The sequence below is a fragment of the Limisphaera sp. 4302-co genome, from assembly GCF_049537155.1.
Classification (GTDB): domain Bacteria; phylum Verrucomicrobiota; class Verrucomicrobiia; order Limisphaerales; family Limisphaeraceae; genus Limisphaera.
In genome coordinates this window covers 346,029-429,309 of the sequence record NZ_JBMVQZ010000002.1, presented here as the reverse complement: position 1 = coordinate 429,309, position 83,281 = coordinate 346,029, and the positions used below count along the sequence as shown (strand labels likewise).

Annotated in this window: 67 protein-coding genes, 1 pseudogene and 1 riboswitch (1 of these 69 running past the window's edge); of the genes and pseudogenes, 21 read left to right on the top strand and 47 right to left on the bottom strand. The window is 65.9% G+C overall.

Annotated features, from left to right (window positions below; all coding sequences use genetic code 11):
• Positions 1–406: 406 nt before the first annotated feature.
• The 4 genes from ACPDIX_RS03870 to ACPDIX_RS03855 form a co-directional block, all read right to left on the bottom strand.
• The gene (locus tag ACPDIX_RS03870) at positions 407–1,588 is read right to left on the bottom strand and encodes a hypothetical protein (protein WP_423430459.1); all 1,182 of its coding nucleotides are present in this window, start codon (positions 1,586–1,588) and stop codon (positions 407–409) included.
• Positions 1,589–1,712: 124 nt separating this feature from the next.
• Positions 1,713–2,843, bottom strand: a complete 1,131-nt coding sequence (wecB, locus tag ACPDIX_RS03865) for a non-hydrolyzing UDP-N-acetylglucosamine 2-epimerase (protein ID WP_423430458.1) — start codon at positions 2,841–2,843, stop codon at positions 1,713–1,715.
• Between the two features lies 1 nt (position 2,844).
• Positions 2,845–4,017 carry an NAD-dependent epimerase/dehydratase family protein gene (locus tag ACPDIX_RS03860; RefSeq protein ID WP_423430457.1) on the bottom strand — a complete coding sequence of 391 codons (1,173 nt, stop codon included), beginning with the start codon at positions 4,015–4,017 and terminating at the stop codon, positions 2,845–2,847.
• A 26-nt stretch (positions 4,018–4,043) separates the two neighbouring features.
• On the bottom strand, positions 4,044–5,072 hold the full coding sequence (locus ACPDIX_RS03855) for a polysaccharide biosynthesis protein (RefSeq protein ID WP_423430456.1): 1,029 nt from the start codon (positions 5,070–5,072) through the stop codon (positions 4,044–4,046).
• Between the two features lie 346 nt (positions 5,073–5,418).
• On the opposite strand from ACPDIX_RS03855, the gene ACPDIX_RS03850 reads away from it, so the two are divergent.
• Positions 5,419–7,542 (top strand): tetratricopeptide repeat protein, encoded by a 2,124-nt coding sequence (locus ACPDIX_RS03850; RefSeq protein ID WP_423430455.1) that lies wholly within the window; start codon positions 5,419–5,421, stop codon positions 7,540–7,542.
• A gap of 96 nt (positions 7,543–7,638) precedes the next feature.
• Here ACPDIX_RS03850 and rplQ read toward each other — a convergent pair whose 3' ends face one another.
• From rplQ to rplB, 25 genes are all read right to left on the bottom strand, one after another.
• Positions 7,639–8,058 (bottom strand): 50S ribosomal protein L17, encoded by a 420-nt coding sequence (rplQ, locus tag ACPDIX_RS03845; protein WP_423430454.1) that lies wholly within the window; start codon positions 8,056–8,058, stop codon positions 7,639–7,641.
• Positions 8,059–8,089: 31 nt separating this feature from the next.
• Positions 8,090–9,112 (bottom strand): DNA-directed RNA polymerase subunit alpha, encoded by a 1,023-nt coding sequence (locus ACPDIX_RS03840; RefSeq protein WP_423430453.1) that lies wholly within the window; start codon positions 9,110–9,112, stop codon positions 8,090–8,092.
• A gap of 106 nt (positions 9,113–9,218) precedes the next feature.
• Positions 9,219–9,830, bottom strand: coding sequence for a 30S ribosomal protein S4 (gene rpsD, locus ACPDIX_RS03835; protein WP_423430452.1), 612 nt, complete (start codon positions 9,828–9,830; stop codon positions 9,219–9,221).
• Positions 9,831–9,857: 27 nt separating this feature from the next.
• Positions 9,858–10,499, bottom strand: a complete 642-nt coding sequence (gene rpsK, locus ACPDIX_RS03830; RefSeq protein ID WP_423430451.1) for a 30S ribosomal protein S11 — start codon at positions 10,497–10,499, stop codon at positions 9,858–9,860.
• Positions 10,500–10,524: 25 nt separating this feature from the next.
• Complete coding sequence (rpsM, locus tag ACPDIX_RS03825; RefSeq protein WP_423430450.1) at positions 10,525–10,920, bottom strand: 30S ribosomal protein S13; 396 nt, start codon at positions 10,918–10,920, stop codon at positions 10,525–10,527.
• 48 nt (positions 10,921–10,968) lie between these two features.
• Complete coding sequence (rpmJ, locus tag ACPDIX_RS03820; protein WP_165108391.1) at positions 10,969–11,082, bottom strand: 50S ribosomal protein L36; 114 nt, start codon at positions 11,080–11,082, stop codon at positions 10,969–10,971.
• Positions 11,079–11,312 (bottom strand): translation initiation factor IF-1, encoded by a 234-nt coding sequence (locus tag ACPDIX_RS03815; protein WP_423430449.1) that lies wholly within the window; start codon positions 11,310–11,312, stop codon positions 11,079–11,081. Before ACPDIX_RS03815 ends, rpmJ begins: the two co-directional genes overlap by 4 nt.
• Positions 11,273–12,049, bottom strand: a complete 777-nt coding sequence (map, locus tag ACPDIX_RS03810) for a type I methionyl aminopeptidase (RefSeq protein ID WP_423430448.1) — start codon at positions 12,047–12,049, stop codon at positions 11,273–11,275. Before map ends, ACPDIX_RS03815 begins: the two co-directional genes overlap by 40 nt.
• A 60-nt stretch (positions 12,050–12,109) precedes the next feature.
• A complete protein-coding gene (gene secY, locus ACPDIX_RS03805) occupies positions 12,110–13,504 on the bottom strand; it encodes a preprotein translocase subunit SecY (RefSeq protein ID WP_423430447.1) in 1,395 nt (464 codons plus the stop codon).
• Between the two features lie 14 nt (positions 13,505–13,518).
• Complete coding sequence (gene rplO, locus ACPDIX_RS03800; RefSeq protein WP_423430446.1) at positions 13,519–13,998, bottom strand: 50S ribosomal protein L15; 480 nt, start codon at positions 13,996–13,998, stop codon at positions 13,519–13,521.
• A 4-nt stretch (positions 13,999–14,002) separates the two neighbouring features.
• On the bottom strand, positions 14,003–14,659 hold the full coding sequence (gene rpsE, locus ACPDIX_RS03795) for a 30S ribosomal protein S5 (RefSeq protein ID WP_423430445.1): 657 nt from the start codon (positions 14,657–14,659) through the stop codon (positions 14,003–14,005).
• Positions 14,660–14,676: 17 nt separating this feature from the next.
• Positions 14,677–15,075 (bottom strand): 50S ribosomal protein L18, encoded by a 399-nt coding sequence (rplR, locus tag ACPDIX_RS03790; RefSeq protein WP_423430444.1) that lies wholly within the window; start codon positions 15,073–15,075, stop codon positions 14,677–14,679.
• Positions 15,076–15,114: 39 nt separating this feature from the next.
• Positions 15,115–15,651: a 50S ribosomal protein L6 gene (gene rplF / locus ACPDIX_RS03785; RefSeq protein ID WP_423430443.1), complete on the bottom strand. Its 537-nt coding sequence runs from the start codon at positions 15,649–15,651 to the stop codon at positions 15,115–15,117.
• Positions 15,652–15,658: 7 nt separating this feature from the next.
• Positions 15,659–16,042, bottom strand: a complete 384-nt coding sequence (gene rpsH, locus ACPDIX_RS03780; protein WP_423430442.1) for a 30S ribosomal protein S8 — start codon at positions 16,040–16,042, stop codon at positions 15,659–15,661.
• A 6-nt stretch (positions 16,043–16,048) separates the two neighbouring features.
• Positions 16,049–16,318, bottom strand: a complete 270-nt coding sequence (gene rpsN, locus ACPDIX_RS03775; RefSeq protein WP_423430441.1) for a 30S ribosomal protein S14 — start codon at positions 16,316–16,318, stop codon at positions 16,049–16,051.
• A gap of 42 nt (positions 16,319–16,360) precedes the next feature.
• Complete coding sequence (gene rplE / locus ACPDIX_RS03770) at positions 16,361–16,906, bottom strand: 50S ribosomal protein L5 (protein WP_423430440.1); 546 nt, start codon at positions 16,904–16,906, stop codon at positions 16,361–16,363.
• A gap of 39 nt (positions 16,907–16,945) precedes the next feature.
• Positions 16,946–17,218, bottom strand: a complete 273-nt coding sequence (rplX, locus tag ACPDIX_RS03765; protein WP_423430439.1) for a 50S ribosomal protein L24 — start codon at positions 17,216–17,218, stop codon at positions 16,946–16,948.
• Positions 17,219–17,224: 6 nt separating this feature from the next.
• The gene (gene rplN, locus ACPDIX_RS03760; RefSeq protein ID WP_423430438.1) at positions 17,225–17,590 is read right to left on the bottom strand and encodes a 50S ribosomal protein L14; all 366 of its coding nucleotides are present in this window, start codon (positions 17,588–17,590) and stop codon (positions 17,225–17,227) included.
• A gap of 12 nt (positions 17,591–17,602) precedes the next feature.
• Positions 17,603–17,887, bottom strand: a complete 285-nt coding sequence (gene rpsQ, locus ACPDIX_RS03755; protein ID WP_423430437.1) for a 30S ribosomal protein S17 — start codon at positions 17,885–17,887, stop codon at positions 17,603–17,605.
• A gap of 17 nt (positions 17,888–17,904) precedes the next feature.
• On the bottom strand, positions 17,905–18,123 hold the full coding sequence (gene rpmC / locus ACPDIX_RS03750; protein WP_423430436.1) for a 50S ribosomal protein L29: 219 nt from the start codon (positions 18,121–18,123) through the stop codon (positions 17,905–17,907).
• 31 nt (positions 18,124–18,154) lie between these two features.
• A complete protein-coding gene (rplP, locus tag ACPDIX_RS03745; protein ID WP_423430435.1) occupies positions 18,155–18,574 on the bottom strand; it encodes a 50S ribosomal protein L16 in 420 nt (139 codons plus the stop codon).
• 15 nt (positions 18,575–18,589) lie between these two features.
• Positions 18,590–19,294, bottom strand: a complete 705-nt coding sequence (gene rpsC / locus ACPDIX_RS03740; protein ID WP_423430434.1) for a 30S ribosomal protein S3 — start codon at positions 19,292–19,294, stop codon at positions 18,590–18,592.
• Between the two features lie 16 nt (positions 19,295–19,310).
• Positions 19,311–19,664 carry a large ribosomal subunit protein uL22 gene (locus ACPDIX_RS03735; protein ID WP_423430433.1) on the bottom strand — a complete coding sequence of 118 codons (354 nt, stop codon included), beginning with the start codon at positions 19,662–19,664 and terminating at the stop codon, positions 19,311–19,313.
• A gap of 1 nt (position 19,665) precedes the next feature.
• Positions 19,666–19,944, bottom strand: coding sequence for a 30S ribosomal protein S19 (gene rpsS, locus ACPDIX_RS03730; protein WP_423430432.1), 279 nt, complete (start codon positions 19,942–19,944; stop codon positions 19,666–19,668).
• A gap of 6 nt (positions 19,945–19,950) precedes the next feature.
• A complete protein-coding gene (gene rplB, locus ACPDIX_RS03725; protein WP_423430431.1) occupies positions 19,951–20,805 on the bottom strand; it encodes a 50S ribosomal protein L2 in 855 nt (284 codons plus the stop codon).
• A 773-nt stretch (positions 20,806–21,578) separates the two neighbouring features.
• Between rplB and ACPDIX_RS03720 the strand changes: the two genes are divergently transcribed.
• From ACPDIX_RS03720 to ACPDIX_RS03690, 7 genes are all read left to right on the top strand, one after another.
• Positions 21,579–22,214, top strand: a complete 636-nt coding sequence (locus tag ACPDIX_RS03720; protein ID WP_423430430.1) for a 3-keto-disaccharide hydrolase — start codon at positions 21,579–21,581, stop codon at positions 22,212–22,214.
• Positions 22,215–22,381: 167 nt separating this feature from the next.
• Positions 22,382–23,146: an MBL fold metallo-hydrolase gene (locus ACPDIX_RS03715; protein WP_423430429.1), complete on the top strand. Its 765-nt coding sequence runs from the start codon at positions 22,382–22,384 to the stop codon at positions 23,144–23,146.
• 143 nt (positions 23,147–23,289) lie between these two features.
• Positions 23,290–24,870 (top strand): murein biosynthesis integral membrane protein MurJ, encoded by a 1,581-nt coding sequence (gene murJ, locus ACPDIX_RS03710; RefSeq protein ID WP_423430428.1) that lies wholly within the window; start codon positions 23,290–23,292, stop codon positions 24,868–24,870.
• A gap of 216 nt (positions 24,871–25,086) precedes the next feature.
• Entirely contained in the window at positions 25,087–28,158 is a 3,072-nt protein-coding gene (locus tag ACPDIX_RS03705; RefSeq protein ID WP_423430427.1) for an alpha-L-fucosidase, read from the top strand.
• Positions 28,159–28,568: 410 nt separating this feature from the next.
• On the top strand, positions 28,569–28,991 hold the full coding sequence (locus ACPDIX_RS03700; RefSeq protein ID WP_423430426.1) for an Hsp20/alpha crystallin family protein: 423 nt from the start codon (positions 28,569–28,571) through the stop codon (positions 28,989–28,991).
• Positions 28,984–31,443 (top strand): endopeptidase La, encoded by a 2,460-nt coding sequence (lon, locus tag ACPDIX_RS03695; RefSeq protein WP_423430425.1) that lies wholly within the window; start codon positions 28,984–28,986, stop codon positions 31,441–31,443. The genes ACPDIX_RS03700 and lon overlap by 8 nt, the downstream gene beginning before the upstream one ends.
• Positions 31,440–32,207: an outer membrane lipoprotein-sorting protein gene (locus ACPDIX_RS03690; RefSeq protein ID WP_423430424.1), complete on the top strand. Its 768-nt coding sequence runs from the start codon at positions 31,440–31,442 to the stop codon at positions 32,205–32,207. The genes lon and ACPDIX_RS03690 overlap by 4 nt, the downstream gene beginning before the upstream one ends.
• A gap of 56 nt (positions 32,208–32,263) precedes the next feature.
• Here the strand turns inward: ACPDIX_RS03690 and metE are convergent, their stop codons facing one another.
• The 3 genes from metE to ACPDIX_RS03675 are packed head-to-tail and all read right to left on the bottom strand — an operon-like array spanning position 32,264 to position 38,522.
• Positions 32,264–34,573: a 5-methyltetrahydropteroyltriglutamate--homocysteine S-methyltransferase gene (gene metE, locus ACPDIX_RS03685; RefSeq protein WP_423430423.1), complete on the bottom strand. Its 2,310-nt coding sequence runs from the start codon at positions 34,571–34,573 to the stop codon at positions 32,264–32,266.
• 42 nt (positions 34,574–34,615) lie between these two features.
• Entirely contained in the window at positions 34,616–35,659 is a 1,044-nt protein-coding gene (locus ACPDIX_RS03680; RefSeq protein WP_423430422.1) for a ribonucleotide-diphosphate reductase subunit beta, read from the bottom strand.
• Positions 35,660–35,708: 49 nt separating this feature from the next.
• Positions 35,709–38,522, bottom strand: a complete 2,814-nt coding sequence (locus ACPDIX_RS03675; RefSeq protein ID WP_423430421.1) for a ribonucleoside-diphosphate reductase subunit alpha — start codon at positions 38,520–38,522, stop codon at positions 35,709–35,711.
• Positions 38,523–38,772: 250 nt separating this feature from the next.
• Positions 38,773–38,956, bottom strand: a riboswitch (cobalamin riboswitch).
• Between the two features lie 250 nt (positions 38,957–39,206).
• Here ACPDIX_RS03675 and pyrH point away from each other — a divergent pair.
• On the top strand, positions 39,207–39,932 hold the full coding sequence (gene pyrH / locus ACPDIX_RS03670; protein ID WP_423430420.1) for a UMP kinase: 726 nt from the start codon (positions 39,207–39,209) through the stop codon (positions 39,930–39,932).
• A gap of 296 nt (positions 39,933–40,228) precedes the next feature.
• Here the strand turns inward: pyrH and ACPDIX_RS03665 are convergent, their stop codons facing one another.
• Entirely contained in the window at positions 40,229–40,681 is a 453-nt protein-coding gene (locus ACPDIX_RS03665) for a thioredoxin family protein (RefSeq protein ID WP_423430419.1), read from the bottom strand.
• Positions 40,682–40,885: 204 nt separating this feature from the next.
• Here ACPDIX_RS03665 and ACPDIX_RS03660 point away from each other — a divergent pair, with 204 nt between their 5' ends.
• The 3 genes from ACPDIX_RS03660 to mutM all read left to right on the top strand — a co-directional run bounded on the left by ACPDIX_RS03660 (position 40,886) and on the right by mutM (position 43,168).
• Positions 40,886–41,578 (top strand): nitroreductase family protein, encoded by a 693-nt coding sequence (locus ACPDIX_RS03660; protein ID WP_423430418.1) that lies wholly within the window; start codon positions 40,886–40,888, stop codon positions 41,576–41,578.
• A 99-nt stretch (positions 41,579–41,677) separates the two neighbouring features.
• Entirely contained in the window at positions 41,678–42,313 is a 636-nt protein-coding gene (locus ACPDIX_RS03655; RefSeq protein WP_423430417.1) for a phosphoribosyltransferase, read from the top strand.
• 9 nt (positions 42,314–42,322) lie between these two features.
• Positions 42,323–43,168, top strand: coding sequence for a bifunctional DNA-formamidopyrimidine glycosylase/DNA-(apurinic or apyrimidinic site) lyase (gene mutM, locus ACPDIX_RS03650; protein WP_423430416.1), 846 nt, complete (start codon positions 42,323–42,325; stop codon positions 43,166–43,168).
• On the opposite strand, the gene ACPDIX_RS03645 is transcribed toward mutM, so the two are convergent.
• From ACPDIX_RS03645 to ACPDIX_RS03605, 9 genes are all read right to left on the bottom strand, one after another.
• Positions 43,141–44,190 (bottom strand): XdhC family protein, encoded by a 1,050-nt coding sequence (locus tag ACPDIX_RS03645; RefSeq protein WP_423430415.1) that lies wholly within the window; start codon positions 44,188–44,190, stop codon positions 43,141–43,143. The genes mutM and ACPDIX_RS03645 overlap by 28 nt on opposite strands.
• Before the next feature lie 32 nt (positions 44,191–44,222).
• Positions 44,223–45,194 (bottom strand): MlaD family protein, encoded by a 972-nt coding sequence (locus ACPDIX_RS03640; protein WP_423430414.1) that lies wholly within the window; start codon positions 45,192–45,194, stop codon positions 44,223–44,225.
• On the bottom strand, positions 45,191–45,967 hold the full coding sequence (locus tag ACPDIX_RS03635; protein ID WP_423430413.1) for an ABC transporter ATP-binding protein: 777 nt from the start codon (positions 45,965–45,967) through the stop codon (positions 45,191–45,193). The genes ACPDIX_RS03640 and ACPDIX_RS03635 overlap by 4 nt, the downstream gene beginning before the upstream one ends.
• On the bottom strand, positions 45,964–46,701 hold the full coding sequence (locus ACPDIX_RS03630) for an MlaE family ABC transporter permease (RefSeq protein ID WP_423430412.1): 738 nt from the start codon (positions 46,699–46,701) through the stop codon (positions 45,964–45,966). The genes ACPDIX_RS03635 and ACPDIX_RS03630 overlap by 4 nt, the downstream gene beginning before the upstream one ends.
• Positions 46,702–46,710: 9 nt before the next feature.
• The gene (locus ACPDIX_RS03625) at positions 46,711–48,225 is read right to left on the bottom strand and encodes a hypothetical protein (RefSeq protein ID WP_423430411.1); all 1,515 of its coding nucleotides are present in this window, start codon (positions 48,223–48,225) and stop codon (positions 46,711–46,713) included.
• A 13-nt stretch (positions 48,226–48,238) separates the two neighbouring features.
• The gene (locus tag ACPDIX_RS03620) at positions 48,239–50,824 is read right to left on the bottom strand and encodes a DUF3656 domain-containing U32 family peptidase (protein ID WP_423430465.1); all 2,586 of its coding nucleotides are present in this window, start codon (positions 50,822–50,824) and stop codon (positions 48,239–48,241) included.
• Positions 50,825–50,945: 121 nt separating this feature from the next.
• Complete coding sequence (locus ACPDIX_RS03615) at positions 50,946–52,040, bottom strand: glycosyltransferase family 2 protein (RefSeq protein WP_423430410.1); 1,095 nt, start codon at positions 52,038–52,040, stop codon at positions 50,946–50,948.
• 199 nt (positions 52,041–52,239) lie between these two features.
• Positions 52,240–53,442 carry an aminotransferase class I/II-fold pyridoxal phosphate-dependent enzyme gene (locus tag ACPDIX_RS03610; protein WP_423430409.1) on the bottom strand — a complete coding sequence of 401 codons (1,203 nt, stop codon included), beginning with the start codon at positions 53,440–53,442 and terminating at the stop codon, positions 52,240–52,242.
• Entirely contained in the window at positions 53,417–53,896 is a 480-nt protein-coding gene (locus tag ACPDIX_RS03605) for an Lrp/AsnC family transcriptional regulator (protein ID WP_423430408.1), read from the bottom strand. Before ACPDIX_RS03605 ends, ACPDIX_RS03610 begins: the two co-directional genes overlap by 26 nt.
• Before the next feature lie 924 nt (positions 53,897–54,820).
• Between ACPDIX_RS03605 and ACPDIX_RS03600 the strand changes: the two genes are divergently transcribed.
• From ACPDIX_RS03600 to ACPDIX_RS03560, 9 genes and pseudogenes are all read left to right on the top strand, one after another.
• Positions 54,821–55,042 carry a hypothetical protein gene (locus ACPDIX_RS03600; protein ID WP_423430407.1) on the top strand — a complete coding sequence of 74 codons (222 nt, stop codon included), beginning with the start codon at positions 54,821–54,823 and terminating at the stop codon, positions 55,040–55,042.
• Between the two features lie 119 nt (positions 55,043–55,161).
• The gene (locus tag ACPDIX_RS03595; RefSeq protein ID WP_423430406.1) at positions 55,162–55,347 is read left to right on the top strand and encodes a hypothetical protein; all 186 of its coding nucleotides are present in this window, start codon (positions 55,162–55,164) and stop codon (positions 55,345–55,347) included.
• A 226-nt stretch (positions 55,348–55,573) separates the two neighbouring features.
• Positions 55,574–55,948 carry a hypothetical protein gene (locus ACPDIX_RS03590; RefSeq protein WP_423430405.1) on the top strand — a complete coding sequence of 125 codons (375 nt, stop codon included), beginning with the start codon at positions 55,574–55,576 and terminating at the stop codon, positions 55,946–55,948.
• A gap of 131 nt (positions 55,949–56,079) precedes the next feature.
• Positions 56,080–56,409, top strand: a complete 330-nt coding sequence (locus tag ACPDIX_RS03585; protein WP_423430404.1) for a hypothetical protein — start codon at positions 56,080–56,082, stop codon at positions 56,407–56,409.
• A 1,041-nt stretch (positions 56,410–57,450) separates the two neighbouring features.
• Positions 57,451–57,990: pseudogene (locus ACPDIX_RS03580) on the top strand (glycosyltransferase family 39 protein); the annotation flags it as partial.
• Positions 57,991–58,030: 40 nt separating this feature from the next.
• Positions 58,031–58,288 carry a hypothetical protein gene (locus ACPDIX_RS03575; RefSeq protein WP_423430466.1) on the top strand — a complete coding sequence of 86 codons (258 nt, stop codon included), beginning with the start codon at positions 58,031–58,033 and terminating at the stop codon, positions 58,286–58,288.
• Positions 58,289–58,399: 111 nt separating this feature from the next.
• Positions 58,400–58,603, top strand: coding sequence for a hypothetical protein (locus tag ACPDIX_RS03570; RefSeq protein WP_423430403.1), 204 nt, complete (start codon positions 58,400–58,402; stop codon positions 58,601–58,603).
• A 54-nt stretch (positions 58,604–58,657) separates the two neighbouring features.
• Positions 58,658–59,362 (top strand): hypothetical protein, encoded by a 705-nt coding sequence (locus tag ACPDIX_RS03565; RefSeq protein WP_423430402.1) that lies wholly within the window; start codon positions 58,658–58,660, stop codon positions 59,360–59,362.
• A gap of 287 nt (positions 59,363–59,649) precedes the next feature.
• On the top strand, positions 59,650–61,005 hold the full coding sequence (locus ACPDIX_RS03560) for a sigma-54-dependent transcriptional regulator (RefSeq protein ID WP_423430401.1): 1,356 nt from the start codon (positions 59,650–59,652) through the stop codon (positions 61,003–61,005).
• Positions 61,006–61,545: 540 nt separating this feature from the next.
• On the opposite strand, the gene ACPDIX_RS03555 is transcribed toward ACPDIX_RS03560, so the two are convergent.
• From ACPDIX_RS03555 to ACPDIX_RS03535, 5 genes are all read right to left on the bottom strand, one after another.
• Positions 61,546–64,338, bottom strand: a complete 2,793-nt coding sequence (locus ACPDIX_RS03555; RefSeq protein ID WP_423430400.1) for a family 78 glycoside hydrolase catalytic domain — start codon at positions 64,336–64,338, stop codon at positions 61,546–61,548.
• 143 nt (positions 64,339–64,481) lie between these two features.
• The gene (locus ACPDIX_RS03550) at positions 64,482–66,449 is read right to left on the bottom strand and encodes a DUF5060 domain-containing protein (protein ID WP_423430399.1); all 1,968 of its coding nucleotides are present in this window, start codon (positions 66,447–66,449) and stop codon (positions 64,482–64,484) included.
• 76 nt (positions 66,450–66,525) lie between these two features.
• Positions 66,526–67,590: a ribosome small subunit-dependent GTPase A gene (gene rsgA, locus ACPDIX_RS03545; protein WP_423430398.1), complete on the bottom strand. Its 1,065-nt coding sequence runs from the start codon at positions 67,588–67,590 to the stop codon at positions 66,526–66,528.
• Positions 67,591–68,176: 586 nt separating this feature from the next.
• A complete protein-coding gene (locus ACPDIX_RS03540; protein ID WP_423430397.1) occupies positions 68,177–72,328 on the bottom strand; it encodes a GEVED domain-containing protein in 4,152 nt (1,383 codons plus the stop codon).
• Positions 72,329–72,336: 8 nt separating this feature from the next.
• A protein-coding gene (locus ACPDIX_RS03535; protein ID WP_423430464.1) for a Calx-beta domain-containing protein crosses the window boundary here: on the bottom strand, positions 72,337–83,281 show its 3' portion. 7,034 nt of this gene lie beyond the right edge of the window; only the last 10,945 of its 17,979 coding nucleotides appear in the window; the start codon falls outside the window, past its right edge — the gene reads right to left on this strand; the stop codon is at positions 72,337–72,339.

Sequence of the window (83,281 nt, the reverse complement as noted above, 5' to 3'; positions counted from 1 at the left end):
GTCACGCGCGAATGGAACGGGCAAAAGATGGTGCTCACCTACAAGGGCAAACTCGAGGGAGACACCATCAAAGGCACCGTGGAGCGTGATCGGGACGGGGAGAAAACCACCCGGGACTGGGAAGCCAAGCGGGTGAAAGAATAAATCGCGCGTTGCCCGGTTCGGTTTCCGGTCCAGGGGGCCCCAGGCCCGCAGGGCCCGAGGAGGATCGGAAACAGACCGGCTCGCTTCATCCGGGCTTCCCCGCATGCACGGCGGCCGCAGGATTTCTGCGGCCGCTTTTCATTTGGAAAAGCCCGGAAAAGCCCGGTTCCACAGGCCCTCCGTGTCCCCAGCAGAAACGGCAGCCGCCGCGCCGTTCGATCCGGCCCACATTCGGAAAAGGGCCGCCACCGATGTCCACCGTTCACCCGGATGGCGGCTCCTCGGGAGCGGCCTGCACGTGCCGGAGGTAGATCGGCAGTTGCACGTCGGAAGACCAGAACCGTGTGTCCCCGGCGGGGGCACGGAGCGAACCGGCACGATAATCGGCCCACAACCGCTCCAGCGCCGCCAGCGTGCCGGGAACGTCGAACGGATCGCAGCAGTTGCGGTCATGGCCCGCCCGCTGCAGAACACCGTGCATCTCGCTGCCGGGCGGAACCAACGCCAGGACCGGCCGCCGCGCACCCAGGTAGTCCACAATCTTGCTGGGCATGTACAGGTCGTGCAGGGGCGAAACCACCAGGAGCAGGACGGGACTGCGCCGGACCTCTTCAAGGTAACGATCATGATCCCACACCGGCCCGCGAACCACCACATCGGCGAGTCCCAGGGCTCGAACCTGCTCCTCGCACGGGGAAGGCCACTGACCGTGGAATCGAAACCTGGAAACCGACCGCGCCTCGGGATGACGCCGCAGAAACTCTGCGAAGGCGCGCAGGAACGTCCCTGGGCTGCGCGCACCGCGCCAGTCGAAGGTCCCAAAATAGACGATCTCAAAACCCCCATGCGGCGGTGGCGCAGGTTGATCGAAGAACGTTGCATCGTAGAAGTAGGGCACGTGCGCCGTCCGGGGTGCCGGGACCAATCCCAGCTCCACGTACGCCCGCCGATTGGATTCGGCCGTGAACAGCACGCGTCCCGCGCGGTGGAGTGTGCCGCGTTCCAGCCGGGCCAGACGGCCGCGCCAGAGCCGTTGCAAGGGCGACCGCCGCCGCATGCGCATCTGCTGAGGGGAAACCGGCTCCTGATAATCGAACACCCAGGTCCGGTCCGCGCCACCGCCGGCTCCACCCGTCAGCAGCAGAGACGCCGGCAACACGAAGGCCAGCGTCCGATCCGCCGGCGCCGCCTCGGCCAGCGCACGCAGGACCTTCCGCACCCAGCCGGCACAGGCGTCGGGGAACATGAGACCGGAGGTCAGATACACCCAGCCACGCAACAGCCGGGGATGCGATTGCAGCCGCTCCTGCCAGCGAATGACCGGATCGGCCAGCCGATGGATGCGGAGCCGGGGATGGACCAGGCATTCCGTTGCCGGGCCGGGCACTCCCCGGGGACTGGTCCAAACCTCCACCTCCCAACCCTCCGCCAATGCCGCACGCACCACGTAGAACGGGCGCTTGGCATTCGCATGTGTGCTTGGCGGAAAGGTGTGCGTCAGGACCCGCAACCGGAGCGGCCCGCGCCCATTGTCGGACGCCCCGGGCCCGCTCCGCAGAGGCTCCGCTTCAGTGTTTCGCCCAGACACGCCGGTTCACGTAATCCGTGTAACTCAGAATCACCTTGGCCACCTTCCACGAGACATTGTCCGCCTGATAATCCGCAGGCAACCGGCAGGGGCCGAATCGCTCGAACAGGCGGACGGTCACACCCACGCTCTCGACGATGTGACGCGGGTCCAGCCCGGTCATGATCACCGCCCCCTCGTCCATTCCCTCCGGACGTTCGTGCGCCTCGCGCACCGTGACCGCGGGAAAGCCCAGAATGGAGGATTCCTCGGTGATGGTCCCGCTGTCGGACAGGGTGCAAAAGGCGGACTTTTGCAACGCCACGTAATCGAAAAAGCCCAGGGGCGGCATCAACCGGACGCGCCGGTCCAGTTTGCAACGGCCTTTCTGCAGGCGCTGCCGGGTTCGCGGATGGCAGGAAAAGATCAGCGGATACCCGTACCGGCGGGCCAGGGCGTTGAGGGCCTGCACCAGCTGCCGGAGATGGCCCGGGTCATCCACGTTTTCCTCACGATGGAGGCTGACGACGAAATACCGGCGCGGCGCCAGTTCGAGCCGTGCCAGCACATCGCTGGCCTCGATCCCCGCGCGGTGATGATCGAGCACCTCCTTCATGGGCGATCCGGTCTTGATGACGCGGTCCGGCGGCAGCCCCTCGGCCAGCAGATAACGGCGCGCATGCTCGGTGTAGCAGAGGTTGATGTCGCTGACGTGGTCCACGATCCGCCGGTTGATCTCCTCGGGCACGCGCATGTCGAAACAGCGGTTGCCGGCCTCCATGTGGAAGATGGGGATCTTGCGCCGTTTGGCCGGTATGACGGCCAGGCAACTGTTCGTGTCGCCCAGCACCAGAACCGCATCCGGCTGTTCCCGCGCCAGCACCGCGTCGGCCCGCGCGATGGTGTTGCCGATGGTCTCGGCCGGCGTGGCCCCCGCAGCCTCCAGGTAGTGTTTCGGCCGCGGCAGGCCCAGCTCGCGGAAGAAGATCTCGTTCAGTTCGTAATCGTAGTTCTGCCCCGTGTGCACCAGCACGTGCCGGGTGACCTCCTCCAGCACGGCGATCACCCGCGAAAGCCGGATCAGTTCCGGTCGCGTGCCCACGATGGTCATGACCTTGAGGGAACTGCGCATGTCAGGCGGGACCAGGGGGTCGGGCGTTCGCATCGGCAACCGGACCGGGCGGCGGCACCTCCACGGGCGCAGGGTGGGTGTCCGGCCGGGCCGGATCGAAAATCTCACTGGCCCAAAACAGCGTGATCATGTCCACCGTGCCGGTGTTCTCGATCGAGTGGGTGTAACCCGGGGGAATGTCCACCACACGGATCTCCCCGTCATCCACGTCGTACTCGAGGATCTCCGATCCGTGCAAGGGACGGAGCCGGATCCGGCCCCGTCCCTGGACCACGCAGAATTTTTCAACCTTGGTGTCGTGATAATGGTTGCCCCGGGTGACGCCCGGCCGGGTGAGCGAGACGAAGATCTGACCGGCCTGCGGCGACTTGATCAGCTCGAACAACCAGCCGCGCGGGTCACGCTTCATGACCACGGGCCGGGCCAGTGTGGTCGGATCGCAAAAGGAAAGGTACGTGGCGTAAAGCGCGCGATTGAACGGATCGGAAAAATCGGGCACGCGACCCTGCGCGGCCATCTGACGGAATCCGACCAACCGGTCGTGCAGCTCCCCCAGCGTGATGCTGAACTCGGGCAACACCTCCGGCCGGTAACAGCCCGGTGGATGATCCGGACGCGTGATCACCCCTTCGAAACTCCGCACGACATCGTCCACGTAAACCAGCCGCAGCAGTCGGGATCGGTCGCTGATCTCCACCGGCAGGCCGCGACTGATCTGGTGGCAGAAGGTGGCGACCACCGTGTTGTAGTGGGGCCGGCTCCATTTCCCGAACACGTTGGGCAGCCGGTAAATGTACACCGCCGCGCGTGTGGCGCGCTGGTATTCGGCCACCACCTCCTCCGCGCCGCGTTTGCTGCGACCGTACGGATTGTCCAGGGCAGCCTGGATCGAGGAGCTGAGGAGGAACACCGCCCGGCGGCCGGACCGCTCCAGGGCCCGGCAAAGCCGCCGGGTCAACTCCACGTTGCCGGTGACGAATTCCTTCTCATCCTTCGGCCGGTTCACGCCCGCCAGATGCACCACCACGTCGGCCTCCGCGGCAAGCGCCTCCATGCGCTCGGGAGGATCCGGCAGGTCGAACTCGAGCACGGTCAGATCGCTTCGCCGCCGCAGGGCGGTGACCAGATTGCGTCCGATGAACCCTGCCGACCCCGTGACCAGTACCGTCTTCATGGTCGGTTCCCCCGGCCGGCGACCCTTCACACACCCGCCGGCACTTCCCCGCGGAGGGCCGCCTGGATGTAGGGCAATCGCAACAGCATTTCCCGGAGTTCATCGTCCGTCAGCCGCCGGGTGTTGGCCGAGGTGTAATCCTGCATTTCGTCCACCTTCCGTTCGCCCTGTTCAAAGTACAGCGCGTAATTGAGGTCGCGCGTGTCCGATCGGATCCGGTAATACCGGCCCAGGTCCTCCGCCCGCACCATCTCCTCCCGGTTGAGCAACGTCTCGTGCTTTTTCTCGCCGTGACGCGTGCCAATCACGCGAATCTCGTTGCGGGCGTCGAAAATCTCCAACAACACCCGGGCCAGTTGACCGATGGTGGCGGCGGGCGACTTCTGGACGAACGTGTCCCCGGGCTGGCCGTTCTGAAAGGCGAACAGGACCAGATCCACGGCTTCGTCGAGCGACATCATGAAGCGTGTCATCTCCGGATCGGTGATGGTGAGGGGCTTGCCGCTCCGGATCTGGTTCACAAACAACGGGATCACTGACCCGCGGGAAGCCATCACGTTGCCGTAACGCGTCACGCAGATGGTCGGTTTCCGATCGCCCAGAAGCCGCGCCTTGGCCACCGCCACCTTCTCCATCAGGGCCTTCGACATGCCCATGGCGTTGATGGGGTAGACGGCCTTGTCGGTGCTCAGCACGATGACGTTCTTGACCCCCTCCGCAATGGCGGCGTTCAGCGTGTTTTCCGTCCCGATGATGTTCGTGTAGACCGCCTCCATCGGGTAGAACTCGCACGAGGGCACCTGTTTGAGGGCCGCCGCGTTGAACACCAGGTCCACCCCGCGCATCGCGTCGCGGATGCTCTCGTAGTTGCGCACGTCCCCGATGTAGAACTTCACCTTGGGACTGCGCAGCTCATGGCGCATGTCGTCCTGTTTCTTTTCGTCGCGGCTGAAAATCCGGATCTCGCCGACATCGGTGTTGAGAAACCGCCGGACCACCGCGTTGCCGAAGGAGCCGGTGCCACCCGTGATCAGTACCGTCTGACCCTTGAACATGGACTTCAAGCCAACCAAGCCCGAATCGGGCTGACTATAAAGCTTCCCTGCACGCCTTGCGCCGGCCGAACCCACCCGGAACCTGTCCGGCCCGATCGGTCTGCGGCGGTTCCGGATCCGGGCGCGCGGAACGCCGGAGCACCGTTGCATGGTCGGGAGGCCCCCCTGCGCCTGACAAGCGGAAAAACCGACGGCGCCCCAACATGGCACCCCACGGCAGCCCCGTCTCCGACAAGGCAAGCCCGTTGCCTCCGGCAGGACCGCCCGTTGACCCGGCAGTTCCCGCCCGGGCCCGGATCCGCTAGAAATGATCCGGCAGCACCTCCGGCGTTCGGGCCCCCGAACCATGAAACCGCGACCAACAGTCGCCCCGCGCCGTCCGGATCGGTCCGCCACCCCCGCGGGTGCGGCCGCCTGCATCGGGCTGCTCACCGTTTTCGTCTTCATGCGGGCGGTCACCTGCGGGTTCGTGGATTATGACGACGGCGATTACGTCACTGCCAATCCCCACGTGCAGGCCGGCTGGAGCATCGAAGGCTTGCGCCGGGCATTCACCAGCGGTCACGCAGCCAACTGGCACCCGCTCACGTGGCTCTCCCACATGACGGACGTCGCGTGGTTCGGCCTGCGTCCGGCGGGGCATCACCTGACCAGCGTCCTGCTGCACGCGATCAATGCCGCGCTCCTGTTTCTGCTTCTGTTGCGTGTGACCGGCCGGCTGTGGCCGGCCGTTTTCGGCGCCCTGGCCTTTGCCTGGCATCCGCTCCGGGTGGAATCGGTCGTCTGGATCTCCGAACGCAAGGACGTGCTGAGCCTCATGTTCGGTTTGATCACGCTGCTGGCCTGGGCACGTGCCGTGCAACCGCCCGGGGGATCCGGGCAACGCCGATTCCACCTGGCGGCCGTTCTGTCCTATGCCGCCGCGCTCATGAGCAAACCCACGCTGGTAACCCTTCCCTTCGTGTTGCTGTTGCTCGACTTCTGGCCGTTCCGCCGAACACCCGCCCCGGCCGGCAGTGCGTCACCGGCCCGCTCGGGAATCCCCGTGCAAGACCCGATCCGGCACCTTGCGGCGTGGTGGCCGTTGATCCGCGAAAAGGCACCCTTCTTCGTGCTGGCCCTGGCCTCGAGCGTCGTGACGTATCTGGTCCAAAAGTCCGGCGGCGCGGTGGCACCGGAGACCGCCCTTTCCTGGCCGGCGCGTCTGGCCAACGTCCCGGTCTCCTACGCCCGTTATCTGGCCAAGACCCTTCTGCCCCAGGACCTGGCGGTGCTCTACCCGCACCCCCTGCATTGGCCGGCCGGGACGGTGATCGGCTGCACAGTCCTCTGCGTGGGATTGACCACGTGGGCTTGGGCGGTTCGACATCGGCGTCCACACCTGTGGGTGGGGTGGGCCTGGTTCTGCGGTGCCCTGGTACCCATGATGGGAATCGTACAGGTGGGCATCCAATCCATGGCCGACCGCTACACCTACTGGCCCTCCGTGGGGCTGAGCCTCGCCCTGGCAGCCGGTTGGGCCCGCGCGGACAAACAGCCGCGATCCACCCGGACCATGGCGAGCACGATCGCCTGTGCCCTGCTCCTCGCCTGGGCCGGGTTGACGTGGCGCCAAATCGGATTTTGGAAAAACAGCGAGACCCTGTTCCGCCGCGCCCTGGCCGTGACTCGAAACAATGAGCTGGCCCACAACAACCTGGGTTACGCCTACGCCCGGCAGGGACGCTGGCAGGAGGCCATCGCGGAGTATCGGGCGGCCCTGGCCATCCGACCTCAATACCCGGACGCACTGAACAATCTCGGACACGCACTGACCGAACTCGGTCGGCCGGCCGAGGCACTGCCCCATCTCGAAAACGCAGTCCGGCTGCGCCCGCGCGATCCGGCAATCCTCAACAACCTCGGCAACGCACTGGCGGACCTGGGCCGGTTGGACGAGGCGGAACGCGCGTACCGGCGGGCCCTGAAAATCGCGCCCGATCACGCCGACGCGCACAACAATCTCGGGGTCACACTGGCCATGCAGCGTCGGTTCGAGGAGGCGATCCGGCATCTGCGGGATGCGGTGCGGCTCCGACCCGGTCACGCCCCGACCCACAGCAACCTGGGCAATGCACTGGCGGCCCTCGGCCGCTTTGCCGAGGCCGAACAGGCCTATCGCCGGGCCCTGACCCTCGACCCGGAAGACGCCCGCACCTACAACAACCTGGGCAACGTGCTCATCGAACTGGGCCGCTGGACGGAGGCCGAGGCCGCCTACATGCGTGCCCTGGAGCTGAAACCGGACAACGCGGAGACCCACTTCAACCTCGCCCAGCTCCGGCTGCGCCAGGGCAGGCGGGAAGAGGCCCGGCGTCACCTGAAGGAGGTTCTGCGCCTGCGCCCGGACCACGCAGAGGCACGGGCACAGTGGCAAAGGCTGGAGTCCCCGGATTCGGACGGGGCGGGCTCCGCCCCGCCGCCACGCTGACCGGACAAAAGACGGTGCCGCCCGTCCGGATGCCTTCTCCCGGACGGGCGGTGCCAAAAGCAAGACGAAACCGTCAGTCCCGTGGGGTCCCCACCGTCAGGCCTTGGCCTCAGCGGCGGCGCCCGCCCCGGCAGGCTGGGCCTCCGCGGACCCGGTGGGCAGCTCCACCCACTCCAGAATGGCCATCTGGGCGGCATCACCGCGGCGCTGGCCCAGCCGGATGATGCGGGTGTAACCACCCGGACGGGACTTGAAATGAGGTGCGATCTCCTTGAAGAGGATGCGGCAGGCGTCCTCGTCCTGGTAGAGACGGGCGCTGGCCAACCGCCGGGCGTGCAGCGTGCCCTTCTTGCAGAGGGTCACCAGCTTCTCGGCCAGGGATCGCGCGGCCTTGGCCTTTGCCAGGGTCGTGGTGATGCGGTTGTGACGGATCAAACTGCAGACCAAGCTGGCCAGCATTCGGTTCCGATGTTCGGATGTCCGCCCCAGTTTGGCCGTGTGTTTGCGATGTCGCATAAGCCGGGATCAAATCGGGATCTCTGGCCGGTCAGGTGGCCAGGGATTTTTTGGATTCTTCCTTGGGTGGCTCCAGCAGGCTGGGATCGAAGGTCATGCCGAGCGACAGCCCCAGCTGCGCCAGTTTTTCCTTGATCTCGTTGAGCGACTTCTTGCCGAAGTTGCGGTACTTGAGCATCTCCTGCTCGGTCTTCATGGCCAACTGACCCACCGTGGTGATGTTGGCGTTGTTGAGGCAGTTGGCGGCACGGACGCTCAACTCGATCTCGTTGACACTCATGTTCAGCAGCTTCTTGAGCCGCTGCCGTTCCTCGTCCTGTTTCTGGGTGGTCTCCTCGAACTGGACGGCATTCTTGTCGTAGCCGACGAACACGTCGAGGTGACGCTGGAGAATGGCCGAGGCCTGTACCAGCGCGTCGTCGGGCGAGATCCGGCCGTCGGTCCAGATCTCGAGAATGAGCCGGTCGTAGTCGGTCTTCTGTCCCACGCGGGCCGCTTCCACGGTGTAGCGAACGCGCGTGACGGGCGAAAAGATGGAGTCGATGGCGATCACGCCGATCGGTTGCCCCGGCTTCTTGTTGTCCTCACCCGAGCAGAAGCCGCGGCCCACCTTCACCTCCAGCTCCATCTCGAATTTCTTCTTCTTGGCCAGCGTGCAGATGTGCTGGTCGGGATTGACCAGTTCCACGTTCTGGTTGAGCTGGATGTCGCCCGCGGTGACCGGCCCCTCCTTGTGCACCGACAACAGGAGGGTCTGCGGCTCCCGGGTGTGGGCCTTGAACTTGATCTTTTTGAGGTTGAGGACGATGTCGGTGACGTCCTCGATCACGCCGTCGATGGTGGAAAACTCGTGCAGGGCACCGTCAATCTTGACGGATGTGATGGCCGCGCCCTCGAGCGAGGAAAGCAGCACACGCCGGAGAGAGTTGCCCAGGGTGTGGCCGTACCCGGTCTCGAACGGCTCGGCCGTGAACTTGGCGTAGGTGTCCGTTGCGGTGGCCTCGTCTTTGACCAACCGCTTCGGCATTTCAAATGGTCCCAGTCGGACAGGCATGGATTCGATTCCTTTCGTGCAATTTTAACCTGACCCGACCCTGCTCCCGCGCAGGACCGGGCCCATATAATTGCATGGCTCCGCACCCGCGAAGCCGGGTTCAGGTTCAGCGGGAGTAAAATTCCACCACGGCCTGCTCGTTGGCAATGGGCTGGATCTCGTCGCGCGTGGGCACCCGCATCACCACGCCGCGCAGGGCGTCGCGGTTGACCGACACCCAGTCCGGCACGGGCCGGCTGGTCGAGCTCTCCAACCCGCGGTTGACCAGCTGGCGGGATACGTCCGAGTCCTTCGGCTCGATGACGTCACCCACCTTGACCGCATAGGACGGGATCGTCACCTTCCGGCCGTTCACACGGATGTGCCCGTGCGTGACCATCTGCCGCGCGGCAGGTCGCGTGGGGGCAAAACCGAGCCGGTAAACCACGTTGTCCAGACGCATCTCCAGGATCCGGAGCATGGTCTCGCCGGTCACGCCGCGGCGACGCAACGCCTGCTCGTACACGCGCCGGAACTGCCGTTCCTGGAGGCCGTAGTAATAACGGAGCTTCTGCTTCTCCATCAACCCCAGCGCGTAGTCGGTCAGTTTCCGACGCGCCGCCTTGGGGCCGTGGACACCGGGCGGGTAGTTGCGCCGTTCCAGATACTTCGAATCGCCGAAGATCGGTATGCCAAATCGGCGACTGATACGAACACGCGGGCCGGTATAACGAGCCATAAGCGAAAACCTGACGGATGAAAGTCTTCAGACTCTGCGTTTCTTGCGCGGCCGGCACCCGTTGTGGGGGACCGGCGTGACGTCCTTGATCACCGTAATCTCCAGGCCGATGGCCTGCAGCGCCCGGATGGCCGCCTCCCGACCGGAACCCGGCCCCTTCACGCGGACCTCCACCTCGCGCATGCCGTGGGCCATGGCACGGCGCGCGGCGTCCTGGGCCACCAATTGGGCGGCGTAGGCCGTGCTCTTGCGCGAACCTTTGAAGCCCACCCGGCCGGCGCTGGACCAGCCGATCACGTTGCCCTGCATGTCGGTGATGCTGACGATGGTGTTGTTGAACGTGGCCAGAATGTGGGCCACGCCGCTGGTGATGTTCTTGGAACCCTTGGCCTTGATGATCTTCTTGCCGGCCATCTCGTCGGCCAACAGTTCCTCGGCCGTGGGTGCCGTGGCCGCCGTGGCCCCGGCCGATTCACCGCCCTCAGCCTTGCTCTCCTTGGCCGGCTTGGCGGCCTTGGCCGTCTTGGTCTTGGCAGCCCTGGCAGGTTTCTCAGCCTTTTCTGCCTTCCCGGCCTTCTCGGCCGGCTGCGCCTTTTCCGGCTTGGCCTCGGCGGCCGCGGCCGGTTGGGGCTGCGGTTCGGGTGCGGGAGTGGGATTCGCTTCAGCCATAGGGACGTCTTCCAATCAGAACCGGTTAATGGATGCCCTTCTTCGCATGCGGGTTGCGCTGCACGCCCACGGTCTTGCGGGGACCCTTGCGCGTGCGGGCGTTGGTCTGGGTGCGTTGGCCGCGGACGGGCAGGCCACGGATGTGGCGCAAGCCGCGGTAACATTTGATGGCCTGCAGCCGTTTCAGATTCAGACCGATCTCACGCCGCAGATCACCCTCGATCACGTACCCCCCTTCCTGAATGGCATGGACGATCTGGGAAATCTGCTGTTCGGTCAGGTCCTTGGCCCGGATGTGCGGATCGATCTGGGCCCGTTCGCAGATCTCCTTGGCCAACGTGGGCCCGATCCCGTAGATGTATCGCAGGGCAATCTCGATCGGTTTGTTGCCCGGGATTTCGACTCCGATGATACGTGGCATGGCGACAGTTCCTTCGGCTCGTGGGTTCGGTCAACCCGGCGCGACACTTCAGCCCTGGCGCTGTTTGTGGCGCGGGTTCTTGCAAATGATACGGATCACGCCCTTGCGGCGCACCACCTTGCAGTGCTCGCAAAGCCGTCGGACAGATGCTCTCACCTTCATAACGTTCGTTCCTTCGCTTCTTCCCACTCGATACAGCCGGACGACAAATCGTACGCCGTGACCGTCACCCGGATGCGGTCACCGGGCTTCCACACGGGCGCCCGCAGCCGGGCCCGGCCCCGTACGAAAGCCACCAGCTCGTGCCCGTTGGGCAGCCGCGCGCGATACACGCCCGGCGCCAGCGCCTCTTTCACCTCGGCGTCCACCGTCCATTGTCCTCGTCCGTGCATGTCAGGACCTCGGGCTCGCCCTCGGTGATCAGCACGGTGTGCTCGAAGTGAGCGGACAGTGAACCATCTTTGGTCACCGCTGTCCAGCCATCATTGAGCACCTGGATCTCCGGTCCACCGGCGTTGACCATGGGCTCGATTGCCAGCGTCATCCCCGGCCGGAGCTTGGGAGACGGTTTCCCGTCCACGAAGTTGGGCACCTCGGGCTGTTCGTGCACACTGCGGCCCACCCCGTGGCCGACGAACTCGCGGACGACACTGAATCCGTGACGCTCCACGTATTCCTGGATGGCACGCGAGATGTCCACCACCCGGTTGCCGGGAACCGCCCGGGCGATGCCCTCCCACAGGGCCTGCCGGGTCACGTCCAGCAGCCGCTGCGCCTCGGCGCTGCAGCCGCCCACCGGCACGGTCACCGCCGTGTCCCCGACAAAACCGCGGTAATAGACGCCCACGTCCAGGCTGACGATGTCACCAAATTCCAGCCGGCGCGGTCCGGCCAATCCGTGCACCACCTCGTTGTTCACCGAAATGCAGATGTGACACGGATACTTCCGGTAGCCCAGGAACGCGCTGCGCGCCCCGTAATGCTTCATCCGTTCGGCGGCAAATTCCTCCACCTCCCGGGTCGTGATGCCCGGCCGGATGAAGGCGGCCGTTTCGCGCAACACCAGCCCCGCGACCCGGCAGGCGGGTCGCATGGCTTCCAAATCGCGCTCGGTCTTGAGAATGATCATGGCTGCATCGCCCCGGCCGCTCCGGGCCCTTCCGGGCCGGGGCCGGCCGTTCCGCCATCCTCAGAAGCGGCCCCGGATGCGGCCCTTCTTCAAAAATCCATCATAATGCCGCATCAGCAAGTGGGTTTCCACCTGCCGCATGGTGTCCAGCATGACCCCGACGGTGATCAGCAGACTGGTCCCGCCGAAAAAGGTCGCCACCGCGTAGGGGACCTCCATCCGGCTGTAAAGCAGCTCGGGAATCACGGCGATGATGACCAGGAAAACCGCGCCGGCCAGCGTGATCCGGTGCATGGCGTTGTGCAGGTACTCGCTGGTGGCCGTTCCGGGACGCACCCCGGGGATGTAGCCGCCGTGTTTCTTCAGGTCATCGGCGATCTGCAGTTCATTGAACTGGGTGGCAACCCAGAAGTAGGAGAAGAACAGGATCATCAGCGAGTAGAGTACCAGGTAGAGCCCCCCGCCATGCCCCAGGCTGGCAGCCAGGTCCCGAAACAATTTCACGTCATAGAGCTGACCCAACCGGCTGAAGATCTGCTCGGGGAACATCAGAACGGCCTGGGCAAAAATGATGGGCATCACACCGGAGTAGTTGACCCGCAACGGCAGGAAGGAGGTGCCGCCGGCGTAGACTTTCCGGCCCACGGCGCGCTGGGCGTACTGGACCGGGATCTTGCGTTGCGCCTGGGTGACGGCGATGATGCCCGCAATCACCGCCACAAGCAGCACCAACAGCACCACGGCATCCCCGATGTTCGCCCTGGGCTCGAGCCCCTCCCCCGGGAAAAACATGTCCTTCAGCGAAATGAACGCCGCCGGCAGGCGGGCCAGGATGCCGATGGTGATGACCAGCGAGACACCGTTGCCGATGCCGCGGTCGGTGATCTGCTCGCCCAACCACATCAGAAGCATCGTGCCGGTGGTCAGAATCAACGTGGTTTGGATCCGGTACCACCAGATCTGCAGAGGAGTGTCCTCGTACAGGACCAGCCGGCCGATCCCTTCGCCGAAGATCTTCTCGGGATGTTCCCAACCGAGTGCCATGACGAATCCCTGTCCCAGGCACAGCACGACGGTCAGGTAGCGGCCGTACTGGATGAGCTTGGTCCGGCCGCCCTCTTCTCTGGCCAGCTTGCTGAGCCGGGGGATCACCGCCGTCATCAACTGGATGATGATGGTCGCGCTGATGTAGGGCATGATCCCCAGGGCGCCGATGGCGCAGTTCTCCAGCGCCCCACCGGTGAAAAGGCTGTACAATCCCAGGACACCCCCGCCCGCATTCCGCTCGGCGGCCTGACGGAAAAACTCCGCCAGGGTGTTGCCGTCCAACCCGGGACAGTGGATGTAGGCGGTCAACCGGCAGATCGCCAAAAGCCCCAGGGTGAAGAGGATCCGGGACTTGAGTTCCGGGATGCGGAAGCAGTTGCTGAAGGTCTGGGCGATGCTGGCGAGCATGGCGGGCAAAACGGTCAGGCAGCCGGAGCCGCATCCGCGGCGCCGCCCGGCGGCACCACCTCACAGCGGCCTCCCTTGGCCTCGATTTGGGCCCGGGCCGAAGCACTAAAGGCGTGGGCCCGGACGATCAATCGCCGGGTCAGCTCGCCTCTGCCCAGGATCTTGATGCCGTCGGCAGGGCCGTTGGCCAGGCCGGTCCGGCGCAGCAGCGCCTCGTCCACCACGGTGTCGTCCTCGAACCGGTTGAGGGCCTCCACGTTGACCGGAATGTAACGGGTGGCAAACCGCCGGTTGTTGAATCCCCGCTTGGGGATCCGGCGGATCAGCGGCATCTGACCGCCTTCGAATCCCGGACGGATGGACGAGCCGGACCGGGCCGTCTGCCCTTTGCCCCCGCGGCCGCTGGTCTTGCCGTGGCCGCTGGATTCGCCGATTCCGAGTCGTTTCCGACGGTGCTTGGCCCCCGGTCGGGGTTTCAAATCGTGCAGTCGCATAAGCTCAAGTGGCCGTGCTCACAGATTCGCTGGTGCCGCCAGCCGCCCCGGCCGATTTGCGGCGGCGGTCCAGACCGCGTTCCTGGAAAATCTCGTCCGGCAACCGGAGTTGTTGCAGGGCCTTCAAGGTGGCCTGGGCCACGTTGATCGGGTTGCGCGATCCCATCGATTTGCTGAGGACGTCGCGCACGCCGGCCGCTTCCAACACGGCGCGGACGGTGCGCCCGGCGATGACGCCGGTGCCCTGGGAGGCCGGTTTCAGCAGGACCTCCGCACCGTCGAACCGGCAGACCACCTCGTGGGGGATGGTCGGCCCCAACAGAGCCACCGGCACCATGTTGGCCTTGGCGATATCGCCCCCGCGCCGGATGGCATCGGCCACCTCGCCGGCCTTGCCCAGGCCGAGCCCCACCCGTCCCTTCCGATCGCCGGCCACCACCAGGGCGCTGAACGAGAAACGCCGGCCGCCCTTGACCACCTTGGCCGACCGGTTGATGAAGATGACCTTCTCCATCAACTCGGGTTCCTCGGTGGTGCTGAAAGTCAGGGCGGGCGCTTCTGCGATGGCCCGGCGGCCGCCGCGGGACGGCCGTTCCTCCTCGCGCGCCTCTTCGGCACCGTTGGTCACTTCCTCCTGCAGTTGCGGTTCGATGTCAGCCACGGCAATCCTCCGTTGGTTCAGAACTCCAGACCCGCTTCCCGGGCGGCCATGGCCAGCGCGGCCACCTTTCCGTAGACGGGCTGGCCGTCCTCGCCCATGGACCAGTGGTAGCGGGCGGATCCCCGGTCAAAGACCACTTTGCGGATCCCCTTGGCCAGCGCAGCCTCGGCCGCCAAACGCCCGATGATCCGCGCGCTCCGGACGTTGGCGCCCAGCTTCTCCTGGTCGGGCACCGATCGGCTCAATGTGGAGACCGATGCCAGGGTGACCCCCTTGGTGTCGTCAATGAACTGGACGTAAATGTGCTTGTTGGTGAAACAAACGCTCATGCGGGGGCGTTCCGATGTGCCGAACACCTTCTTCCGCACCCGCCAGTGCCGTTTCCGGGCCCGTTCGTGTTTGACTTCGACTCTCATGGTTGCGTCACGGTATGGCCGTGAACCCGAGGGTGACCGCTATTGAACGGCCTTGCCCTCCTTGCGGATGATCTGTTCGCCCTCGTAACGGATGCCCTTGCCCTTGTAGGGTTCGGGCGGGTAAAAGCTGCGGATCTGGGCGGCCACCTGTCCGACCTTCTGCTTGTCGGGGCCCTCCACCACGATCCTGGTGTTCTCCTCCACGGTGATCTTGACCCCTTCGGGTGCCTGGTAGACCACCGGATGCGAATACCCCAGGTTCAGGGTCAGGGTGTTCCCTTGGACGGATGCGCGGAAGCCGACGCCGTGGATTTCCAGCCGCTTGCGATACCCTTCGGCCACGCCCTGGACCAGGTTGTACACCAGCGACCGCCCCAACCCGTGCATCGCCCTGGCCTGCTTGGTCTCGGCCTGACGTTCCACCAGGATCCGGTTCCCGTCCACACGCGCCGATGTCAGCGGCGGCAGTTCCAGGGTCAGTTTGCCCTTGGGACCTTCCGCCGTCAGGGTCCGCCCGTCCAGTTGAACCTTGACCTTGGGCGGGATCGGGACCGGCAGTTTACCTAGACGCGACATAAGCCACCTACCAGACGTAGCAGAGCAGTTCTCCACCGAGGTTCTTGCGTCGGGCCTCGTAACCGGTCATCACGCCCTCCGAGGTGGAGAGGATGGCCACCCCAAGCCCGCCGCGGACGCGCGGGATCTCCCGGGCCCCGACGTAACGGCGCAGCCCGGGTTTGCTTACTCGCTGCAATCCCTCGATGACACAGCGTTTCCCCCGGTACTTCAAATGGAGCCGGAGGGTCTTGACCTTGTCGCCGACCACGGACCAGTCGGCCAGAAAACCTTCCTTCTTCATGACCGCGGCGATGCTTTCCTTCAGCCGCGAATGAGGGACTTCGACCACCGGATGCAGCGCGCGTGCGCCGTTCCGAATGCGGGTCAGCATGTCAGCAATGGGATCCATAGGGCATTACCAGCTGGCCTTGATCACTCCCGGAATCAACCCGTTCAGGGCCGCCTCCCGGAAGGTGAGCCGGGAAAGGCCGAACTTCCGGATGTACCCGCGGCGGCGCCCGGTGACGGAACAGCGGTTGACCACCCGCACCGGGCTGGCGTCCCGGGGCAGCCTGGCCAGCCCCGCGTAGTCGTGCTTGGCCTTCAGCTCGGCACGCAGGGCGGCGTATTTCTGCACCGTCGCCATCTTCCGCTTGTTTCGTTCAATCCACGATTTCTTGGCCATAACAAAGCACTCTTGCTGTCGAATTCACCGTGCACGGGCCGGTCAGCGGCCGGCCGCAAAGGGCATCCCCAGCAGCCGCAACAGATCGTAAGCCTCAGCGTCCGTCCGGGCCGAGGTCACAAACGTGATGTCCATGCCCTGGTGGCGCTTGATCTTGTCGAGATCAATCTCGGGAAAGATCGTCTGGTCGGCGATCCCGAACGTGTAATTGCCGCGGCCGTCGAAGCTGCGGGGCGACAACCCGCGGAAATCACGGATGCGCGGCAGGGCGGCCGAGACCAGGCGATCAAGGAACTCGTACATGACCTCGCGGCGGAGGGTGACCCGGCAACCGATGGGCTGCCCCTTGCGCAGCTTGAAGTTGGCCACGCTGTGGCGGGCGCGGTTGATGGCCGGCTTGCGGCCGGTGATCAATGCCAGGTCACGCGCCGCGTCGTCCACGGCCGTCTTTTCCAGCTCCGCACTGACGCCCATGTTGACCACGATCTTCACCAGCCGCGGGATCTGGTGCGGATTGGTGTAGCCGTACTTCTCCCGCAGCGCGGGGACGACCTCTTCGATGTATTTCTGGTAAAGTCTCGGTTTCATGACCCGGATTCAGCCGGTGAAAGCTTTCCGTTGGCGGGCTCAGGAGGCCGCGGGCGCGCCCTTGCGGGCCCGGCGGGCCTCATACACATCCACGCGCATGACGTTGGAAACGTGGATGGGCCCCTCCCGCTCGATGATGCCCCCCTGCGGATGGCGCTGGCTCTTGCGCATGTGCCGCTTGATCATGTTGACGCCTTCGACCAGCACACGCTGGCGTTTCGGATCCACGTGGATGATCCGGCCGCGTTTGCCCTTGTGGGCACCGGCGATCACCACCACTTCGTCACCCCGTTTGACGTGCAATCCGCCCATGGCTGCTCAGATCACCTCCGGGGCCAGCGAAATGATCTTCATGAACTTTTTCTCGCGAAGTTCACGAGCCACCGGCCCGAATATGCGCGTACCGCGCGGGTTGTTGTCCTTGTCGATCAATACCACCGCGTTGCTGTCGAAACGCAGGTAGGAACCGTCGCTGCGCCGGATGGGATGCCGGGTTCGCACCACCACGGCGTTGCAGACGTCGCCCTTCTTGACCTGGCCATCCGGCGCCGCCGCCTTGATGTGCACCTTGATGACGTCGCCCACACGGGCATATCGCTGGTTGCGCCCCAGCACGCCGATGGCCCAGGCGATCTTGGCCCCCGTGTTGTCCGCCACTTCCAAATGCGATCGTACCTGCAGCATAGGTCCCTCCCATCAGGCAGCCGCACGCTCCAGAATCTCCACCAGGCGCCAGCGCTTCGTCTTGGACAGCGGACGCGTCTCCACGATCCGCACCCGGTCGCCCACCCGCGCCTCACCCTTCTCGTCGTGCACGTAGTATTTCTTGTACGCCTTGACGATCTTGCGGTAGCGCGGATGCGCAAAGCGCCGTTCCACCCGCACGGTGATGGTCTTCATCATCCGCGCGGCGATCACCTCGCCGATCCGCTCCTTGCGATGACCGCGCGATTTCGCCGGCGTTGGTTGCGTCTCTGCCATAGTGAAACCCACCTCTCTCAGCTGGCTTGCATGGACGCCTGCCTGCGCAGTTGCGTCACGCGCGTCTCCAGACGCGCGATGTCACGCCGCAACAGCCGCAGCCTCGACGGCTTCTCCAACTGGGCCGTCGCCTTCTGCAGGCGCAGGTTGAAAAGTTCCTGGCGCAGCTCCCGCAGCCGGGCCTGCAGTTCCGGCAGGGTCATCTCCTGCACCTTGCGCCACTCGTCCTTCTTCATACCTCGTCTTCCCTGGTTGCGCCCTCCGGTCTCAACCGTGGGCATGCCGCGTCACGAACCGGGTCGCAATCGGCAGTTTGCTGGCCGCCAGGCGCATGGCCTCCCGCGCCACCGACTCGGGCACACCATCCACTTCAAAAAGGATCTGCGCCGGCCGAACCACCGCCACCCACGATTCCACCGGACCCTTGCCCTTGCCCATGCGGGTTTCCAACGGCTTCTTCGTGTACGACTTTTGCGGGAAGACCCGGATCCAGAGCTTGCCGTGGCGTTTCATGTGGCGGGTGATGGCCACGCGGGCGGCCTCGATCTGCCTGGTGTCCAGCCAGCACCGCTCCAACGCCTGCAACCCGTACTCACCGAAAGCCACCGTGTTGCCGCGGCTGGCGATGCCCGCCCGGCTGCCCCGGTGCATCTTCCGGTACTTGACCCTTTCCGGCATCAATGGCATGGCTCAAATCCTCCTTCAGGCCTGCGTCCTGGCCCCGTTGACCGTGGCAGTGGCACCCGGCACCGTCCGACCCCGGTTGCCCGTGGTGGGGCTCTCGCCAAAACAGACCCAGCATTTCACACCGATCCGACCGTAAACGGTGTTGGCTTCGGCAAATCCGTAGTCAATGTGCGCCCGCAGGGTGTGCAGCGGGACCCGGCCCCAGTGATACTGTTCCACCCGGGCCAGCTCGGCCCCTCCCAGACGGCCCGCGCATCGAATCTTGATGCCCTCGATCTTGACGTCGCGGCAGTCCCGGGCCGATTGAATCGCCTTCTTCATCGCCCGCCGGAACGACACCCGCCGTTCCAGCTGGAGCGCCACGTTCTCCGCGATCAACTGCGCCTCGACCTCGGGCTTGAAGTTGTCGTCAATGTGGATGTAGATCTCCTTGCCCGTCATCCGGGCCAGTTCCTCCTTGATCCGGTCAATCTCGGCGCCCTTGCGCCCGATGACCACGCCGGGCCGCGCGGTCCGGATGGTGACACGACACCGGTTGGCCGCACGCTCGATCAGGATCCGGGAGACCGAGGCCGATTCGAGCTTCTTCTTGAGGTACTGCCGGATGGCAAAGTCCTCGGCCACCAGCTTCGGAAAGTCCCGCTTGTTGGCGAACCACTGGGAACGCCAGTCCTTGTTGACCGTGACCCGCAGGCCGATGGGATTGGTCTTTTGACCCATACGCGCAAAAGGTTGTTCAGTCTTCGGTGCTCAAAACGATCCGCACGTGACAGTGGCGCTTCCGAATCGGGCCGGCCGATCCCCGGGCCTTGGGGATCCACCGCTTGTAGGTGACCCCCGTCTCGGCCACCGCCAGCCGCACCCGCCACCGTTCCGGCGGCACACGGTCGAACTTGCCCTGCCGGGCCAGTTCCTCGGCATTGGCCAGCGCCGAACGCAACGTCAGTTCCGCGTACCGGGCCCCCTTGCGCGGGATGAAGCTCAGCAGTTGCCTGGCCTGCACGGCCGGCAGACCCTGGATCTGCCGCACCACCTCGCGCATCTTTTGCGCCGACATCGGCACGTTCCGTGTGACGGCGTACACTTCCATATCACTTCTCCGCCTTGGCCGTGTGCGCCCCGTGTTTCCGGAAGGTCCGCGTGGGCGCAAACTCGCCCAACCGGTGTCCCACCATGTTCTCGGTCACGAACACCGGCTGGAAGATCTTCCCGTTGTGCACGTTGAACGTCAGCCCCACAAACTCCGGGGTGATCACCGACCGGCGGGACCAGGTCCGAATCGGAGCCCGCGACCCGCTGGCCCGGGCCTTCTGGATCTTCTCCATCAGGCTCGGATCGACAAATGGACCTTTTTTGAGCGAACGACCCATGGCTCGTTATTTCCGTTTCATCGGCAACCCGTTCCGGCGCACCAAGATGAACCGATTGGACGGCTTGTGCCGGTCCCGCGTGCGGCCACCCTTGGCCAGCAAACCCCAAGGCGAGGTGAGCTGGTGCCAGCCGCCACCCGATTTGGCCTTGCCGGCGCCCCCACCGTTGGGGTGATCCACCGGGTTGCGCGCCACACCTCGGGTGATCGGCCGGATCCCCAGATGACGGCTCCGACCCGCCTTGCCCAACACGATGTTGTTGTGGTCCAGGTTGCCCACCTGACCGATCGTGGCGTAGCAGTTCTCGTGGATCAGCCGGATCTCGCCGGAGGGAAGGCGGATCTGGGCATAACCGCCGTCGCGCGACATCAACGTGGCAGCCGACCCCGCGCTGCGGACCAGCTGCGCGCCCCGTCCCGGCACCAGTTCAATGTTGTGAATCTGCATGCCGATGGGAATGGCCTTCAGCGGCAGGCTGTTGCCCGGTTCGGGCGGAGCATCGGGACCGCTCATCACCTTGGCCCCCACCTTCAGCCCGTTGGGCGCGATGATGTAACGCTTCTCCCCGTCGGCATACTGCAACAGGGCCAGCCGCGCGGAACGATTCGGATCGTACTCGATCGCCACCACGGTGGCTTCCACCCCGTGCTTGTCCCGCTTGAAATCCACCAGGCGGATCTTCTGTTTGTGACCGCCACCAATGCCGCGCGCGGTGATCCGGCCGTACATGTTGCGGCCGCCGGTCTTCTTGCGCGTGACGACCAGCTTCTTCTCCGGCCGCGTCTTCGTGATCTCACTGAAGTCCGCGACCGTCTTGAACCGCAACGACGGCGTCAGCGGTCGAAAAGTCTTTACAGGCATAATACGTGCACTCGTTTGTCAGCCACGTTTCAGGAGTAGCGGACCATCACTCCCGACCCAAACAGGTTCGGTTCTCGGCCCGCACACGCAGTGCTGTCCGTGCTTCGCACCCACTTTCCGGGGCGAAACGGAGCAGGAAGTATAGCAGCCGTTCCCAACCGCGCAAGGGGTTTCTTTTCCAAAAAAACGACCTCTTCAGGACGCCCTCCGGCCCCCGCAAACGCCGCACCGGACCTGTCGCCGGCTTTCCCCCGCCGGGTGGAGGCCGCATGCGAGACGGCGTTTTGCCCCCCGCCGGACCCGACCCGTCCGGCACCCCCCTTTCCATCGATCCCAATTGCCCTTTCATCTCCAACCGGAGCACGTCACCGGGCCACACACACCTGGGGACGTCCCGCGAGATCGGCACCGCTTCCTCACCGCCCGGACTGAAAGCGACGGAGGCGCGCGCGGCATCGAAGCGAACCGACCCGGTCCACATTCTGCGCCGCGGCCAGCCCGCACCACACCGGCAACCACCCATCCCGAAGCAGCCGCGCACACGCGGCTGGAGAGCAGACATTCTCCATCAGCCCGACCGTCTTGCCGGACCGCACCGCGGTGGCGACGTGCCACCGGGAGGAAGACCCGCCAACGTGCCCGGACGCGGGCCGCGAAAACCGGAGGCCCACCGGACCGGGTCGGCTGGCTCGAACCACCGGCCATTGAAATGACGGTCCCCGGGCGGGCGCCTTTCCACTTGTCACCACACCACCGGCCGGTACCTTGCCCTCATGAAACGAACCTTGCTCAGCGTTGCAGTCCTCACCAGTGTTCTAATGATCGCAAACGCCGGGGCCGCGGAGGTGGAGGAAGGCTTCGTCCCCCTGATGGACGGCAAGACCTTCACGGGCTGGCGGAAATCCGCGGAGAATCCCGACAGTTGGCGCATCGAAGACGGCGCGTTCGTGGCGCACGGTCCCCGTTCCCACCTCTTCTACGAGGGCGACGGTCGGCCCTTCAGAAACTTTCATCTCAAGGTGGAAGTGATGACGGAACCCGGTTCCAACGGGGGGATTTACTTCCACACCCGCTATCAGGAGCGCGACTGGCCACGGGCGGGTTTCGAATCCCAGGTCAACTGCACGCACTCCGACTGGATCAAGACCGGCAGCTTGTACGGGATTGTCAACGTGGGCCACGCCTTCTCGCAGGATCGCAAGTGGTGGACCCAGGAAATCATCGTGGAAGGCCGCACCATCACGGTCAAGGTGGACGGCACCATCGTCCTGCAATATGTCGAGCCCGAGGGCGCCCAGCCCGGCCGGCCCTTCGAACGTAAACTCGGCGAGGGAACCTTCGCCCTCCAGGCGCATGACCCCAACAGCATCGTGCGCTACCGCAACATCCGCGTGAAACGGCTCGACTGAGGCACCCCGTCCGGAAAGGCCTCGTACTCAGTCGAAAGGGCGGTCCTGCCGGGGCCGCCCTTTTGCTTGACCCGTGACCCACCCTCCCGCCGGGCCCGATCCGTTCCAGGCGCCCCGCCCTGAAAGAGACTCTTGTCACCGGATCCCGACCGCGTCACGCTGAGGCCATGAACACCCGGTTTTCAGCTTGTCCCTCCCTGACAGGCGTCCTCCTGCTTGCCCTCCGCCTCACCGCGGCCGAGTCCCCTCCGGCAATGAGCGGGGACCGGATTCCCGCGGGCGGGGGCACATGGATCGTGCACCCCGTTCAACACGCCACGTTCGCACTCGGGTGGAACGACAAGGTCCTCTACGTGGATCCCGTGGGGCCCACGGAGCGTTTCGTCAAGTTGCCGCGGCCGGACCTGGTGTTGATCACCGACATTCACGGCGACCATTTCAACCTGGACACCCTGCATGCGGTATGCAGGGAAACCACGCGTCTGGTGGCCCCACAGGCGGTGGCCGAGCGCCTCACGGAAGAGATGCGAAGCCGGACGACGGTGCTGACCAACGGGCAGGTGACCAAGGTGCTCGACTTCACCATCGAGGCGGTGCCCATGTACAACCTCACGCCGGACCGTCTCCGCTACCACCCGCGCGGTCGCGGCAACGGCTACGTTGTCGCCGCCGGTTCCAGCCGCGTGTACATCAGCGGGGACACGGAAGACATTCCGGAGATGCGCCGGTTGCGGGACATTCACATTGCCTTCGTCTGCATGAACCTGCCGTACACGATGACCGTGGAACAGGCGGCCGATGCCGTGCGCGCCTTCCGCCCGCGAATCGTGTATCCCTACCACTACCGGGGCTCGGACGTCGAACGGTTCGGCCGGCTGGTGGAGCAGCAGGGCGGCATCGAAGTGCGCATCCGGGACTGGTACCGGCCGTGACCATCCGCTCGCACGGGCAGGCAACAGCCCGCCCCGGGTGATCCCGTCACAGCGGCTGCACGCGGCTCGAACGCAAACCAAGGGGACGACTCCAGTTTGCACCTTGGTGCCCGCAGCCGCGGTCCTTACACTGCGGCGCCACGATGTCGCAGCTGCTCAAGTCGTCCGGTGCCATGGCCCTGGCCACACTGACCAGCCGGATCCTCGGCATGGTGCGGGAGATGGTCTACGCGCGCTTCATGGGGGACGGCTGGGTGGCCGGCGCCTTTCAGGTGGCGTTCACCATGCCCAACCTGTTCCGGCGCCTGCTGGGCGAAGGAGCCCTGACGGCGGCGTTCATCCCGATCTTCAAACAGAAGGAACGCAGCGGCGACCCGGCCGCGATGTGGGGGGCGGCCAACGCGGTGATCTCTGGTCTGGTGGTGGCGGCTGCGGGCGTGATCCTGCTGGTACTGCTGGGCGTGTCGGCCGCGCTGGAGTTCGGCACCTGGGAAGGCCGCGTGCACCTCATGCTTTCGCTGTTGCGGATCATGTTTCCCTACATGCTGCCGGTGTGTCTGACGGCCGTGCTGATGGGGATGCTGAATGCCCGGGGTTACTTTTTTCTCCCGGCCATGGGCGCGGCGATGCTGAACGTGGTGATGATCGCCTTCGTACTGGTGGTGGCACCGCGGTGGGGCCGGGAACTGCACGAGCAGATCTACGCACTGGCATGGGGAGTGTTGATCGCCGGCCTGGCCCAGGCGGCCTTTCAATGGCCCGCGCTGCATCGGGAGGGGTTCCGCTACCACTGGGTGTCGCCGTGGCGCGACCCGACGGTGCGGGAGGTCGTCCGCCGCATGATTCCGGGGACCATCGGCGTGGCCGCCTTCCACATCAACGTGATGATGGTGCAGATGCTCGGGCTCTGGGTGGACCGCCCGCACGCGCCGGTGATCGCGCCCTACAACTATGCGGTGCGCCTGATGGAACTGCCCCAGGGCGTGTTCGGCATCTCGGTGGCCACCTACCTGCTGCCCGCGCTCTCCGGATTGGCGGCCTCGAAGGATTGGCCGGAGTTTCGCCGGTCGCTGCGGCACGGCATGGGGCACCTCCTGGTGGTCAACGTTTGGGCGGCGGTGATGTTGGTGGTCCTGGCCGAGCCCATCGTTCGCCTGTTGTTCGAGGGGCGGCGGTTCGGACCGGATGCCACCCTGCGAACCGCCTGGGCGCTCCAGTGTCTGGCACCCAGCCTGGTCGCCTATTCGCTGGTCAATGTTCTGGCCCGCGCATTCTACGCCCTGGACGACACCTTCACCCCCATGCGCATCAGCATCGTCTGTCTGACGCTCAACCTGGTCCTGTCCGCCGTGCTGGTGTTTCCGCTCCGCCAGGGGGGCTTCGGCCTGGCCAACACGCTGACCTCCGCCCTCAACGCGGTCCTGCTGGCTTACGCTCTGCGACGCAAACTCCGGCACCTGGAGTGGGGCGACCTGCGGGGCCTGACCCTCCGCGTGGCCGGCATGGCGGTGCTCACCGCCGGAGTCACTTGGTGGGTCCGGCACGGAAGCGCGGTCCAATGGCCCCCGGACACGCTGACCGGGCGACTTGCCCACGTCTTCGTTCCGGGCGCCGCCGGCACCCTCGTATACGCCCTGCTCGCCCGCGCGACACGGGTGCCGTTGGCCGAGGAACTGAGTCAACTCCTGCGTTCCTGGGTGACCCGCCGCAGAGGCTCCCGCTGAACGGCCGCCGAAGCCCGGTCGGCCCCGGCTTCAGGAGCCGTCGGACAACCGCGACCTGGCCGACAACCGCCGCCCGGTGGAAAAGCTGTTGATTCAGGAGACCCCTGCAGCATACACGTGGGGCGGGAATCGAACGGAGGAGGCGCAGCGCGACTGCGTCCCGTCCGGGCGATGCCCGGCTGAGAACCGCCCATGAACACCATCGCGAGACCAACCATGAAAGCCTCTCACCTTCCTCTGGCAGCCGTGTTCGGGATCAGCTTCGCCCTCGTGACGCCCTCCGGATTCGGCACCGAGGGCAGGGACTACACCCGGGAATCGCCCGAGGCGAAGGCGCGTCGCATGGCCTGGTTCGAAGAAGCGCGCTTCGGCTTGTTCCTCCACTGGGGCGTGTACGCCGTCCCCGCGGGCGAATGGGAGGGCAAGACACACTACGGGGAATGGTTCCTGGAAGAGACCCGGATGCCGGTTTCGCAGTATGAAAAATTCGCCGATCAGTTCAACCCCGTCCGGTACGACGCCCGCACCTGGGTGCGGCTGGCCAAGGCCGCCGGCATGAAATACATCGTGATCACCAGCAAGCATCACGACGGTTTTTGTCTCTGGGACTCGGCGGTGACCGACTGGGACATCGGTCGCACGCCGTTCGGCCGGGCAGGCCGGGATCCGCTAAAGGAACTGGCTGAAGCGTGCCGCGAGGAGGGGATCCGCCTCTGCTTCTACTATTCCATCATGGACTGGCACCACCCCGACTGGGGGACACGCCGGCCGTGGAACGACCGGGCAAGCGGCACACCCGACATGGACCGGTACGTGCAGTACATGAAGGCACAGCTTCGCGAACTGATCACGCGGTACGGCCCCCTCGGGATCCTCTGGTTCGACGGCGAATGGGAATCTCCCTGGACCCACGAACGGGGTGTGGACCTGTACAACCACGTCCGCAGCCTGCAGCCGGACATCATCGTCAACAACCGCGTGGGCAAGGGGCGGGCAGGCATGCAGGGCATGGACCGCGGGCGCGGCGTGGGCGATTACGGCACGCCCGAACAGGAAATCCCCGCCACGGGGTTCGGCCCCGGTGTCTACTGGGAATCCTGCATGACGATGAACGATCACTGGGGCTACAACAAACACGACCAAAACTGGAAGAGCACCCGCGTGCTGATCCGGAACCTGGTGGATTGCGCCAGCAAGGGGGGCAACTACCTGCTGAACATCGGTCCCACGGCAGAGGGGACGTTTCCCGAACCGGCCGTCCAACGCCTGCAGGAGATCGGCCGCTGGATGAGCCGCAACAGCGAATCCATTTACGGCACGAAAGCCAGCCCGTTCGAGTCGCTGCCCTTCGGCCGTTGCACCCAGAAACCGTTGCGCAGCGGCAACACCATCCTCTACCTGCACGTGTTCGAGCGCCCCGCCGACGGCCGCCTCCTCCTTCCGGGACTGGTCAACAGCCCGCTCCGGGCGCGATTCCTCGCCGATGACACCCCGCTGCGTGCCCGCGCCACCGAGGCAGGTGTCGTGGTGGAACTGCCCGAAACGCTGCCCGATCCCGACGTCACGGTCGTGGCGCTGGAGATCCGCGGCAAACCGCGCGTGATCAAACCCGATCCCTATGCCGACGAAACCCCCGAACAACGCGATGCACGGATGCGTTGGTGGCGGGAGGCGCGTTTCGGCATGTTCATCCACTGGGGGGTGTACGCCGTGCCGGCCGGGGTGTACAAAGGCCAGCGGATCCCCCGCCTGGGCGAGTGGATCATGAACCGGGCCAAAATCCCCGTGGCCGAGTACCGGGAATTCGCCCGGTCGTTCAACCCGGTCTTCTACGATCCGGACGCCTGGGTCCGCCTGGCCAAGGAAGCCGGCATGAAATACATCATCATCACCAGCAAACACCACGACGGTTTCGCCCTGTTCGATTCCCAGGCCAGCGATTGGGACGTGGTGGACGCCACGCCCTACGGGCGGGACCTGCTCCTGCCGCTGGCGGCGGCCTGCCGCAAACACGGCATCAAACTCGGCTTCTACTACTCGCAGGCGCAGGACTGGGTGAACGGCGGCTCGGCCAGCGGCGGCAAATGGGACCCCGCCCAGGAACGAGACATGGACGATTACATCCGCAACGTCGCCGTTCCCCAGGTCCGCGAAATCCTCACCCGCTACGGCGAATTCCCCGCCGTCCTCTGGTGGGACACGCCCGTGGACATGAACCGGGAGCGTGCCGATCAATTGATCCGCCTGCTGCGGCTCAAACCCGGAATCATCCACAACAACCGCCTCGGCGGCGGCTACCGCGGCGACACCGAAACGCCCGAACAATACATCCCGGCTACCGGATACCCGGACGGTCGCGATTTCGAGGTCTGCATGACCATCAACGACACCTGGGGCTACAAGAGCTGGGACCACAACTGGAAAAGCACCGAGACCCTCATCCGCAACCTCATTGACATCGCCAGCAAGGGCGGCAACTACCTGCTGAACGTGGGGCCGATGGCCGACGGACGCATCCCCGAGCCCAGCGTCCAACGACTGAAGGAAATCGGCGCATGGATGAAGATCAACGGCGAGGCCATCTACGGCACCCGGGCCAGTCCCTTCCGGCGCCTCCCCTGGGGACGCTGCACCGTCAAGCCCGACGGACGCCATACCATCCTCTACCTCCACGTCTTCCAATGGCCCACCAACGGCCAACTGGTGGTGCCGGGGCTGAAAAATCCCATCCAAAAGGCCTGGCTCCTGGCCGACCGCCGTGCGCGGCTCTCCATCGAAGCCGGCGAAGGAACCCAGATCATTCGCGTCCCGGCCGTGGCACCCGATCCCATTGCCACCGTCGTGGCCGCGCGGATCCCGGGCAGACCCGAGGTCGAACCCCTGCCCTTCTATCCGGAAGCCGATGGCCGTCTCCTGCTGGACGCCATGGAAGCCACCCTTCACGGCAGCCAACTACGGTACGAACCCGACCGCACCAAACGCTGCATTGGATTCTGGACCGACCCGAACGAGTGGGTCAGTTGGGACGTCGAACTGGATCGCCCCCGCCGGTATCGCATCCGCCTCTCCACCGCAGCCGAGGCAGAGGGAGCACGGCTGGTCCTTCGCGCCCGGTCGGCCCGGCTGGAGGTGGCCATTCCCCAGACAGGCGATTACACCCGCTTCCGCGAAACCGACGCCGGTGTGCTGGAGCTGCCCGCCGGCCGGTTCACCCTCGAAGTCCGGCCGGTCACCCAGGGTTGGCGTCCGGTCAACCTCCGCTTCCTGAGGCTGGAACCCGCTGACTGACCGCCCCGGCCGCCCCGGCCCGGTCCCACGCCCGCAAGCACCGGCCGTCGCCGAGCCGTTGCGAACCCGGCTGCCGCCGCCCGACCAGCGGCCCCAGGGGCCTGCCGGCACAAAATGCCGGTTGCGGCTCCGGCGCGCCGCGGTATGTTGGCATTGTGGATTGGCAACAGGCAGCCTCCCTGGTCATCGTGGCCGGCACGGCCCTCTGGTTGGGCTGGCGACTGGTACGACGCCGGCGGCAACCCGGCGGAGGCACCGGTCTGTGCGGTTGCAGCGGCGGTTCCTCCGGCCAAGCCGGCAGAATCATCTGCCGCGCTCGAAAGGGTGAACGACCTCAAATCGTCGTCCGATTTCGGTGACACATTTTCGCTTCTTCTCATGCTGATTCCTTGCACCCAGGAGATTTTCCCATGGCCACAATGAGATCCTCCGCTCATCTGCTGGGCCGACCCGCCATCAGTCGGCGCGACCCCTCCGAACAGGCACATTGGCAGCCCAACACCGACATCTACACGACCGAGGATGGCCTGGTGATCAAGGTGGAGCTGGCCGGCATGTCGAGCGAGAACCTGGAGTTGTTTGTCGAGGGCAACCGGTTGTGTATCCGCGGACATCGTCCGGACAGTTGCCGCGCCGCCCGCTGCAACTTTCTGGTGATGGAAATCAGCTACGGCCCGTTTGAGCGCGTGCTGGAGCTGCCCGACAGCTACGATTTGAGCCGCGCCCGTGCCGCCTACGTGAACGGCTTCCTCCGCATTGACGTCCCGCTGGCACGGGAGAGCGCGCCTGCAAGAAAGCGCCTGGCCGTCCGACCGGCTCCGGACGGTGAATGAACCGGCCCGTCGCTCCCGGGCCATCCCCTCCCTTCAGATGCCCAGCCCGAGGGATTCCACCGACACCGAGTACGTCAGCATCCACGATGTTGCCCGCGCAACGGGTGCGCCCGCGCGGATCTCGTCGCGTTCCCTGCCCGAGAGCCTGCCCGTGCTGGGATTGTCGGACATCGTGGTCTTCCCCGGGATGGTGACCCCCCTGCTGGTGGAGTCCGGTCCGAGCATCCAACTCATTGACGACGTGGTGGCAGGGGATCGCCTCCTGGGTGTGGCGCTGCAGCACCGGCCGGATGTCGAGAACCCGCGGCTGTCGGACCTGCACCCCGTCGGTTGCGCGGTCCGGCTGCTCAAGATGTTGAAGTTCCCGGACGGCAACGTCCGGATCCTGGTGGAGGGGCTGTGGCGGATCCGGCTGGACCAGGCCGTGCGCGAATCACCCTACCTGGTGATCCGCTACACCCTGCTGCGGGACGAACGCGATGAATCGGTCGAGACCCTCGCCCTGCTGCGCAACGCCCAGGCCGAGTTCCAGGACATCATGCAGCTGTCCCCGGCCATTCCCGAACCGGCCCGCATCGCCGCCCTCAACGCCGAGGATCCCGGCCATTTTGCCGATCTGGTGGCCGTGCACCTGAACCTCCGACTGGACGAACGGCAAAAGATCCTGGAAACCCTGCCGGTCCGGGAACGGCTCCAACAGTTACTGCCCCTGCTGCATCGGGAGCGCGAGGTGCTCTCGCTCAGCTCCAAAATCCAGGCGGAAGTGGCCACCTCCATCACCAAAACCCAGCGCGACTATTTCCTGCGCGAGCAATTGCGGATCATCCGCCGCGAGCTGGGCGAGGACGAGGGCGGCAGCCCGGAGCTGCGCACGCTGCGCCAGCGCCTGCAGGAGATCGCCCTTCCGCCCGAGGCGCGCGAAGTCGCCGAACGAGAGCTGGAGCGACTGGAACTGCTCCCACCAGCGTCCCCGGAATACGCCGTGGTCCGGAACTACCTCGACTGGATCACTGCGCTCCCCTGGGACCGAACCACCGAGGATCAATGGGACCTGGACCGCGCCGCCCGGATCCTGGAGGAGGACCATTACGGGCTGGACAAGGTCAAGGAGCGGCTGCTCGAGTTCATGGCCGCCCTGCAGAGGCGACGGGAAATCAAGGGACCCATCCTCTGTCTGGTGGGGCCGCCCGGCACGGGCAAGACCTCGCTGGGCCGCAGCCTGGCGCGCGCCCTCGGCCGCAAGTTCGCCCGCATCTCGCTGGGCGGCCTGCGCGATGAAGCCGAGATCCGCGGGCACCGTCGAACCTACGTGGGCGCCCTCCCCGGTCGAATCCTCCAAACCCTGCGCCGGCTCGAGAGCCGTAATCCGGTCATCGTCTTGGACGAACTCGACAAGGTGGGCAACGACGTCCGGGGCGACCCCGCCTCCGCCCTGCTGGAGGTGCTGGACCCGGCGCAAAACCACGCCTTCGTGGACCACTACCTCGACCTGCCGTTCGATCTCTCCCGCATCCTGTTCCTCGGCACAGCCAACTGGCTGGAACCCGTGCACCCCGCGCTCCGCGATCGGCTCGAGGTCATCGAACTGCCCGGATACACCGAGTCCGAAAAACTTCACATCGCACGTCGCCATCTCTGGCCGCGGCAACTGGAGGAACACGGATTGTCGCGACGCGAAGTGGTGCTGCCCACCCCCACCCTCCGCCGCATGATCCGCGAATACACCCGCGAAGCCGGGGTGCGCCAACTCGAGCGCGACCTGGCCGCCCTGGCCCGCAAAGCCACCCGCAGACTGGGAACCGCGCGGTCCCGAAACGCGCGTCGCCCCCTCCGCATCCGCCCGGCCGACCTGCCCGAATGGTTCGGTCCGCCGCGCTTCCCGGCCGAATCGCCGGAACGCATCCGCGACTGCGGCATCGCCCTGGCACTGGCCTGGACACCCTGGGGCGGCGAGGTCCTGTTCATCGAGGCCACCCGCATGCCGGGCCGGGGCCGGCTCATGCTCACCGGCTCGCTCGGCGACGTCATGAAAGAAAGCGCACGCACCGCGCTCAGTTGCCTCCGCAGCCGGGCCGCAGCCCTCGGGCTCAAAATCGAACCCGAGGAACGACACGACCTGCACATCCACATCCCGGCCGGTGCCGTGCCCAAGGACGGTCCCAGCGCCGGCCTCGCCGTGCTCGTGGCCCTCGCATCCCTCGAAGAACAACGGCCCGTGCCCTCCGACCTCGGGTTGACAGGCGAAATCACCCTGCGCGGCCGGGTGCTCCGCGTCGGAGGCGTACGCGAGAAACTCCTGGCAGCCTGCCGCCACGGCCTGCGGCGCGTGATCCTGCCCGAGGGCAACCAGGGCGACTGGGCCGAAGCCCCCGCCGAGGTACGCCGCCGCCTCAAACCCCTCTTCGTCCGCCACATCACGGAAGTGTTTCCCCTCGTCTTCGGCAAAGCATGAAACCCTGGCCCCGCAGGCACCTGCCGACCCGGATCGCCGCTCTGCTCGGGTTCGCCCTGCTGCTCCTACCGGGACGCGGCACAGCAGAAACCGGTCCTGCCGAAGAGGCAGGACTCGACCTCATCCGCCGCATCCGTTCCCTGACGCCCGAGGCGTCCGTGACGAATCGAGGGCGCTGGGTGGTGCGACCCGCCCGGCCCCGTGCACCATTCGAGATCCCCCTGCTCATGGCCGTGTTCCCCACGACCACCGGCTGGTGCAACTTCTACGAAATGGGACCCGACCCGCAGGACCGATCCACACGCCTGTGGATCCGCCACTCCGGCGAACGGCCACCCTGCGTGTCACTGGCCACATGGACCGGATCCGATCCCGCCCCGGACACGGGCAGGCCCCTGTCGGCCGAAGAGTCCATGCAGCCGTTGGCGGAAACCGACTTTTCCCCGGCCGACCTGGCCATGGCGTTTCTCTGGTGGCCGCGCCACCGGCTGATCCGGTCCGAAATGCGGCGCGGCCAGTTCTGCGACGTGGTGGAAAGCGAGACCGACCACACCCCGCCCGGTGGATATCTGCGGGTGCGTGCCTGGTTCGATCGCGACACCGCGGGCCTCGTCTACGCCGAGGCCTTCGACGCCCATGGACGCTTGCTCAAGGAGTTCCTTCCCCGCCGGTTCCGAAAGATTGACGGCCGGTGGGAGGTCACCGAACTGGAAATGATCCACCGGCAGAATGGGTCCCGCACACGCCTGGTGCTGGAACACTAACCGCAGCCGGCCCGGCCCCTCCCCCGCCGATCATCCACCACCGCTTCAGTCCGCCGTTACCTCCCGGCGCGCAGGCGGCGGGCGGCTTCGACCATGTGGCGCAGGGCGGGCTCGACTTCGGCCCGGCGGCGCGTCTTGAGGCCACAATCGGGGTTGACCCACAGCCGCTCGGCCGGGATCACCTCCAGCGCCCGTTCCAGCAACGCCTCGAGCTCTTCCACCGACGGCACGCGCGGCGAGTGGATGTCGTACACACCGGGACCGATGGCGTTCGGGTAGCGGAAGCGCCGGAAGGCCTCCAGCAACGCCATGCGCGAGCGCGCCGCCTCGATGGAGATCACGTCGGCGTCGAGCGCGGCGATGGCCTCCAGGATGTCATCGAAGTCGGCATAGCACATGTGCGTGTGGATCTGGGTCTCGTCGCGCACGACGCAGGAGGCAAGACGGAAGCATTCGACGGCCCACTCGAGGTAGGCAGGCCATTCGCGGCGACGCAGCGGCAGTCCTTCGCGCAGGGCCGGTTCGTCGATCTGGATGACGAAAATGCCGGCGGCTTCGAGGTCGGCCACCTCGTCGCGGAGTGCCAGCGCGATCTGGCGGCAGGTGTCGGCCCGGGGCTGATCGTCGCGCACGAAGGACCACTGCAGGATCGTCACGGGGCCGGTCAGAATGCCTTTGACCGGACGTGCGGTGCAGCGTTGCGCAAAGGTGGTCCAGCGTACGGTCATGGGGCCGCGCCGCGCCACGTCACCGTAGAGGATGGGTGGGCGCACGCAGCGCGTGCCGTAGCTCTGCACCCAGCCGTTGCGCGTGACCAGAAAGCCCTGAAGCTGCTCGGCGAAGTACTCCACCATGTCGGAGCGTTCGGGCTCGCCGTGCACGAGCACGTCCAGCCCGATGGCCTCCTGGCGGGCGATCGTCTCGGCGATGGTGGCTTCCAGAAACTGCTCGTAGGCCTCGCGGGACAGCTCGCCCCGCCGGAAGGCCGCGCGCTTCCGGCGCAGCTCGTCGGTCTGCGGAAACGAACCGATCGTGGAGGTGGGCAGTAGGGGCAGGTTCAGCCGTGCGCGCTGCAGCGCGTAGCGCTCGGCAAAAGGACGGCCCCGGCGGGTCATCTCGGGCGAAAGCGCGGCCAGGCGCCGGCGTACTTCCGGATCGATCCGACGCGGGGAGGTCAGGCGTTCCTGACGCGCCCGGCGGGCGGCTTCGAGCCGATCGCGTACGGCCGCCTCGCCCTCGTTGATCAGGCGTTTGAGCGTGACCAGCTCCTCGAGCTTCTGGCGGGCGAAGGCCAGCCAGGGACGGATTTCCGGGTCGAGTTCGGATTCAGCGTCCAGGTCGATCGGCACGTGCAGCAGCGAGCAGGAGGGACCGATCCAGACCCGTTCGTGGCCGAGCGCCTCGACGGCCCGCCGCAGCATGGCAGCGGCCGCGTCGAGATCGGTGCGCCAGACGTTGCGGCCGTCTACCAGCCCCAGCGAGAGGATGCGATCCTCGGGCAGGTGCGCCAGGGCCGGCTCGAGTTGCTCGGGCGCGCGCATCAGATCGAGGTGAACGGCCGCCACCGGTAGCGAGCACGCCAGCGGCAGGTTCTCTTCGAGGCCGCCGAAGTAGGTGGTCAGCACGAGCGCCGGGTGTTCGGGCCGGCTCAGCGCCGCATAGGCCTGCTGGTAGGCCTGGCGAGCGCCGGGCGACAGGTCGCGCACCAGACAGGGCTCGTCCATCTGCACGTAGCGGGCGCCGGACGCCTTCAGGCGGTGCAGCACCTCGGCATAGACGGGCAGCAGGCGATCGAGCAGCGTCAGCGGGTCGAAGTGGGCCACCGTCGCCCGACCCAGCAGCAGGAACGAAACCGGTCCCAGCAGCACCGGCCGCGTTTCGATGCCCAGCGTCTTTGCTTCCAGATACTCGTCGATGGGTTTCGTGGAAGCGAGCCGGAAGGTCTGCTCCGGGTGGAATTCAGGCACCAGGTAGTGATAGTTCGTGTCGAACCACTTCGTCATTTCCAGCGGCGGCACGCCGGTGCCTTCCAGTCCCCGTGCTTCCAGCTCTTTTTCCTGGACGCCCCGGGCCATGGCAAAGTAGGTGGCCAGGTCGACGGTATCGCCTTGCCAGCCGAAGCGCTCGGGCACGGCGCCCACGAGCGCGATCGTGTCGAGCACGTGGTCGTAGAGCGAGAAGTCGTTCGAGGGAATCTGGTCGATCCCGGCCTCCTGTTGCCATTGCCAGTGCCGGGCGCGGAGCTGACGCGCCGTCTCCAGCAATTCGTTTTCCGAGACCCGTCCGGCCCAGTAGCCCTCGACGGCCCACTTCAGTTCACGCGCGAGCCCGATGCGGGGAAAACCGAGATTCGTTGCCTGGATCATGGATCGTTTTGTGCTGGCCTGGTTGCTTCTCAAATCACGGGTTTACTCATCCCACGAGAGCGCGGCGGCCTGCTGGTATTCGGTGACCCGCGTCTCGAAAAAGTTCTTTTCCTTGAGCAGGTCGATCGTTTCGCTCATCCAGGGGAACGGGTTTTTCGAGCCGTAGCGGGCTTTCAGGCCGATGCGCTCCAGACGTCGGTCGGCGATGTGCTGGACGTACTCCCGGAACATGGGCGCCGTCAGGCCCAGCACGCCGCGCGGCAGGCAGTCGTAGGCGTAGGCCACCTCCAGCTCGGCGGCCTCTTCGATGAGCTGCTGCACCTCGCGCTGAAACTCGGGCGTCCACAGTTCGGGGTTTTCGGCCTTGATGCCGTTGATCAGGTCGATCCCGAAGTTCAGATGGATCGTCTCGTCGCGCAGGATGTACTGAAACTGCTCGCCGATGCCGGTCATCTTGTTCTGGCGGTGGAAGGAGAGGATCATCGCGAAGCCGCTGTAGAAGAAGATCCCCTCCATGATCACGTAGTAGCCGATCAGGTTTTTCAGAAAGGCCTGAGCGCCCTCGACGGTGGCCGTGGTGAAGTCGGGCCGCAGCACTTCGCGCGTCAGCTCCATTTCGAATTCGTCCTTGCGGGCCACGGCCGGGATTTCGCGGTACATGTTGAAAACCTCGCCCTCGTCGAGGCCCAGGCTTTCGACGATGTAGAGGAAGGCGTGCGTGTGGATGGCTTCCTCGAAGGCCTGGCGGAGGAGGTACTGGCGGCACTCCGGGTTCGTGACGTGGCGAAAGATGGCCAGCACGATGTTGTTGCCCACCAGGCTCTCGGCCGTGGCGAAAAAGCCCAGGTTGCGCAGGATGACCAGCCGTTCGTCGTCGGTGAGCTTATTGGAGCGCCACAGCTCGATGTCGCGGGCCATGGGGATTTCGTTGGGCATCCAGTGGTTTTTGCAGCCGTTGAGGTAGTGCTCCCAGGCCCAGGCGTACTTGATGGGCATGAGCTGGTTGACGTCCACCTCGTGGCAGTTGATCAGGCGCTTGTCTTCGACGCGGATGCGGCGCGATCCGAAGGCAGGAAGCTTCATCATGGCTGTACTCGGTTTTGGTGTTGGTCGAAATCGTGGCAACGAACAGAGACTACTGGCAGGCTTCGCAGCTTTCGTCGTTCGGCGAGCAGGCGGGGCCGTCGCGGCGGACGACGATGTCGCCCGAGGGCGAGCGGCTTTTCATCCAGCGGGGCTGGATGCCGCGGCGGTTGATGTCGAGCGTGGATTTTTCGATCTGGGTGGCGGCCAGCGCCCTCAGGTAGTAGGTGGTCTTCAGGCCGAGTTGCCAGGCGAGCTGGTACATCTCGCTGAGCTTGCGGCCGGTGGGTTCGGCCAGATACAGGTTGAGCGACTGGCTCTGGTCGATCCACTTCTGGCGCCGGGCCGCGCACTCGATGAGCCAGTGCGGTTCGATCTCGAAGGCCGTCCGGTAGCGCGCTTTCAGCTCGGGCGGGATGCGGTTGATTTCCTGCACCGAGCCGTCGTAGTACTTCAGATCGTCCAGCATTTCCTCATCCCAGAGGCCCCGCGCTTTGAGATCGCGCACGAGGTAGGGGTTGAGCTGGGTGAATTCGCCGGACAGGTTGCTTTTCACGTACAGGTTCTTGTGGGTGGGCTCGATTGACGGGCTCACGCCGCAGATGTTGGCGATGGTGGCCGTGGGAGCGATGGCCAGCACGTTCGAGTTGCGCATGCCCTGGCGGCGGATTTTCTCGCGCAGCGCGTCCCAGTCGAGGCGGGCCGTGCGCGGGACGGGCACAGGCTCGCCGCGTGGGGCTTCGAGCAGGTCGAGCGTGTCGAGCGGCAGCAGGCCGCGATCCCACTTGGAGCCCTTGAACGTGGGGTAGGCGCCCCGTTCGGCCGCCAGGTCAGACGAGGCCTCGTAGGCGCAGTAGGCGATGAATTCCATGAGTTCGTCGGCCAGCTCCACGGCGGCCTCGCTGGCGTAGGAGAGCCCCCGACGGTAGAGCACGTCCTGAAAGCCCATCAGACCCAGACCGATCGGCCGGTGGCGCAGGTTCGACGTGCGCGCTTCCGGAATCGGGTAGAAGTTGAGGTCGATCACGTTGTCGAGCATGCGCACGGCCGTGCGGATCGTGTCGCGCAGCTTTTCCCCATCCAGCTCGCCCCGCTCGTCCACGTGCGCCACCAGGTTGATGGACCCGAGGTTGCAGACGGCCACCTCCTCGGGCGAGGTGTTCAGCGTGATCTCGGTGCAGAGGTTCGAGGAGTGGACGACGCCCACGTGATCCTGGGGCGAGCGGATGTTACAGGGATCCTTGAAGGTGAGCCAGGGGTGGCCGGTCTCGAACAGCATCGAAAGCATTTTGCGCCAGAGATCGACGGCCTCGACACGGCGCCAGTTGCGGATGCGTCCGGCTTCGGCCTCGTGTTCGTAGTGCTCGTAGCGCTCGCGGAAAGCCCGGCCGTACAAGTCGTGCAGGTCGGGCACCTCGTCGGGCGAGAAGAGCGTCCAGTGCTTGCGTTCCCGCACGCGCTGCATGAACAGATCCGGGATCCAGCAGGCGGTGTTCATGTCGTGCGTGCGGCGGCGTTCGTCGCCCGTGTTGCGGCGCAGCTCCAGAAACTCTTCGATGTCCAGGTGCCACACCTCCAGGTAGGCGCACACGGCTCCTTTGCGTTTGCCGCCCTGGTTGACGGCCACGGCCGTGTCGTTGACAATCTTCAGGAAAGGGATGACGCCCTGGCTGCGGCCGTTGGTGCCTCGGATATGGGCACCCAGGGCGCGGACAGGCGTCCAGTCGTTGCCCAGTCCGCCGGCCCACTTCGAAAGCAGCGCGTTGTCGCGGATCGCCTTGAAGATGGCGCCCAGGTCGTCCTGCACCGTGGTCAGGTAGCAGGAGGAAAGCTGGGGATGGGGCGTGCCCGCGTTGAAGAGGGTGGGCGTGGAGTTTATGAAACGGAAGCTCGAAAGCGGCTCGTAGAACCGGATGGCGCGGGCGGTGGGATCGTCTTCGGCGAGCGCCAGCCCCATGGCCACGCGCATCCAGAGGAACTGGGGCAGCTCGAAGCGGCGGCCTTCGGGCTCGTGCAGCAGGTAGCGGTCGTAAAGCGTCTGCAACCCGAGGAAGGTGAACCGGCGATCGCGTTCGGGATGCAGGGCGGCGGCCAGGCGGTCGACGTCGAACGTCCGGAGCAGACGCTCGTCGAGGCGACCCAGGCGGACGCCGTGCTCCAGGTACGCCCGGAAACCGGCGCGGCAGACTTCGGCCTGCCCGGAGGGAGGTATCGGGCGGCCGAAGACCTCCCGGTAGAGGGCGTCCAGCAGCAGCCGGGCGGCCACGTACGTGTAGTTGGGTTCGCGTTCGATGTGCGTACGGGCCGCCAGAATCAGCGCCCGGTCGAGTTCGTCTTCTAGAATGCCCGGATAGACCGTGCGGAGCAGCTCTTCCCGGACCAGCTCGGGATCGACGTCGTCCAGTTCGTCGCACGCCGCTTCGATGCGGGCACGCAGCGCCTCGTGCGGGAACGGCGCCTCGGTGCCGTCGGCGCGGCGGTAGGTGAGCTGCTGGCGACGGCGCGCTTCGGCGCGGGCCTCGCGGTAGAGGATGTAGCGACGGGCGACGGCGTAGCGCCCGGCCCGCATGAGCGTGCGCTCCACTTCGTCCTGAATTTCTTCGACGGACACCTCGGCGCGGTCCCGGCACCAACGCACCACGGCGCCGGTGAGGGTCTCGATCTCTTCGGACAGTTCGGCCGAAAGAGGCGTGTCGGCAGGTAGTTCGAGCGTGGCGCGGAAGGCTTTTTCGAGGGCGCGCCGGATGCGTTCGGGGTCGAACGAGACGCGTCGGCCGTCCCGCTTGACGACGGTGGGCAACCCTCCGGTTTGACTCGCTTCCTCCGCACGGTGCTCCGGCGGGGCCAGGGGTTCTCGGGACTCCAATTGCGGCGGAAGGCTGGTCGGAGTGAGACTCTGTCCGGCAGAGGCGACTCCGCTGGAACCTTTCCGCGTTTCAAGATCCGTTGCACAAAAGCTTTCGGTGCCCGCACGAAGGGGCTCCGCCGGCCGAAGTCGGCCGCCGTCGGAAACTGGCATGGCAAGTGGTGATACGAGCGCGGCCGCCAAAACCGCGCCATTTCGTTCCTCCCCATCCTGTCGTTTGGCGCGACAGCGATCCCGTCACCCAACGGGATCCGATGAGCGTGAACAAGCAGGTCTTCTGGCTCCGAGGTCATCCTACTCCGCCGGCCTTCCCATCCGAACCGGACAGTGGCCTTTTTGGCGTTTCGTCGCTCGTTACAGCGGCGCAACCGCGCGGGATTCGCACCCGCTTCCCTATTCTCCCCGCAAGGGGCACTTGTTCACGGGTGAATCCGGAGGAAACCCGGATTCTTCAAAGAACGCGCTGCAAGATGACGGGATTTTTACGGCTGTCAAACCGTTTTCCGAAACGGAGCGGAACCCGGTGGAACTGCATGACTTTCTCCGGAAAACCGCACCCCGGATGCCGTTCACGATCTTGAACAAGCCCGCTTCTCGTTCCCTTTCCGGAGAGCCTTCGATTGACGGGAAAAGCCCGGCCTGTTACAAGGCGCGGTGCGTTCCTGGAGCGCGAGGCAACGTCCCATGGCGAAACAAGCAAAACCCAAGTACCGGCGCATTTTGCTCAAACTCAGTGGCGAGGCCCTGGGTGGGCCGCAAGGTCAGGGGATCGACCCCGACGCCGTCCACCAGATGGCCGAGCAGATCCGGGAGGTGCGGGACCTGGGCGTCCAGGTGGTGGTGGTGTTGGGAGGCGGGAACATCTTCCGCGGCCTCAGCGGCAGTCAGAAAGGGATCGAACGCGCCACGGCCGATTACATGGGCATGCTGGCGACGGTGATCAACGCCCTGGCCTTGCAGGATGCCTTGGAACAATTGGGCGTGCCCACGCGGGTCCAAAGCGCCATCACCATGCATCAGATCGCAGAACCGTTCATCCGCCGCCGCGCCGTCCGACACCTGGAAAAGGGGCGCGTGGTCATCTTCGGCGGCGGCACCGGCAACCCGTACTTTTCCACCGACACCGCCGCAGCGTTGCGCGCCAACGAAATCGGTGCGGAGGTCATCCTAAAGGCCACCAAGGTGGACGGCATCTACGACCGCGATCCCAAACTCCACCCCGATGCCCGCCGGTTCGATCGCATCACCTATCTGGAGGCCCTGCAGCGGCAGCTCAAGGTCATGGATTCAACGGCCTTCTCGCTCTGCATGGATAACAAAATGCCCATCATCGTCTTCGACCTGTTCAAACCGCACAACCTGAAGAAGGTCGTCCTGGGCCGGAAGGTCGGCACACTGGTGACCGCCTGAGCTTCCGCCTCGAATGTCGGCCCGGCCGGCGAACACACCCGGGCCTGTCCGATTCCTCCAGGTTCACACGCGCTCCCACCCGGCCGCAAGGACCGCTCAAACTCCCCCAAGGCAGTGCGGCCAGTCCCGCGGAGGCAATCCGGCCTGCCGTGGCGTCCGGCCCGGTCCCCTTCCCGGCCGGACGGTTCCCCGCACTCCGGCACCTCCGAAAAAACGGGAGGCCCTCCCTGCGCCTCAGACAGGGAGGGCCCGAGACAAACCTTGGGCGGCTCCGGCGCCCGGGAGCGACCATCCGGTCATGACTTGTCCGGTAAACCAAGCCGCTTGCGCACGGCCTCAAAACCGCCGCCGCCGTACCCGACCATCCGCCCCACCTCCTTGCCGTCGGCATTCAGCAGCACCAGCGTGGGGTAACCTTCCACCTTGAACTGCTCCTGCAGCTTGCGGTTGGCCTGCTTGCGTTGTGGCGACTGCTCCTTCTTCCGCGGAAAGTCCACCTCCACCAAGACCAGGTGTTTCTCGGCGTACTCGGCAAATTCGCGGGTATCGAACACGTCCTTCTTCAGGCGGATGCAGAATCCGCACCAGTCGGAGCCGGTGAAGTTCACCAGCACCTGCTTCTTTTCGGCCTTGGCCTTCTCCAGCGCCCCGGGAAGGTCCTCCAGCCAGACCGGTTCGGCGGCAACCAGCGTGGACACACAAAACGCCGCCGCGCAGGCAAACGCCCATCTTCGAAGTGTCGCTTTCATGCCCCAACCATAGACCGCCCCGCCCGCATGCGCCAGTGCGACCCCGCGGCTCCGGTTGGCAAAATCCCACCCCCCAAGGAGTCAAACGGACGAGGCCCCTCCCACGGGCCATAAGAAAAAGTCTGTCCCGCGGGAGTTGCAAAAGCCAAGCTCATACGTCAGAATCGATCACGAACCATATCTTAACCTCGATCGGCTGCGATCATGAAGAACCGAATCCCCACCTGCTGCGTCGTGCTGGGTCTGTTGCTCGGTCCGGCCTTCCCGCCCGCGACCTGCGCGCAGGACGCCGGCGTGCTGCCGTTGCCCAAACCCCGCATCCACGGAGGCAAACCACTCCTGGAAGCGCTCCAGGAACGGCGTTCCACACGGGCGTTTCGATCCGACCCGCTCCCGCCTGAGATTCTTGGCAATCTACTCTGGGCCGCCTTCGGCGTGAACCGGCCGGACGGGCATCGCACGGCGCCGTCGGCGATGAATCACCAGGAAATCGACGTTTATGTGGCCACCGCCGACGGGGTGTTCGTGTACGACGCGCGTGCGCATGCGCTTCAAAAGGTGCACGGGCGGGATGTCCGGGCCGCCACGGGCCTGCAAGATTTCGTGGCGACCGCGCCGGTGAACCTGGTGCTGGTGGCCGACTGGTCCCGCATGAGCCGCGTTCCGGAGGAGAGAAAGCCGGTTTGGTCGGCCGTCAGCGCCGGTGCCATCGTTCAGAACGTGTACCTCTTTTGCGCGTCGGAAGGGCTCGCCACGGTGGTGCGCGGCACGTTCGACGAGTCCGAGCTGGCCCGTGCTTTGAACCTGCGACCCGAACAAAAGATCGTGGTCGCTCAAACCGTGGGCTGGCCCGCCGGCACAGCCGGCACGGGTGCCGCCCGGCCGCGGCACCCGTGAAGGAGACGACCCGCTTGCCGAGCCCCATTACCGTGGGCCGTGGCCGCACCACCCCTCGGTCCGGTTTGCAAGGCGGACAAACCGGGGTAGGCTGATCTCATGCGATTTGCCTCGCGCACGGAAGCCGGCCAATTGTTGGCGGAGCACCTGATCCGGGCCGGTGTGACGGCTGACCTGGTGGTGGGCCTGCCACGGGGCGGTGTCGTGGTCGCGGCGCCGGTGGCGCAAGAGTTGGACGCACCCCTGACGGCCTGGGCGGTCCGAAAAATCGGTCACCCGCTCAACCCCGAGTTTGCCGTGGGCGCACTGGCCGAACCGGACGTACTCTGGCTGGACGAGCGTTGGGTGCGCAACGACCCCGAAGTCCACCGCGCCCTCCGCCGCATCGTGGCCGAAGAACAGGCCCGCATGCAGGCACTGGCCCGCTTCCTCCATCCGCAGGGGCTGCCGCCCGTCCGACATCGGAGGATCATTCTCGTGGATGACGGCCTGGCCACCGGCGCCACCGCGCACGCCGCGGTGCTGGCACTTCGCAAGCACGACGCAGACACTGTCCACGTGGCGGCGCCCGTGGCGTCCCCGGAGGCCGTGGAACGACTCCGGCAGGCAGCCGACGGGGTGCACGTGTTGCGGGCCGATCCGGATTTCACCGCCGTGGGACACTACTACGCCTCCTTCGAGCCTCCCGACGAAGAGGAGCTGCTCCAGCTCCTGCGCCCGTCCGACGAATCCTGATCCCGGTCCATGCCCGAACTGCCCGAAGTGGAGGTCCTCGTCCGTCACCTGGACCCGCAGCTCCGGGGACAGGCGATTCGCCAGGTCGAACTGTTGCGTCCGTCCATCCTGTTTCCACCAGATCCGACCCCGGCCGATCGCGTCTTGCGGGGCCGCCGGATCCGCCACGTCCGGCGCCGCGGCAAGTACATATGCGTCGAACTGGACCCCGCACCGGGAGTGCCCGGTTTGTTTTGGATGCACCTGGGCATGACCGGCCGGCTGTGGCTGCAGCCGGCGGGCGCCCCGTTGCCCCCGCACACGCGAATGTTCTGGGACTTGAACCGCGCCCGGCTGGTCTTTTCGGATCCCCGCGGTTTCGGCCGCTCGGGCTGGGATGAGGCGCCCCTCCGCCGGTTGGGTCCCGAGCCGCTGGAACGAACCTTCACCGCGGCCCGGCTGGGGGCTCTCCTGGTCTGCTCCCGTCAATTGCTCAAGGTACGGCTGCTCGACCAGACGGTCGTGGCCGGCCTGGGCAACATCTACGTCTGCGAAAGTCTGTGGGAAGCCGGCCTGTCGCCGGTCCGCCGCTCGGACAGGCTGGCCGGCACCGAGGTCGCGCGTCTGGTCGCCGCCATCCGCCGTGTCCTGCGCCGGGCCATTCGGTTCGGGTCGAAGTTGAACCTCGATTGGACCGGAACCGGTCGGGACCGGCTCTTCTACTTCGGGCGGGTCGCCGGCAGTTCATCTCCTCCGCGGGAACGTTTCGCCGTTTACGAACGGGAGGGCGATCCGTGCCGCCGTTGCGGCGCGCCCATTCGTCGCATCGTGCTCGCGGGGCGCGGCACCTATTTTTGTCCGGGCTGCCAGCCCTGAGGTGTGTCCCCGGGGGAGGTTGCGCATGGGGCTGCTGCCGATCCCTCGCCGGACGAGGGCGGCTCCGAGGCCCGGGCGGTCGGGCTCGCGTCCTGTGTCCTGGCCAGCCCCAGCAGCTCCGCCCGGCACTGGATGAACTGTGCCAGGACGCTCACCGCGATCTCGTTCACCCCAATGGCGTGGATCGGCAGTCCGACCGGACACACCACACGGTCCAACTGCCCGGCCGTTGCCAGCTTCTGGCGAAGGAACTGTTCCCGGATCAACCGGGCCTTGCGCCGGCTGCCGATCATGCCGAGAAACGCGAACGGCCTGTGGATCCACTCCGACAACACCAGCGCATCGTGCTGGTGGCCGCGGGTGACAATCAGGCCAAAGGTCGGCACCCGCGGAAGCGGCTCGTGTAACAGTTCGTGCCACGGGCCCACCCGCAGGATGGTCGGCTCGGGAAACAGCCGGTGATTCGCAAGCCCGGGCCGGTCGTCGAAAACGGTCACCGCAAAATCCAGCTGCAGCGCCAGCGGCGCGACCGCCTGGGCCACGTGACCGGAGCCGGCGATCCACAAGGCAAACGGCGGATGAACGGTCTCCTCATAGAGCCAGGAACCGCCCGGCCCCTCGACCCGCGCGATGGAGAAGTCCTCCCGCACACCCCAGCGCACCGGCTCCGTCGCCTCCGCCAGCTCGGCCCACAAAGGCCCCACGCGATGTGCGTCCGGCAGGATGAGTCCCTGGACGCGTCCCCCGCAGATCAGGCCGTCGTCCCATCCGAAGTCATGATCCAGCAGGAGGTCGAATGTGTCCGGTTTGCCGGTTCGCAACGCCCGCAGGGCACGTGCCTGGACCTCGGCTTCCAGACAACCGCCGCCCAATGTGCCCACGATGCCGCCCTCCGGCAGGAACAATGCCTTGGCCCCCGTACGCTGCGGGCTGGAGCCCTTCACCCGCGCGATCAATCCCAACGCGAATGGACGGCCCTCGGCGGACAGCCGGGCCATTTCCTGGTAGATCCGTCGTGTCATGGCAGGGACTCCCTGCGGCGACGCCGCCCCGATCAGAACAACGTGTTCACCAGCAGGCTCATCACGCTGAGCGGCCCCTGGTCTTCGAGGCCCTCCGTGGCCTTGTCGAGCTTCTGCAACGTCAGCCGGGCGTTGCGGTAGAGCGCGTCATCGTTCACCAGCTTGCCCGCCGAACCCTCGCCCCGGTTGATCTTCTGCAGGATTTCGCGCAGTTGGGTCATGGCATTGGTGGACTCCCGGTAAAGTGCCGGATCGGTGATCAAACGGCCCAGGGTACCCTGACCCGCGCGCGCCTCGGCCACCAACCCACGGGCCTCCTCCACCGCACGATCGACGGTGTCCAGCGTCCGGTCCAGGTTCGACACCGTGTTCAGGGCCGCCGCGTGCAGGGTCTCGTCGTAAATCAGGCGTCCCACCGTCCCCTCGCCCGAGCGGATCCGGGCCGTGACGTCGCGCAGGTTGGTCAGGGTCTGGCTCAGCGTGCCGCTGTTCTGGCGCACGAAATCGGTCAGCGGACCGAGCAAGTTGTCAATCTTGTGCCCGGTGAAACTGCGTGTGAGGTTTTCCACGCCGGAGGCCACGTTGTCCAGACGCGCCATCAGCGCGGCGAAATCCGGTTGCTCCGTCGATTTGAGCACGGTCCCGTCCTCGGCCCGGGGCGCATCCGGCCGCCCGAAATCCAGCGACACATAGTTCTGCCCCATCAACCCTGTGAACTTGATGGTGGCCACACACTCCGTGTTCACCGGGTGATCCGGCCTGAGTTTCATGGTCACGCGGACCCGATCGCCCTCGAGACGGATCGCTTCCACGCGACCGATGTCCACGCCCGCCATTTTGACGCGGTCGCCCACCTTCAACTCGAGCGCGTTGCGGAAGAACGCATGCACGCGCGGTCCCTGGCGGAGACGCTCCAGTCCACCGGCCAGCTCCATGACCAGCACACCGGCCACCAGGGTCAACGCCACGAACATGCCCAGCCGGGTCTCCAGCGAATCTTTCATGCGCGCACCTCCTGGGTAGGTTGCAGGCTGGCCGCCTGCAGGAATCTTCGCAACACCGGGTCCGAATGGCTCGCCAGCCGATCCGGCCGGTCCACCGCCACGAGCCGGCCCTCGTTCAAAAAACCGATCCGGTCACCCACACCGAACGCCAGGGCACGATCGTGGGTCACCACGATCGAGGTGACCCCGATCCGATCCCGCAGGCTGACGATCTCCTCGGCAATCACCTGGGCCGACAAGGGATCCAGTTCGCTCGTCGGCTCGTCGTACAGGATCAGTTGCGGCTCCATCACCAGCGCACGGGCGATGGCCACCCGTTTGCGCATCCCCCCGGAGAGTTGTCCGGGCAGCTTGTCCTCCGTGCCGGCCAGACCGACCAGCGCCAGCTTCTCCGAAACAATGCGCCGAATCTCTTCGGGCGGGCACAGGCGGTGTTCGCTCAGGTACAACCCCACATTCTCCGCAACCGTCAGCGAATTCAACAACGCCGCCGACTGAAACACCATCGCCACCCGGTAGCGGTCCAGGACACCGGGTCCCCGCACCGGTTCACCGTTGATCCGGATTTCACCGGCATCCGGCTCTTCCAACCCGATGATGTGCCGCAACAACACGCTCTTGCCGCTGCCGCTGGGCCCCATCAGCACAAACACCTCGGCCGGGTCCACCGAAAAACTCACCCCCCGCAGCACCTCCTCGGCGCCGAACCGCTTGCGCAGGTCCCGCACCTCCATCGCCACACCGCCCGAACGTTGGTCCGAAGCCGCGTTCATGAAAGCAACAGCCGCGTCAGAATGTAATCCGACACCACGATCAACACGATCGAGTTCACCACCGCCTTGGTCACCGACCGGCCGATGCCCCGCGGCCCACCCCGTGTCACCAGGCCCTGATGACAACAGATCACCCCCACGATCCACGCGAACACGAAACTCTTGAACAGACCGTTCAGCACGTCCTCCAGCGCCACGACGTCCCGCAGATTCTCGAAAAACGCCCGGAACCCGATGGCGATCCGGTCGTTGTACGCCGCCACCAGCGCGCCCCCGAACCAGCCCACCATGATCGCCATCATCACCAGCAGCGGCAGCGCCAACGCCAACGCCACCAACCGCGGCATCACCAGAAAATGCACCGGATCAATCCGCATCGTCCGCAGGGCGTCTATCTCCTGGTAAACCTGCATCGAACCAATCTCCGCGGCCATGGCTGACCCGTTCCGCCCCGCTATCAGGATGGCCATCATCACCGGAGCCAGTTCCTTGCAGATGGACACACCCACGATTCCCCCCACCGCCGCCGCCAGCCCGCGGTCCACCAGCACCGGCCCCGTCTGCAACGCCACCACCGCCCCGATGAAGAACGACAACATGCACACCATCAGCAGGCTGGCGTTGCCGATCTCGTAAAACTGCTCGAACACCTTCCGCCGGTGCCGCCACACCAGCGGCAACGACCGGAGCGTGCGCCCCAGCAAAATCACCATCTCGCCCAGGTTCTCGAACATGCCGGTCCCTCAATCCGCAGCGGCGGCCCTTTCCCGTTCCCTTCCGGGTGTCAACGCTCCCCCGGCGACCCCAACGGGCTTGTCTCCCTCGCGCGGTTGCGCAGGCCGCCTCCAGACGGGCAATCCCAGCAATCGCCACCGCGACCCGTCCCCGTCCGATTCATACCGAACCATCCCGAACAGCAGCGAGCACTTTCGGCCCGCCGGACCGCCATCCCAACGCCAGAGATTCCACAGAAACGACCTCCCAGACCGGCCCGTCACGGGATCCTCTTCCGCGCGCCAGACCGACCACAGGGCACTGTAGTTGCGCTCCACGCCCGGGTTGCCCGGCAGGACCGGCTCCAAAGGCGCCAACACCTGCAGCCGGCTGCGCCCCAACTCGTCCTGCCGATGGGCAAACAACGGCCACAAGGACCGTCTCAGACGCCGGCCCTCCACCAGCCGTTCCTCCACCTCGCGATACACGAACAATCCCATGCGCGTGTCCGCACGCTCCATCCCGGCCGTCCGGCTCCGCCGCTGCTGCCACAGCGGCCACAACAGAAACTGCCGTTGCCCGTTGGTCCGGACCGAAATCCCGTAAAACGGCCAGAATCGATGCGTGGCCCGACCGGGTCCGTCGCCCCAAACCACGAACGGCCACGGCGCGCCCACCTCACGGTACCCGGTCGCCGATTGGGTGCTCACCGCGACCCCAAGTGGCCAGCCCCATGACCGGCTGCGTCCCCGCTCCGATGCGCTCTCCGCGTAGAACGGCAGAAACATGCGCTGATGGCCCGGACTCTCCGTTCCCAGGCCGGTTCGAACGTCGAAAAAGACCGGCCACAACACGAATCGCTTGCGGTACCCGGAGGAAAGTTCCGTCTCGCCCCAGGCATTGGTCTGCAGCGTGGGCACCTTTTCCTCCCGACCGTAAAACGGCCAGACCTGCCAGCCTTCCAACCCGGGACCGTACCGGCGGTGATAAACCGGGTAGAACCAGTTCTCCGTCACCACCTCGCGCTTGCGGGTGCGGCTCCAGAGCGGGAAGAGCACCACGTCAATTTCATCCCGGAACAGTCGCTTCTCCAGATGCCCGTAAAAGGGGAGGAACGCGAACGCCTCGCGTTCAGGATCCTCCGAACGCTGCCAAAACAGGACGGGAAACAACGTCCATCGCGCCGTGGTCCGCTGTTCCTGATCGGCACCCCGGCTGCCGGACAAAAGCTGCATCAGCTGCCAGCGCGCCTCCGACCCGGTCCGATCGTACGTGAACAGGGGATACAACACATCCACCGAGAGGCGGTCCTGCCCCTTCCAACTCTCGACGGAGACCACCGGATGAACCGCCCACATCCGGGTGTCCTCGTCATCCTCCCGCGCGAACAACGGGCCGAGTGCCTCGGTCCGCTTGCCCTCCTCCAACGTCAGGGGGAAACGATGAACCAACGGCCCCGACTCGAGGGCCGTCAGGCGCGCGCCCGCAGCCAACCACGCCACCAACACCATCGGGCGGACACGATCACGGAAGGTTGCACACACTCCGCGCGCTCCATTAAACCACGCACCCGCGGCCGTCAAGCCGGCCGCCGCCACCGGACCGCGGCCCACCGTTGCCGTCGCGCCGCAAGGTCCCGCGGGTCACTCCCAGTTGATGCACCAGCCGCAGCTCGCGCCACAACGTCTCCCCGCGGACCTCGCCCCGGAGCAACGAGGCGTAACGCGACAACGTTCGCACCACCTCGTCGGCCGTCTCATCGAGGAATTCGATGCGAAAATGTCGCACGCCGGCCCGCGCCAGGCGCTCGGCATATTCGGCACCGGTCTGGGCCCGCGCGTTGAAAACCGTGTTCCGACACCCCGCGTCGGCCTTCACCGGATGCAACGCACCCACCCGGTCCCGTAACCAGACCCGGTGCTTTTCGCAGGGCCGGCCACAATCGCGATAATCATGTCCCCGGGACAGAAACGCGCAGAACACACAATGCTCCATGTGAAACATGGGCATGTGCTGGTGGAGCGTGACCTCGACGCAGCCGGGCGGCAGGGCGCGAACCAGCGCCTCCAACTGGTCGGCGTCCAGGTCATAACTGGCGGTCACCCGCTGCAGGCCGAACCGTTCCAGGAAAAACTCCGCGGCCAGATGATTGGCCACGTTCAATGTGGCATCGCCCACACAGGGGCGGCCCGAAAAGGCGTACAGCTGGTCGGCGTTGCGCACCAGGAAACCGTCCGCTCCGCAGGCCGAAAGTTGGCGCAGGATCCAGTCCTCACCCGGCTTGCAAATCCGGGGACCGGCCACCCAGACAGTCGTGGCGGCCGTCGCCTCTGCATCATGCCGACGCACGCGCCGGACCGCCGCCACGTATTGTCTCGGGTTTTCAAAATCGCAATACACGGTCGTGGCGCCCCACTGAAGGGCGGCCTCCAGCTGGTCCATGGAGCGAACCAGCACAACCAGGGTCGGACCGGTCCCGGCGGGGCTCTCCTCAACAGGATCGCGCCCGGCCCGGCAAGCCGCACGGATCACCGGCTCAGGCCGCACGGTCCAGCGGGGCGGTCGCCGGCGCAATTGCTCCAGCCGCTCCACCGCCGCCCTGCGCATGCGGTTCAGCTCGCGAAACGGCAACAGGACCTCGCCCTCCCACGCGCATTCCAAGCCGGCCAGGTAAAAGGGCGTGCCGCCCAGCCGGCCGAGCTGCGCCTCCAACACCGCGCGTCCCAGCGGCCGCTCCCGGGCCGGCTCCAACGGCAGTTCCGAAAGCACCCGCACTTCCCGCCCCTGCTCGTCCCGCACCACCAGTTCCAACGGTTCACCCGCACGGCCGCTGACGCGCATCGTCACCGGCCGCCGATACCGCGGCTGTTCACCTTCGAACGTGCGGCGCCAGCATCGTTCCAACACCGGGTCGCTGGTCTTCCAAACCTTCTGCCCGGGCCGCACTCTCGCCCAGCGAATCGTTCCCGCTCCAAACCGCAGGCGCAGCAGCGGCCGGCCGTCCTGTCCCTGACCGGCCGGCTCCACTCCATGGACCCGGCCGCCCTCCTCCTCCACTTCCGGGTTCCCGGCATCGAACACCACGCCGTCACCCGGGCGGACCGCCCCCGCCGCAGCCAGGACCACCGACCCCTTTTCCACCCGCAACACCTCGCCCAGGCACACCCCCCGCTTTTTGCCATACCGCCCGTGAACCAGCGCCTGGTTGTCGATCCCCTCCAACCAGCCCGTGTACAACCCGCGGGAGAACGCCATTTCCAGACCGTAACGCGTCTCCGCATCCGCCGCATACCGCGCGGGCAGCTCATCGGGGGCGCGGGCGGAGGCTGCCAGCTCGTCCAGGGCCCGGCGGTACGCACGCGTCACGTTGGCCACGTATTCGGGAGACTTCAGCCGCCCCTCGATCTTCAGCGAGGCCACCCCGGCGCGGATCAGATCCGGCAACAATTCAAGTCCCATCAGGTCCTGCGGGCTCAACAGATACTGACGGTCGCCCAGCGGAACCGGCCGTCCGTCGGCCACCAACCCGTACGGCAAACGGCATGCCTGGGCGCATTCGCCGCGATTGGCCGAGCGCTGCCCCAGCGACTCGCTCGTCAGGCACTGGCCGGAATACGCCACGCACAACGCCCCGTGCACGAACACCTCCAGCGGCATCGGCCGGCGCTGCGGATCCCGCTCCTGCGCCTCCCGGATGCGGCGGATCTCCGCGATCGAACATTCCCGCGCCAGCACCACCAGCTGGCAGCCGAGTTCACGTGCCAACTCCACACCTGCGGCACTGGTGAGGGTCATCTGGGTGGACGCGTGCAACGGAAAATCCGGCGAAAGCATCCGCACCAGCCGGGCCACACCCACGTCCTGCACGATGACCGCGTCCACGCCGGCCGCCATCATCGCCCGCAACAACGCCTCGGCCACCGGCAGCTCAGGCTCGAACACCAGCGTGTTCAACGTGACATACCCGCGCACGCCCCGCAGATGCAACCACTCCATCAGCGTCGGCAGTTCCTCCACCGTGAAGTTCCGGGCCCGCATTCGCGCGTTGAACGCTTCCAGCCCGAAATAGATCGCATCCGCCCCGTTCTCCACCGCCGCGCGAGCGCACTCCCAATCCCCTGCCGGGGCCAGCAGCTCGGGCAACCAAACCGGCCGACACGGAGAACCGACTTCGTCGGCCTCCGCCCCGCACGGTCCGGTCCGGGTTGTCTCCGTCGTTTCCACCGGGGCAGAAAAGTGGTCCGGACCCATCCCGCTGGCAAGGTCAGCCTGCCCGACCCCGCTCTGCGCGGGCCTCCCGGGTCTCCTCCGATCCGGACTCTCCTCCGCCGCCCGGCCAACCGGGTGGCTGCCCATGAACCGGTCCCCGGAGCAGGCCGGTCCAAACCCCCGTGCCCCATGCGGCATGCACCAGGCACAGGATCCACGGAAGCACCAGCGCACTGCGCACATCCCAGCCGGCCGGCCGCGGCCGTCGCGACAAACCCGCCGTCGCCAGCAACAACCATCCCGCGTACAACCCGGCCCAGACGGCTGCCGCCGGCAGCCACCGCCGGTCCGCCAGCGCGGCAGCCGCCCACCCCACGTTCGCCGCCATCCACAGCGGCGGCACCAGATGACGCGGCTGCAGCGACCACGGTGCCATCACCAAAAACCGGCCCTTCCAATGGCCGTACCGAAAATACTGGCGCGCCAGCCGACCGCAGGTGGACCGAACCCGGTACTGCGCCCGAACCCACGGCAGCAACCAGACCCGTCCGCCCGCCCGGCGCAGGCGATAGTTGAACTCGTAATCCTCGTGGCAAAGAAAACCCTCGTGGAACAACCCCAGCCGCTCGAACGTCTCGCGCCGCGTCACCCAGAACGGCACACTGTCCACAGCCTGCGCACCGGCCTCCGCCGACACGGTCCGGTACCGCGCATTGCCCACCCCCCAGGGCGAACCCACGGCCCGTGCCACCGCCGCCCCAAGCCACCCCTTCCCCACACAGTCCCAAGCCCCGCCAGCCACGGCCGGACCCGTTTCGCGCTCCAGAAAGGCGGTGCACTCCCGCAGGTACTCCGGAGGCCAGCTCCCGTGCCCGTCCAACCGCGCCAACCACTCCCCACGCGCCGCTCGCAAACCGATGTTCAACGCCACGGGAATGATCCGGCGCGGATTCTCCAACACCCGCACCCGCGGATCCTCCCGCGCCACACGGGCCAGGATGGCCCGCGTGCCGTCCGTGGACCCCCCATCCACCACACACACTTCCAGTGCCTCCCCCGGCCACTCCTGGTTCAGCACCGATCGGACGGCCTCCTCGATCGAGTCGGCCTCGTTCCAGACCGGCATGATGACCGAAACCAGCCGCGCCATACACCGCGCCGATCCGCCCGGGGCCACCCCATACCTCTGGCCAACGAACCCAGCCCCCCGCCGGGGCCCGGCGCCTCACCGGCCGGGCGCCACGCCCCCTGCCACACCGGCCCGCAAAACCAAGGGCCGATACCGGGCTGCCGCACCCGCGCCCTGCAGCCACCCGCTCCCGCCCGCCCCGAAACCTCCCGGGAGCAAGTCAGGTGGCCCGTGACGCCCCCGCCTTCTCCAAACGAGCGACAAACCGCCCCAACCGGTTCATGGCCTCCTTCAACTGTTCCATCCCCGTCGCGTAGGCACAGCGCAGGAAACCCTCGCCGCACCCGCCGAAGGCCGTGCCGGGCACGGCTGCCACCTTTTCCTCCTGCAGAAATCGCAGGGCAAACTCCCGGGAGCTCAGTCCAAAGCGCCGGATGTCCGGAAAGGCATAAAACGCACCGCGCGGCTCGGGACACGGCAGGCCCAGATCCCTCATGGCCGAAGCCACGAAATTCCGGCGCCGCCGATACTCGTCCACCATCTCGCGCACGTCCACCTCGGGTCGCGCCAGAGCCTCCAGGGCCGCCTTCTGGCTGAGCGAGGAGGCGCAGAGCATGGTGTACTGATGAATCTTCATCATCGCCTCGATCAGCTCCGCCGGCGCACAGGCATAGCCGAGACGGAACCCCGTCATGGCCCATGCCTTGGAAAACCCGTGCAGGAAGATGGTGCGCTCCCGCATCCCCGGCAGGCTCACCAGGCTCACATGCGGCGCGTCGTACGTGAGCTCGGCATAGATCTCATCCGTGATGACCAGCAGATCATGCCGGCGCACGAAGTCGGCGATCTCCTCCAGATCCCGCCGATCCATCACCGCTCCGGTGGGGTTGTTGGGGAAATTCAGCAGCAGTACCTTGGTCCGCGGCGTCACCCGCGACTCGAGCATCGAGCGCGTCAGCCGGAAACCGTCCTCGGCACGCGTCTCCACCGCCACCGGAACGCCGTGCGCAAACTGAACCAGGGCACGATACGACACGTAACACGGCTCATGATACAGCACCTCGTCGCCCGGATTGATCAGCGCGCGCAACGCCAGATCCAGCGCCTCGCTCACCCCCACCGTCACCAGAATCTCCGTCTCCGGATTGTACTCCGCCCCGAACTGACGCGCCACGTACCGTGACAGGGCCTTCCGGAGCTCCAGATACCCCAGGTTGCTGGTGTAATGCGTGGCCCCGCGTTCCAGCGCAAACACCGTGTATTCGCGCACATGCCAGGGCGTGTCGAAATCCGGTTCCCCGATGCTGAGACTGATCACGTCCCGCATCGTGCTGACGATGTCGAAGAAATCCCGGATGCCGGAGCGGGGAATGTCCCGCACCTGCCGCGCCACCCGGTCACGGAGAGACAGCGAGCCGTTCATCAGGAGTCTCCGGATGCATCAGAACACCCAGGCGCTTGTAGGTTTTCAGCATGAAATGCGTGGCGGTGGACAACACGCCCTCCAGCGGCGCCAGTTTCTCGCTCACAAACGCCGCCACCTCCCGCAGGTTCCGCCCCTCCACAAACAACAGCAGATCGTACGCACCGCTCATCAGATAGGCCGATCGCACCTCCGGAAACCGGCTGATCCGCTCCGCAATGCGGTCAAACCCACCTTCCCGCTGGGGGGTGACCTTCACCTCGATCACCGCCGTCACCTTGTCCAGGTCGAGCCGGTCCTCGTTCAGAATCGCCTGATACCCGCGGATGATCCCCGCCTTTTCGTACTCCCGAATGCGAGCCTCCACCTCCTCCACCGAGAGGTTCAGCATGCGGGCGATCGTCTCGCGCGATTCCAGCGCGTTGCTGGCCAGGATCTTTAAAAGTTCGTCCATAGGATTCCCCTCGCGAACGTTGGGCCGCAACCTAGCGGCTCAAACCTCACCCGTCGAGAGTGAAAGCGATCAGATCCCCGGCGCCACCAAACCGGCCCACCCGGGACGCCAGCAGCCTCTCGAATCCCTCCCCACCCGCACCGCGTCACGGAACAGTCCGGGGAACCCACCACGGAGGAACCGATCCCGCCCTTCGCAGAACACGAAACCATCCGCACCCGAACCACGCCTCGCGAAAACGGCAGGAGCCCGCCTCGCCGCAGCTCCCTGTCCGCCGTCCAGGCGCCAGCCAAACTCTCAACCGAAGTTCACTGCGGGTCCCAGGCATGGGGCCCGAGGCAACGGGCCCCCATGGCCCCATCAGGACCTCAAACGCTTGGACGCGTCCATCCGCGAACCGTGCCCCCCCTCCGCCTGCAGTCCAACCGCACGGTCGTGCCCGCACGGAACAAAACCGCGCCAGCCCATGGTCCGGACTCCGCGCGGCCACCGCATGTCCGACCGGGCTGATCACAAACGAACGAAAAACGTGTTGACAGGTTTTTTATGCCATTAACGGGCCCGTAAAGCCCAAGCGCCATGAACCAGACCCGGTTGCAGACGTCCGAACCCCTTTCGGTCTCCGCACAAGCGGGCGGTCGGGTTTTCCGCACTTCCAGCCCGGGTCGCCTGCGCAGGAGCCGAACACACCTGATCCAAACGAACGACAAGGAAACCCCTCGCGCACACGGTTGCTCGCCGCAGGCAGGCACATGCAAATGCACCCGCCGCGTTCACGGCCCTGGCCATTGGTGCATGCATCCCGGGCCGGATCGCCACCGTGCCGGCCCAGCCGTGCCCCAACGCGTTTTCGTCCAATGAGTTGAAATCCATTTGCACGGAATGCACCGACTCCGGACCCCGGCCCAAGAATAACGGCGTCCCATGTTCCTGGGTCACCGCCAACCAAATCGTCTTCTGCGATGCAGCCTCCGGGTCAAGTGCCTGACCATCCCGAACCCGGACGGCACCCCCGTGAAGGCGTGGGTCACCATCACCGAGCGCGCGGGAGGAATCTGTACCAACGGCACTTGCAAGGACTTCACCCAGACCAACGCATGGGAGCAATGGTTACCCGTTCGCATTTCCATCGGGTGTCACCCGTAAGCTCGGTGTGCAACCTTTCCCATCAAGGTCCCGTGGAGCCGAAGAAGCCCGCCCCCCGGCCGCCGGGACGGCCCCTTGTTGACAGCCTGTGCGTTCGGAGTTTCCAACCCACTGGACTCATGCGAATCATCCTGACCGTTGCGTCTTCGATCCGGGTCGGTTTGTGTTGGATCGTCCTGGGCGACCGACCGCAGGCGGGGGTGGTACCGGCATTGACCGTCGAGGGCACGGCCGCTTGGGGAACTCCGGATACCACCGACCCGTGGGTCTATCGCTTCCAGATACGCCTCCAGGACCGGCGGTGAGAGATCCGGCTTGAGCCCGCACTCACGCCCATCGAAGACACCCGCGGCTACTTCCGTCACCTCGCTGCCGGTGACGAAAACACCGTGTATTTGGTCACCGAACGAACCTCGGACAAGGCCATCAAACAGGTCATCCCTGTCCCCCCCACCTTCTCCAAAGGAAACGGGCATCCCCAACACCCTTCACATCACTGAACACACCAACGGAGTGCCTTCTGAGGTGCACATGGCGGCTGCGGTGTGGTTGGCGTTCGCTTCACACGGACATCTGGCCGGGCTCAAACCCAGTGATCTGATGAGCACGCCCTTTTCCACAGGGGTGACGTCGGGCAACCCCGTGAATTCATCGGTCGCCCATTGGTATCAGGAGGCCACCTGGTGGAAGAAGCTGCCCGGCTCCTGGGGTGTGCCGGCCCTGCTGCACATGGCCGAGGACGGCGAACTCAAATGGTACGTCGGCATGCAGATCCGCGGGCGCGGAGAACGCCACCCGGTCCCATTCGACAAGGGTTTTATCAACATCGTCTATGAAGTCCTCGAAACCCGGACTTCGACGGCTGGCGGGTCCCGTGGCGAGCCCGTCTCAGCCTGTACCAGCTGAAGTCCTACTGGGGTGAGCGGCTGGACCCTCACACGGGCTTCTTTGAAACCCAGGGCGTCAACATCCGGGCCGAAAGAATCCGGACCCACAACGATGCCATCGTCCTTTCTCCGCCCATCCGGGGAGTAGCCATGGTCGACGATCACCGGGTGCGCTCCGAGGGCCGGCAGGGTTTGGTGACTTACGCCAACACCAACCGGATCCTTTCATTGGAAGAGTTGCCGCAGGCAAAGCCGGGGCCGTATTCGGCTTGGGAACTTGCGCAGGGCAACTGGTCGGCCGTCGCCCGCGGTCAGCGGCTGGCCGAGGCGGAGACACGGCAGGCCCGCCGCGCGGTGACCTACCGGCGGATCCTCATCACCAGCAGCCTCGTCCTGGCGCTGGCCATCGGCTGGACCCTCTACAGACACCGCATCTCCCCGGCCGGCAGGGCATTCGGTCATAAGCCGCCTTTTTCATGACATGGTTGCAAAAGAGGGTCCATGGGGATGAGCCGGCCTGATGCCCGGGCCCCCGGGCCGGGCACTTGAGAGCGGTCCACACAACGAAAGGTTGCTTGCCTTGCCCGTCGGGAGTCGGCCGCACCTGTGCCTAACCGCACTGCGGCGCTTCACGGCGGTGCTGCTGGGGCTCACGGCCCTGGGAAAAGCGGTGGACCGGCCACGGACAGTGTAAGGGGTAACGACCCGGTGTTGCAACCGGACCGGCGCTGGGGCGGACCGGTGCCGTGCTGCGGCAGCTGGTTATGGAAGGTTACCCGTGGACAGGTCGGTTGCGCGTGGCCCAAGGTCTTTTGCTCCTGTCGCTCGGCGGTAATTTCGTGGTTTGCCACGCAGCCCTGGCGGGTGATCGAGCCACAGGGTGCGGATGTGTGGGCTGGCTTGACCCGACCAGGGAGTCCCGCCCGAAAACGGAAGAACGGATGGCAGTGGGCATGGCCACCGGGATGTTGGTGTTGGGGATCGTCACCCTTGTGGCGGCCCGGAGAACTGCAGAGGCGGAGGCAGAAAGCGGACCGGACAGCGGATGGTGTTACAGCCTGTACTGTGGGAACGATGACTGCGCCACGGCAGCCGCTGTGTACAAACGCCACCGGGGTAGGCTGTTCCGTCAGTGGCTGCCTCCCGCGCCTGAGTCCGAAAACTCTGGCGCCCCGACAGAGCGGGACTCCGAGGGCTTTCCCAGCCCCAACGTCCGGTGGCGTCCACTGGAGTCCGCCCACCTTCCCGCAGTCAGCTGCCGAAGAGCTCATGGTTCGAGCATGGTCCCTGCTGGACCAAGCTCCCAATCTCCCATACCAAGGGAGTGTTGGCAGGACGGTCGGATCGGAGGAGCGGCCGTGGACCGCACCGAGGGTCTCGCGAGCCCCCCCACCAACGCATGGATAGAATGAACAACATGGCTCCAACGCGGCGGGTTTCCCACGCCGAGGGCGTGCTCCTGCTGGTCGTGGCGCTGTTCCACGTCGGGTTGCTGGTGTAGGCGGCCTGGAGAGCGACAGCATGGCAGGGGACGACGAGGGCGGTCACCTCCCCTCAGGCATCTGGCACTGGCAATCCGGGGAATCTGATCTGTACCGTGTCAATCCGCCGCTGGTTCGGTTGTGGGCCTGTTGGCCGGTACGGGAGGTCGCAGCGGAGCAGATGCCGGCCTGGGTTGAAGAGGCTTTTCAGGTCCGGCGCCCCGAGTTCCTGCTGATGAGCCGGTTTGTGCAGGAGCTGGGTTGGGAGGCCCAAATGCTCCTGTTCCGGACGCGGCTCATGGTGCTGCCGCTGAGCCTGCTGGGATCGTGGATCTGCCGCCGGCGGGCCCGGGCAGTGTTTGGGGCACGGGCCGGGCTTTTCTCTGCGATGCTGTCAAGCGTGAGGCCGAACGTTTTGGGACATGGCCACCTCATCACGCCCGACCTGGGCGCGGCGGCGATCGGTTTGGCAGCCGGATACGTGTTATGGCGGTGGTACAGGCAGCCCGCGCCCGTCCGCGCGCTGGAAGCCGGAGTGCTTCTGGGACTTGCGCTACTGACCAAGTTCACCTGGATCGTACTCGTGCCCCTGTGGCCACTGATCTGGTTCTTCCTCTGCCGTGGGGTGGGCATGTCAGGGCGCGCCCGCGCCCTGGCGGCGGGAAACGGTGCAGATGGCGGCGGTCCTTGCCTCGGCCTGGCTGGTCCTCCGTGTGGGATACGCCTTCGAAGGCACGATGCGTCGCCTGGGGGATTACCCGCTCAGTTGTCGCTGGTTGACCCGGCCGGGAGACCCAGCCCGTGGCGAGCTCGGCAGGATCAACCGGTTCCAAGGCACATGGCTGGGGTCAGTGCCGGTGCCGCTTCCGTTTAACTAAGTACTCGGAATGGACGTTCGACAGAGCGAGTTCGATCCTGGCAACCGGTCCCATCTGCGGGGTCAATGGCGTCATGGCGGTTGACGGTATTACGATTTGTACGCCGGGGGGGTGAAAGAGCCGGTGGGAATGTTGTTGCTGGAGACAACGGCAGGGTTCCGGCTGGCCCGACGGCGGCTACCCTGTCCCGTGCTCCCGGATGAGGCGGCTCTGCTCCTGCCACCTCTGGCAGTGGTGGCCCTGGTCAGTTCACACACAGGGTTCAACCATCATTTCCGTTACGTGTTACCGGTCGTACCGTTTTTCTATGTTTGAGTCGCCCGGGTTGTGCAACGTTTGCGGTTCGATCCGGACGCCGCCACCCTCTGATTGACCGGGCTGGCAGCATGGACGGTCTTCAGCAGTCTCCGGGTGTACCCTCACAGCCTGAGTTACTTCAACAAATGCACGGGGGGTCCGGAAAACAGGTGGCGGCATCTGCTGCACAGCAACACGGACTGGGGCCAGGACCTGGCCCGGCTGCGGCGCTGGGCGGAGACGCATCCGGATGCCCGCCCGCTCTACGTGACGGCGGCCGTCTCGGCCAGCCCGGCACTGGAAGGATGGCACTGGCTGCCGCCGCCCGTGGACCCAAGCGAGGCGGACCCGATCGTCCACGCCGATCGTCCCGTGGGCCTACAACCTGGCTGGTACGCGGCCAGTGTCAAGGGTCTGCAGGAACGGGATGGGGGTGTGGCTTATCAGCGTATCGCGCAGCCGATGGGCCGCATCGGATACACCCTCTGGCTTTATCATCTGACGGAATCGGATGTGGTGAGGATCCGGCTCCGGATGGAAGAGGGGAAAGCAGGATGGACTGTTTCGGGACCGACGGGTGGGGCTGCATTCACCACCCCTGGCAGCCGGGCGTCTCTCTCCATCCGAGTCGCCACCGGGCAGGAGTCCTTCACTTTCGAACCGGTGGGCCGGCCCATGGCCGGGCTTGCAAGGGAGAGCGAAAACGCGGCGCGTCAGAAAGGCCCGGGCAGAAAACGGAACCGGCCATCAAAGGTCTTCGCCGGACCGGCCGATTGACCGGCCAAACGGCGCGGGATGCTTCAACGGCGCGTCCAAAGACTGAAGCGGCCGCTTCCGGCTTGACTCCAGAGAAGGGAGTGTCCGACCAGGTGGAAAGTGAACCATGCGCCGCTAAAAGGAGCAGCGCACCGGGGGCTCATGTCCGAGGCTTTCATCCAACCATCTCCGTCCCGGTCACTCCGACGATCGGTCTCCATCCGACGACAGGGCCACCGGGCGGGGCGGTGTCGGTGGGAATCCCCTTGTGAGACCTCTGACGGTAATTAGGATGGAAGCGGTCAGTCATGAATCGCACGCCGCGCATCCTGATCGTGGACGACGATCCCGGCCAACGCAGCCTGCTGGAGTCGTTTCTGCGCGGCCGGGGCTACGTCACCCTGACGGCCTCCACCGGGGAGGAAGCCCTGGCCGTCCTGCAACGCGAACCGGTGGATCTGCTGATCTCCGACGTCCGGATGCCCGGAATCTCCGGCCTGGAAACCCTGCGCCGCGCCCGCCAGCAGAATGCACTCCTGCCGGTCCTGCTGGTGACCGCCTACGCCGACATCCGCGAAGCCGTGGGGGCCATGCGCGACGGCGCGCTCAATTACCTGCCCAAACCCATAGACCTGGAGGAACTGCTCCAGCACGTCCGGCAGGCCACCGGCCAGTCCGCAGACCGGACCGATCTCGGGCCCTTGCCGGAACTGCCGCCGGACGTGGTGGCCGTCAGCCCGCAGATGCGCGCGCTGCTTCGCGACGCCGCACTGGTGGCCCGGTCCGAAACCCGTGTCCTGATCACCGGGGAAAGCGGCGTGGGCAAGGAAGTCCTGGCCGATCTGATCCATGCCTGGAGCCCGCGCGCCCACGGCCCCCTCATCAAGATCAACTGCGCGGCCATCCCCGAGACCCTTTTGGAAAGCGAACTGTTCGGCCATGAAAAGGGCGCCTTCACCGGCGCGACGCGCCAGCGGATCGGCCGGTTCGAGGAGGCCCGCGGCGGCACGTTGTTCCTCGACGAAATCGGCGACATGGCGCTGCCGCTGCAGGCCAAACTGCTGCGCGTCATCCAGGACGGCCGTTTCCAGCGCATCGGCTCCAATCTGGACGTTCACTCGGACGCGCGGATCCTCGCCTCCACCAATCGCGACATCGAAACAGCCGTGCGCGAGGGCCGGTTCCGGGAGGATCTCTATTACCGGCTGAACGTGGTGGAACTTCACGTGCCGCCCCTGCGGGAACGGCCCGAGGACATTCTGCCCCTGGCAACCCATTTCCTGCGCCAGTTTGCAGGAGGCCGCGCGCGGTTCGCGCCCTCGGTGGCGGAGATCCTCCAAAGGTACGCCTGGCCCGGCAACGTCCGTGAACTGCGCAACGTGATGGAACGGGCCGCGCTCCTTTGCCGGGGGGAACTCGTCCTGCCGGAACACCTGCCCGCACGCATCCTCCGCAGTGTGGAAGAACAGGGGGAACCCGGAGGTTCGGAGGAATCCCTGCGTTTGGAAGAGGTCGAACGACAGAAGATCCTGGAGACCCTGCAGCGCTGCGGATTCAACCGCACCGAGACCGCCCGCGTGCTCGGCATCAGCCGCCGCACCCTCGTCTACAAACTTCAGCGCTACCGCGAAGCGGGGTACAGGGTGGACCCGCCGGACCACTGAGACCTGCTCCCGCACTCACCGGCCACAAACAATCCTTCCCACGCCCCGGCCACATTCGGGCCCGGAGGGACCCGACTCCCCCATGGGCACGCGTGAAGATCGCCGCTCCGACAGCCTCCTCCCACGGAGATACTCCTCCCCGGCATGCACCCGCCGGAGCAGCGAGATCAACGAGAACACCGCCTCCACACAACCACAGAGATACAAAAGACAAGAACAACCCTCTCTCCCAAACCACAGAGCACAGATATTCTCTTCCTCGTTGGGCGAAAGCTGTCCCCTGCCCGTTTGGGTTCATCTGAGCAGCAGCATGTGCGCCCGGACACCGTGCTGTCTCCCGTGCGATCCCACCGTCCCCGAAAAGGCCGCGGCTACGGATCAACACCGTTCGTTCCGGCTTTTCTCTTTCCTCTCCCTGTGAAGCCCGCCGCGCGCTGTGCGCCTCTCCGAGATTGCCGCGATTCCTCCACGGGCTCATCAGCCGGCACGGATCGCAGCCGGTTACGGCCGCAAGGCGTGGCCAGTGGCCCGTCGTGATCATCAAAAATGGCTTTCAAATTCGTAGGTTCCCGATCCGACGGCAAACACGGCGCGGTCGCCCTCCATCCGCAGAAATTTCACCCACGCACTCCGGGCCGCCGGTTGGTTTCCCTCTGTCACGTCCTCCGCCCGTCGGGCCGGCATCCAGATTGTGGCCGTGGTGTTGGGCGGGATGGTCACCCGGAGCTGGAATACATGGTTCTCGCGTTTCCACTCGCTTGCAATGAGACCGCGAATCGAGTCGTACCGTGCGCGCGCCCGGGTGAGGTCGCCCACCGGATCGGGTCGGATCACGATCTTCTTGAATCCCGGCCCCTCGGGATCGCATTCGATGCCGCAGAGGTCCTTGTAGAACCACTCGGTGATGTGTCCCAGCATGAAGTGATTGTGGGAACCGGTGCGCCGCGCGTCCCAGAACTCGGTCAGCGCGGTGGCGCCCCGCTCGATCTGGCAGCCGTACCCGGGCGGGTCCCGCCGATTGATCATCCGGTAAACCACGTCCGAATGCCCGTTTTCCGCCAGGGCCTGCACCAGGAACCGGAATCCCACGTCCCCGGCCGTCATGGCGTAACCGCGCACGGCGAGATCGCGGATCAACGAGCCCAGCACCTCGTCCCGGTGACCGGGTTCGGCCAGCTCCATGGCCAAAGCGATGGCGTTGGCCGCCTGCGAGCCGGTGGCGTAGCCGCGCCGGGCGGGGTCCCAAAACTCGCGCCGGAATGCCGCGCGGATGGCCTCCGCCTTGCGCGCGAATGCATCGGCCTCCTCCGAACGGCCCAGCAACCGGGCCACGCGCGCCAGGGTGGCAGCGTCGAGATAGTAAAACGCCGTGGCGGTCACCTGCGGAGGAGTTAGCTCGGCCCGGTTGACGCGCGCGGGGCCCCAGTCGCACCAGTCGCCCAGCCCCTGATCCAGCAGACCGTCCTTCGCGCGGGCGTCCAGCCAGGCGAAGTAGCGTTTCATGCGATCGTAATACTCGCGCAACAAATCGAGATCGGCGTAAAAAAGGTACTGCTGCCAGGGCACCTGGATGAAGGCACTGCCCCATTCAGCGGCGGCGCGGAATGCACCGTCGAACACGGTGTGTTCAGGGGCGATATTGGGTACAAGGCCCTCCGGCAACTGTGCGTCCGCCATGTCGTGCATACCCTTGGTGAAGAGACGGCCCAGATCGAACTCGTAGCGGATGGCCGGACCGTTGAGGTGGTACTGCTCCAGCCAGCCCAGCTTCTCACGGTGCGGGCAGTCGGTGAGAATCGAGACCATGTTGGCCCGTTGCGCCCAGCGAACGAGGTCGCGGATTTGGTTCACCAAAGGGTTGGAACACTCGAACTCGCCCACCGGCTCGGATGTGGAATGAACCAACACGCCCTCCAGAGAGACGATCTCCGGCAACGGACCACCCGGTTCGGCCGGAAACAGGCGCGCCTCGAGATAGCGGCAACCGACGTAGTAAAACTGTGGAAACCAGGTCTCGTCCGGGTCACCGTCCGATCCGGCGACCTGCCCGGGTGAACCGCCGCGGAGCGTGTACTGCCACCAGGAAATGCCGCGGTTGGTGCTGCCCATGGTCTGACGGTCAATCGAACCATCGGGGAACAGGATCTCCGCAGGTGTCAGGCGGACCGCGCTGCCGGCGGGACCACGAACCGTGAGACGGGGCATCCAGGAGGCATTTTGACCAAGGTCGTGGATCCAGACGTCCGGTGCCAGCTTCCGGACGGCCACCGGTTTGCGGGTCTCGATGGGCCGGATCGGCAGGGCGGCGGCATGATGGCCGCGCAGGGTGGGTGCCGGTCGGACCACGGCCACGGCGTGCTCCCAATCACGGTCGTCGAATCCGGGCAGTTTCCAGCCGCGCGGTTCCTTCCGCGCATCGTAATCCTCGCCCCCGTAGATGCTGCTGTAGGTGATGGGACCCGGATGAACCTTCCAGCTGGGGTCCGTGCCCACGAACGCCGTGGTGCCGTCGGCGTATTCCAACCGCAGGTGCACGATGGCACGGAGGGGACCGAAAGATCCGGTGAACTTGGCGAAGCGATGACGCCGCACCACGTGATACATCCCGTTGCCGAGCATGAGGCCGATTGCGTTCCGTCCGGGTCGGAGCAGCTCGGTGACGTCGTACGTGTCGTACAAGGTGGTCTTGCGGTAATCGGTCCAGCCGGGGGTGAACAGGTCCTCCCCCACCCGCCGGCCGTTCAGGAACATCTCGTAATGGCCCAGGCCGCAGACGTGAACGACGGCACGGGTCAGGCCGGTGCGAACCTCGAACTCTTTGCGCAGGATCAGCGCCTCCGTTTCAGCGGGTGCACAGATCCACCGGCCGCGCCACTCGGCGGGGTCGAGAATGCCCATGATCCAAGTGCCGTTGGTGCTCCAGGGCGAGGGCCGATCCTTTTCGTCCCAAACGCGAACCTTCCAAAAGACCTGTTGCGAGGAGGACAACGGCTTCCCGGCGTAACGGATGTGAATCGTTTCGTCGGAAACAACCTTGCCCGAGTCCCACAGGTCACCCCGGTCTCGTGCCAGGAAACCGGGGGAAGAGGCCACAAGAATCCGGTAAGCGGTTTGGGCGCGGTTCCGGCCCGGGCCGGCCAGTTTCCAGAAGAGCCGGGGATGCTGCAGCTCGACGCTGCGCGCAAAAGGGTCGTATTCGCAACGCAGACTGATGGGAAGGAGGGCATCCTCGGGCGATTCCGATGATGTACTTCCCCAGACCCCGTCAGCGCCCATCAGCAGGGCTGCCAACCACACGCTGGTGAAACGTCGCAGCACGGTCACACGATCCACGGGCCACAATGTAACGGCCCGGGTGGCCCGGGGCCAATCTCCCCGGCCGGCCAGGACGCGTTTCCGGCACGGAGACAACCCCGGCCACGCGCGGACACGGCACCCACGCTCCGCTCGTGCAAGCGATCCGGCCGTTTGAATGCTCAGGACCGGCGCCGAACGAGAATCACCCAGTCCTCCCCGGGGTCTGCCGGCGGGTTGCCGAGGCGGACCGGACCGGGTCCTTCCACCTCGCCAACCGTGCCGGTCTGCAACGGGCCGCCCTCCCGCGGGTTGTACCACCTGACCTCGAACGTTTCCCGGCCAGGCCCGAGGTCCAGCGTGGCCGTGCCTCCCCGGGGCAGGTACACCACGTACATCTCTCCCGGCAGGGCGAGACAATAGCGGGAATTGTCGTGGGTGGGATTGCCCACGAGAGCGTCGGCATTGTACGCGGCCCAGAAGGTGACGCGGTGATCCCGAAAGAAGGCCAGGGCCAGTCTGCCGTACCGCCAACTGCGGTCCCTGCTGCGCCAGTCCTCGCACTGGAGATCGTTCTGGGGCAGGTCGTAACCAAAGTAATACTCCACACCGGCGCCCCCGGCCATCGGCGTACCCCAGAGACAGTACCGCCGGATGTCGTGCAGGGAGTAGGTGCGGTCGCCGTCCCGTGCCGTACCCGGGTGCCCGGCGAAACCCGGGTCCGGAGGCACCCCGCCCGAGGCAGGGTTTTGTTCGTCATGGCAGGCCACCCATGGATGCCCCGCGCGCGCGGATGCTTCAATCCAGTGCAGCACCCGCTGATGCGCCGCGCTCCAGTGGTTCTGTAGGGAAACGCCTGTCAACACGGCTCGACCGCCCAACAACGGGTTGTACACGTGCTCCTGCTGGTTCGGGTAGGTATGGAGCACGACGGGATGATCGTAGGGATCCAGTTCCCGCAACCAGGCAGCCATCGCCCGAATCTGTTCGGTGCTTTGCGAGTTTTCCTCGCCCAAGTTCCACTGCAGCGCGGGCAGATGCGCGAATCGAGCCACCAACTCGCGCAGGTAAAGTTTTCGTTCGGGGCCCAGGTCTCCTCCGTCGAGCGCCTCGGGAACGACCCGTACCGATCCGCCCGCGCCGACACGGTTGTCGTCCATTTCGGTCTCCTGGAGCTTGAAATGGACCAGCAGGCCGCGGCGGTTGGCGTGCTCGAACACGACGGCCCACTGGTCGAGCTTCGAACAGTCGTAGTGGAACTTGTCGTTGCGCGTCACGAACGGCCAGACATCGTCGCCGTCGCCACCGGCGTTGTAGGTGAGGAGGCTGACGGCGTTCATGCCGCAGCCGGCCAGGTAGTTGAGGGCACCGATCAACCCCCGACCGCGGCCGTTCTGCCAGGTGGGATCGCCGGGACGCCAGTCACGCACATGCGGTTCCCAGGTTTTGAGACGGCCGGTGGGGGCGTTCTCGCCCGGCCGGGCCGCACGCCGGCCCGGCGCCACGGTGCCGTCGAAGTCGGCGTACGCGAGCAGATTCTCGGGCGAATCCGCGCCCACCTTCAGGAAAAACTCGCCGGAGCCGGCGCAACGGAGATATCGAGTGCCGACGTACTCGAGCCGGCCCCGCCCGCGGAAATCCGGCGGCGCCTTGTCGGAAGGGCCGATATCAAACGACCCGCTGCGATGAGACAGGGCGCGGGCGCCCGGCACCGCGCCGTCGTCGATGGCCACCCCCTTGCCCTGCAGGAGCGTCAGTTCGTACTCCCAGCGGCCCACGGCATCCGGGGCGAAATGGACCCGCCAGCAGGACCCGGCATCGGCGGAGGTTTCCCCCGCCCGCCCATCGGCTGCAAAGTAGCCCGGCACCACGTACCTGCGCCCCGTCGCCGGATGCCGAAAGACGGCCGTCAACCGATAATCGGTAAACGGATTGGGATCGGTGTCCCGTTCATTCGCGAAAGGACCGTCCAGGTCGAGGGTCAGCTTGTGCCACTGTTTCAACTCTCCCCGGACCGTCACCGTGCCGCTGCCCGGCAGCCGGGCCGCCGCATGCGCATCGGAATCCGCATCCGGTCGCGCCGCATCCGCAGACACCAACCAAGCGAGCACGGTCAGTGCGGCAAGTTGAAGCAGGGCTCTTCGTTTCACGTGCCCACTGTCGGTTGCGCAGACCGGGCAGGCAAGTCGGGCGCGTGCCTTTCGTACCGCCGTCGCGGCCGGTGCGTCATCCCGGTTTCTGACGCGGCCGCAGCGGCCGGGGACGCTGCCGCGGCGGTCGCTGCCAGTGGCGCACCCGGTGGAGATACTCCAGTTCCTGGCGCAGTTTCTGGTAGCTGGCCAGTCGTTCGGGATCGAGTTCCCCGGCAGCCACGGCCTCGCGCACGGCACAGCCCGGCTCGGTTGCGTGGTGACAGTCGCGGAACCGGCAACGCAGCGCCAACAACTCGATGTCGGGAAAGGCCTCGTGCAGACCTTCCCCGGCCATCCACAGGTGGAACTCACGCATGCCCGGGGTGTCAATCACCAGCCCGCCATCGGGCAGCACGATCAGCTCGCGCCATGTCGTGGTGTGCCGGCCCTTGTGATCGCGTTCGCGCACCTCCGCCGTGGGCTGGATTTCCTCGCCGTAAAGCCGGTTGATGAGGCTGGACTTGCCCACGCCCGACGGGCCGAGGAACACGCCGGTGCGTCCCGGCGGCAGAAGCTGCCGCAGCTCCTCGATACCCGCGCCGGATCGCGCGCAGGTGAGGATCACCGGAGCCTCCCCGGCCCGGCGCCGCGCCTCGTTCATCAGGGCCGTCGGGTCCTGGCACAGATCGGCCTTGTTCAGCACCACCGCCGGCTGCACCCCGCCCTCCAGGCACATGAGCAGCATCCGCTCCAGCAGCCGCGCATTGAAGGTTTGATCGAGTGCCTGGACCAAAAACGCCACATCCACGTTCGTGACCAGGACCTGTTCTTCTGTTTCGCGGCCGGCCACCTTGCGCGCCAGTCGGGTCCGGCGGGGCAGAACCGTTTCAATCCGGGCTGGTTGCCCCGGTGCACCGGGTGTACGGTAACCGACCCAGTCGCCCACCTTCGGCAGATCGGCCTCGCTCTCGGCCAGCCGCACCATCTTCCCGGGAACCTGTGCCTCGCACTCACCCTCCTCGCCCCACAAAAGGTAGCGATGTTTCTCCTGGGTGATCACCCGGGCCGGCCGCAGCCCCGTCTCGCGATGGGGTTGGAAAGCCTCTTCCCAGCCCGGATCCCAACCCAACGTCTCCAACGATGGAACCGCACTGTTCATGCAACCCACGGAGCTAACCACAGCAACCTTGTGCTGGCAACGTCCACGCTCGCAAGGGGGCCGCCCGTGCAAAGGCCGGGTTGAAATCCCCGGGCCCGGAACCGTCCCCTGCCTCCTGAAAGCCCGCCCGACGGCGCCGAAACACCCGGTCCACCCGTCGTCATGCCAATCGCAGGCTCCGCCCCGGGAACCTCGCAGGTCCGTGTGGTCCCGCAAGAAACCGGTCCAGCGGGGCTTGTCCACCCGGCGGTTGCCGGGCGCAAAAAGAGTCGGCAGGGGCGCTTCCCATTCAAAAGTCACCCGAGACAGCGCGCGATCAGCCCGGGTGTTGCCGCGCCCGTCCCTTGCATGCGCCAAGCGAGGTCTGGATGGTTCGGGGTCGGTGCAACGTCCGTACGGCCCTGCGCGGAGTTCACGGTCACGGGATGAGCAGCGCGTCCGGCACACGCCGCCGGGATGCGCCATTGCCCAGGCGGACACCAAGCCGGTCGCCCCGGGCACAAGCCGCCCCGGCCTGAAATCTGCAACCACACCAACCCTGAGTTTCCGGCCGCGAGCCTCCGTCCCATCGGACGGCATCGGCAGGTCAGTATCGGACGCGGAAGAACAGACGCTGGTTTGTGGGACGCACGGTGTACGGACTGGTGGCGTTGGCCACCGGCTGCCATGGACCCGTGACCGCAGGCGCCTGCTCCAGCACGCCCCCACCCGTCCATCTCAGCGTCAGCCCGTTCGGGCCCCGTTCCAGCGTGATCCTGCGCTCACAAACCACCGTGACACGGAAGGTGCAGGTGGCCGTGTTACCGGCCAGGCTGGTCGCAACATTGGTCACCACGGTCGTGCCCACGGGGAAGAGGCTGCCCGACGGCGGCACGGAGACCACCGCCACGTTGGTTTCATAGAGCGTGTGCGCGCGCACGCTGAACTGGACGTGGGCGCCCTCGGGCGTATCGCAGGGCACGACCAGGTCGGCCGGGCATTCGATGGTCACCGGCGAGGGATCCACCACGGTCAGGATCACGTTGGTCGTGCCGATGTTCCCGTTTTCGTCCACCACGGAGAGTTCCACAGCGTAAATCCCGGGCGGAACGGCGGTGGCGGGCACGGGCACCTGCTGGGGTCGGGGCAGTTCCAGCGAGCAGTTGTCCTCCACGGTGGTCAGCGTGCGCAGGTCGGGCACAAACGCCGTGCCGGGCTGCTGTGGGTTCTGAGTAACGTCCAGTGTGACATGCGTGAGGGCCGGCACCACCGCGGGCGGTGCCACGTCTCCGAAGTGGAAACAGCCCGCGTGCCCGTAGGAATCGTACAGGCCCCAACCGTAGGTGAGGATCCCGAACGGCGCGCCTGCCGTCAGGATGTGCGCGCCGGCGCTCACGGCCACGTTGGCCACGGCATAGGAGCTGCCGGGAACGGGCTGGAACAGCGCCGGGTTGATGGCCACGCCGTCCAGAAGGACACTGTTGGTCACCGAGATCGGCGTCACCACCTGCACATAGTGGGCCGAGAACCCGTTGGTGGGCGTGCAAACGATGTACGCAGTCGAGAAATGCCGCGGCGACTGCACCAGCGCCATGAACGGGTCCGATTGGGCATTGGCATCCCAGTCCGAACTGGCCGCATAATGCGCCACCAGGACCGGCCGGGAGGCGGTGATTCGGACAGGGCCGGTGGCCAGGCCGAGGAAAGCCTGCCCCGCGTTGAGGGTGGTGACCGTGGTGCCGTTCACTGCGACGCTGGTGCCGTCGTAGGCCGCCAGCACACGGTACGGACCGCCGTTGCCGCGTGTGGCCAGGGGCGCCAGATAGTATTCACCGCCCCAGGTGTTCACGGGAAGCAACTGTTCGACCAGCGTGTCACAGTACCACTGATTGGTCGTGGGCACGTTGGCGCAAGTGTGGCCGGCAAACACCGCCACCGGCCGGGTGGCCTTGATGAGCGTGCCGGTCAGATCGGCCGGTGCATCGTTGGTGTCCCGGAGCTGGTAGACGTCTCCGGGCTGGAGCACGACCGTATAGGCCGCGCCCGGCGGTTTGATGGCCGAGGTGGCGGAGGGCACGATGGTAACCACCGTATTGCTTTCCGTGCCCACGATGGCGAACTGGCTGCCGTTGAGCGGCGGCACAGCGGTGTGGAGGTTCGGCCAGGCCAGCACACGGTATTCGGTGCCCAGGGTGCTGGCATGAAAGGCCTGATAACTGTCGCTGGTGTACCGCACACGGTTGAACGCAACCACGCGCACGTCCCGCGAGGCTTTCACATGCACGGCCCGACCCGGCAGAACCACGTCATTGAAATCGCCCAGGTCGGCCAGCGGAGGTAGCGGCACCCGGGCGGTGAAGCCGGCCGGGATGATGAAATTGGTGGAGAAACCAAGTGCGGCGATCGTGACGGTGCCGACCGTGCCCGCCGGTCCCTGAATGCAAAGCTCCGGTTGAGGCGGATTGGTGGGGTCCGGGGCGTAGTTCCCGGGAAACGTCAACCAGAACTCGCGCCCCTCACAACCGAGATCGCAACGTTCCCGGTCCGGGATGATGCGCGCCACGTGATCCTCCACCTCCCCATCCGGAGCGGGCCCCACGAAGCCGAGGTCCGGTCCCTGGACGGTAAACCGCCAGCGGGAGTACACGGCGCCCACCGCGGCCGTTTCCGGCACCTCAAAGGAGAGGGTGTTGATCCCGCTGTTCAGCAGTTGGCCGGCGAAGATCTGTTCGCCCGGGTCGGCCCAGGAACCGTTCTGATTGAAATCCATCCAGGCATAGAGACGGCCGCTGCGGGAGGCCCGCACCTCCACGGTGGCGGTGCGACCCGGCACCAGCGGTGAGGCAAAGAACACGCCGTCCTCGTCATCCGGACTGGTCGTGGGGTTGAGATCGTCCCCGTTGGCTGCGGCGTTCGGTTGGCCGTCGCCCTCGACGTCCACGCTGAACCCCAGGTAAGTCTCCGGCACCACGAAATGCCGCGCACCGTCGTCCCTGAGCAGGGTGGGATAGGGCGGCGGGGCATCGCCGAAATCCAACTGCTGTTGAATGTTGACCTGGTAGTCCTCCACCTCGCCCGCGGCGGCAAACCCGCGGAAGCTCAATCCTCCTTCCTGGTCGAGGCGGAACCGGGCGAAGGTGGTTCCCGGCACGGCACTGGCGGGCACGGCAAAAGTCAGGATGTTGCTGCCCCCCTGAATGACCCGGTTGGTGAAGATCTGCTCCCCGGCGTCCGCCCAGGACTCGTTCCGATTGAAGTCCAACCAGGCATTCAGCACGCCGAACCCCGGTCCCCCATTGGGGTTCAGGGGCGCTGTAAGGATGACCAGAACCCGGGCCGTCTGGCCGGGTGAGATGGGGGTCAGGAAGAACACCCCGTCTTCGTCGTCGGCTGCCCCGGGCGGATTCAAGTCATCGCCGGTGGCACTGGCATCCGGTTGCCCGTCCCTCTCGGTGTCGATTCGAGCGCCCAAATGGAATCCGGGCGAGATGCGGTGACGCGCCCCATCGGCGTTCAGCATCGTGGGGTACCTGCCGGGTGCGTCCCCGAAATCGAGGTCCGACGCACTCAAGGTCACGCGGTAATCTTCCACCTCGCCGTCCTCGGCCGGGCCCTTCGGCCCGAGTCCCTGCCGGACCGTACTGATACGGAAACGGGCAAAGGTATCACCCGGACGAAGCTCGAACGGCACGGTGAAGGAGAGCAGATTTGTCCCCGCGGAGACCGGCTTGGCCCTGAAGATCTGGTCGCCGGACTCGGCCCAGCTTCCATCGGCGCCGAAGTCGATCCAGGCATCCAGGAAAGCGATCTCGAAGTTGCCCGAAACCCGCACCTCCACGGTGGCGGTGGTGCCGGGAACGATGGGCGAAAGAAATGTGACGCCATCTTCGTCATCGCTCCCGGGCGGATTCCTGTCGTCACCCAGTGCATCCGCATCGGGTTGACCGTCTGCCTCCGTGTCTTCCTGCAGGCCGAGCCTGGGTCCGCCGGGGACGTGACTGGCGCCGCCGTCGCGTTCGAGCGTGGGATACGGGGATGGGGCATCTCCATAGTCGGCGGACCCGCCGCCGATCGACACCTCGTAATCCTCCACCTCGCCGTCGGCCGCCTTCTGGAAGGGGATTCCGACACGGACCGTGCTGACACGGAATCGTGCGAACGTGACGCCGGGCACCGCATCCCGGGGGACCGCGAAGTCCACCACGTGCGTTCCCGGTCCCACCTGAATGCCGGCGATGATGTGATCGGCCTGGTCGTCCCAAACGCCGTCCCGGGCGAAGTCCACCCACGCATCCACGAACGCCGTTTGGAAATCGCTGCCGCCAATGACGATCTCCACCGCGGCCGCCCGGCCCGGCACAAGCGGCGTCAAAAACACCACCCCATCCTCGTCGTCGCTGGCGCCCACCGGATTCTGATCGTCGCCCACCGCGTTGGGATCCGGCTGACCGTCCGATTCGACGTCCACCCACTGGCCGAGCCGCGGTCCCCCCGGCGGGTGCCACGCGCCGCCGGCTTCGAGCATGGTCGGATACGGCTCGGGAGCATCGCCGAAATCGGCCCTCTGCGCACGCAGATCGCCGACCGAAACGCCAAACATCAGCGCCAGCAAAACGGGCAACCGCATCGAAAACCGGCCGGGTTTCGACGAAGGCGAGAAGAGCGAGGAGGCATGTCCGCCGGGGTTCGCCGGTTCCCGGCCGCGTCCCGGTGCCGTGGGACGCGCATGCAGGTTTCGAATGGGAATCAGGGATCTCATGGCCTGTATCAGAAGGAGTACTCCACCGTGGAAGCCACGCTGAGGATCAAAACAAGGTTGGGGAAGTTTTGCGGCAGGGTGGTATGCAGGTTCACCACCAGGCCGCTGAGTCCGATCCCCAACAACATGTCGGCGTAACCTTCACCCGGGGATTCGGTCACCGTGTCGGTCCCCTGGTCGAAGCTCAGATCGAAGATGTAGATGTCGTTGCCGCGGCCACCGAGCAGGGTGTCGTCGCCACCGTTGCCCCGCAGGACGTCATCGCCGTCGCCGCCGGACAGGATGTCGTCACCGCTACCGCCGTACAGCACGTCGTTGCCACCCAACCCGTACAACCATGCGCTACCCGTAAAGTTTGTGGCGTCCAAAACGTTCCCACGGTCGCCACCCTGGAGGAACGCCCGTTCGATGCTCTGCAAATCATCCAGCTCGAAGCCGATTTGCAGGTTCGTATCGGTCAGCACCATGTCGGCATCGCGGATTTCGAACACGGTGTCGTTGCCGGCGCCGCCGAGGATCTGGTCATCCCCCCGGCCGCCGCTGATGTAGTTGTCGAGGGCGTTGCCCTCCAGCAGGTCGTCGCCGTCACCGCCCCGCAGGTATTCGATGCCGTCCCCGTGGACGAGGGTGAGCTGCAGGCGACCCGCCGCCACGGTCTGGACGGAGCTGACACCGAGGCGAACGGTGACGCCCACACCGGAGGTCTCGGAAAAGTCCAGCATGTCCGTGCCGTTACCCGGAGCCTCGTCCACGGTGTCATGGCCGAGGACCAGGTCCACGTCGAAACGGTAGATGTCATGGCCGGCACCGCCCCGGAGGGTATCGTTGCCGGCGCCGCCCACGAGGATGTCCCTGCCGCTGCCGCCCACCAACAGATCGTTCCCGTCGCCACCCTCCAGAATGGCCGTTCCGGAGAAGCCCGACGCGTCCAGGGTGTTGTCGCCGGCGCCGCCGATCAGATGCGCGATTTCAATGTTGGCCAGGGTGTCGCTCACAGCGCCCACGGTGAGCGCCACGTCGGTCAGGACGAAGTCGGCATCGGCGCTTTCGCGCACCGTGTCACGGCCGCCGGCTCCGTCGAGGTTGTCCTGACCGGGCCCGCCGGTCAGGATGTTGTCCAGCCCGTTGCCGCGGAGCGTGTCGTTGCCCGAACCTCCGACGAGGTTCTCAAGATCCTCGTCGGGGAGGAAGAACTGCAACTCACCGGCCACGGCCGTCTGGATCGTACCCAGCAGGCCCAGGTCCACGGTTACACCGGTGCTGAACGCCGAGAGATCGAGCGCATCCGTCCCCGGCCCGCCCACCACCACGTTCAGGTCGGCCCACACGGCACCGTCCGGGAAGAAGACGAATCGGTCATCGCCCGGGCCGCCCTCGTACCAGTTGGGACCGGGGCCGTCCAGGACGAGGTCGTCGCCGCCTCCGGCATGGACCCAGGCCGTACCGGTGAACTGGGTGACATCGAACACCTCGTCACGGTCGGTTCCCGTAAGCACGGCCCGTTCAATGGAGGACAGCGCGATCGTCCCGCCGGCACCCGTGAACGAAAGCTGGGTGTTGGTGAGGGTGACCGTGGCGCCCGTGGGCGCGGGGACGTGGGGCACGGGCAGTTGCAGCCGCAGCGTGTCCTGCGCTCCGCCGCCACCGGCAAGGTTCAACGAACCGGCCGTCCAACCGCTGACATCGAAGGAGTCGTTCTGGGCGCTGCCGGTCAGTTCCAATTCCTGGATGCCCGCCAGGAAATCCACCTCGTAGACCGTGTCGTCCGTGGGTGTCGGGGAGGGATCCCGCTGTGTGATGAAGAGCAGGTCGTTGCGCGCCACGAATTCCACCGGCCAGGCGGCGGCAGACAGGTCTTCGATCACCCGGTTCACCCCCGTGCCGCCGTCCAGGATGTCATTGCCCCGTCCACCCGTGAGGATGTCATGGCCCGGGCCGCCCTGCAGAACGTCCGCGCCACTGCCACCGATCAGAACATCGTTGCCCAGGCCGCCGGTGAGGAAGGCCCGGCCCGAGAAGCCCGAGGCATCCAGCAGGTTCGGGCCTTCGCCGCCCGTCAGCCGAGCTTGTTCGATCGAGTTGAGGACCATGGGCCCGGTGGCCACGGTGACCGCCAGGGCGGTGTCGGTCACCACAAAGTCCGCGTTGGCGGCCCATACCACGGTGTCCCATCCTCCCTGACCGAGGATGCTGCCCTGGCCGGTCCAGCCGGTCAGCGTGAAGGTGTTGTTGCCGGGGCCGCCGCTCAGATGAGCGATCTCGATGCTGTCCAGCGTGTCCACCTCACCAGTGCCGCGGCGCAGCTCCCAGTCGGTGAGGCTGAAGTCGGTGTTCGCCGACTCGACAATGCGATCCACACCCGCGCCGCCCAGGAGCGTGTCGTTGCCGGAGCCGCCGTCGAGGCGGTCGTTGCCGCCCTTGCCATCGAGCAGGTCATCACCCGGACCGCCCACCAGCCAGTTGTCATTCCCGTTGCCCCGGATGACGTCGTCGAGTGCGCCGCCCCGGACGACCTCGATTCCCTCGCCCACCAGCCGCAGCCGCAGGTTGTCGTTGACGACCTGGAACACGCCCAGCAGGCCCATGTTGAGGTGAATCGAACGGGTCGTGGTACCCGAGAAGTCCAGGGTGTCCACGCCCGGATCGGCGATCTGTTCCACGACCGTTTCGTCGCCCCAGGCCAGGTCGGTGTCGAAGACGTAGGTCTCATGACCGGCACGGCCTTCGAGCCAGTCGTTGCCCGGGCCACCCTGCAGGAGGTTGTCGAGGCTGTTACCCCGGAGGATGTCGTCGCCGTCGCCGCCGATCGCGTTCTCGATTTCGTCCTGCAGTAGCAGGTCAAGGTCCGCATGGACCGTCTGGGCCGTGCCGAGAATGGCGAGATCCACCGTCACGCCGTCGGCGGTGCCGGAGAAGTCCAGCGTGTCAGCGCCGCCATTGCCCCGGAGAGTGATGACACCCAGGGGTTGATCCACGATGAACCGGAACACGTCCGCGGCCGGGCCGCCCAGGTAGGTGTCGCCGCCCGGGGTGGCGACGAAGGTGACCGGCCGCGAGTAGGCGGTGGCGTCCAGCACGTTGGCCGAGGGCCCGCCCTGGAGGGTCACATCCTCCAACGAAGCCAGGTGGTAGGTGGCGCCGGTGGGCAGGGCCAGCGCGGCGTCTTTCGGGAACCCGAGCAGCACCGTCCACAGCAGGTGCTCCAACGGCGAGGCATCCTTCAGGACCATGTCGGTGTCGTGGGTCACCAGCAACGTGTCGCGTCCGCCCGATCCGTCAATGAAGGCGGTCCGGGACCACCCGTTCAGGTCGAACCGGTTGTCCTGGGCATCTCCGTACAGCTCGGCCTTTTCGAACGTGTCGTGGAGGGTGTGAACGTTGAGCGTGACCAACGAGCCGGCCTGCCACTGCTGATGGGTCAGCGAGGTGGAGGTCAGGACAATGCCCGGCACCGGCCGGCGCGAGACAACGGTGTCGTCGCCGTGGTCACCCCGGATCTGGTCGTCGCCCTGGCCCACCTCGATCCGGTCGTCGCCCAGGCCGCCCAGGACAATGTCCACGCCATCCTCACCGGCAAGCCGGTCGTTGCCCAGCTGCCCGTCCACGAAATCGGCGCCGATGCCCGCCCGGATCACGTCATGGCCCGGGCCACCGAACCGTTGCAGGTTGCCCAGTTTGGCCGGCTGGTTCATGTCCGCCCATTCGGCGGTCACCGCGTAACCCGGGATGTTGCCCGAGTCGCCGAGGATGATGTCCCAATCCACGCCGCCCAGGATGAAGTCGTCATCGGTCACGGTCGGATTGCCCTCGCCCACTATGTAAACGGTGGCCGTATCGTACGGCCGGCCGGTCGCGTCGTGCAGGCTGAGCGTGAAGTATCGGAACTCGGTGAAGTCGAGGTTCCGGTTGTGGACCGGGATGCGGAAGGTTTTCAGGGTCTCGCCCACATCGAACACCAGCACGGCGGTCGTGGCGGTGTAGTTGCGCGAAGAGACCGGGGCGGAAACCGCGCCGTTGGGCCCCGTGCCGTCGAAGGTGCGGGCCACCACCACGGCCGGATGCGTGGCCACACCGCGGATCACCGTGATCTCCACGTAACCGGGCTGGACCTCCGAAACGCTGTAGGTGCCGCGGCTGAAGTGCACGTTGCCCAGCTCGGCGTACACCCCGGCCGGGACCACACCGGCATCAATCGAAACCTTGAGCGGGTTGGTAACGTTCAGCTCGATCACCCGCGTGCGGTTCACGAACTCGGCATCGCTGTCGATCAGGGAGAAATCCGTGGCCGGATTGGCATCCCCCACGTTGGGATCCACGAAGGTGAACCCGTCGGGCAGCGTGAATTCGACCACGTAACGGCTCGGCTTGGCCGGGTCGGAATCGATGTAGAGGTTGGTAAACTCGTAGTTGCCGGTGGTCGTGAACAGGGCATTGACCGGGTTGCCCGCGGCGTCCAACAGCGTCACCAGCACGCCCTGGGTGAACAGCGGGTCACCGGCGTTCTGCTGGTGGTTCAGGTTCAGATCGCGCCAGATCTGGCCCCCGATGCGACCGGGGAACAGCTGAGGGACCACGGAAAAGACGGGGCCGTCGTCGTAGATCGGGTGCAGGGTCGAACCGGCAGGCAGCCCGTACTCGGCCACCAGATCCGTGGCCGAGGTGACGACCACAACCTCGGCATCATACACGAGCCGGTTCACGGGCATGTTGGTGTCGGTGGCGGTCTGCCAATGACCGCCCACCACGTGATCGTCACCGCCGCCGGCGTCGATCGAGTCATTCCCCGGCCCGCCAAAGAGGGTGTCATCCGTGCCGCCGCGGCCGACGTCCCTTGAGGTGCCTCCGGCACTCAGCGTGAAGCTGTTGGTGTACCCGACGGGCGTGAAGGGCGACAGCCCGGTGATGCCCTCGAACTGTTCGCTCTGATTCTCATTGTTGGTGGTGTTGGTCCAGGTGCCGGACCAGCCCATCAACAGATAGGGACCAAACCCCTTCTGCCAGGGCGACTTCACCGTCGAACCATCCACCCGGACGGAAACCGGTCCGAGGGTCACCGCCTGGCTGTACAGGCCATTGTCGTCGGTCACCACCGTGGCCACCTGGTTCGCCCCGTTCTGCACCCACGTGATCTCGACGCTGACGTTGGCAATGCCGGCCTCGCCGATGTCGAGGAACCCGTTGCCGTTGGCGTCGTAAAAGACCCGGCCCTCAACGGTGTACAGGTCGTCGTCATGGATGGTCGCCGACCCGACGAACTGCTGCGGATGCAGCACGGCCCGTACGGGGTTCGACAACCGGAGACCGAACCGTTCCGTCAGTTCGGGAACCGCATCCCGGATCACGGACACATTCACCGTGGTGGTCAGACTGCCGGCCGGGATGAAGGCCGTACCGGCTGCGGCAGTGAAGTCCTGGCCGGCCCGCGCGGTGCCATTGACGGTGGCCCAATCCACGGACACCCCGCCGGCCGGCGCCGGAGCGCTCAACTGGATGGTGAAGGTGGCGGTTGTCGTGCCCGCACCGGTTCCCTCCGTGACCACCGTGCCGGGCTTGACCGAGACCAGCGGCAGATCCGCATCCCGAATGATGAGGATCGCGCTGTCCGGGCCGGCGCGAACCGGTCCACCGGTGGGATTGCGCAGGAACAGTTGCACGGTTTCGTCACCCTCGGTGACCCCGTCGGCATGGATCGGCACAGCCACCAGCCGGGTCGTGGCATTGCCCGGGAAATAGACCACATGCCGCTGGACGGGCGTGTAATCGCTGCCGGCCGTGGCCGTGCCGTTCACGGTGTAGAACACGGCCACGGGTTGAGAGCTGCCCGGAGTGCGATGCAGCGTGATCCAGGCATACGCCGTGCCCGACTGGGGCTCCCGCACCACGAAGGTATCCTCGCCGAAATAGACGCTCCATGGCCCGGCGTCCACCGGCGCACCGCCATCGTCGTCCACGATCTCGATGACGAAATGATTGCTCTGGCTCAGCGGGTCCGCCGCCAGTTCGGCATTGTCCGCGCTCAACAGGTTCACGAAGAAGAACTCGTCCGGTTCGTCCCGGAAATCCCCGAACACCTTGATGAACACCGTCTTCGACGTTTCGCCCGGGGCGAAGACCAGCACCTGTTGGTCCTCCGGCACGCCCTCGTACGGATGGGCCAGGTAATCGGCGGCCTCGGTGGGATCTCCGGAATAGACCGCCTCGACGGCCGTGCCCGGTGAGGTGGCGTAGGTCACGGTGACCTCCTTCCCGCTGGGCGCTGAAAGGCTGATCTCGACCGGCACGAGCTGATACCCGTGGTCGCCCTCGAACACGCTGGTGAAGAACGAGGTGGGATCGCCCGATTCATGGATGCTCACGCTCACCGGGGCGTCGTCGTCCGGAATGATCCCGTAGCCGCGCGCGTCACCGATCCGGGCGTACTCCGGTGCGAACAATTCCAGATAAAAGCTCTCGTCGTACTCGTCGAGCGTGTCCTGGCGAAGCTGGACGGTCACACGCTTGGCCGTCTCGCCCGGGTTGAAGACCAGCGTGCCCGGCGCGGGTTGCACGTAGTCGCCGTCCGCATACAACGGGAAGGGCTTGGCCGGGTTCGGATCACAACCGCAGTCCCAGGCCGAATCCACGAGGTACCGGACCTGGATCACCCGCTCGCTGGGGTTCGACAGTGTGATGACGAATTCGGCGGTCGTGTCTTCCGGCACCAGGTAAATGCGGCTGCCGTCCGGCAGAAGGGTCGAGGGCGGTACATAGTCGCCGGCGTGGATCACCGGGATGGGATCGTCGTTGAGGATGGTGACCAAAGCCACGGCTGCCGAGGGCGGAATCACGATCTCGGGCGAGGCATCGAAGAAAAGGACGCGGAACTGCTGGTGCTCCTCGTACACCCGATCGCCCAGGACGACAAAGGTCAGTGTCCTGCTGGTCTGGCCGGGGGCAAACGTCAGGATGCCGGTGGCCGCCAGGTAGTCGCCGGCAGCCACCATGGCGTTGCGATACGGATCGGCGTCGTTGCCGTCCGCGGTGGCGTAACGCACGCTGACCGGCACGCGTTGCGGGCCGGAGAGGGTCACGCGCATGCTGACCAGCGTCTGGCCGTCGTTGCCCTCCAACACCGACACGTCCTCGACCGACAGCCGGGACGGACCCTCGTACCCGGCGGCGATGTTCCGCTCGGTTTCATCGAAAGTGAGCTGGAAGTCCGGCGTGCGACCGGCCAGCGGTCCGGTGGGATAAACATCGCTGTCCAGACCGGACTCCTCGGCATCGGCCGCCCCGCCGCCGAACTGGGCGATCCAGTTCAACCCCGGCACCGCACTGAAGGTCAGGTAATACCGGTCCGGATCCAGGCCGGTGAACTTGAACGAGCCGTCCACATCGGTCTTCACGGAGCCGATGAGCAACCCGTCGTTGCGATACAACGTCACCGTCACGCCCCCAAAGCCGGTCTCATCCGGGTCGCGCACGCCGTTCTGGTTCAGGTCGTAGAAGATGGCCGATTGGATGGCGATGCCGGTGTCACGATCGCCCGTCCGGCCCATCGAATCGTCGCCAAAGATGCTGTCGTTGCCCGGGCCGCCTTCGATGAAATCGTTGTGATCCTCTTCGATAACGGTGGTCTCGCCCTGGTTCATGAAATTGCCGCCGTACAGGGTATCGTCGCCGGGCCCGCCGAAGATCATGTCCACGTTGCCGCCGCCGATGAGGATGTCGTTGCCCTTGGCGGTGTTTTGTGCGCCGGGCAGGTTGCGGACGGTCAGTCCGGCCGTCGGAATGGCCGCCAGGGCGGCCCGGATGGCCGCGAGGTTTGCCGGGGTGATGGCCAGACCGTTGATGGTCAGGGGCGTGGCGGGGTCGTCATCGCCGATGAGCAGGTCCACACCACCATGGCCGTTGGCCCAGTCGGAACCGGCGCCGCCCAGGAGGATGTCGTTGCCGGCGCTGCCGTACAGACGATCATCGCCGGCGGCGCCCTCCAGCACATCATGGCCCGTCGAGCCGTAGAGCCGGTCGTTCCCGTCGTCGCCGCGGATCCAGTCGTTGCCCTCCTCGCCGTACAACTCGTCGTTGCCGCGCCCGCCACGCAGGATGTCGTCGCCCGCGCCGGCCCGGATGACGTCGTTGCCGTCGGCAGCCGTGCCCGAGCCGTCGTCACCATGAAGCTCGTCGGCTTCAGGGGAACCGGTGATGAGGTCATGGCCGGGCCCGCCGTAGATCACGATGGCGGAGGCGCCGGCGGTGAGCGTGTCGTTTCCGGCGCCGCCGTACAGGATCACCCCGGTCACGCCGCTGGCGTTGCTGGCCACGATGAGGTCGTCACCGTCGTCGCCCCAGGCCCTGGAGTTGGGCCCGTCACCCAGGTAGATCGTGTCTTTACCGGCTCCGCCGTGCACTTCCACGGTCGAAAGCACGCCGCGGAAGTCGAGGTAATCGTCGCCCTGTCCGGCGTCCTCGACGATCACCCTGCCCACGTTTTCGAAGGTTTGCTTCCAGTTGCCCCACTGGACCTCCACGGTTTCGGCACCGGCCGAACCGCCCACGTGACGCACGATGAAGGTTTCGCTGCCGTCGGTGGTGTCGATTTCCTGCCGCCGATCGGCGCGCGAACCGATGTTGAGGATGAGATCGGTGCCGGAGAACTCGGCCAATACCGGTTCCGGACACGTGATCTCGAAGCTGAAGAGAGTGATCTCGGCAAAGCGCCACGTCTTGTCGATGCTGAAGAAGAACAGGTCCACCTTCAGGAAGGCCTCCAGGAAGACGTAAATCCGGCCTTCGATGTCAAAGATGCAGCGGGGATCCTGTTGGGCGTTGGCCACGATCTCACTGACCCGCACACGACCGTCGTCGTTGATGTCGTTCAGGTCGAAGGTCACCTCGAACCCGAGCCCGCCCTGGACACCCGCTTTGGCCACCACCAGGTTGATCTCGGCCCCGGCAAACAGTTCGCCGTACAGTCGCACCTCGGGCTGCTCGTGACCGCTGGCGTCGAAGTCCAGAACGTAGAACCCGTCCAGGATGTCCAGGAAGTTCTTGTCCTCCGAACTGATGAATTTCTGGATCCCAAAGGTGTCGTAGCCGAAGCCGATGTTGATGTCGGCGCCAATGGTGCCTCCGAACCGGGCGAAGAGCGGGCCGTAAATGGAGAAGGACTGGGTGTAGGTGAACATGAATTTGAAGGTGGGCATCCGCCACTCCACCAGGCGGACCGGTTCACCGATGAACAGATTGAACAGTTCGGTGGGGTTCTTGAAAACCGGGATGGAGAAGTTGTCGAGGCTGCCCACGTCGCTGACGAACCCGGACACCGCACTGGTATAGCTGCTGCTGGCGCCCGGGCCGGTGGCAGCCTGGGCGGCAGCGGCGATGTCCTGGAGGGTCCGCGAGGCCAGCGCCTCCAGGGGCTGGATCTGCGTGCGGCGACCGTCCGGGCCCTCGTTCAATCGGAATGAACCGAACGGAATCAGAATCGTGCCCTCGCCCAGGCTGTCCAGGCTGTTGATGAGGTCCACGACCTGCAGGACCCCCTCGATGAAGTCCACCGTGGAGGGCTCCAGGTAGCCGAAGCGGGCCGCCAGATCCAGCATGGTGATTTTCCGGCCCGCCAGATCGGACAACACCGGCAGGCGCATCGTCACGATGTCGATCAGCGGCTGGACCGGCTCGGTCACCTTCCGAATCTCCTTGAGGATCGGGCCGAGGAAATCGCTGACGAACGTGCCCAGGTCGAGCCGGATGTTGGTGAAGTCAATGACCGGCTTGGTGACACCCTGGTCGGTGTTGGCCGTCCAGCTCAGCGTGAAATCGGCCAGCACCCGCGGAAAGGCGGTGTTGCCGCCGAAACTTGCGATGAGATCCAGGTTGACCCAGGCCGTGGCCCCGAGCACGGCATGCAACACGTCGCCAAACTGCGTGCCGCTGGAGAACAGTTCGGCCATGGTGAGTTTGCCGTCCCGGTTGGGATCCTTCAGATCCACGCGGAAGCTGCCGTCGAAGTAGCTGGGCTGGTCGGCATCATCCATCACGTCCAGTTGCAGGAAGAACAACTGGCCGCTGGCGTGGAGACCGGGGATCTCGGCCCGGAAATAGATCATCAGCTCGGGATCCGTGGCCGGCGCGGAGGTGTCGAAGTAAAACCCGTTGGTCAGGTCCACACCGAAGCCGAACTTCCAGTCAAACCCGAGCGACAGCACCACGTTGCCATCCACCGCCAGGCCGAAGCCGGGAATGCCAATGTTGAAATCGATGGGATTCTGCGTGGTGTCCAGCAGGGCAATCTCACGCGCCAGGCGGATGTTCACCACCAGGCCGGTCTCGCAATCCAGGACCACATCGAGCTGACTGAACCCGGCGCTCGGATCCAGCGGGTCGCCCGTCGCGGCGTCCACCAGGAGGTTCAATCCGCCCGGGCCCAGCGAGTTCCAGAGCGCTTTCTTGATGGCGTTCTCGACCGCCGTCAGCCCGTTGCCGCCGGCGGCTTCGATCTCCGCACGCAACTCCCGCAACAGCCCGTTGCGGAAACCGCCGATGAAATCCGCCGCACCTTTCAACCCGTCTCCAATCAGCGGCAGCTCGGTGTTGTACACCACCGTGTTCAACCCGTCCTCGATCAGGCCCAGGAAGCGATCCAGCCCCGCCAGGATCTCGTCCAGGCTGTTGGCAATGACGTCGCAGAGCTCGAGGCCGTCGAACAGCGCGCCGAAGTCGGGCGTGACCAGGAAGACGTTTTCCAGCACGCCGGTCCCGTCGTTGCCGGTGGTCTGGGGATCGCCGTCATCATCGGCGGTCAACGCGCTGGAGCCAAAAGCGCCGCCCGCCCCGGCCGCCGACTGAATGGCCGACAGGGCGGTAACGGCCCGCGTGGTGCCGAGGTCGATCTGTACCGTCAGGGTCTTCGTTGAGGGGTTGTACGAGGCACTGGCGGTGTCCCCGCTCAGCGTGTCCAGGAAAACGATG

Excerpts from the sequence above, each read along its gene's own strand:
- rpsD (WP_423430452.1), bottom strand. The coding sequence starts at position 9,830 with ATGGCTCGTTATACCGGCCCGCGTGTTCGTATCAGTCGCCGATTTGGC.
- rpsM (WP_423430450.1), bottom strand. The coding sequence starts at position 10,920 with ATGCCACGTATCATCGGAGTCGAAATCCCGGGCAACAAACCGATCGAG.
- ACPDIX_RS03655 (WP_423430417.1), top strand. The coding sequence starts at position 41,678 with ATGCGATTTGCCTCGCGCACGGAAGCCGGCCAATTGTTGGCGGAGCAC.
- ACPDIX_RS03665 (WP_423430419.1), bottom strand. The coding sequence starts at position 40,681 with ATGAAAGCGACACTTCGAAGATGGGCGTTTGCCTGCGCGGCGGCGTTT.
- rplO (WP_423430446.1), bottom strand. The coding sequence starts at position 13,998 with ATGCGACTGCACGATTTGAAACCCCGACCGGGGGCCAAGCACCGTCGG.
- ACPDIX_RS03540 (WP_423430397.1), bottom strand. The coding sequence starts at position 72,328 with ATGAGATCCCTGATTCCCATTCGAAACCTGCATGCGCGTCCCACGGCA.
- ACPDIX_RS03720 (WP_423430430.1), top strand. The coding sequence starts at position 21,579 with ATGAAACGAACCTTGCTCAGCGTTGCAGTCCTCACCAGTGTTCTAATG.
- rpsS (WP_423430432.1), bottom strand. The coding sequence starts at position 19,944 with ATGGGTCGTTCGCTCAAAAAAGGTCCATTTGTCGATCCGAGCCTGATG.
- ACPDIX_RS03600 (WP_423430407.1), top strand. The coding sequence starts at position 54,821 with ATGTTCCTGGGTCACCGCCAACCAAATCGTCTTCTGCGATGCAGCCTC.
- rplP (WP_423430435.1), bottom strand. The coding sequence starts at position 18,574 with ATGCCATTGATGCCGGAAAGGGTCAAGTACCGGAAGATGCACCGGGGC.
- rpsH (WP_423430442.1), bottom strand. The coding sequence starts at position 16,042 with ATGGATCCCATTGCTGACATGCTGACCCGCATTCGGAACGGCGCACGC.
- rpsK (WP_423430451.1), bottom strand. The coding sequence starts at position 10,499 with ATGGCTGAAGCGAATCCCACTCCCGCACCCGAACCGCAGCCCCAACCG.
- ACPDIX_RS03615 (WP_423430410.1), bottom strand. The coding sequence starts at position 52,040 with ATGGCGCGGCTGGTTTCGGTCATCATGCCGGTCTGGAACGAGGCCGAC.
- murJ (WP_423430428.1), top strand. The coding sequence starts at position 23,290 with ATGTCGCAGCTGCTCAAGTCGTCCGGTGCCATGGCCCTGGCCACACTG.
- rplR (WP_423430444.1), bottom strand. The coding sequence starts at position 15,075 with ATGAGAGTCGAAGTCAAACACGAACGGGCCCGGAAACGGCACTGGCGG.
- ACPDIX_RS03690 (WP_423430424.1), top strand. The coding sequence starts at position 31,440 with ATGAAACCCTGGCCCCGCAGGCACCTGCCGACCCGGATCGCCGCTCTG.
- rsgA (WP_423430398.1), bottom strand. The coding sequence starts at position 67,590 with ATGAACAGTGCGGTTCCATCGTTGGAGACGTTGGGTTGGGATCCGGGC.
- ACPDIX_RS03645 (WP_423430415.1), bottom strand. The coding sequence starts at position 44,190 with ATGACACGACGGATCTACCAGGAAATGGCCCGGCTGTCCGCCGAGGGC.
- ACPDIX_RS03855 (WP_423430456.1), bottom strand. The coding sequence starts at position 5,072 with ATGTTCAAGGGTCAGACGGTACTGATCACGGGTGGCACCGGCTCCTTC.
- ACPDIX_RS03815 (WP_423430449.1), bottom strand. The coding sequence starts at position 11,312 with ATGCACGGACGAGGACAATGGACGGTGGACGCCGAGGTGAAAGAGGCG.
- ACPDIX_RS03640 (WP_423430414.1), bottom strand. The coding sequence starts at position 45,194 with ATGAAAGATTCGCTGGAGACCCGGCTGGGCATGTTCGTGGCGTTGACC.
- ACPDIX_RS03560 (WP_423430401.1), top strand. The coding sequence starts at position 59,650 with ATGAATCGCACGCCGCGCATCCTGATCGTGGACGACGATCCCGGCCAA.
- pyrH (WP_423430420.1), top strand. The coding sequence starts at position 39,207 with ATGGCGAAACAAGCAAAACCCAAGTACCGGCGCATTTTGCTCAAACTC.
- secY (WP_423430447.1), bottom strand. The coding sequence starts at position 13,504 with ATGCTCGCCAGCATCGCCCAGACCTTCAGCAACTGCTTCCGCATCCCG.
- ACPDIX_RS03680 (WP_423430422.1), bottom strand. The coding sequence starts at position 35,659 with ATGATGAAGCTTCCTGCCTTCGGATCGCGCCGCATCCGCGTCGAAGAC.
- ACPDIX_RS03605 (WP_423430408.1), bottom strand. The coding sequence starts at position 53,896 with ATGGACGAACTTTTAAAGATCCTGGCCAGCAACGCGCTGGAATCGCGC.
- rpmC (WP_423430436.1), bottom strand. The coding sequence starts at position 18,123 with ATGAAGAAGGACGAGTGGCGCAAGGTGCAGGAGATGACCCTGCCGGAA.
- ACPDIX_RS03715 (WP_423430429.1), top strand. The coding sequence starts at position 22,382 with ATGAACACCCGGTTTTCAGCTTGTCCCTCCCTGACAGGCGTCCTCCTG.
- ACPDIX_RS03705 (WP_423430427.1), top strand. The coding sequence starts at position 25,087 with ATGAAAGCCTCTCACCTTCCTCTGGCAGCCGTGTTCGGGATCAGCTTC.
- mutM (WP_423430416.1), top strand. The coding sequence starts at position 42,323 with ATGCCCGAACTGCCCGAAGTGGAGGTCCTCGTCCGTCACCTGGACCCG.
- rpmJ (WP_165108391.1), bottom strand. The coding sequence starts at position 11,082 with ATGAAGGTGAGAGCATCTGTCCGACGGCTTTGCGAGCACTGCAAGGTG.
- map (WP_423430448.1), bottom strand. The coding sequence starts at position 12,049 with ATGATCATTCTCAAGACCGAGCGCGATTTGGAAGCCATGCGACCCGCC.
- ACPDIX_RS03850 (WP_423430455.1), top strand. The coding sequence starts at position 5,419 with ATGAAACCGCGACCAACAGTCGCCCCGCGCCGTCCGGATCGGTCCGCC.
- rplE (WP_423430440.1), bottom strand. The coding sequence starts at position 16,906 with ATGAAACCGAGACTTTACCAGAAATACATCGAAGAGGTCGTCCCCGCG.
- rplN (WP_423430438.1), bottom strand. The coding sequence starts at position 17,590 with ATGCTGCAGGTACGATCGCATTTGGAAGTGGCGGACAACACGGGGGCC.
- ACPDIX_RS03635 (WP_423430413.1), bottom strand. The coding sequence starts at position 45,967 with ATGAACGCGGCTTCGGACCAACGTTCGGGCGGTGTGGCGATGGAGGTG.
- rpsC (WP_423430434.1), bottom strand. The coding sequence starts at position 19,294 with ATGGGTCAAAAGACCAATCCCATCGGCCTGCGGGTCACGGTCAACAAG.
- ACPDIX_RS03595 (WP_423430406.1), top strand. The coding sequence starts at position 55,162 with ATGCGAATCATCCTGACCGTTGCGTCTTCGATCCGGGTCGGTTTGTGT.
- wecB (WP_423430458.1), bottom strand. The coding sequence starts at position 2,843 with ATGCGCAGTTCCCTCAAGGTCATGACCATCGTGGGCACGCGACCGGAA.
- rpsQ (WP_423430437.1), bottom strand. The coding sequence starts at position 17,887 with ATGGCAGAGACGCAACCAACGCCGGCGAAATCGCGCGGTCATCGCAAG.
- ACPDIX_RS03585 (WP_423430404.1), top strand. The coding sequence starts at position 56,080 with ATGGTCGACGATCACCGGGTGCGCTCCGAGGGCCGGCAGGGTTTGGTG.
- ACPDIX_RS03735 (WP_423430433.1), bottom strand. The coding sequence starts at position 19,664 with ATGGAAGTGTACGCCGTCACACGGAACGTGCCGATGTCGGCGCAAAAG.
- rplF (WP_423430443.1), bottom strand. The coding sequence starts at position 15,651 with ATGTCGCGTCTAGGTAAACTGCCGGTCCCGATCCCGCCCAAGGTCAAG.
- rplQ (WP_423430454.1), bottom strand. The coding sequence starts at position 8,058 with ATGCGACATCGCAAACACACGGCCAAACTGGGGCGGACATCCGAACAT.
- ACPDIX_RS03840 (WP_423430453.1), bottom strand. The coding sequence starts at position 9,112 with ATGCCTGTCCGACTGGGACCATTTGAAATGCCGAAGCGGTTGGTCAAA.
- rplB (WP_423430431.1), bottom strand. The coding sequence starts at position 20,805 with ATGCCTGTAAAGACTTTTCGACCGCTGACGCCGTCGTTGCGGTTCAAG.
- ACPDIX_RS03630 (WP_423430412.1), bottom strand. The coding sequence starts at position 46,701 with ATGTTCGAGAACCTGGGCGAGATGGTGATTTTGCTGGGGCGCACGCTC.
- rpsN (WP_423430441.1), bottom strand. The coding sequence starts at position 16,318 with ATGGCCAAGAAATCGTGGATTGAACGAAACAAGCGGAAGATGGCGACG.
- ACPDIX_RS03860 (WP_423430457.1), bottom strand. The coding sequence starts at position 4,017 with ATGAAGACGGTACTGGTCACGGGGTCGGCAGGGTTCATCGGACGCAAT.
- ACPDIX_RS03700 (WP_423430426.1), top strand. The coding sequence starts at position 28,569 with ATGGCCACAATGAGATCCTCCGCTCATCTGCTGGGCCGACCCGCCATC.
- rplX (WP_423430439.1), bottom strand. The coding sequence starts at position 17,218 with ATGGGCGGATTGCACGTCAAACGGGGTGACGAAGTGGTGGTGATCGCC.
- ACPDIX_RS03590 (WP_423430405.1), top strand. The coding sequence starts at position 55,574 with ATGGCGGCTGCGGTGTGGTTGGCGTTCGCTTCACACGGACATCTGGCC.
- metE (WP_423430423.1), bottom strand. The coding sequence starts at position 34,573 with ATGATCCAGGCAACGAATCTCGGTTTTCCCCGCATCGGGCTCGCGCGT.
- ACPDIX_RS03660 (WP_423430418.1), top strand. The coding sequence starts at position 40,886 with ATGAAGAACCGAATCCCCACCTGCTGCGTCGTGCTGGGTCTGTTGCTC.
- ACPDIX_RS03610 (WP_423430409.1), bottom strand. The coding sequence starts at position 53,442 with ATGAACGGCTCGCTGTCTCTCCGTGACCGGGTGGCGCGGCAGGTGCGG.